General features: G+C 66.6%; 96 protein-coding genes and 1 tRNA gene (2 of these 97 cut by a window edge). 53 read left to right on the plus strand and 44 right to left on the minus strand.

Annotation, left to right across the window (positions count from 1 at the left end):
• The 10 genes from bioF to HSX14_RS03430 form a co-directional block, all read left to right on the plus strand.
• A protein-coding gene (gene bioF, locus HSX14_RS03385) for an 8-amino-7-oxononanoate synthase (protein WP_173177543.1) crosses the window boundary here: on the plus strand, positions 1-690 show its 3' portion. It extends 492 nt beyond the left edge of the window; the window shows 690 of its 1182 coding nt (coding positions 493-1182); its start codon lies beyond the left edge, outside the window; it ends in the stop codon at positions 688-690.
• A complete protein-coding gene (locus HSX14_RS03390) occupies positions 683-1408 on the plus strand; it encodes an alpha/beta fold hydrolase (RefSeq protein WP_173177545.1) in 726 nt (241 codons plus the stop codon). Before bioF ends, HSX14_RS03390 begins: the two co-directional genes overlap by 8 nt.
• The gene (gene bioC / locus HSX14_RS03395; RefSeq protein WP_173177547.1) at positions 1401-2231 is read left to right on the plus strand and encodes a malonyl-ACP O-methyltransferase BioC; all 831 of its coding nucleotides are present in this window, start codon (positions 1401-1403) and stop codon (positions 2229-2231) included. Before HSX14_RS03390 ends, bioC begins: the two co-directional genes overlap by 8 nt.
• Positions 2232-2915, plus strand: coding sequence for a dethiobiotin synthase (gene bioD, locus HSX14_RS03400; RefSeq protein ID WP_173177549.1), 684 nt, complete (start codon positions 2232-2234; stop codon positions 2913-2915). It abuts the gene before it with no gap.
• Between the two features lie 90 nt (positions 2916-3005).
• Positions 3006-3275: a pyrroloquinoline quinone biosynthesis protein PqqE gene (locus tag HSX14_RS03405; RefSeq protein WP_111259557.1), complete on the plus strand. Its 270-nt coding sequence runs from the start codon at positions 3006-3008 to the stop codon at positions 3273-3275.
• A gap of 57 nt (positions 3276-3332) precedes the next feature.
• The gene (locus tag HSX14_RS03410) at positions 3333-4034 is read left to right on the plus strand and encodes a putative metalloprotease CJM1_0395 family protein (RefSeq protein WP_173177551.1); all 702 of its coding nucleotides are present in this window, start codon (positions 3333-3335) and stop codon (positions 4032-4034) included.
• A 166-nt stretch (positions 4035-4200) separates the two neighbouring features.
• A complete protein-coding gene (locus HSX14_RS03415) occupies positions 4201-6006 on the plus strand; it encodes a phenylacyl-CoA dehydrogenase (RefSeq protein ID WP_173177553.1) in 1806 nt (601 codons plus the stop codon).
• Positions 6007-6198: 192 nt separating this feature from the next.
• Positions 6199-7491 carry a GGDEF domain-containing protein gene (locus HSX14_RS03420; protein WP_173177555.1) on the plus strand — a complete coding sequence of 431 codons (1293 nt, stop codon included), beginning with the start codon at positions 6199-6201 and terminating at the stop codon, positions 7489-7491.
• A 117-nt stretch (positions 7492-7608) separates the two neighbouring features.
• Positions 7609-9405 carry an acyl-CoA dehydrogenase C-terminal domain-containing protein gene (locus HSX14_RS03425; protein WP_173177557.1) on the plus strand — a complete coding sequence of 599 codons (1797 nt, stop codon included), beginning with the start codon at positions 7609-7611 and terminating at the stop codon, positions 9403-9405.
• Between the two features lie 194 nt (positions 9406-9599).
• Complete coding sequence (locus tag HSX14_RS03430) at positions 9600-11378, plus strand: acyl-CoA dehydrogenase C-terminal domain-containing protein (protein ID WP_173177559.1); 1779 nt, start codon at positions 9600-9602, stop codon at positions 11376-11378.
• A gap of 254 nt (positions 11379-11632) precedes the next feature.
• Here HSX14_RS03430 and HSX14_RS03435 read toward each other — a convergent pair whose 3' ends face one another.
• Entirely contained in the window at positions 11633-12286 is a 654-nt protein-coding gene (locus tag HSX14_RS03435; RefSeq protein WP_173177667.1) for an endonuclease I family protein, read from the minus strand.
• A gap of 406 nt (positions 12287-12692) precedes the next feature.
• Positions 12693-13583 carry a LysR family transcriptional regulator gene (locus HSX14_RS03440; RefSeq protein WP_173177561.1) on the minus strand — a complete coding sequence of 297 codons (891 nt, stop codon included), beginning with the start codon at positions 13581-13583 and terminating at the stop codon, positions 12693-12695.
• Positions 13584-13685: 102 nt separating this feature from the next.
• On the opposite strand from HSX14_RS03440, the gene HSX14_RS03445 reads away from it, so the two are divergent.
• Genes HSX14_RS03445 through HSX14_RS03460 form a run of 4 tightly spaced genes read left to right on the plus strand, consistent with a single transcriptional unit; the run spans position 13686 to position 16515 of the window.
• Positions 13686-14384, plus strand: coding sequence for an MOSC domain-containing protein (locus tag HSX14_RS03445; protein WP_173177563.1), 699 nt, complete (start codon positions 13686-13688; stop codon positions 14382-14384).
• Positions 14381-14620, plus strand: coding sequence for a hypothetical protein (locus HSX14_RS03450; protein WP_173177565.1), 240 nt, complete (start codon positions 14381-14383; stop codon positions 14618-14620). The genes HSX14_RS03445 and HSX14_RS03450 overlap by 4 nt, the downstream gene beginning before the upstream one ends.
• Positions 14613-15809 carry an acetylornithine transaminase gene (locus tag HSX14_RS03455; RefSeq protein WP_173177566.1) on the plus strand — a complete coding sequence of 399 codons (1197 nt, stop codon included), beginning with the start codon at positions 14613-14615 and terminating at the stop codon, positions 15807-15809. Before HSX14_RS03450 ends, HSX14_RS03455 begins: the two co-directional genes overlap by 8 nt.
• Position 15810: 1 nt before the next feature.
• Positions 15811-16515, plus strand: coding sequence for a type 1 glutamine amidotransferase (locus HSX14_RS03460; RefSeq protein WP_173177568.1), 705 nt, complete (start codon positions 15811-15813; stop codon positions 16513-16515).
• A gap of 341 nt (positions 16516-16856) precedes the next feature.
• Here the strand turns inward: HSX14_RS03460 and HSX14_RS03465 are convergent, their stop codons facing one another.
• Positions 16857-17645 (minus strand): carbon-nitrogen hydrolase family protein, encoded by a 789-nt coding sequence (locus tag HSX14_RS03465; RefSeq protein WP_173177570.1) that lies wholly within the window; start codon positions 17643-17645, stop codon positions 16857-16859.
• Between the two features lie 14 nt (positions 17646-17659).
• A complete protein-coding gene (locus HSX14_RS03470; RefSeq protein WP_173177572.1) occupies positions 17660-19342 on the minus strand; it encodes a flavin monoamine oxidase family protein in 1683 nt (560 codons plus the stop codon).
• A 303-nt stretch (positions 19343-19645) separates the two neighbouring features.
• On the opposite strand from HSX14_RS03470, the gene HSX14_RS03475 reads away from it, so the two are divergent.
• Positions 19646-20650, plus strand: a complete 1005-nt coding sequence (locus HSX14_RS03475; RefSeq protein ID WP_173177574.1) for a fimbrial protein — start codon at positions 19646-19648, stop codon at positions 20648-20650.
• A gap of 4 nt (positions 20651-20654) precedes the next feature.
• Here the strand turns inward: HSX14_RS03475 and HSX14_RS03480 are convergent, their stop codons facing one another.
• A complete protein-coding gene (locus HSX14_RS03480) occupies positions 20655-21125 on the minus strand; it encodes an Lrp/AsnC family transcriptional regulator (RefSeq protein ID WP_173177576.1) in 471 nt (156 codons plus the stop codon).
• Between the two features lie 211 nt (positions 21126-21336).
• Here HSX14_RS03480 and HSX14_RS03485 point away from each other — a divergent pair, with 211 nt between their 5' ends.
• Positions 21337-22305, plus strand: a complete 969-nt coding sequence (locus HSX14_RS03485) for a fimbrial protein (protein ID WP_173177578.1) — start codon at positions 21337-21339, stop codon at positions 22303-22305.
• A gap of 6 nt (positions 22306-22311) precedes the next feature.
• On the opposite strand, the gene HSX14_RS03490 is transcribed toward HSX14_RS03485, so the two are convergent.
• Positions 22312-23346 carry an AraC family transcriptional regulator gene (locus HSX14_RS03490; protein WP_173177580.1) on the minus strand — a complete coding sequence of 345 codons (1035 nt, stop codon included), beginning with the start codon at positions 23344-23346 and terminating at the stop codon, positions 22312-22314.
• 8 nt (positions 23347-23354) lie between these two features.
• Positions 23355-24272, minus strand: coding sequence for a GGDEF domain-containing protein (locus HSX14_RS03495; protein WP_107329735.1), 918 nt, complete (start codon positions 24270-24272; stop codon positions 23355-23357).
• Between the two features lie 413 nt (positions 24273-24685).
• Between HSX14_RS03495 and HSX14_RS03500 the strand changes: the two genes are divergently transcribed.
• From HSX14_RS03500 to HSX14_RS03535, 8 genes are all read left to right on the plus strand, one after another.
• Complete coding sequence (locus tag HSX14_RS03500; protein WP_173177582.1) at positions 24686-27214, plus strand: TonB-dependent receptor; 2529 nt, start codon at positions 24686-24688, stop codon at positions 27212-27214.
• A gap of 57 nt (positions 27215-27271) precedes the next feature.
• Entirely contained in the window at positions 27272-29197 is a 1926-nt protein-coding gene (locus tag HSX14_RS03505; RefSeq protein WP_173177584.1) for a phytase, read from the plus strand.
• 74 nt (positions 29198-29271) lie between these two features.
• On the plus strand, positions 29272-29976 hold the full coding sequence (gene tolQ, locus HSX14_RS03510) for a protein TolQ (protein WP_173177586.1): 705 nt from the start codon (positions 29272-29274) through the stop codon (positions 29974-29976).
• Positions 29977-29984: 8 nt separating this feature from the next.
• Entirely contained in the window at positions 29985-30431 is a 447-nt protein-coding gene (tolR, locus tag HSX14_RS03515) for a protein TolR (protein WP_044412031.1), read from the plus strand.
• Positions 30428-31252 (plus strand): energy transducer TonB, encoded by an 825-nt coding sequence (locus HSX14_RS03520; protein ID WP_173177588.1) that lies wholly within the window; start codon positions 30428-30430, stop codon positions 31250-31252. The genes tolR and HSX14_RS03520 overlap by 4 nt, the downstream gene beginning before the upstream one ends.
• 36 nt (positions 31253-31288) lie before the next feature.
• Positions 31289-33247, plus strand: coding sequence for a PhoX family protein (locus HSX14_RS03525; RefSeq protein WP_173177590.1), 1959 nt, complete (start codon positions 31289-31291; stop codon positions 33245-33247).
• 500 nt (positions 33248-33747) lie between these two features.
• Positions 33748-34938 carry a GGDEF domain-containing protein gene (locus tag HSX14_RS03530; protein WP_173177592.1) on the plus strand — a complete coding sequence of 397 codons (1191 nt, stop codon included), beginning with the start codon at positions 33748-33750 and terminating at the stop codon, positions 34936-34938.
• 177 nt (positions 34939-35115) lie between these two features.
• The gene (locus HSX14_RS03535; RefSeq protein WP_111259534.1) at positions 35116-35886 is read left to right on the plus strand and encodes a COG4705 family protein; all 771 of its coding nucleotides are present in this window, start codon (positions 35116-35118) and stop codon (positions 35884-35886) included.
• Here HSX14_RS03535 and HSX14_RS03540 read toward each other — a convergent pair.
• Complete coding sequence (locus tag HSX14_RS03540; protein ID WP_173177594.1) at positions 35877-36197, minus strand: DUF2388 domain-containing protein; 321 nt, start codon at positions 36195-36197, stop codon at positions 35877-35879. The two genes, HSX14_RS03535 and HSX14_RS03540, sit on opposite strands and share 10 nt — an antisense overlap.
• Positions 36198-36219: 22 nt before the next feature.
• Positions 36220-36741, minus strand: a complete 522-nt coding sequence (locus tag HSX14_RS03545) for a tetratricopeptide repeat protein (RefSeq protein ID WP_173177596.1) — start codon at positions 36739-36741, stop codon at positions 36220-36222.
• A 193-nt stretch (positions 36742-36934) separates the two neighbouring features.
• Between HSX14_RS03545 and HSX14_RS03550 the strand changes: the two genes are divergently transcribed.
• From HSX14_RS03550 to HSX14_RS03560, 3 genes are all read left to right on the plus strand, one after another.
• Positions 36935-38224, plus strand: a complete 1290-nt coding sequence (locus HSX14_RS03550; protein WP_173177598.1) for an NAD(P)/FAD-dependent oxidoreductase — start codon at positions 36935-36937, stop codon at positions 38222-38224.
• 24 nt (positions 38225-38248) lie between these two features.
• Positions 38249-38806 (plus strand): helix-turn-helix domain-containing protein, encoded by a 558-nt coding sequence (locus tag HSX14_RS03555; RefSeq protein ID WP_173177600.1) that lies wholly within the window; start codon positions 38249-38251, stop codon positions 38804-38806.
• A gap of 176 nt (positions 38807-38982) precedes the next feature.
• Entirely contained in the window at positions 38983-40329 is a 1347-nt protein-coding gene (locus HSX14_RS03560) for a glutamine synthetase family protein (protein WP_173177602.1), read from the plus strand.
• A 170-nt stretch (positions 40330-40499) separates the two neighbouring features.
• Here the strand turns inward: HSX14_RS03560 and HSX14_RS03565 are convergent, their stop codons facing one another.
• Positions 40500-41399: a LysR family transcriptional regulator gene (locus HSX14_RS03565; protein ID WP_173177604.1), complete on the minus strand. Its 900-nt coding sequence runs from the start codon at positions 41397-41399 to the stop codon at positions 40500-40502.
• A 110-nt stretch (positions 41400-41509) separates the two neighbouring features.
• Here HSX14_RS03565 and HSX14_RS03570 point away from each other — a divergent pair, with 110 nt between their 5' ends.
• Together HSX14_RS03570 and speB are read left to right on the plus strand one after the other, a co-directional pair.
• Entirely contained in the window at positions 41510-42592 is a 1083-nt protein-coding gene (locus tag HSX14_RS03570; protein ID WP_173177606.1) for a polyamine ABC transporter substrate-binding protein, read from the plus strand.
• Positions 42593-42635: 43 nt separating this feature from the next.
• The gene (gene speB, locus HSX14_RS03575) at positions 42636-43598 is read left to right on the plus strand and encodes an agmatinase (protein WP_142012586.1); all 963 of its coding nucleotides are present in this window, start codon (positions 42636-42638) and stop codon (positions 43596-43598) included.
• A 340-nt stretch (positions 43599-43938) separates the two neighbouring features.
• Here the strand turns inward: speB and HSX14_RS03580 are convergent, their stop codons facing one another.
• The 3 genes from HSX14_RS03580 to HSX14_RS03590 all read right to left on the minus strand — a co-directional run bounded on the left by HSX14_RS03580 (position 43939) and on the right by HSX14_RS03590 (position 48886).
• Complete coding sequence (locus HSX14_RS03580; protein ID WP_173177608.1) at positions 43939-45501, minus strand: acyl CoA:acetate/3-ketoacid CoA transferase; 1563 nt, start codon at positions 45499-45501, stop codon at positions 43939-43941.
• A 44-nt stretch (positions 45502-45545) separates the two neighbouring features.
• Positions 45546-46931 carry a GntP family permease gene (locus HSX14_RS03585; protein ID WP_173177610.1) on the minus strand — a complete coding sequence of 462 codons (1386 nt, stop codon included), beginning with the start codon at positions 46929-46931 and terminating at the stop codon, positions 45546-45548.
• Between the two features lie 494 nt (positions 46932-47425).
• A complete protein-coding gene (locus tag HSX14_RS03590) occupies positions 47426-48886 on the minus strand; it encodes a sigma-54 interaction domain-containing protein (RefSeq protein ID WP_173177612.1) in 1461 nt (486 codons plus the stop codon).
• A gap of 128 nt (positions 48887-49014) precedes the next feature.
• Between HSX14_RS03590 and HSX14_RS03595 the strand changes: the two genes are divergently transcribed.
• A complete protein-coding gene (locus tag HSX14_RS03595; RefSeq protein WP_009615518.1) occupies positions 49015-49173 on the plus strand; it encodes a YqaE/Pmp3 family membrane protein in 159 nt (52 codons plus the stop codon).
• Between the two features lie 92 nt (positions 49174-49265).
• Here the strand turns inward: HSX14_RS03595 and HSX14_RS03600 are convergent, their stop codons facing one another.
• The 7 genes from HSX14_RS03600 to HSX14_RS03630 all read right to left on the minus strand — a co-directional run bounded on the left by HSX14_RS03600 (position 49266) and on the right by HSX14_RS03630 (position 61610).
• Complete coding sequence (locus tag HSX14_RS03600) at positions 49266-49736, minus strand: BRO-N domain-containing protein (protein ID WP_173177614.1); 471 nt, start codon at positions 49734-49736, stop codon at positions 49266-49268.
• A gap of 518 nt (positions 49737-50254) precedes the next feature.
• Positions 50255-52207, minus strand: coding sequence for a DUF3732 domain-containing protein (locus HSX14_RS03605; protein ID WP_173177616.1), 1953 nt, complete (start codon positions 52205-52207; stop codon positions 50255-50257).
• Positions 52204-52701 carry a three component ABC system middle component gene (locus tag HSX14_RS03610; RefSeq protein WP_173177618.1) on the minus strand — a complete coding sequence of 166 codons (498 nt, stop codon included), beginning with the start codon at positions 52699-52701 and terminating at the stop codon, positions 52204-52206. Before HSX14_RS03610 ends, HSX14_RS03605 begins: the two co-directional genes overlap by 4 nt.
• Complete coding sequence (locus tag HSX14_RS03615; protein WP_173177620.1) at positions 52701-53903, minus strand: ABC-three component system protein; 1203 nt, start codon at positions 53901-53903, stop codon at positions 52701-52703. The genes HSX14_RS03610 and HSX14_RS03615 overlap by 1 nt, the downstream gene beginning before the upstream one ends.
• 93 nt (positions 53904-53996) lie before the next feature.
• Positions 53997-54770 (minus strand): nuclease-related domain-containing protein, encoded by a 774-nt coding sequence (locus HSX14_RS03620; RefSeq protein ID WP_173177622.1) that lies wholly within the window; start codon positions 54768-54770, stop codon positions 53997-53999.
• Between the two features lie 343 nt (positions 54771-55113).
• Positions 55114-59928 (minus strand): two-partner secretion domain-containing protein, encoded by a 4815-nt coding sequence (locus tag HSX14_RS03625; protein WP_173177624.1) that lies wholly within the window; start codon positions 59926-59928, stop codon positions 55114-55116.
• A 23-nt stretch (positions 59929-59951) separates the two neighbouring features.
• Positions 59952-61610, minus strand: a complete 1659-nt coding sequence (locus HSX14_RS03630) for a ShlB/FhaC/HecB family hemolysin secretion/activation protein (protein ID WP_173177626.1) — start codon at positions 61608-61610, stop codon at positions 59952-59954.
• A gap of 184 nt (positions 61611-61794) precedes the next feature.
• Here HSX14_RS03630 and HSX14_RS03635 point away from each other — a divergent pair, with 184 nt between their 5' ends.
• Positions 61795-62610 (plus strand): response regulator transcription factor, encoded by an 816-nt coding sequence (locus tag HSX14_RS03635; RefSeq protein WP_173177627.1) that lies wholly within the window; start codon positions 61795-61797, stop codon positions 62608-62610.
• Positions 62600-65170, plus strand: coding sequence for a hybrid sensor histidine kinase/response regulator (locus HSX14_RS03640; protein ID WP_173177628.1), 2571 nt, complete (start codon positions 62600-62602; stop codon positions 65168-65170). Before HSX14_RS03635 ends, HSX14_RS03640 begins: the two co-directional genes overlap by 11 nt.
• 108 nt (positions 65171-65278) lie before the next feature.
• On the opposite strand, the gene HSX14_RS03645 is transcribed toward HSX14_RS03640, so the two are convergent.
• From HSX14_RS03645 to rpsU, 5 genes are all read right to left on the minus strand, one after another.
• Positions 65279-65355 (minus strand) — tRNA-Ile (locus HSX14_RS03645).
• Between the two features lie 16 nt (positions 65356-65371).
• Positions 65372-69106, minus strand: a complete 3735-nt coding sequence (locus HSX14_RS03650) for an EAL domain-containing protein (RefSeq protein ID WP_173177630.1) — start codon at positions 69104-69106, stop codon at positions 65372-65374.
• Between the two features lie 102 nt (positions 69107-69208).
• The gene (rpoD, locus tag HSX14_RS03655) at positions 69209-71059 is read right to left on the minus strand and encodes an RNA polymerase sigma factor RpoD (RefSeq protein WP_173177632.1); all 1851 of its coding nucleotides are present in this window, start codon (positions 71057-71059) and stop codon (positions 69209-69211) included.
• Positions 71060-71126: 67 nt separating this feature from the next.
• Positions 71127-73103 (minus strand): DNA primase, encoded by a 1977-nt coding sequence (gene dnaG, locus HSX14_RS03660; RefSeq protein WP_173177634.1) that lies wholly within the window; start codon positions 73101-73103, stop codon positions 71127-71129.
• Positions 73104-73298: 195 nt separating this feature from the next.
• Positions 73299-73514, minus strand: coding sequence for a 30S ribosomal protein S21 (rpsU, locus tag HSX14_RS03665; RefSeq protein WP_003085057.1), 216 nt, complete (start codon positions 73512-73514; stop codon positions 73299-73301).
• Between the two features lie 204 nt (positions 73515-73718).
• Between rpsU and tsaD the strand changes: the two genes are divergently transcribed.
• A complete protein-coding gene (tsaD, locus tag HSX14_RS03670) occupies positions 73719-74744 on the plus strand; it encodes a tRNA (adenosine(37)-N6)-threonylcarbamoyltransferase complex transferase subunit TsaD (protein WP_173177636.1) in 1026 nt (341 codons plus the stop codon).
• Between the two features lie 54 nt (positions 74745-74798).
• Here tsaD and plsY read toward each other — a convergent pair whose 3' ends face one another.
• A complete protein-coding gene (gene plsY / locus HSX14_RS03675; protein WP_111262268.1) occupies positions 74799-75368 on the minus strand; it encodes a glycerol-3-phosphate 1-O-acyltransferase PlsY in 570 nt (189 codons plus the stop codon).
• A 52-nt stretch (positions 75369-75420) separates the two neighbouring features.
• On the opposite strand from plsY, the gene folB reads away from it, so the two are divergent.
• Together folB and folK are read left to right on the plus strand one after the other, a co-directional pair.
• Positions 75421-75774, plus strand: coding sequence for a dihydroneopterin aldolase (folB, locus tag HSX14_RS03680; RefSeq protein WP_173177638.1), 354 nt, complete (start codon positions 75421-75423; stop codon positions 75772-75774).
• Entirely contained in the window at positions 75765-76307 is a 543-nt protein-coding gene (gene folK, locus HSX14_RS03685) for a 2-amino-4-hydroxy-6-hydroxymethyldihydropteridine diphosphokinase (RefSeq protein WP_173177640.1), read from the plus strand. The genes folB and folK overlap by 10 nt, the downstream gene beginning before the upstream one ends.
• Here folK and HSX14_RS03690 read toward each other — a convergent pair.
• The 12 genes from HSX14_RS03690 to HSX14_RS03745 form a co-directional block, all read right to left on the minus strand.
• Positions 76280-77512 (minus strand): multifunctional CCA addition/repair protein, encoded by a 1233-nt coding sequence (locus HSX14_RS03690; protein ID WP_173177642.1) that lies wholly within the window; start codon positions 77510-77512, stop codon positions 76280-76282. The two genes, folK and HSX14_RS03690, sit on opposite strands and share 28 nt — an antisense overlap.
• Positions 77478-78059 carry a DUF4136 domain-containing protein gene (locus HSX14_RS03695; protein WP_228723538.1) on the minus strand — a complete coding sequence of 194 codons (582 nt, stop codon included), beginning with the start codon at positions 78057-78059 and terminating at the stop codon, positions 77478-77480. The genes HSX14_RS03690 and HSX14_RS03695 overlap by 35 nt, the downstream gene beginning before the upstream one ends.
• A gap of 59 nt (positions 78060-78118) precedes the next feature.
• Positions 78119-79684: a SpoVR family protein gene (locus tag HSX14_RS03700; protein WP_173177644.1), complete on the minus strand. Its 1566-nt coding sequence runs from the start codon at positions 79682-79684 to the stop codon at positions 78119-78121.
• A 10-nt stretch (positions 79685-79694) separates the two neighbouring features.
• Complete coding sequence (locus HSX14_RS03705) at positions 79695-80966, minus strand: YeaH/YhbH family protein (RefSeq protein ID WP_173177646.1); 1272 nt, start codon at positions 80964-80966, stop codon at positions 79695-79697.
• Between the two features lie 112 nt (positions 80967-81078).
• The gene (locus HSX14_RS03710) at positions 81079-83001 is read right to left on the minus strand and encodes a PrkA family serine protein kinase (protein ID WP_111262261.1); all 1923 of its coding nucleotides are present in this window, start codon (positions 82999-83001) and stop codon (positions 81079-81081) included.
• A 279-nt stretch (positions 83002-83280) separates the two neighbouring features.
• Entirely contained in the window at positions 83281-83610 is a 330-nt protein-coding gene (gene glpE / locus HSX14_RS03715) for a thiosulfate sulfurtransferase GlpE (RefSeq protein WP_173177655.1), read from the minus strand.
• A complete protein-coding gene (locus tag HSX14_RS03720) occupies positions 83607-84431 on the minus strand; it encodes a symmetrical bis(5'-nucleosyl)-tetraphosphatase (protein WP_173177657.1) in 825 nt (274 codons plus the stop codon). Before HSX14_RS03720 ends, glpE begins: the two co-directional genes overlap by 4 nt.
• A 12-nt stretch (positions 84432-84443) precedes the next feature.
• Positions 84444-84824, minus strand: a complete 381-nt coding sequence (gene apaG, locus HSX14_RS03725) for a Co2+/Mg2+ efflux protein ApaG (protein ID WP_111262258.1) — start codon at positions 84822-84824, stop codon at positions 84444-84446.
• 38 nt (positions 84825-84862) lie between these two features.
• Entirely contained in the window at positions 84863-85666 is an 804-nt protein-coding gene (rsmA, locus tag HSX14_RS03730; protein WP_173177659.1) for a 16S rRNA (adenine(1518)-N(6)/adenine(1519)-N(6))-dimethyltransferase RsmA, read from the minus strand.
• Positions 85667-85784: 118 nt separating this feature from the next.
• Positions 85785-86774 carry a 4-hydroxythreonine-4-phosphate dehydrogenase PdxA gene (gene pdxA, locus HSX14_RS03735; protein WP_175384237.1) on the minus strand — a complete coding sequence of 330 codons (990 nt, stop codon included), beginning with the start codon at positions 86772-86774 and terminating at the stop codon, positions 85785-85787.
• A 78-nt stretch (positions 86775-86852) separates the two neighbouring features.
• Positions 86853-88145, minus strand: coding sequence for a peptidylprolyl isomerase (locus HSX14_RS03740; protein WP_173179798.1), 1293 nt, complete (start codon positions 88143-88145; stop codon positions 86853-86855).
• The gene (locus HSX14_RS03745) at positions 88126-90903 is read right to left on the minus strand and encodes an LPS-assembly protein LptD (protein WP_173179800.1); all 2778 of its coding nucleotides are present in this window, start codon (positions 90901-90903) and stop codon (positions 88126-88128) included. Before HSX14_RS03745 ends, HSX14_RS03740 begins: the two co-directional genes overlap by 20 nt.
• Before the next feature lie 127 nt (positions 90904-91030).
• On the opposite strand from HSX14_RS03745, the gene HSX14_RS03750 reads away from it, so the two are divergent.
• Genes HSX14_RS03750 through HSX14_RS03760 form a run of 3 tightly spaced genes read left to right on the plus strand, consistent with a single transcriptional unit; the run spans position 91031 to position 93496 of the window.
• Entirely contained in the window at positions 91031-92056 is a 1026-nt protein-coding gene (locus HSX14_RS03750; RefSeq protein ID WP_173179802.1) for an aminoglycoside phosphotransferase family protein, read from the plus strand.
• The gene (gene murU, locus HSX14_RS03755; RefSeq protein WP_173179804.1) at positions 92053-92727 is read left to right on the plus strand and encodes an N-acetylmuramate alpha-1-phosphate uridylyltransferase MurU; all 675 of its coding nucleotides are present in this window, start codon (positions 92053-92055) and stop codon (positions 92725-92727) included. The genes HSX14_RS03750 and murU overlap by 4 nt, the downstream gene beginning before the upstream one ends.
• Position 92728: 1 nt before the next feature.
• On the plus strand, positions 92729-93496 hold the full coding sequence (locus HSX14_RS03760) for a TerB family tellurite resistance protein (protein WP_173179806.1): 768 nt from the start codon (positions 92729-92731) through the stop codon (positions 93494-93496).
• A 1-nt stretch (position 93497) separates the two neighbouring features.
• On the opposite strand, the gene HSX14_RS03765 is transcribed toward HSX14_RS03760, so the two are convergent.
• Positions 93498-94550 carry an alpha/beta hydrolase family protein gene (locus HSX14_RS03765; protein ID WP_173179808.1) on the minus strand — a complete coding sequence of 351 codons (1053 nt, stop codon included), beginning with the start codon at positions 94548-94550 and terminating at the stop codon, positions 93498-93500.
• 144 nt (positions 94551-94694) lie between these two features.
• On the opposite strand from HSX14_RS03765, the gene HSX14_RS03770 reads away from it, so the two are divergent.
• The 12 genes from HSX14_RS03770 to trpC all read left to right on the plus strand — a co-directional run bounded on the left by HSX14_RS03770 (position 94695) and on the right by trpC (position 107918).
• Entirely contained in the window at positions 94695-97094 is a 2400-nt protein-coding gene (locus HSX14_RS03770; protein WP_173179810.1) for a PAS domain-containing sensor histidine kinase, read from the plus strand.
• Positions 97091-97720 carry a response regulator gene (locus HSX14_RS03775; RefSeq protein ID WP_173179812.1) on the plus strand — a complete coding sequence of 210 codons (630 nt, stop codon included), beginning with the start codon at positions 97091-97093 and terminating at the stop codon, positions 97718-97720. Before HSX14_RS03770 ends, HSX14_RS03775 begins: the two co-directional genes overlap by 4 nt.
• A 153-nt stretch (positions 97721-97873) precedes the next feature.
• On the plus strand, positions 97874-98983 hold the full coding sequence (locus HSX14_RS03780; protein ID WP_173179814.1) for an ABC transporter ATP-binding protein: 1110 nt from the start codon (positions 97874-97876) through the stop codon (positions 98981-98983).
• A 52-nt stretch (positions 98984-99035) separates the two neighbouring features.
• Positions 99036-100067 (plus strand): ABC transporter substrate-binding protein, encoded by a 1032-nt coding sequence (locus HSX14_RS03785; protein ID WP_173179816.1) that lies wholly within the window; start codon positions 99036-99038, stop codon positions 100065-100067.
• 69 nt (positions 100068-100136) lie between these two features.
• Positions 100137-101369: an ABC transporter permease gene (locus tag HSX14_RS03790; RefSeq protein WP_111262245.1), complete on the plus strand. Its 1233-nt coding sequence runs from the start codon at positions 100137-100139 to the stop codon at positions 101367-101369.
• Positions 101370-101380: 11 nt separating this feature from the next.
• The gene (locus tag HSX14_RS03795) at positions 101381-102208 is read left to right on the plus strand and encodes an ABC transporter permease (protein ID WP_021221606.1); all 828 of its coding nucleotides are present in this window, start codon (positions 101381-101383) and stop codon (positions 102206-102208) included.
• Between the two features lie 136 nt (positions 102209-102344).
• Complete coding sequence (rpe, locus tag HSX14_RS03800) at positions 102345-103013, plus strand: ribulose-phosphate 3-epimerase (protein WP_173179818.1); 669 nt, start codon at positions 102345-102347, stop codon at positions 103011-103013.
• A complete protein-coding gene (locus HSX14_RS03805; RefSeq protein ID WP_173179820.1) occupies positions 103013-103852 on the plus strand; it encodes a phosphoglycolate phosphatase in 840 nt (279 codons plus the stop codon). Before rpe ends, HSX14_RS03805 begins: the two co-directional genes overlap by 1 nt.
• A gap of 90 nt (positions 103853-103942) precedes the next feature.
• A complete protein-coding gene (gene trpE / locus HSX14_RS03810) occupies positions 103943-105430 on the plus strand; it encodes an anthranilate synthase component I (protein WP_173179822.1) in 1488 nt (495 codons plus the stop codon).
• A gap of 10 nt (positions 105431-105440) precedes the next feature.
• Positions 105441-106034 carry an aminodeoxychorismate/anthranilate synthase component II gene (locus HSX14_RS03815; protein WP_173179824.1) on the plus strand — a complete coding sequence of 198 codons (594 nt, stop codon included), beginning with the start codon at positions 105441-105443 and terminating at the stop codon, positions 106032-106034.
• A 1-nt stretch (position 106035) separates the two neighbouring features.
• Positions 106036-107085: an anthranilate phosphoribosyltransferase gene (gene trpD / locus HSX14_RS03820; RefSeq protein WP_173179826.1), complete on the plus strand. Its 1050-nt coding sequence runs from the start codon at positions 106036-106038 to the stop codon at positions 107083-107085.
• Complete coding sequence (gene trpC / locus HSX14_RS03825; protein WP_173179828.1) at positions 107082-107918, plus strand: indole-3-glycerol phosphate synthase TrpC; 837 nt, start codon at positions 107082-107084, stop codon at positions 107916-107918. The genes trpD and trpC overlap by 4 nt, the downstream gene beginning before the upstream one ends.
• Before the next feature lie 53 nt (positions 107919-107971).
• On the opposite strand, the gene crp is transcribed toward trpC, so the two are convergent.
• Positions 107972-108616 (minus strand): cAMP-activated global transcriptional regulator CRP, encoded by a 645-nt coding sequence (gene crp, locus HSX14_RS03830; protein ID WP_021221613.1) that lies wholly within the window; start codon positions 108614-108616, stop codon positions 107972-107974.
• Positions 108617-108855: 239 nt separating this feature from the next.
• Between crp and HSX14_RS03835 the strand changes: the two genes are divergently transcribed.
• Both HSX14_RS03835 and speD read left to right on the plus strand, forming a co-directional pair.
• Positions 108856-109278: an OsmC family protein gene (locus HSX14_RS03835; RefSeq protein ID WP_111262236.1), complete on the plus strand. Its 423-nt coding sequence runs from the start codon at positions 108856-108858 to the stop codon at positions 109276-109278.
• A 226-nt stretch (positions 109279-109504) separates the two neighbouring features.
• On the plus strand, positions 109505-110299 hold the full coding sequence (speD, locus tag HSX14_RS03840; RefSeq protein WP_111262235.1) for an adenosylmethionine decarboxylase: 795 nt from the start codon (positions 109505-109507) through the stop codon (positions 110297-110299).
• A 127-nt stretch (positions 110300-110426) separates the two neighbouring features.
• On the opposite strand, the gene coq7 is transcribed toward speD, so the two are convergent.
• The 3 genes from coq7 to HSX14_RS03855 all read right to left on the minus strand — a co-directional run bounded on the left by coq7 (position 110427) and on the right by HSX14_RS03855 (position 112290).
• The gene (coq7, locus tag HSX14_RS03845) at positions 110427-111074 is read right to left on the minus strand and encodes a 2-polyprenyl-3-methyl-6-methoxy-1,4-benzoquinone monooxygenase (RefSeq protein WP_111262234.1); all 648 of its coding nucleotides are present in this window, start codon (positions 111072-111074) and stop codon (positions 110427-110429) included.
• 68 nt (positions 111075-111142) lie between these two features.
• Positions 111143-111952 (minus strand): formylglycine-generating enzyme family protein, encoded by an 810-nt coding sequence (locus HSX14_RS03850; RefSeq protein WP_173179830.1) that lies wholly within the window; start codon positions 111950-111952, stop codon positions 111143-111145.
• On the minus strand, positions 111952-112290 hold the full coding sequence (locus tag HSX14_RS03855; protein WP_173179832.1) for a histidine triad nucleotide-binding protein: 339 nt from the start codon (positions 112288-112290) through the stop codon (positions 111952-111954). The genes HSX14_RS03850 and HSX14_RS03855 overlap by 1 nt, the downstream gene beginning before the upstream one ends.
• Positions 112291-112379: 89 nt before the next feature.
• Here HSX14_RS03855 and HSX14_RS03860 point away from each other — a divergent pair, with 89 nt between their 5' ends.
• The gene (locus HSX14_RS03860) at positions 112380-113861 is read left to right on the plus strand and encodes an AAA family ATPase (protein ID WP_173179834.1); all 1482 of its coding nucleotides are present in this window, start codon (positions 112380-112382) and stop codon (positions 113859-113861) included.
• Positions 113862-113901: 40 nt separating this feature from the next.
• Here the strand turns inward: HSX14_RS03860 and HSX14_RS03865 are convergent, their stop codons facing one another.
• Positions 113902-113985 carry the end of an SDR family NAD(P)-dependent oxidoreductase gene (locus HSX14_RS03865; protein WP_173179835.1) on the minus strand. 705 nt of this gene lie beyond the right edge of the window, so only the last 84 of its 789 coding nucleotides appear in the window; its start codon lies beyond the right edge, outside the window; it ends in the stop codon at positions 113902-113904.

Here is a 113985-nt window from a genome sequence, read left to right on the forward strand (position 1 = left end):
GGCGACACGCTGGTCGTCACCGATGGCGTGTTCAGCATGGATGGCGATCTTGCCGACCTGCCCACGCTCTGCGCCAAGGCGCGGGAGCAGGGCGCCTGGGTGATGGTCGACGACGCCCATGGCTTCGGCCCTTTGGGGGCCACCGGTGGCGGCATCGTCGAGCACTTCGGCCTCGGCCTGGAGGATGTGCCCGTGCTGGTCGGCACCCTGGGCAAGGCCTTCGGCACCGCCGGTGCCTTCGTCGCGGGCAGTGAAGAACTGATCGAGACGCTGATCCAGTTCGCCCGCCCCTACATCTACACCACCAGCCAGCCGCCCGCCGTGGCCTGCGCCACCCTCAAGAGCCTGCAGCTCCTGCAGAAGGAGAGCTGGCGCCGAGAGCACCTGAACGGGCTGGTCCGGCGCTTCCGCGAGGGGGCCGCCGAGATCGGCCTGAGCCTGATGGACAGCCCCACGCCGATCCAGCCGATCCTGGTCGGCGACAGCGCCCGGGCCCTGCGCCTCGCCGCCCTGCTGCGCGAACGCGGCATCCTCGTCGGGGCCATCCGCCCGCCGACGGTGCCGGCCGGCAGCGCGCGCCTGCGGGTGACCTTCAGCGCCTCCCACAGCGAGGCCCAGCTGGAACTGTTGCTCCAGGCGTTGTCCGAAAGCTGGAACATTCTGGCTAAGGAAGGAAGAACCGATGCGTGACCGACTGATCCTGCTGCCCGGCTGGGCGCTCGGCCCGGGTGCCCTGGAGCCGCTGCGCGATGCGCTGTCCGAGCGTGCGCCGCACCTGAACATCGAGATCGAGCCGCTGCCCGACCTCGCGCAGCCGGAGGCCTGGCTCGACGAGCTCGATGCGCGCCTGCCGAGCGATTGCTGGCTGGCGGGCTGGTCCCTCGGCGGGATGCTGGCGGCGCAGCTGGCGGCACGGCGCGACGGGGCCTGCTTCGGGCTGATCGGGCTCGCCAGCAACCTGTGTTTCCGTGCCCGCGAGGATTGGCCGAGCGCGATGCCCGGCGATGTCTTCGCCGCATTCCACGAGGCCTTCGGTCTCGACCCCGAGCTGACCCTGAAGCGCTTCCGCCTGCTGGTGAGCCAGGGCGCCAAGGACCCGCGCACCCTGGTGCGGCAGCTGCAGGTCACCCAGCCGTCCACCCCGGTGGAGGTGCTCGAAGCCGGCCTGCAACTGCTGGCCGGGCTGGACACCCGTGGCGCCCTGCGCGCCTACAGCGGCCCGCAACTGCACCTGTTCGCCGGGCGTGATGCGCTGGTGCCGGCCGGCGCCTGCCAGGCGTTGCTGGACTGGCTGCCGGATGTCGAGGCGACGGTGATCCGCGAAGCCAGCCATGGGCTGCCGGTGGAGTGTCCGGACGCGGTCGCCGAGGCCATGCTGGCGTTCATGTTCGAAGGTGAAGATGTCTGAATCCGTCGTCGTCCCGTCGCCCAGCCTTTCGGTGGAGGCACCGCCCCTGCCGGACAAGCGCCAGGTCGCGGCCTCCTTTTCCCGAGCGGCGGCCAGCTACGACAGCGTCGCCGAGCTGCAGCGTGCCGTCGGCGGTGCCCTGCTCGACAGCCTGCCCGATGGCTTCGTCCCCGAGCGCTGGCTCGACCTGGGTTGCGGCACCGGGCATTTCTCGCGCGTGCTGGCGGAGCGCTTCCCCACGGCCGACGGCCTGGCGCTGGATATCGCCGAAGGCATGCTGCAACACGCCCGCCCACTGGGCGGGGCCAGCCACTTCGCCGCCGGCGACGCCGAGCGCCTGCCTCTTGTGGACGGTTGCCTGGACCTGGTGTTCAGCAGCCTGGCGGTGCAGTGGTGCGGTGATTTCGCGGCGGTGCTGAGCGAGGCGCGGCGAGTGTTGCGGCCGAACGGCCTGCTGGTCTTCAGCAGCCTGTGCGTCGGCACTCTGCAGGAGTTGCGCGACAGCTGGCAGGAGGTGGACGGCTTCGTTCACGTCAACCGCTTCCGTGAGTTCGGCCGCTATCAGGCGCTGTGTGCGGGCAGTGGCCTGCGCCCGTTGGTTCTGGAGCGCCGTCCTCGCGTGCTGCATTTCCCCGACCTGCGCAGCCTGACCCATGAGCTCAAGGCGCTGGGCGCGCACAACCTCAATCCCGGGCGCCCCGGTGGCCTGACCGGCAGGGCGCGCATGCTCGCCCTGATCGAAGCCTACGAACGTCGGCGCGATGCCGCCGGCCTGCCCGTCACCTACCAGGTCGTCCACGGCCTCTTGCGCAAGGAGCCCTGAATGAGCGCGGCCTTCTTCATCGCCGGCACCGACACCGAGATCGGCAAGACCACGGTGGCCGCGGGCTTGCTGCACGCCGCCCGCCTGGCCGGGCTGTCCACCGCGGCGAGCAAGCCGGTGGCGTCCGGCTGTGTTCCGACCCCCGCCGGCCTGCGCAACGAGGACGCCCTGGCACTGCTGGGCGAGTGCTCGCTGCCGCTGGCCTATGAGGAGGTCAACCCGCTGGCCTTCGCGCCCGCCATCGCACCGCACCTGGCCGCGCGCGAGGTCGGTGTCGAGCTGGACCTGTCCGCGCTGGAAGGCCCGGTGCGGCGGGTCATCGACAAGGGGGCGGACTTCACCCTGGTCGAGGGCGCCGGTGGCTGGAGGGTGCCGCTGGCCGGCGGCGCAAGTCTTTCTGACCTGCCGATCGCCCTGGGCCTGCCGGTGATCCTGGTGGTGGGCGTGCGCCTCGGCTGCATCAACCATGCGGTGCTCAGTGCCGAGGCGATCCTGCGTGATGACCTGCCGCTGGCCGGCTGGGTGGCGAACCTGGTGGACCCGGCGACCTCGCGCCTGGAAGAGAACCTCGCCACCCTGGCGGAGCGGCTTCCGGCTCCGTGCCTGGGGCGTATCCCCCGCCTGGCGGCCCCGACGCCCGCGGCCGTTGCGGCCTGCCTGGACCTGGCCCCTCTGGCGCTATAAGCAGAACGGCGTCCATAGCCTTTTGTTTGTACGTTTTTTAGACGTTTTCTGCTTCAATTACGGCGTTGATCTCTTGTTTCGAGGTTGGTGATGGAAATCTCCGGTAGTGCCTTCAGCGCAGGATTGAGTGCTCTGCAATCGGGCCAGCGTCGTATCGACCAGGCCGGTGCGGATATCGCGGGCTCGTCCGTGCAGCGCAACCAGCAGGCCCCCAGCGCCCGAGTCCAGGAATTCAACGATGTCGACCAGGCGAGCAACCTGGTGGACCTCAACGTCGGCAAGTTCCAGGCGGAAGCCGGAGCCCAGGTGATCAAGACCGCTGACGATGTACTCGGAACCCTGATCGACACCCGCGCCTGACTGACGGCTCCCCGACTGCGATAGCGGCGGTGGCCTGGCGCGGGCAGGGAGGGCCCCATGCGGATCGGCAGTGCTGCATATCTCCCTTCCTCGGCGATGGCGCCCCAGCCCCTGCGCGGCGCGGTGAACGGCGCTGCATCCGAATCCTCTTCCTCCCTCCGTGATCCCGCCTCTTCCGGCGAACTGGCTTCGTCGTCCGAAACGCGTGCTGCCGATGCGCGCGGCGCAGGGGCATCCACCACGCGCCAGACCCGTCAGCAGGAACAGCAGGACCTCCAGGAAATCGCTGAGCTGGCCGCGCGGGACCGTGAAGTCCGCGCCCATGAGCAGGCCCATGCCTCGGTAGGTGCCGCCTACGCGGGCTCACCCAGCTACAGCTTCAAGCGCGGGCCGGATGGCCAATCCTATGCCGTGGGCGGCGAGGTGGGGATCGACGTCAGCGCCGTGGCCGGCGACCCCGAGGCCACCTTGCGCAAGATGGAGGTGGTGCAGCGCGCGGCGCTGGCGCCGGCCGATCCCTCCGCACAGGACCGCCGCGTCGCCGCCGAGGCCGCCGCGCAGGCCGGCCAGGCGCTGGTCGAACTCGCCCAGATGCGCCGCGAGGAAGCCGCCGAGGAAGCCGCTCGCAAGGCCGAGGCGCGTGCCGAAGCGGACGACGCCTCCGAATCATCCCCACCAGGCGCCAGCCAGGACCTCGGGCTCTATCTCCAGGTCGCTCGCTCCGACGCGCCCGGGCCCCTGCTGGATATCCGCGCCTGAGCCGCGACAGGCGGATGCTTGACAAGGGAATGGCGTAAACGTATGTTTCAAACACCTGTTTGATTGTCGGGCGGCCAGCGTGCAACCGACAGCGACTACCGTGATGTTGTAAGCGACCGATGTGCCGGTCACCTTAACTAGGAACCCACCGTAGAGGTTTACTGCTATGCCTGATTACAAGGCCCCCTTGCGTGATATCCGCTTCGTTCGTGACGAACTGCTCGGCTACGAAGCGCACTATCAGAGCCTGCCTGGCTGCCAGGACGCCACCCCGGACATGGTCGACGCCATTCTCGAGGAAGGTGCAAAGTTCTGTGAGCAGGTGATCGCTCCGCTGAACCGCGTGGGTGACACCGAGGGCTGCACCTGGAGCGAGTCCGGCGTGAAGACCCCGACCGGCTTCAAGGAAGCCTACAAGCAGTTCGTGGAAGGCGGCTGGCCGAGCCTGGCCCATGACGTCGAACACGGCGGCCAGGGCCTGCCCGAGTCGCTCGGCCTGGCCATCAGCGAAATGGTCGGCGAAGCCAACTGGTCCTGGGGCATGTACCCCGGCCTGTCCCACGGCGCGATGAACACCCTGTCCGCCCACGGCACCGAAGACCAGAAGCACACCTACCTGACCAAGCTGGTATCCGGCGAGTGGACCGGCACCATGTGCCTGACCGAACCGCACTGCGGTACCGACCTGGGCATGCTGCGCACCAAGGCCGAGCCCCAGGCCGATGGTTCCTACAAGGTCACCGGCACCAAGATCTTCATCTCCGCCGGTGAGCACGACATGGCCGACAACATCGTCCATATCGTCCTGGCCCGCCTGCCCGATGCACCGGCCGGCACCAAAGGCATCTCCCTGTTCATCGTGCCGAAGTTCCTGCCGACCGCCGAAGGCGGCGTGGGCGAGCGCAACGCCGTGGCCTGTGGCTCCATCGAACACAAGATGGGCATCCACGGCAACGCCACCTGCGTGATGAACTTCGACGGTGCCACCGGCTTCCTGATCGGCCCGGCGAACAAAGGCCTGAACTGCATGTTCACCTTCATGAACACCGCTCGCCTGGGTACCGCGCTGCAAGGCCTGGCCCATGCCGAGATCGGCTTCCAGGGTGGCCTGAAATACGCTCGCGAGCGCCTGCAGATGCGTGCCCTGACCGGCCCGAAAGCGCCCGAGAAGCCCGCTGACCCGATCATCGTCCACCCGGACGTACGTCGCATGCTGCTGACCATGAAAGCCTTCGCCGAAGGCAACCGCGCGATGGTGTACTTCACCGCCAAGCAGGTCGACATCGTCAAGTACAGCCAGAACGAGGAAGAGAAGAAAGCCGCCGACGCGCTGCTGGCCTTCCTGACCCCGATCGCCAAGGCGTTCATGACCGAAGTCGGCTTCGAGTCGGCCAACCACGGCGTACAGATCTATGGCGGCCACGGCTTCATCGCCGAGTGGGGCATGGAGCAGAACGTCCGCGACAGCCGCATCTCCATGCTGTACGAAGGCACCACCGGCATCCAGGCGCTGGACCTGCTGGGTCGCAAGATCCTCATGACCCAGGGCGAAGCGCTGAAGGGCTTCACCAAGATCGTCCACAAGTTCTGCCAGGCCAACGAAGGCAACGAAGCCGTCAAGGAATTCGTCGAGCCCCTGGCCAAGCTGAACAAGGAGTGGGGCGACGTCACCATGAAGGTCGGCATGGCCGCGATGAAAGATCGCGAAGAAGTCGGTGCCGCCTCCGTGGACTACCTGATGTACTCCGGTTACGCCTGCCTGGCCTACTTCTGGGCCGACATGGCCCGCCTGGCTGCCGAGAAACTGGCCGCCGGCGAAGGCGATGCCGCCTTCTACAAGGCCAAGCTGCAGACCGCGCGCTTCTACTTCAAGCGCATCCTGCCGCGTACCCGTACCCACGTCGAAACCATGCTGTCCGGCGCCAACAACCTGATGGACCTGGCCGAAGAAGACTTCGCCCTCGGTTACTAAGGTTCAGCGCTGTACGAAGGAGCCCGCCGCAAGGCGGGCTTTTTCTTTGGCGCGCGAATAGACCGGGAGAGGCTCGCGAAAGCACGACGATCGCGGCGTTTCGTCGCCTGGACGGGTGCGTGGCCCTGGCAGAAATGCAATCATATGGCCAGCTCCCCATCCCCCTTTCGACACCTGTCTGGATCAGCATCAGTGCGGTCTCTCTCGTCATTTCGCGTCAGCCATTTCGTCCCGCCCCTGGCCCTGATCCTGGCCGGCGGCGTGATGGGCTCGCTGCCGGGCATGACCGAGTTCTTCGTCTCGCTGTTCAACGTGCTGCCCACGCTCCTGCTGCTGCTCGGTGGCTCCTTCTGCGCCGCCTATGGCCGCCTGCGCCAGCTGTTCCTGCTGCTGATCCTCTACCTCGCCTACTACCTGCTCGACACCCAGGTCGACTACTACCAGGCCGAACGCGTGGTGCGCGAGGATGCGGCGCTGGTGTTCCACCTCTGCAGCCTGCTGCTGCCGCTGCTGTTCGGCCTGTTCGGGTGCTGGCAGGAGCGCACCCACCTGCTTCAGGATTTCGTCGCCCGGGGGGCGGTGATCCTCGCCGTGGTGGGCGTTGCCGTCGCCCTCGGCCGCAGCTACCCCGAGTCCCTGCTGCCGGTGCTCACCGCCGTGCACTGGCCGCTGCTGCACGGCAGCTGGATGAGCCTGATCCAGCTGTCCTACTTCGCCTTCGTCGGCGCGCTGATCGCCCTCGCGGTCACCTATGCCCGCCAGCCCCGCCCGCAGCACGCCGCGCAGCTGCTGGCCCTGCTCGGCATCTGGTGGATGCTGCCCAAGGTCTTCGTCCTGCCCCACGCGCTGCACGCCATGAGCAGCCTGGCGATGCTCGCGCTGACCGCCTCGGTGGCCCACGAGGCCTACCAGATGGCCTTCCGCGACGAACTCACCGGGTTGCCCGGCCGCCGCGCCCTCAACGAACGCCTGCAGCGCCTCGGGCGCAACTACGTGCTGGCGATGACCGATGTCGACCACTTCAAGAAATTCAACGACACCTACGGCCACGATGTCGGCGACCAGGTGCTGCGCATGGTCGCCGCGCGCCTGAAGAAGGTCACCGGCGGTGGCAAGGCGTACCGCTATGGCGGCGAGGAATTCACCATCGTCTTCGCCGGCAAGACCATGGAGGAATGCCAGCCGCACCTGGAGGCGGTGCGCGAGGCGATCGAGAACTACGCCATGCAACTGCGCGACAAGGACAGCCGCCCCAAGAACGACGAGCAGGGCCGCAGCAAGCGCAGCGGCGCCGCCGGGCAGAGCGTCTCGGTCACCATCAGCATCGGCGTCGCCGAACGCGATGCCGAGCAGCGCACCCCCGAGGAAGTCATCAAGGTGGCCGACCAGGCGCTCTACAGCGCCAAGAGCGCCGGGCGCAACCGCGTGTTCCTCCATGGGCAGAACCGCCGTGGCGCGGTGCGGGTGCGCAAGGCCGACGCCTAGCGCAGCGGGTTATGGCGCTGCATTCAGCGCCGGCAGCTTCGTTGTCCGGGGCCCGGGCGCGCAGTAGGGTCGGATGATTGGCGCCGACCCTGGCGCTCGCCCAAGGAGAACCCTGCCATGCCCGAGTACAAGGCCCCCCTGCGCGACATGCGCTTTTTGATCGACGAAGTCTTCGATTTCCCGGCGACCTACGCCGCCATCGGTGCCAGCGACGCCACCCCGGACATGGTCTCGGCGATCCTCGAGGAGGGCGCCAAGTTCTGCGAGCAGGTGCTCTCGCCCATCAACCGCTCCGGCGACGAGGAAGAGTGCCAGTGGAAGGATGGCGTGGTGACCACGCCCAAGGGCTTCAAGGAAGCCTTCGCCCAGTACGTCGAGGGGGGCTGGAACGGCCTGGCCGCCGACCCGGCCTACGGCGGCCAGGGGCTGCCCCATTCCCTCGGCCTGATCATCAGCGAGATGGTCGCCTCCAGTAACCAGTCCTGGGCCATGTACCCCGGCCTCACCCACGGCGCCATGTCGGCCATCCACGCCCACGGCACCGAAGAGCAGAAGCAGACCTACCTGACCCGCATGACCGAAGGCCGCTGGACCGGCACCATGTGCCTCACCGAGCCCCACTGCGGCACCGACCTGGGCATCATCAAGACCCGCGCCGTGCCCCAGGCCGACGGCAGCTACGCGGTCAGCGGCACCAAGATCTTCATCTCTGCCGGCGAGCATGACATGAGCGAGAACATCGTCCACCTCGTCCTCGCCAAGCTGCCCGATGCGCCCGCCGGTACCAAGGGCATCTCCCTGTTCATCGTGCCCAAGTTCATGCCGGCCGCCGATGGCGCCGTCGGTGCGCGCAACGCCGTCTCCTGCGGGTCCATCGAACACAAGATGGGCATCAAGGCCTCCGCCACCTGCGTGATGAACTTCGACTCCGCCACCGGCTACCTGATCGGCGAGGCCAACAAGGGCCTCAATTGCATGTTCACCATGATGAACCACGCCCGCCTGGGCACCGGCATGCAGGGGCTCTGCCTCGGCGAAGCCAGCTACCAGGGCGCGGTGCGCTACGCCAACGACCGCTTGCAGATGCGCGCACTGACCGGGCCGAAAGCCCCGGAGAAGGCCGCCGACCCGATCATCGTGCACCCCGACGTACGCCGCATGCTGCTGACCATGAAGGCGTTCAACGAAGGCAACCGCGCGCTCTCCTACTTCACCGCCCAGCTGCTCGACATCGCCCACGGCAGCCCGGATGCGGAGCAGCGCCAGGAAGCCGACGACCTGCTGGCCTTCCTCACCCCCATCTGCAAGGCCTTCATGACCGAGACCGGGCTGGAAGCCACCAACCTCGGCATGCAGGTATTCGGCGGCCACGGCTACATCCGCGAGTGGGGCATGGAGCAACTGGTGCGCGACTGCCGCATCGCCCCCATCTACGAAGGCACCAACGGCATCCAGGCCCTCGACCTGCTCGGCCGCAAGGTGCTCGGCAGCCAGGGCAAGCTGCTGCGCGGCTTCACCAAGCGCGTGCACAAGTTCTGCCAGGCCCAGGCCGAGCACCCGCAGTTCAGGGGGCAGGTCGCCGAACTGGCGCGCCTCAACCAGCAGTGGGGCGAACTGACCCAGAAGGTCGGCATGGCCGCCATGAAGAACCCGGACGAAGTGGGTGCCGCCTCCGTCGACTACCTCATGTACTCCGGCTACATCGTGCTCGCCTGGTTCTGGCTGCAGATGGCCGTGGTCGCCCAGGCCAAGCTCGATGCCGGCACCAGCGAAGCCGCCTACTACCAGACCAAGCTGGCCACCTTCGACTTCTACTTCAAGCGCCTGCTGCCGCGCACCACCGCCCATCAGGCGGGGGTCGAGGCCGGCAGCGACTCCCTGATGGCCCTGCCGGCCGAACAGTTCGCGCTCTGAGCGTCTAATCTCGGTGTATCCAGGGGCCCGCCACGTGCGGGCCCTTTTCATCGGGGTTGCGATTTGTGACCATTCAATAACATATGGTCACGCAACGACCCTATGTGTCTCAAAAGTTGTTCGGGTACACTGCCGGCCTGTTCCGTGAAACCGGCCTTCCCGGCCACCTGTAGAGTTCCTGCGAGGTTTTGCACATGGCTGACTACAAAGCGCCCCTGCGCGATATGCGCTTCGTTCTCAATGAAGTTTTCGAGGTCGCCAAGCTCTGGGCTGAACTGCCCGCCCTGGCCGAGACCGTCGATGCGGAAACCGCCTCCGCGATCCTCGAAGAGGCTGGCAAGGTCACCGGCGGCGTCATCGCCCCGCTGAACCGTTCCGGCGACGAGGAAGGCTGCCAGTGGAACGACGGCGTGGTCAGCACCCCGGCCGGCTTCCCCGAGGCCTACAAGACCTACGCCGAAGGCGGCTGGGTCGGCGTCGGTGGCGATCCGGTCTTCGGCGGCATGGGCATGCCCAAGGCGATCTCCGCCCAGGTCGAGGAAATGGTCAACTCGGCCAACCTGTCCTTCGGCCTCTACCCCATGCTCACCGCCGGTGCCTGCCTGTCGATCAACGCGCACGCCAGCGAAGAGCTGAAGGAAAAGTACCTGCCGAACATGTACGCGGGCGTCTGGGCCGGCTCCATGTGCCTGACCGAACCCCACGCCGGCACCGACCTGGGCATCATCCGCACCAAGGCCGAACCCCAGGCCGACGGCAGCTACAAGCTCACCGGCACCAAGATCTTCATCACCGGTGGCGAGCACGACCTCACCGAGAACATCATCCACCTGGTCCTGGCCAAGCTGCCCGACGCGCCGGCCGGCCCGAAAGGCATCTCGCTGTTCCTGGTGCCCAAGTTCATGGTCAACGCCGACGGCTCCCTGGGTGAGAAGAACGCCCTGTCCTGCGGCTCCATCGAACACAAGATGGGCATCAAGGCCTCCGCCACCTGCGTCATGAACTTCGACGGCGCCACCGGCTGGATCGTCGATGCCCCGAACAAGGGCCTGGCCGCCATGTTCACCATGATGAACTACGAGCGCCTGGGCGTCGGCATCCAGGGCCTGGCCTCCGGCGAGCGTTCCTACCAGAGCGCCGTCGAATACGCCCGTGACCGCATCCAGAGCCGTGCGCCGACCGGCCCGGTCGCCAAGGACAAGGCCGCCGACCCGATCATCGTGCACCCCGACGTGCGTCGCATGCTGCTGACCATGAAGGCCGCCAACGAAGGTGGTCGTGCCTTCTCCACCTACGTCGCCATGCAGCTCGACACCGCCAAGTACAGCGAAGACCCCGTCGTGCGCAAGCGCGCCGAGGAAATGGTCGCCCTGCTGACCCCCGTGGCCAAGGCCTTCCTCACCGACCTCGGCCTGGAAACCACCGTCCACGGCCAGCAGATCTTCGGCGGCCACGGCTTCATCCGCGAGTGGGGCCAGGAGCAGCTGGTGCGTGACGTGCGCATCACCCAGATCTACGAAGGCACCAACGGCATCCAGGCCCTGGACCTCGTCGGCCGCAAGGTCGTCGGCAGCGGTGGCGCGTTCTACAAGCACTTCTCCGACGAGATCAAGGCCTTCACCGGCAGCGCCTCCGCCGACCTGGCCGAGTTCGTCCAGCCGCTGAACGCCGCCGTCGCCAACCTCGACGACCTGACCGCTTGGCTGCTGGAACGCGCCAAGTCCAACCCCAACGAGATCGGCGCCGCCTCGGTCGAGTACCTGCACGCCTTCGGCTACACCGCCTACGCCTACATGTGGGCGCTGATGGCCAAGGCTGCACTGGGCAAGGAAGGCCAGGACGAGTTCTACGCCAGCAAGCTCGGCACCGCGCGCTTCTACTTCGCCCGCCTGCTGCCGCGCATCCACTCCCTGACCGCCTCCGTGAAGGCCGGCAGCGAGTCGCTGTACCTGCTGGACGCCGCCCAGTTCTAAGCGGCCCCCGCAAACGAAGAAGCCCCGCCGATGCGGGGCTTTTTCATTTGAACGTGGGAAATCGCGTCTTCAGGGCGTGGTCATGAGTCATCGGCTCTGTGACAGTTCGAGCCGAGGACTGACAGGATGAGCTCGTGCCGTGGGGTGTGCCGTGCGCACCGCCGCTCGGTGCTTCCGGCGAGTCCCCGGTGCGCAGCACACCCTACGTCCGGAGCGCGCGGCGGTCGCGGGCTCCGAGGTCTGGTTGCGCCCCTTCAATCCGGGATCAGCCTGTCCACCAGGCCCGGGTCGTCGATGAAGCGGTTGCGGGTGCCCTGCAGCGCGGCGATCTGCTCGTTGCGGGCGCGTTCCTCGGCGTCCACCGGGTCCAGGCGGTGCCACTCCTTGAACATCTGCACCTGGCCGACGATGGGCAGGCCGTACTCGATGTGCATGTAGAAGATCGCCCGGGCCACGTTGCCCTTGGCGGCATCGCGAGGCTCCACCAGCTGGAAGCTGGTCCTGAGGTCGCACTCGGCGCCGAACTTGCTCGGCACATCGCCGACCATGCCGAACAGCGCATTGCGCCGCGCCAGCTCGACCCGCGCCAGCTCCGGGTAGAGGTTGTGCAGGTCGGCGAGCATGAAGGGATATTGCGCGTTGGCGCTCTTGCACTGGCTGTCGGTGACGCAGCGCAGCGCGCTCTTGATCTGCTTGATGGAATAGACCGGGCTGGCTGCCAGCAGGCCACTCTCGCCGGTGAAGGCCTTGCCGCAATACAGCGTGGTACCGGCGCCCGCATAGAGCTGAGGCCAGAAGACCTGGCTCACGGCCGCCTTGTGATCGGGGAGCCTGTCCTGGCCGCCGGCGAGGGCGGTGGTGGCGATGAAAGGGGTGAGGCAGCAAAGGGCAATCGCAACTACGCGCATGGTCATGACCCCAGTCGACCGCACGAAAAGGCCGGCCATATCGTTCTTGTAGGACAATGCGGAGTCTATCAAGCGACTATTCTGAAGACAAAGCCTACCGATCGCTTGCTTGGTTGCTGCATTGCCTCTGGGACGGGCCTTTCACTGACGTGATGGCCTTTTGTGATCAAATCGTCAAACCGCTATTTTGTAAGATATTGCTTACATTTTCTGAAGGCGTTCGCTGCTTCCGCCTACATGGCTGCAGGACTAATCTTCACTCCATAGGGACGTAGCGCAGGAAGCGCACTGAAAAACAGGGACTACGCCGGATTTCCGCCAGGATGGTGGGTAGATCAGGGATGTCAGGGATACAAGTCTGCAAAAACCTCGCTTCGGCGGGGTTTTTCTTTTTCCGGACCCGGCATCACGCGGCGGGGGGCACCAGGTTCTCCAGCAGAGCCCGCAGCAGCTCCAGCGTCGCCTGCTGGCGCTGGGCATCGCGGAATACCAACCCCACCTTCAACGGCACGCGGGGCTCGCTCAAGGGCTTCCACAGCAGCGCCTGGTTGGCATGCAACTGCCGCGCGCGGCCGGGCAGCACCGTGGCCAGGCGCGTATGCGGCAGGCTGTCGAGGATGCCGGCCATATGGTTCAGCTCCGCCTGCACCTGCGGGCGCCGGCCGATCAGCGCCAACTGCTCCTGCCAGATCTGCCGTACGCGGAACTCCTCGCCCAGCAGCAGCATCGGCAACTCCGCGGCCTGGGCCAGCGAGACCTTGCGGAACTCCTTCAGCGGGTGCTCCTCGGGAATCACCAGTTGCAACTCGTCCTCGTACAGCAACTGGCTGTGCAGCCCCGGTTGGCGCGGCGGCAGGAAGCCGATGCCGATATCCAGGTTGCCGGTCAGCAGGCGCCGCTCGATGTCCAGGCCCGACAGCTCGTAGATCTGCACCACCAGGTGCGGCTGGGCTTCGCGCAGGCGCTCCAGCAGCAGCGGCACCAGGCTCGCGTTGACCGTCTGCAGCACGCCGATGGCCAGGCTCCGGGGTGATTGCCCGCGGAAGTTGCGCAACGCCTCGCGCGCCCGCTCCATGCCGTCGAGCAGCGGCAGCGCATGGTTGTAGAGCGTGTGCGCGGCGAGGGTCGGCAGCAGGCGCTTGCCGGTGCGCTGGAACAGGCTCACGTCCAGCCCCTGTTCCAGCTGGCGGATCTGCTGGGAAAGCGCCGGCTGGGAAATGCTCAGGCGCTCGGCAGCGCGGCCGACATGGCCTTCCTCGTAGAGCGCGACGAAATAGCGAAGCTGGCGGAAATCCATAAGCCTTTCTTATCGAAGAACCTGAAAAATCGAAATGTCATGCGCAGCGGCAAGGCCCTAGTCTAGCGGCCATAGAACCTGGTTCAAGCGCTGGAGCACGACATGCAGGGCCTGGAAGTAAAAGGTGTATTCATAGGCAAAGCCGAAGATATCGGCGGGGGACTCAGCAGCGCGATCGACAAGCGCCCGGTGGAACACCGGCTCTGGCTCTGGCCCCAGGGCCTGGGCAGCGACGAGCAGGGTGACCCGCGATTCCACGGCGGCCCCGAGCGCGCCCTGCACCACTACCCGGCGGAGCACTACCGCTACTGGCGCAAGCACTACCGCCACCTCGCCTGGAAGGCCCCGTCCTTCGGCGAGAACCTCTCCACCTACGGCCTCACCGAAGAGCAGGTGTGCATCGGCGACAGCTTCCGCTGGGGCGAAGCCATCATCCAGGTCAGCCAGCCGCGCTCGCCCTGCTACCGCCTGAGCCGCCGCTGGGGCATCGAGGAATTGCCGCGCCTGGTGCAGGACACCGGCCGCTGCGGCTGGTTCTACCGCGTGCTGCGCCCCGGCTTCGTCAGCACCGGGGATCGCCTCGCGTTGCTGGAACGCCCATTCCCAGAACTCAGTGTCGCCCGTGCCGTGCGTGCCTACTTCCACGAACCCCTGGAGCGCGAGGGCCTGCAACTGCTGCAGGCCTGCGAAGCCCTGAGCGGCCGCTGGCGCGACGGTGCCGCGCGGCGCCTTTCCAGCGGCCAGGTCGAGGACTGGAATGCACGCCTGCACGGCCTGCCGCTGGAGGGCATGCGCGCATGAGCGACTACCAGATCAATCTGGAACGCCACGGCGTGCTGCTCGCCACCCTGGAGGTGAGCCAGGCGCGCTACGTGGAGATGACCACCCTGCTGCGCGAGCGTTTCCCCCTCGCCGAAGGCTTCGCCCTGCGCATCCGCCGGCGCCGCGAGCTGCGCCGCATCCTCGAGCAGGGGCCGGAAGGCCTGCGCCTGCTGGGCATCGAATACCGCCATGAAGAGGTCCCCGACCATGCGTGACCCCCTCGCCGGCCTGCGCCTGATGCGCACCGTCGAACGCCCGCCCCAGGTCTTCGTGCGTGGCCAGGGCTCCTGGCTCTGGGACGCCGACGGCCGCGCCTACCTGGACTTCACCCAGGGCTGGGCGGTCAACAGCCTCGGCCACAGCCCCGGCGTCGTGGTCGAGGCGCTCAAGCGCCAGGCGGAGGCCCTGATCAACCCGGGGCCGGCCTTCTACAACCGCGGCATGCTCAAGCTCGCCTCGCGCCTGTGCCAGGCCAGCGGCAGCGACCAGGTCTACTTCCTCAACAGTGGCGCCGAAGCCAACGAGGGCGCGATCAAGCTCGCGCGCAAATGGGGCCAGCTGCATCGTGGCGGCGCCTACGGCATCGTCACCGCCGGCAACAGCTTCCACGGCCGCACCCTCGCCACCATGTCCGCCTCCGGCAAGCCGGCCTTCCAGGCCCTGTTCGAGCCCAAGGTGCCCGGTTTCACCAAGGTGCCGTTCAACGACCTCGATGCCCTGCACGCCGCCGTCGACGACAGCGTCGTCGCGGTGATGCTGGAACCGGTGCAGGGCGAGGCCGGGGTCATCCCCGCCACCCTCGAATACCTGCAGGGCGCCGAGCGCCTGTGCCGCGAGCGCGGCGTGCTGCTGATCCTCGACGAGGTGCAGACCGGCATCGGCCGCTGCGGTGCCCTGCTGGCCGAGGACCTCTACGGCGTGCGCGCCGACATCATCACCCTCGGCAAGGGCCTGGGCGGCGGCGTACCCCTGGCTGCGCTGCTCGCCCGGGGCAACGCCTGCTGCTTCGAGCCGGGCGAGCAGGGCGGCACCTACCACGGCAACGCGCTGATGACCGCCGCCGGCCTCGCCGTGCTCAATACCGTGCTGGAGCCGGGCTTCCTCGAACAGGTGCGCGATGTCGCCCAGCACCTGCGCGAAGGCCTCGCCCGCGTGGCCCGCCGCCACGGCCACGGCCCCCTGCGCGGCCATGGCCTGCTGATCGGCATGCCGCTGATCGAACAGCGCGCCGACGCGGTGGTCCGCGCCGCACTCGACGAAGGCCTGCTGATCAACGGCCTGGCCAGCGACTGCCTGCGCTTTTCTCCCGCGCTCACGGTCAGCCACGCCAACGTCGACGAGATGCTCAAGCGCCTCAACCGCGCCTTCGCCCTGGCCAGGGGCAAACACAAGGAGCCCGCCTGATATGCGCGTCGCCATCCTCCAGCACGTCCCCTTCGAGGGCATCGGCCGCATCGCCCAATGGCTCGACCTGCGCTCGGCCCAGGTGCGCGTGCACTACCTGCATGCCGGCTGCCCATTGCCGGAGCTGGATGCCTTCGAGCTGCTGATCGTCATGGGCGGGCCGATGAGCGTCCACGACGAGGCCGTGGTGCCCTGGCTCGCCGGCGAGAAGGCGCTGATCCGCGCAGCCCTGGTCGCTGAAAAGCGCGTGCTGGGCATCTGCCTGGGCGCCCAGCTGCTGGCCGAAGCCCTCGGCGCGCAAGTCCGCACGGGGCAGGTCGAGATCGGCTGGTGGCCCATGGAGAAACACGCCCTCGCCGAGCACTCGCCGCTGGGCCGCATGCTGCCGCAGCGCCTCATGGCCATGCACTGGCACGGCGAGACCTTCGACCTGCCGGCCGGCTCCATCCCGCTCTACGGTTCGGCGGCCTGCGCCAACCAGGGCTTCGTCTGGAAGGAGCGCGCCATCGGCCTGCAATGCCACCTGGAAAGCACGCCCGAAAGCATCCACGAACTGCTCGAAGCCTGCCCCGACGACCTGGCCCTCAGCGGCTCGGTGGAAAGCGCCGCCGCCATCCGCGACGGCTTCCCCCACTGCAGCGCCCTGGCGCCGACGCTGTTCCGCCTGCTCGACTACCTCACCGGGCCGCACGCCGTGCTGACCTGACCCTGTCCCCTCGAGTCTCTTTCTCAACCGCCCGGCGGCCCTGCCCTTTGCCCCGGGCGGTCTTTCATTCCAGGCACCGGTCAACAAGGCGCGCTGTTTCAGTGGGCCCCCGCGTTCGCGAGGGTGACGAGGGGCGGGGAGCCGTCGGCGCGCCGTCAACTCCGAGCCGGCGTGGATCGCTGAAGGGCATCGTGAGCGGAGTGCGCTCCTGCGGGTGCAATCCGGCATCCCGAGCACCAGGCCGCGCGGATTCGACCGTGGCTTCCACGTCCCACCCATACCGTCATCCCCGCGAACGCGGGGAACCACTGAACCCGCTTCGCCAGCCAGATAAGGGGCGGTCAGGGCCGATAGAGCTCCGGCCTGCGGTCGTGCAGGTAGGCGATCGCGGCGCGCGAGGTCTGCAGGGCTTCGTGGGCGAGGTCGGCCAGCAAGAGGGTCTCGTCGCGACCGGCGCGGGCGGTCTGTTCGCCGTCCGGGCCGTTGAGGCTGGAGAGGCCGCAATAGCGGATGGCCCCCTCGGCGCCGCAGTAGTTGGCGTAGGCGAGGTAGCACTGGCTCTCGTAGGCGCGGGTGCGCACCAGCACGTCGCAGACGAAGTCGTACGGCACCATGTTGGCGGTGGGCACCAGCACCAGCTCGGCACCGGCCATGGCCAGGCGCCGCACGTTCTCGGGGAATTCCACGTCGTAGCAGATCAGCACGCCGAGCTTCCAGCCTTCCAGCTCGATGATCGGGCAGGGCGCCTCGCCAGGGCTGAACATGCCCCGGTCCAGCTCACCGAACAGGTGGGTCTTGCGGTAGTTGCCCAGGCGCTCGCCACGCGCGTCGATCAGTTGCGCCGAGTTGTACAGCACCCCGTCCTCACCGCGTTCCGGGTAGCCGTAGAGGATGGCGATGCCCTGTTCGCGGGCGATGGCCGCCACCCGCTGGGCCCAGGGGCCGTCGTCGGGCTGGGCCAGGGTCTGCGCCGCCTCGCGGCCGATGTTGTAGCCGCTCAGGTACATCTCCGGGCCCACCAGCAACCGTGCGCCGCGCCGTGCTGCCTCGGCCGCCTGGCGGTGCAGGCGCGCGAGGTTCGCCTCCGGGTCCAGCGGCAGGGGCGGGCACTGGTAGAGGGCGATGCGCATGGCGTCTCTCCTGGTCATTCCGGCAGGGCGATGGGGCCGAGCTCGGCGAACACATCGCCCGGTCCGGGGTTGTCGGCATGGGTGGCGCCGCCGTAGTGCTTCATGATCCCCCACACGGCGTTGAGCGAGGTCTGCACCGCGCCTTCCACCCAGGCCGGGGTCCAGGACACGTCGTCACCGGCGATGAACATACCCTTGTGCTCGGCGGGCATGTCGTCCTGCATGAAGTGCGCGTACATGCGCTGGTTGTAGCGGTAGTGGCCCGGCAGCGCGCCCTTGAAGGCGCCGAGGAAGTGCGGGTCCGCCTCCCAGGAGACGGTGATCGGGTCGCCGATGATGTGGCTGGCGATGTCCACGTCCGGGTAGATCTTCTTCAGCGCGTCCAGCGCCAGCTTCACGCGCTTCTCGATGGGCTGCGGGAGCATCTTCAGCGCGTCGCTCATCCAGGAGTAGGAGAGGCAGATCACCCCCGGCTTGTCGTCGCCGTTGTCGAACAGGTAGGTGCCGCGGGTGAGGCGGTCGGTGAGCGTCATGCTCATGGTGTCGCGGCCGGTGACCGGGTCCTTGTCCTTCCAGAAGGGCCGGTCGACCATCACGAAGGTCTTCGACGACTGCATGTAGCGGGTGCGGTCCAGGGCCATCCACATCTTCTGCGAGAACAGCGATTCCTCGCACTCGATCTGGGTGGTCAGCAGCCAGCTCTGGCAGGTGGTGAGCACCGCCGCGTAGTGGCGGGTGTCGCCCCAGGCATCGGTCACCGCCAGCTGGCCGTCGGCGGCGCGGGCGATGCGCTTCACCCCCGGGCGCGGCGCGCCGTTGTGCAGCGACGCCAGGCTGGTGCCGGCCGGCCAGTGGGCCATGCGCTCGGGCACGTGGCGCCAGATGCCCAGCGGCACCTGCTGCACGCCACCCACCACCAGGTGCTGGTGGTCGTCGCAGTTGGTCATCACCACGCGGAAGATCTCCAGCATGGAGTTGGGGAAGTCCGAGTCCCAGCCGCCGGTGCCGAAGCCCACCTGGCCGAACACCTCGCGGTGGTGGAACGACAGCTTGGCGAAGGCCTTGGAGGTGGCGACGAAGTCGTAGAAGGTGCGGTCGTCCCAGAGCGGCACCAGGCTGTTCCACAGCTCTTTCAGGCGCTTGGTGTCGCGGTCGCGGATGGCCTGCTGGATCTCGCTGAACTGCGCGCCGTCCTCCAGCGCGTCGGCCCAGGCATCGGCCACCTCGCGGAACAGCGCCGGCAGGTCGGCCATCTTCTCGGCGTAGTAGGTCTTGCCCTCAAGGTCGATCACCGTGCTGCCGGAGGCCGGCGTCAGCGGGTTGGGGAAGGGGCGGGTCTCGAGGCCCAGCTTGTCGACGTAGTGGTAGAAGGCCGTGGACGACACCGGGAAGCGCATGCCGCCCAGCTCCGCGATGATTCCCTCGGTGCCCTCGAACGCCTGCGAGCGCAGGCGCCCGCCCATCTTCGAGGCCTCGTACACCACCGGCTTGAGGCCCAGCTTCATCAGCTCGTAGGCCGCCACCAGCCCGGCGATGCCGGCGCCGACGATGGCCACTTCCTCGCCCTGGCGCTCGACGGGAATGCTGCCCAGGCCGGCGGGGTGCTCGATCCAGTCATCGAAGGCGAAGGGGAAGTCGGGGCCGAAGATGGTGATCGGCTTCTTGCCGTCGGCGGGGTGGCGGTTGTTGTTGTGCATGGCGACCTGCGAAGGATGTTGGAGGGGCTGTCTGTGCAGCGTTGGCGCCATTCTAGGGAGGCTGCTTTTCGTCCATAAGACGAATTTTGTCGTCGATAAGTACGCATAAAATTCATATCGACGACGCGATGATTCGATATGACGAATGTCTCGCTCGGCCGCACAGCCGCTCAGCCCCCTGGGTAGTCACCTTCTCGATGCAGGGATATTTCCTTCGCTAAGGAGGGAAAAGGCCTACTCGTATGCGATTTTCGATAGTTCATCATCCGAGGCCTTCGCATTCGGTGCACCGGGAGACGCCTCATGCACGCTTGGCTACTTCGTACGTTCATCCTGCTCTGTTTGCTGCCCGGGGTCGTTCAGGCGGAGCCGCGCGGCTTTGCCTCCTGCGTGATGGACTCTGGCGTCCAGGCGGCCGAGACCACGGCGCCCCTGCCAGCGCAACTGGTGGTGCCGCGCGACGCGCCGGTGGGAACAGTGCTGTTCGATACCCAGGGCTGGCTCCAGGGCGGCACGGCGAAAGTCACATGTGGCGCGCCTTTCCTGCCAGGCGACCTCTGGCTGCGCAAGGGCTTCTTGAGCGGGGCGGCCGTTCCGGGGCAGCCGAACGTCTACCCCAGCGGCGTGCCGGGTATCGGCATCCGCGTGGCCTGGTCGCGGGACTCGAAGTCGCTGCCGGCGCAGATGAGCGGCGGCGAGTTCATGAACTCTCCACGCACGGTAGAGCCGATGCCCCATGGCAGGTACGCCCCCGCGAACAACTGGTGGGTCCAGCTGGTCAAGACCGGGCCGATCTCCAGCGGCACCTACAACTACGACATCCCCAACGTTGAGGTGCACCACCACGACGTGCGCACCAACATCCTGACATTCCCCCCGCTCGCCATCACCTTCCAGGCGCGCAGTTGCCGGCTGGTCGATGGCCGGGACTACACCCACCACCTGCGCAGCAGTTCGCTCGGGAACTTCTCCGGCGTCGGCAGCACCGCCTTGCCGGAAGATTTCACCATCACGCTGAATTGCGATCGCGGCCTCAGCGTCAGCTACCGGATCGACGGTGATCCGGCCGACGACACCACTTTGAAAAACCAGACGGGCGATGGGATGGCTAAAGGCGTAGGCATCCAGTTGCTCAATCGGATCGGGTTTGGAGGTCCGATACGCCTGGGCCGGGAAGTCATCCTGCCAAGGGCCAATAACTCAGGCGACTTGTCGATCCTGCTGACGGCCCGCTACCGCCAAGTCGACCCTGTGATAACCGCAGGCAAGGTGTCGGCCTTGGCGACCATCACCCTGTTCTACCGGTGACCCTTCAGGCCGGCCCCGGCAGCGGCTGGCCGCGGTCGATCTTGCAACTGAGGATGATCGAGGTGGTGGTGCGCTCCACGCCCTCGACATTGCCGATCTCGTCCAGCAGCAGGTCGAGCCGCTCCGGCGATTCGGCGCGCAGCCAGGCCACGTAGTCGAACTCCCCGCTCACCGTGCACAGCAACTGCACCTCGGCCATGCCGGTCAGCCGGCGCAGCACGTCCTTGCCGCTGCGCGGCCTGACGGTGATGCCCACGTAGGCCTGCAGGCCTCCCTCCGCCACCCGCTGGCCCAGGCGCACCCCATAGCCGCTGATGACCCCGCTGCGCTCCAGGCGTGCCAGGCGCGAATTCACCGTGGTGCGCGCGATGCCCAGGCGGCGGGCGAGGGTGGCGACGCTTTCCCGGGCGTTGATCTGCAGGGCGGCGATCAACTGGCGGTCGGTTTCGTCGAGGAAGACGGGGGCATCTGGCATGGCGAGGCTTCGAGCGGGTCAGGGGAGTGACAAGGCTACCCGAATGCCCGTGGAAGTCACGGTGTGCCGGTGACGCCACAGGCGGAACCGTGCCATTCGGCGGTCAGGGGTAATGGCCTACAGGTAGAGGCGAATCCTCTATGCCTTTTCCTACATGCTACTGCTTTGTGGGCCGCTAGGATCTGTCGCCCGTACTTTCTTGGGCGTTCCCATGACCCCTCTCCTATGCAGCAGGTTGGCAGGTGCCCTGGCGCTCATGCTCTCCGGGCTCACCTGGGGAGCCAATTGCACCGGCTCCGGCCAGAAGACCCAGTTCCCGCTTCCGACCACCCTTTCCCAGCAGCGCGATGCCCCGGTCGGCACGGTGCTTTACGACACCAACGACTGGATCGGCACGGGTGAGGCCAGCGTGAGCTGCTTCGGTGCGGGCACCTTCAAGCACAGCCATGGCTACTACACAGCGGCCACCCCAACCGCACAGGCCAACGTCTATGAAACAGGTGTGCCCGGTGTCGGCATCAAGGTGGCCTGGAACAACAGCGCCAACCAACCGTCGCTCCCAATGAGCGGTGGCGTCTACATGGGCTACCCCCGGTATGAGGTGCAGGCGCCGGGGGGCAAGTACGTGCCCGCCCAGCGCTGGTGGATCCAGCTGATCAAGACCGGGCCCATCGCAACGGGCACCTTCAACATCCCACCGATCCGCGTGTACTACGACAACGTGCTGACCAACGAGCTGACCTTCCCGGCCTCGCAACTGGTGTTCACCAAGAAGGGCTGCCGCCTGCTCACCCCCAACACCACGGTGCAGTTGCCCATCGCCAACCTGCACCACTTCAGCGGGGTCGGCAGCGGTGCCAGGCCGAAGGCCTTCAACCTCGAGCTCGACTGCGACCCCGATGTCCGCATCTCCTATCGCGTGGACGGGTTGCAGGCCGCCGACTCGGTGCTCAAGAACAGCGAAGGCAGCGGCATGGCCAGGGGCGTGGGGGTGCAACTGCTCAAGGGCGCGGGCGGCGGGACGCCCCTGGTGCTGGGGGCCAAGGCCTACCACCTGAACATCGGCGCAGCCGGCGGCTCCAGCGTGATCCCCCTGATCGCGCGCTATTACCAGGTCGAGCCCACGGTCAGCCCCGGCGCGGTGATCACCACCGCCACCCTCACGCTGTTCTACGAATGACGCCCCTCAAGCCCCGAACAGCTGGCGCAGCGCGCTGGGGGAGAGCCCCGTCCAGCGCCTGAGCGAGCGGCGGAAGTTGGTGCTGTCGTGGAAGCGCAGGTACGCCGCCACCTCGTCGTTGCCGTAGCCCTTGATGCGGTAGAGGTAGAGCGCCACGTGCTTGCGCACCAGGTCGCGCTGCTCCTGGTAGTGCGTCCCGTGCTTGGCCAGCTTGCGCTTGAAGGTGGCCGGGCTCATGGCGAAGGCCTGGGCCGCATCCTCCAGCACCGGCGCCTCGCGCACCCGCTCCAGCAGCCAGCTGTAGAGCCGGTCCAGCAGGCTGGCGCGATGGCCCAGCGCCTCCAGCTGGCGCGCACATTCCTGGCGCGCCACGCGGCCGGCGGTCTGCGACGCCTCCGGCAGCGCCCGGGTCAGCCAGGCGCGCGGCACCTGCATGGCGTCCACGTGCTGGTCGAAGCGCACCTCCTCCCCCAGGTGCACCCAGTACTGCTCGATGCAGCGCGGCTGGCCATGGGCGAAGTGGTAGCGCCACGGCAGCCGCTCCCCGCCCAGGCGCCGGCACAGCGCCGCCACCGCCGTCATGCTCGCCTCCAGCAGGAAGCGCCGGTATTCCCCCGCCCCGCAGGCGTCCACCCAGTAGAGCCAGGCGTCCTGCTCGTCCAGCAACAGCCGGGGCGCCAGCAACGGCGTCAGCAGCGCCCGCTGGCGGATCAACTGGCCCAGCGCATCCTGCAGGTGCTCGGCGTGCAGCAGGGTGTGGCTGGCGGCGCCGTAGTGGCCGGGCAAAAGCCGCTGGCCGAAGAGAAAGGCCGTGTCGTCGGCGGCCAGCAGGCGCCGGGCATTGCCGACCAGCCCGAGGAACTGCTGCGGGCTGACGAGCTGCCCGCCGGCGAGGATGTCCTCGTAGAACAAACCCGTCCCCCGCAGCAGGCGGTGGCTGTCGATCCCCCGCGAGAGCGCCAGGTCGATCAGCACCGCCGGCTGGCCGTGGGCCGGGATGAAGCGGCTGTCGCACTCGTACCAGTCACCCCTGATGGTCATCGCGCACCTCAGGCACTGTGGGCCAGGCGCGGCGAGCGCGCCTTCGCCAGGGCCAGGTTGAGCCGTTGCAGCAGCGCCTCGGGGCTCTCGTCCAGGGCCATCGCCACCGCCGTGCTGGCGCGCAGTTGCAGGCGCTCGCCGTGCTGGCGGGTGCGGTGGGCGAAGTGCGCCACCGCCTCGCCCAGCTCCGTGGCCAGCTGGTGCGCCTGGCGCTCGCCGGTGTTCGGCAGCAGCACCACGAAGCGGTCGCCGGCCAGGCGGCAGAGCAGGTCCTGGCGGCGCAGGTTGAGCAGCAGCAACTGCGTCAGGGCCAGCAGCAGGTGGTCGCCCTCGGCGTGGCCGAAGCGGTCGTTGACCTGGCTGAAGTCATCGATGTCGAGGATCACCAGCGACAGCGGCTGGCCGTTCGCGGCGGCCTCGCCCAGGCCCAGCTCCAGCTGGCGGCGCAGGTAGTCGGCGTCGCCCAGCGGGGTGAGGGTGTCGAACTGGCGATGCTCGCGGAACAGCCGCTCGCGCTTCTCCATCTGCGCGCTGATGGCCAGCTGCTCGCGGTGCCAGTGGTAGATGCCCAGGGTCAGCAGCACCAGGCCGATGGGCATCGGCACCGACTCCAGCCAGTGGTCCCAGTGCACCGTGTCGGGCATGCGGATGAATTCGTCGAGGCTGTCGATCCACCAGGAGAAGAACACCCCCGCCAGCCCCAGCACCAGCAGGTTGGTCACCCGCCCGGCGGGCCGGCTTTTCAGCACCAGGCCGATCCACACCAGCGCCAGCAGCGCCGAGCCGCCTTCGCCGAGGATGTCCAGCCACACCCACTCCGAGGCCGCCTTCAGGTCGCCCACCGCCAAGTGCAGCAGCAACCCGGCATTGGCAGCCAGGAACAGCGCGGTGAGCTTGAGGCGGTGCAGCTTCAGCAGGGAGGTCATGGGCAGGTCCGCAGGGTTAGACCGGGCCAGCAGAGCAGATGATTGTGACGGCGAGGTTGCAGCGCCGGAGCGGGGTGGGAGGGTCGGATCGGCTCAGGGGACGTGGGGTGTTTTTCAGCATTTCGCGCTGCTTTTGGCAGGGGCGAATTCATTCGCCAGGCAGCCCGCAGGGCTGCTTCTGCGGGGCTGTAGGTAGCGGCGGACCTGCGCTCCGCTGGGCGAATGAATTCGCCCCTACCGCGGCGTGGGCGGGTCCTATCAGCTCAAAACCCCGGGGCTACCCCCGCAAAACCCCGCCATTCCCGCCCGGTGCCGTTGCCCTGTCACAGAAGCTTCATCCGCGCTGCCTAGCGTCCGCTCCCACATTGCCGGGCCATTTGCCTGGCCTGGAACCACTCCTGGGGAGAGCATTCATGTACAAGCGCAGCACCGCCGCCCGGCTCGCGGGCTTCACCTTCAGCGCACTGACCCTGGCCATGGCCGGCGTCGCGCTGGCCGCCGACGAGGGCGCCGCCGGCGCCACCGAGCACGTCGAGGTGGTCGGCCAGGCCGTGAGCATCGACAAGGCCCTGAAGGAGCAACGCGCCTCCGACAGCGTCGAGAGCGTGGTGCATGCCGATGGCGTCGCCCAGCTGCCGGACCAGAACGCCGCCGAAGCGGTGCAGCGCCTGCCCGGCGTCTCGGTGGAGCGCGACCAGGGCGAAGGCCGCTTCGTCAGCGTGCGCGGCCTGGGCCCGGACCTGAACAGCGTCACCATCAACGGCACCCTGGTGCCCGCCCCGGAAAGCGACCGTCGCGCCGTGGCCCTGGACGTGCTGCCCGCCGAGCTGGTGCAGTCGCTCACCGTGATCAAGACCCTCACCCCGGACATGGACGCCAACTCCCTCGGCGGCACCATCGACGTGGAGAGCCTCTCTGCCTTCGACCACGAGGGCCTGTTCTACACCGGCAGTACCGAAGCGAGTTACGACGAGAACACCGACAAGACCAGCCCCAAGTTCTCCGGCGCCATCAGCGACCGCTTCAGCCTGGGCGATGGTATCGACAACTTCGGCGTGGCCGCCGCCCTGAGCTGGCAGGAGCGCAAGTTCGGCTCCGACAACGTCGAGACCGGCGGCGCCTGGGACTTCGAGGACGGCGCCCGCCTGGAGGAGCTGGAACAGCGTGACTACGCCATCACCCGCGAGCGTGCCGGCGGCGGCCTCAACTTCGACTACAAGCCCGACGACAGCTCCAGCTACTACCTGCGCACCCTCTACAGCCGCTTCAAGGACACCGAGACGCGCAACGCTGCCGGCATCGAGTTCGACGACGCGCGCCTGCCGGGCGAGACCGGCGACGGCGAGGGCTACCGCGAGCTGAAGGACCGCGAGGAAACCCAGGAGATCCAGTCCTACGTGTTCGGCGGCGAACGCATGATGGGCCTGTGGACCCTGAGCGGGCAGGCCGGCTACAGCCGCTCCAGCGAAGACAGCCCCGGCCACATCGCCGGTGCCACCTTCGAAGGCATCCGCGACTTCACCGGCACCGGCTTCGACGACAGCAAGAAGCCCCGCCTCAACGTCGAGGACGCGTTCTATGACCCGGCCAACTTCGCCCTCGACAAGATCGACTGGGAAAAGCAGAACACCCGGGACACCGAGAAGAACATCCGCCTCGACCTCGCCCGTGACTACGACCTCTCCGGCTACGCCGCCCAGGCCAAGTTCGGCGGCAAGCTCAGCCGCCGCGACAAGACCAACGACCTGGAAGCCTGGACCTACGAGGACCTGGACACCTTCTTCAGCGACGAACAGCTCAACCTCGGCCAGTTCCAGAAGGGCACCGTGCACTACGCCCTCGACCGCTTCGGCCCCGGCATCAGCGCCAGCGCCATCAAGGGCCTGATCGGCCAGCTCGATGCCGCCGACTTCTACAACGAGGAAGAGTCGCGGGTGAACGACTTCGACATGAGCGAAGACATCAACGCCGCCTACCTCATGAACACCCTGGACGTGGACGACTGGCGCTTCATCGTCGGCATGCGCTACGAGGGCACCGAGTTCGAAGCCAAGGGCACCGGCATCCGCGATGGCGACTACGAGAGCATCGAGCGCAAGCGCGACTACCACCACTGGCTGCCCGGCCTGCACGCCCGCTACCAGCTGGACAAGGACACCCAACTGCGCGCCGCCTGGACCAAGAGCGTGGTGCGCCCCACCTTCGGCCAGCTGGCCCCGGGCTTCGTCATCGACGGCGACGAGGCCAGCTTCGGCAACCCCGACCTGTCGCCGCTGGAGTCGAGCAACCTCGACCTGGGCATCGAGCACTACCTGGGCCGCGCCGGCGTGGTCTCCGCCTTCCTCTTCTACAAGGACATCGACAACTTCATCTACAACACCGACCTCGCCGGCACCGGCGCCTGGGCGACCTTCGACGAGGCCAACACCTACGCCAACGGCGACAGCGCCAAGCTCTACGGCCTGGAACTGGCCTACTCGCAGAAGTTCGACTGGCTGCCCGCGCCCTGGAACGGCCTGCTGCTGGGCGCCAACGCCACCTTCAGCCGCTCCGACGCCAGCATCGAGGGCTTCGACGCCGCCAGTGGCCGCACCCTCGAGCGCGACATCGACCTGCCCAACCAGTCCGACACCGTCGGCAACCTGATGCTCGGCTGGGAGAACGACACGCTCAGCCTGCGCCTCTCGGCCAACTACAAGTCCGACTACCTGTTCGAAGTAGCCCCGGTGGGCGACCGCCAGCACGACCTGCACGTGGATGCGCAGACCTTCGTCGACTTCAGCGCCCGCTACTTCCTGACGAAGGAGCTGCAGCTGTCCTTCGAGGCGCAGAACCTCACCGACGAGCACTACTACGTCTACACCGGGCGCCGCAGCTACAACGCCCAGTACGAGGAATACGGCCCCACCTACACGATCGGCCTGACCTTCACCCACTTCTGATCGCCACGCCCTCCCCACCGGGGAGGGCGGCACCCCCGTATCGCCTGGAACCGCCCGATGACCGCTATCCGCCCCCGCACCGCCCTGCTGTTCGCCGCCCTGTTCGGCCTGGCCGCCTGCCAGCCGCGCCCGGCCGCCGAGTCCTCGTCCCCCCGGCTCGACCTCAGCCCATGGGGCGCCTCCGCCCTCAAGGCCGAAGACCTCCGCCCGCTGCCCGGCAGCGACGCCCGCCTGGCCGCCAGCGAGCGCGACGGCCTGCTCCTGCTCGACGGCGAAGGCCGCGAGCGGGCGCGCCTGCCGGGCTCCTTCTCCGGCCTCGACCTGCGCAGCGCCGGGCCCCGGGGCGTGATCGTCGCCAGCCTCGACAACGCCACCCAGCAGGCCACCCTGGTGAGCCTGGACACCGAAGCCCAGCGCTGGGGCGCCCCGCTGCAGCTGCCGGCCCGCGACTACGCCGTCGCCGGGCTCTGCCTGTACCGCGACGACGCGCGCAACCTCTACCTGTTCCTGGTGGGCGAGGACGGCCACGGCGAACAGTGGCTGGTGGGCGCCGGCCCGCGCCTGAATGCCGAGGCCCGGCGCGTGCGCGGCCTGGCCCTGCCACCGGCGGCCGAATACTGCCAGGTGGACGACGCTGCCAACCGCCTGTTCGTCAACGAAGAGAACGTCGGCCTCTGGGCCTACCCGGCCCACCCGGAAGCCGACAGCGCCCGCGTGCCGGTGGACCTGGTGGCCCCCTTCGGCGGCCTGGCGAAACGCGCCGGGGCCATGGCCGTGGTGCCCGGCGGCCTGCTGGCGCTGGACCCGTCCGCCGCCCGCCTGCACCTCTACCAGCAGCAGGGCGAGGCCTGGCAGGCCGTGGCCAGCCTGCCGCTGCCGGGCCTGGACGAGCCCGAGCGCATCGCCGTGGCCGCCAGCGCCAAGGGCACCGAGCTGCTGCTGCAGGACGACGCCAGCGGGCGCTTCCACCAGGGCCGGCTGGACTGGCAGGCGCAGCCTGTGGCCCTGCCGCCGGCGCTGCCCGGCGTCGCCGCCCTGCGCCAGAGCGAGCCGGTGGGCCGCCAGGGCGATGCGGCGGACGACCCGGCCATCTGGGTCAACCCCAACGATGCGGCCGCCAGCCGCGTGCTCGGCACCAACAAGAAGCAGGGCCTGCTGGTCTACGGCCTCGACGGCCAGCTGCTGCAGGAACTGCCGGTGGGCCGCCTGAACAACGTCGACGTGCGCCCCGGCTTCGCCCTCGGCGGCCAGCGGGTCGACCTCGCCGTGGCCAGCAACCGCGACCGCAACAGCCTCAGCCTGTTCGCCATCGACCGCGCCACGGGCGAGGTGAAGCCGGCCGGCGAGGTGCCCACCCCGCTGAAGGAGATCTACGGCATCTGCCTGTTCCAGCCGGCCTCCGGCGAGCTCTACGCCTTCGCCAACGGCAAGGACGGGCGCTTCCTGCAATACCGCCTGGACGGCGCCGGCGGCGCGGCGAGCGGGCAGCTGGTGCGCGAGTTCCGCGTCGACAGCCAGCCCGAGGGCTGTGTCGCCGACGACCAGCGCCAGCGCCTGTTCATCGGCGAGGAGGACGTCGGCGTCTGGGCCCTGGACGCGCGCGCCGACGCCCCCGCCGACCTCGCCTCGGTGATGAAGGTGGGCGACGCGCTGCACGCCGACGTCGAGGGCCTGGCCCTCTACCAGAGCGAGGCCCGCGACTACCTGGTGATCTCCAGCCAGGGCAACGACAGCTACGTGGTGCTCGACGCCGAGCCGCCCTTCGCCCTGCGCGGCGCCTTCCGCGTCGGCCTCAACGCCGCCGCCGGCATCGACGGCGCCTCGGAGACCGACGGCCTGGAAGTCACCTCCGCCAACCTCGGCGGCCCCTGGAGCCAGGGAATGCTGGTGGTGCAGGACGGCCGCAAGCGCATGCCCGAGCAGACCCAGAACTTCAAGTTCGTGCCCTGGGCCGAGGTGGCCCGGACCCTGGGCCTGCACTGAAGCGCTGTCATCAATCCGTCACCACCGCGTAATCGAATAGGGCCAGCGGGCCCGGCAACACGAGGAACCGAACCATGCACGCAACACTGGAACAGATGACCGTCTGGGGCCTGATCAGCGACGCCAGCCTGCTGGTGAAAGGGGTGATGGCGATCCTGCTGCTCGCCTCCCTGTTCAGCTGGTACCTGATCGTCCAGCGCGGTGCCCTGCTGGGGCGCGTCGAGCGGCAGGCCAAGGCCTTCCTGGCGCGCCTGCGCGGCACCGCCGAACTCGGCCAGCTGCAGCGCAAGGACGGCGAGCCGGACGAGGACGCCGCCCTGGAGCGCATCTTCCACGCCGGCTACCAGGCGTTCGCCCAGCTGCGCCGCGAGCCGGGCATCGCCCCGGACATTGTGGTGGACGGTGTCGAGCGCAGCCTCTACGTCGCCATCGCCGAGGAGGAGGAGCGCCTGGAGAAGGGCCTCACCTTCCTCGCCACCGTCGGCTCGGTCAGCCCCTACATCGGCCTGTTCGGCACCGTGTGGGGGATCATGAATTCCTTCATCGGCCTGTCCCAGGTGCAGCAGGCGACCCTCTCCACCGTGGCCCCGGGCATCGCCGAAGCGCTGATCGCCACCGCCATCGGCCTGTTCGCCGCCATCCCCGCGGTGATCGCCTACAACCGCTTCTCGGCCCGCGTCCAGGGGCTGGTGGCGCGCTACTACGCCTTCGGCAACGAGCTGCAGGGCCGCCTGCAACGCCGGCTGGTCGGCACCAACCCCGTCGCCGCCGCGGCCTGAGGTGCAGCATGCTCGTCCGCCCCCAGCGCAAGCACGGCCCCAAGGCCGAAATGAACGTGGTGCCCTACATCGACGTGATGCTGGTGCTGCTGGTGATCTTCATGGTCACCGCGCCGATGCTCACCCAGGGCGTGAAGATCGAACTGCCAAAGGTGGCCAGCGAGGCGCTGCCCCGTGACAGCCAGCAGCGCATCCTCACCCTCTCGGTGCAGGCCGACGGCGGCTACTACTGGAACCTCGGCACCGAGCTGGACACCGAAAACCGGACCGACAGCGCCGTGGCCCTGGAGGAGATGACCGCCAAGGTGGGCGCGCTGATCGCCGAGCGCGGCGACACCCAGGTGTACATCCGCGCCGACCAGGACGCCGGCTACGGCAAGGTGGTGGCCGCCATGGCCGCGCTGCAGCAGGGCGGGGTGGCCAACCTCGGGCTGATCACCGAGGCGCCGCAATGAGCGTGATGGTCATGGGCGACACCCCGCTTTCCCGCCTGCGCCTGCCCGCTGCCGGGTTCTGGCGCCACGCCTTCGCCGCCGGCTGCGCCCTGGCCCTGCACCTGGCTGCGCTGGTGCTGCTGATGGCCGGCTGGGCCCCCGAACGCCCGGCCGAACCCGTGCAGCGGGTGCTCACCACCCAGCTCATCAGCCTGCCCGCGCCGGTGCCCGAACCGGCCCCCGCGCCCCCGGCGCCGGTGCAGCCGGCCGTGGCCGAGCCCGCCCCGGTGGCGCCACCCCCGGTGCCGCTCGAACCGCCGAAGCCGCAGGTCGACCCGCGCATCGAGCAGCGCAAGCAGGAGCAGGCCGCCCTGGCGCGCAAGCGGGTGGAGGAGCAGAAGCGCCAGGAGCAGGTGCAGCGGGAAACCCAGCGCCGCGAGCAGCAGCGCCTGGAGGCCGAGCGCGTCGCCGCCGAACAGCAGCGCCAGCTCGACCTGGCCCGCCAGGCGGAACAGCAACGCCAGGCCGCCGAGCGCGCGCGCCAGGCCGCTGCCGAAGCCGCCGCCAACAGCCGCCAGTACCTGCCGATCGCCAAGGAAGCGCCGGACTACCCCCAGCGCGCCCTCGACAAGGGCATCCAGGGCGACTGCACGGTGGAGTACCGGGTCAACCCGCAAGGCCGCGTCGAGGACCCGCAGGTGGTGGGCGACTGTCACCCGCTGTTCATCCGCCCGTCACTGGCCGCGGCGCAGACTTTCCGCTACCAGCCGCGCCTGGAGAACGGCCAGCCCGTGGCCGTGCCCGGCGTGCGCAACACCTTCCACTACCGCATCGAACGCTGAGCGCGCAGCGCCGGCGCAGACCAGAAGAGAGACGTGATGAACCAGGACTTCGCAGCCTTCCATGCCGCACTCGCCGCCCACGACGACGAGGCCATCAACCCCAGCGGCAACCGCAGCCTGGACCGGATGGTCGATGCCGGCCGCCGCAACGTGCTCAAGGGTGGCCTGGCGATGGCGGCCCTGGGCTTCTTCGGCGGCGGCATCAGCGCCTGCCGCGCGGTGGCCGACGACGGGTTGCTGGGCTTCAAGGGCGTGCCCCAGCAGTTCGATGCCAAATTCGACCAGGTCATCGTCGCCGAGGGCTACAGCGCCCGGCCGTTCTTCTCCTGGGGCGACGCCGTGCTCGCCGATGCGCCGGCCTTCAAGGGCGATGCCAGCGAAACCTGGGAGGACCAGCTCAAGCAGGCCGGCGACAACCACGACGGCATGCACTTCTTCCCCTTCCCGGAGGCGCCCAACGACCACGGCCTGCTGGTGATCAACCACGAATACATCAACCCCACCCTGCACGCCGCCGGCATCGTCTACGTCGACGGCAAGCGCAAGGCGGAGGACGTGAAGAAGGAGCAGGCCGCCCACGGCGTCAGCGTCATCGAGGTGAAGAAGGACGGCAGCGGCCACTGGCAGCGGGTCGCCGGCTCGCGCTACAACCGCCGCATCTCCACCCTCACCCCCATGCAGCTCAGCGGCCCGCTGGCCGGCCACCCGCTGATGAAGACCGCCTCCGACCCCAGCGGGCGGGAGGTGATCGGCACCCTCAACAACTGCTCCATGGGCGTCACCCCCTGGGGCACCTACCTCGCCTGCGAGGAGAACTGGCACAACTACTTCATCAACCGCGACGCGGCCGACCATGCCCAGCGCGTGTCCCACAAGCGCTACGGCATCGCCAGGGAAGGGTTGAGCAAGAACTACGGCTGGGAGACCGCCGACCCCCGCTTCGACGCCACGCCCTACCGCGACCAGCCCCACGACGGCCACGTGCAGGAGCCGCACCGCTTCGGCTGGGTGGTGGAGATCGACCCCTTCGACCCCACTAGCACGCCGAAGAAGCGCACCGCCGTCGGCCGCTTCTGCCGCGAGTGCTCCACCCTGTCCCTCGGCAAGGACGGGCGCATGGCCTACTACTACGGCGACGACACCAAGGGCGAGTACATCTACAAGTTCGTGCCCAGCGGCCGCTTCGACGCCGCCAACCCCAGGGCCGCCCGCGACCTGCTGGACGAGGGCACCCTCTACGTCGCCCGCTTCGACGACGACGGCAAGGGCCAGTGGCTGGCCCTGGTGCACGGGCAGAACGGCCTCACCGCCGAGAACGGCTTCCCCAGCCAGGCCGAGGTGCTGCTCAACGCCCGCGCCGCCGGCGACCGGGTGGGCGCCACGCCCATGGACCGGCCCGAGTGGGTGGCCGCGCACCCGGAGACCCGCGAGGTCTACGTCACCCTCACCAACAACGACGAGCGCGGCGCCAAGAAGCCGCTCAACGCCGCCAACCCGCGCCCGCACAACCTGCACGGGCAGATCCTGCGCTGGAACGAGGCGGGCGGCGACCCCACCGCCACCACCTTCGAATGGGAGATCTTCCTGCTCGCCGGCGAACCCCAGGGAGCGAAGGACGACAAGGGCCAGCCGGTGCCGGCCAACCTCATCGGCACCATCAACGGCGACGCCTTCTCCTCGCCGGACGGCCTGGCCTTCGACCCCGCCGGCCGCCTGTGGATCGAGACCGACTTCGATGACATCGAACCGGCCATGGCGCGCATCGGCTGCAACCAGCTGCTCTGCGCCGACCCCAGGACCCGCGAGGTGCGCCGCTTCCTGGTCGGCCCGCGCGGCTGCGAACTGACCGGCATCACCTTCACCCCGGACGGCCGCAGCATGTGGGTCAACATCCAGCACCCCGGCATCAGCTACCCCGCCAGCGACGGCAAGAGCCGCCCGCGCTCCACCACCGTGCTCATCACCAGGAACGACGGCGGCGTGATCGGCAGCTGATTCCACGCCCGATGCCGGGTTCGACTCCGCGCGTTGGGCCTCGTACCTCGGCCCAACCTGCGGCTGTGCACGACGCCGGCTCCCGTAGGAGCGAGCTCTGCTCGCGAAGCTTGGCTACGCCGAGGGAGCGCTCTCCGTAGGTTGGCGCCGAGCGCAGCGAGGCCCAACGATGCCGGGTTCGACTTCGCGCGTTGGGCCTCGTACCTCGGCCCAACCTACGGCTGTGCACGACGCCGGCTCCCGTCGGAGCGAGCTCTGCTCGCGAAGCTCGGCTAGCCATCGGATGCGGCATTCCGTCGCCCCTTCAAGCGTTTCAACGGCATGTCGCCAGGGGTTGCGAGGCGGCGCCTGACGAGCAGCGGTATGGCCTGAAACCCGTACAAGGATTGATGCAGCGACGGTTCGCGCTGGTGGCGCCATGCCATACTTTTGGCATGTCGGCTTCCATGGGCGATCCCCTGAAAGCTGTTTACCTGAGGGTGCGGGAGGTGAGGTCAGGGATGGATAAGGTCCAGCTGTTGCTCAGCCACTACGCCGAGAGCCGCTACACGCGGCAGCTCAACAAAGGCTTCGGCTGGCTGCGTTTCGAGCCCGAACTGGAGGCGGAATACCGCCTCTCCAACTACCGGGCCTTCCGCACCACGCGTATCGGCGCCCTCTGCACGCTGCTGCTGGCGCTGCTGTTCTTCCTCGGCTTCGACATCTTCTACGCCCTGCGCCACTACGATGCGACGCTGACCCCGGCGATCTTCGGCATGCGCCTGATCGCCCTGGCCGGGATCATGCTCTCGGCGTCCATGGTGCTCTACGGCAACGATCGCTCGGCGGGTGCCTTCTGGGTGCCCTGCACCGTGTTCTTCATCGGCACCACGACGCTGGTCAGCAACATCCTCTACATGCAGGTGCTGGAGCAGGTCGGGATGCCGTTCAACCTCGACGGCATGATCCTGGTGCTGATCGCCATCTTCTTCCCGGTCGGCTACAGCTACTGGGGCTCGGTGGTCTGCGCGGTGGTCACCTTCATCGTCATGCTGGTGGCGATCCCGGTCTTTCTCCCGGAGGGCTATCTCGACGACTTCATCGCCCTGTCCATCTACCCCCTGGTCGCCATGGTCTTCGCCGGCATGTCGCGCTACTTCCAGGAATCCGCCACGCGCCGCCAGTTCCTCACCCGCGCGGCGCTCAAGGAACTGGCCGACAGCGACAGCCTCACCGGGCTGTTCAACCGGCGCATGTTCGAGATCCTCCTCGAGCGCGCCCTGCTCGAAAGCCAGCGGGAGCGCCATTGCCTGGGGCTGATGCTGGTGGATGTGGACTACTTCAAGGCCTACAACGACCGCTATGGCCACCCGATGGGCGACGCCGCCCTGCAGGCGGTGGCGGAGACCCTGGGCGCGCTGCCCCGGCGCTCCCTGGACATCGCCGCCCGCCTGGGGGGCGAGGAGTTCGCCCTGGTGTTCTGCGACCTGGTGCCGGACTTCGCCACCCGCACCGCCGAACGCGTGCGCCAGCGTGTCGAGGCCCTGGGCATCCCCCACGAGGGCTCGCAGGTTTCCGGCGTGCTGACGGTGAGCATCGGCGTGGCCCTGAGCGAGCCGGGCGACACCCGCGCCAGCCTCTACAAGCGCGCGGACGAGGCGCTCTACCGCTCCAAGGGCGAAGGCCGCAACCGCGTGACGGTGGCGGACTGAGGCTCGGGCTGCGGGCCCACTGAAAGGACACCCCCGACATTCCTTTCATGCTTCCTTCACCGCATTTTCACTCCCGGGCCCGCAACCTTGCATCGCGCTGGGGCAGACCGGGTCCGTGCCTCGCGTTGGCGGCCGCCTGCGGTGCGCCTTCTCTTCGGGCGGACCCCGGGAGTCGCGATGAACAAGTTGCCCCAGATCACCCTGGCCTTCTGGATCATGAAGATCTGCGCCACCACGCTCGGCGAGACGGCCGGGGACCTGCTGTCGATGACGCTGGACGTCGGCTATGCGATCAGCTCGCTGATCCTCATCAGCGCGTTCTTCGCCACCCTGCTGACGCAGCTGGCGAGCAAGCGCTACAACCCGCTGGTGTACTGGGCGGTGATCCTTTCCACCAGCACCGCCGGCACCACCATGTCCGACTTCATGGACCGCACCCTGGGCCTGGGCTACGCCACCGGCTCGGCGATCCTGATCGGCATCCTGCTGTGCATCTTCGCGCTGTGGCGGGTCACCGAGGGTTCGCTGTCGGTGGACCGCATCCGTTCGCGGCGCGGCGAGCTGTTCTACTGGGGCGCGATCCTCTTCTCCAACACCCTGGGTACGGCGCTGGGCGACTACCTCGCCGATGATTCCGGGCTCGGCTTCGCCGGTGGCGCGCTGCTGATCGGCGGTGCGCTGGCCATCGTGGTCGCCGCTCACTACCTGACGCGCCTTTCCACCGTGCTGCTGTTCTGGCTGGCCTTCGTGCTCACCCGGCCCTTCGGCGCGACCCTGGGCGACGTGCTGACCAAGAGCCACGAGAAGGGCGGGCTGGACTTCGGCACCGTCGGTTCGTCCCTGGTGCTGGGCGGCGTGCTGCTGATGCTGGTGGTGTACGCGACCTGGGTGCAGCGCCAGCGCGCCGCCTATGCGGAGCTGCCGCTGGCGCGTTCGCCTCAGCGATAGGCCGAGGCGGCGAGGGCGCGGGCGAGGCTCATGTCGTCGGTGCCCGCCGTCGCGGGTTGCTGGTGCAGGGCCTGCAGCGCCCGTTCCAGCTGCGCGCCACGGATGCGCCCGTCGCTGGCGACGAAGGCCGCCGCGTCGTCGCGGGCCAGCGCGTAGACGCCCGGCTCGCGCCGATCACGGCTGAGGTTGCTGGTGGTGGCAGGGGCGAAGGTGGTGGCCGCGCTGCTGCTGAGCAGCCAGGAGCCGGTGCCTTCGTCGGCCATGGCGGCTGCGGGCAGGGCCAGCAGCATCAGGCAGAACGGGATGCGCATGGTTCGTCCTTGATCGCTGGGCTCAGGGCAGGCTCTTGAGGGCCGCGCAGCTGGCCTCGTAGCGCTGGCCGCAGGCGGCCTGGTAGAGGCGCCGGGCCTGGTCCGGGTCGCGCGGCACACCCTGTTCGCCCTTGAGGTAGAGGCTGCCGAGCACGTGCTGGGCCATCGGGTTGCCGGCGGCGGCGGACTGGTTGAGGTACTTCAGCATCGCCTGCTGGTTGGCGTAGGCCGGGTCGTTGCGCCCGGTGTAGAGGTAGGCGAGGCTCACCGCCGCCATGGCGTGGCCCTGGTCGGCGGCGCGCTTCCACCAGAACTCGGCCTGCTTGAGGTCGGCCGGCTTGCTCACGAAGAAATGACTGCCGAGCTGGAACTGGGCTTCCAGGTCGCCGCGCTCGGCGTTGCTGCGCAGCAGCTCCAGAGGCGTGGGCTGGTCCTGCACCTGGTTGGGCAGGCGCTGCGGCGGTGCTTCGGGCTTGGGCTGGTCATGGCTGCAGCCGGCCAGCAGCGCCAGGGCGCAGAGCGCCGCCAGGTATCGTGCTTTCATCCTTTCACTCCTGCCGCCGCGAGGGCTCGCGGCTCGATGGTTCTTGGCGGCTTATCGGACAACAGCTTTCGCCTGGGGTGCAACGCCCTGCTGTGAGCCGGTCGAGGTCGTCGGCATCTCGCCGCTTGGCTTTGTGAAAATCAGATGCTAGATTTTCATGAAATTTATCAATTCAAATTTCATGAGGCCTCGCATGTTCAAGCAATCCGCCCAGCATGTCGGCACCTGGTACGCCGCCAGCTACCCCGGCTCCATCCCCCTGCGCCCGCGCCTGCAGGGCAGCCTGGACAGCGAGGTGCTGATCATCGGCGCCGGCTTCAGCGGCCTGCACACCGCGCTGCGCCTGGCCCTGGCCGGCAAGCGCGTGGTGCTGCTGGAGGCAAGCCGCGTGGCCTGGGCGGCGTCCGGGCGCAATGGGGGGCAGGCGCTGCTGGGCTGGTCGTGCGACATGCCGCCGCTGGAAAAGGCCCTGGGGCAGGAGCGCACCCGCCACCTGTGGGACAGCATGCGCTGGGCCGCCGGCGAGATGCGCGAGCTGCCGCAGCGCCACGGCTTCGATGTCGACTACCGCGTCGGCAGCCTGTGGACGGCGGTGCTGGAGCGTCGCGTCGAACTGCTGCGCGAGGCCCAGCGCGACGCCGAGCAGAAGTGGGGCTACGACGCCATGCGCCTGATCGAGCGCGACGAGCTGCCGGAGTGGATCGACAGCCCGCGCTACAAGGCCGCGCTCTATGACCCGGAGGCCGCCCACCTCAACCCGCTGAAGCTGGCCCAGGGCCTGGCCAGTGCCATCGAGGCGGCCGGCGGGCGCATCTTCGAGCAGAGCCAGGTGCTGGAATACCGCGAGACGCCGGCCGGCTACGTGGCGCGCACGCCCGAGGGCGAGGTGCGTGGCGACGTGCTGGTGCTGGCCTGCAACGCCTATGTCGACGGCCTCGACCGCCAGCTGTCCTCGCGCCTGCTGCCGGTGGGCTCCTACCAGGTGGCCACCGCGCCGCTGGACCCCGAGCTGGCGCGCTCGCTGCTGCCGAGAAACAGCTGCGTGATCGACAACCAGTTCGTGCCCGACTACTTCCGCCTCACCCCCGACCACCGCCTGCTGTTCGGCGGCGGCTGCACCTACCTGGGCGGCCTGCCCAAGGATGTGCCTGCCGCCACCCGGCCCTACCTGGAGCGCGTGTTCCCGCAGCTCAAGGGCGTGCAGATCGACTACGGCTGGGGCGGGCACATCGACGTCACCATGAAGCGCACCCCGGACATCGGCCGCCAGGGCCAGCGCTACTGGCTGCAGGGCTTCTCCGGCCACGGCATCCTGCCGACCCTCGCCGGCGCCCGCGCGGTGGCCGACGCCATCCTCGGCGACGAGCAACTGCTCGCGCTCTACCAGGGCCTGGACAACCCGCGCTTCCCCGGCGGCTCGCTGCTGGCCGCACCGCTGGAAGCCGCCGGCAAAGCCTGGTATCGCTTGCGTGACCTGGCCTGACGCCGGCACCGAAGGAGATCCGACATGGACATGCAAGACGAGATCGAAGGCCTCGCGATCCTCATCCGCGACCTGCGCAAGCACAAGAACCTGACCCTGGGCGAGCTGGCCGCGCGCATCGACCGCTCGGTGGGCTTCCTCTCCCAGGTGGAGCGCGGCCTGTCGCGCCCGACCGTGGCCGACCTCACCGCCATCAGCGAGGCGCTGGGCGTGCCCACGACCTATTTCTATAGCCTCAGCAAGCCCCGCGAGGTGCGCTGGGTGACCCGCCCCGGCGAGCGCCGCACGCTCTACTACGCCGGCGGCATCACCGACGTGCTCGCCTCGCCGAACATGTCGGCCGGCTTCTCCATGCTCGAAAGCCACCTGGAGCCCGGCGCCACCAGCGGCGAAGGCCACCTGGACGACAGCTCCGAGCAGGGCGGCTTCGTGCTCGAAGGCGAGCTCAGCATCTGGCTCGACGACGCGGAGGAGCCGGTGGTGCTGCACCCCAACGACAGCTTCCAGCTGCCGGCCCATGCGCAGTTCCGCTACGCCAACCTTTCCGATAAGCCCACTCGAGTCTTATGGGTATTCACCTGAAATCCGGCCAGAACCTGCTGCGCTTGGCCAGGCTGCGTTGAAACCAGGCTCGGACTGCTCATTTACGGCTCGTAAACTCCGCGTCCTCGCCTGTTTTCGCCTTGCCTGTCCTTCGCTCGCTACGGTTCTGATCCGAATTTCTCCTGCCAACGCCCTGTACGCGAAGGACAAAAACAATGAACGTGCAACATCCCGACCTGCTCGCCGAAGTGCGTGACTTCCGTGCCCGGTACCCGGAAATCCGCTACGTGGACCTGATCTGCCTGGACATCCCCGGGCACTTCTACGGCAAGCGCTACCCGGTGGAGATGCTGGAGAAGGTCGCCGCCGGCGGCCCGCTGAAGCTGCCGCAGAACTGCGTGCTGCTGGGCACCCAGGGCGGGCTGTACCCCATCGGTGACTACTGCTTCGCCGACGGCGACCCGGACGCGCCACGGCGCCTGGTGCCGGGCACCCTCAAGCCGGTGTGCTGGGAGCGCCAGCCGCTGGGGCAGATGCTGATCACCTCCGACGGCACCGAGGCGCCCATCGAGTTCGAACCGCGCGAGGTGCTGGCCCGCGTGCTGCAACGCCTGGCCCGTCGCGGCATCCGCCCGGTGGTGGCCTTCGAGCTGGAGTTCTACCTGTTCGACCGCACGCTCAAGAACGGCCTGCCGCAATACCCCCGCGACGCCCTGTGCGACGACGAGGACGACCAGCCGAACATGCACATCGAGCGCCTGTCGCGCTTCTCCACCGTGCTCCACGAGATGGTCGAGGCCGCCAACCAGCAGGGCGTGGCGGCCAACGTCATCACCGCCGAGCTGGGCCCGGGGCAGTTCGAGATCAACTTCGGCCACTGCGACGACGGCCTCAAGGCCGCCGACTGGGCCGCCCTGTTCTGCCGCAGCACCCGGGGCGTGGCGCTGAAGCACGGCCACCGCGCCAGCTTCATGAGCAAGCCCTACCTGGACGCGCCGGGCAGCGGCATGCACGTGCACGTCAGCCTCTACGACGACGCGGGCAACAACCTGCTCGACGCCGACGGCCAGCGCCCCCTGCGCCACGCCGTGGCCGGCTGCCTGGAGCTGCTGCCGCACTGCATGCCGATCTTCGCCGCCAACCACAACGCCTTCCGCCGCTACGGCGCCATGGTCAACGCCGCCAGCCGCGCCAGCTGGGGCTTCGAAGACCGCGATGCGTGCATCCGCATCCCCGAGTCCGACGGCCGCAACCTGCGCATCGAACACCGCCTGGCCGGCGCCGACGCCAACCCCTACCTGGTGCTGGCGGCCATCCTCACCGGCATGGAACACGGCCTCGACGCCGCGAAAGAGCCCATCCCCCCGCTCAACGAAGACCGCTCCAGCGGCATCGACTTCCCCACCGACATGCCCGCCGCCGTCGCCGCCATGCGCCAGAGCGCAGCCGTGAACGAGGGCCTGGGCAGCGAATTCGTGATGGTCTATTGCGAGAACAAGCGGCAGGAATACCTCGACTTCATCAACGAGGTCAGTGCGCGGGAATATCGGTGGTACATGTAGCGGCGGGGCCGCAGCGGCAAGCAGCAAGCTTCAAGCGGCAAGTCAGTGGCATCGAGGCCTGGGAGCTGACCGGGGCGTAGGGTGGATGGCGCTTTTTCCATCCACCAGCGGTGTTCCCGGGGGCACCGAGTCGGGCAGCGCTGCGCACTGCTTGGCGAATGAATTCGCCCCTACAAGGCGCCGAAGGCGGCCACCAGATCTTCGACGAACGCCTGCTGCGCTTCGCTGGGCTCCCGGCCGCGGTGGTGGGTGAGGCGGAATTCGACGTCGAAGCCCAGTCGTTCCGGCAGCAGGGCGCGGAGTTGCCCGCGTGCCTCCCAGGGCGCGGCGATGTGGCGGGGGAGGTAGCCGATGTGGGCGCCGGAGAGGATCAGCGCCAGGGTGCCTTCCACCTGCTCGGTCACCGCGCTGCTGGCGGCGGACTGGAAGGGCTCGGCCTCGCCGATGAAGCGGTAGGGGTGCAGCACCCGGTCGCATTGGCGCAGGTCGCTCTCGGTCACGCGCGTGCGGTCGAACAGCGGGTGCCCGGCGCCGCAGAACAGCAGCTGCTCCTCGACGAACAATGGCCGGTGCGCCAGCGCCTGCTGGTTGCCGGAGAAGTAACCGATGGCCAGGTGCAGCTGGTCCTGCAGCAGGCGCCGCTCCAGTTCGGCGGGCATGGCGCTGAGCAGTTCGATGCGCACCGCCTGGCGGCGCGAGCGGAAGCGCCGGATGGCATCGGCCAGGCGCTGCATCACGGCATCGTCGAGGGACTCGGAGAGGCCGATGCGCAGCTCGCCCAGGAGCATGTCGGCCATGCCCCGCGCCTCGCCCTTGAAGGTCTCGATGGCGCCGAACAGCCGCCGCGTGGCCGCCAGCACCTGCTCGCCCTTGGGGGTCAGGCGGAAGCCGGCCTTGCCGCGCTCGCACAGGCGGAAGCCCAGGCGCGTCTCCAGCTTGGCCATCTGCGTGCTGATGGTGGACTGGCCCACCCCCAGCGCGCCCTGGGCGGCGCTGAAGCCGCCGCTTTCGACCACGGTGACGAACAGCCTGAGCAGTTGCAGGTCCAGGTCCTGGAGTTGGGCGAGCATGGGAATCTCCAAACATCGATGGCGAGCGATGCCAAAGTAGAACACTTCATATTTATCCGAAGCAAAGCCCGGCGCAGGATCGCCCCATCACCGCTCCGGGAGCTTTCGCCATGCGCCTTTCCCTGTTGTTCGCCCTGCTCGCCGCCTGTGTCCTGCCCGCCCATGGGCAGGACCGGGAGTTGAACCTCTACAGCTGGTCCGCCTACATCCCGCCCCAGGCGCTGGAGCGCTTCAAGGCCGAGACCGGCATCCAGGTGAAGTACGACATCTTCGACAGCGCCGAGGCCCTCGACGCCAAGCTGATGACCGGCGGCAGCGGCTATGACGTGGTGTTCCCCGCCAGCAGCGGCCTGGCGCGGGCGATCAAGGCCAATGCGGTGCAGCCGGTGCAGCGCGAGCAACTGCACCACTACGCCAACCTCGACCCGCAGCTGCTGGCCAAGCTCGCTAGCGTCGACCCCGGCAACCGCTTCGGCGTGCCCTACACCTGGGGCACCATCGGCCTGGGGCTGAACCGCGACGCTGTGCAGAAACGCATCCCCGATGCACCGCTGAACAGCCTCGACCTGCTGTTCAAGCCCGAGTACGCCAGCCGCCTGAAGGACTGCGGCATCGCCGTGATCGACTCGCCCCAGGAGGTCATCAGCGTGGCCCTGCACTACCTCGGCAAGGACCCGTACAGCACCGCCAAGGCCGACCTCGCGGCGGTCCATGAATTGCTCACCGCGTTGCAGCCGAACCTGCGCTACGTCGGCGCCGGCAAGCACATCAACGACCTGGCCAAGGGCGAGATCTGCCTGGCGCTGACCTACAACGGCGACGCCGCCATCGCCGCCGAGCAGGCCCGCGAGGCGAAGATGCCCTTCGAGGTGGTCTACCGCATCCCCCGCGAGGGCACGCTGATCTGGTTCGACACCCTGGCCATCCCCGCCGACGCGCCGCACCCCCAGGCGGCCCACGCCTTCATCGACTGGATGCTGCGCCCCGAGGCCATCGCCGAGCTGACCAACAGCCAGTTCTTCGCCAACGCCAACCAGGCCGCCACGCCCTTGCTGGACCCGGCGGTGGCCAACGACCCGGACATCTACCCGGACCAGGCCGTGCGTGACCGCCTGTTCGGCGAGCAGGCGCTGACCCTCAAGGAGCAGCGCGAGCGCACCCGCATCTGGACGCGCTTCCGCACCCAGTACTGACCCCGCGCAGACGCACACCCCACCCCCGACGGAGCCCGATGACATGGAACACGCCTTCGACAACGACCAGGCCATCACCCGGCCGAGCCTGCTGGGCACGGCCGCCGAGGCCACCTACGCCGGCATCACCAGCTTCATGCGCCGGCGCTACAGCCGCGACCTCACCGGCGTCGACCTGGTGGTGAGCGGGGTGCCCTTCGACACCGCCACCACCAACCGCCCCGGCAGCCGCTTCGGGCCGCGCGCCATCCGCGCCGCCTCGGTGCAGATGGCCTGGGCGCGGCACTTCCCCTGGGAGTTCGACCCCTTCGACCACCTGGCGGTGATCGACTACGGCGACTGCGCCTTCGACCACGGCACGCCGCAGCACACGCCGGAGGCGATCCAGGCCCACGCCGCGCACATCCTCGAGGCCGGCGCGGCGATGCTCACCCTGGGCGGCGATCACTTCATCAGCTACCCGCTGCTCAAGGCCCATGCGGCCAAGCACGGGCCGCTGTCGCTGATCCACTTCGACGCCCACAGCGACACCTGGCCGGACGAAGAGGGCCAGCGCATCGACCACGGGACGATGTTCTTCCACGCCGCCCGCGAGGGCCTGGTGGACCCGGCGCGCTCGGTGCAGATCGGCCTGCGCACCACCAACGACGACGTGATGGGCTTCCAGGTGCTGGACGCCCGCGAGGTGCACCGCCATACGCCGGAGCAGATCGCCGAGCGCATCCGCGAGCGGGTGGGGGACAACCCGGTGTACCTGACCTTCGACATCGACTGCCTCGACCCGGCCTTCGCCCCCGGCACCGGCACCCCCGTTTGCGGCGGGCTCTCCAGCCACCAGGCGCTGGAAATCCTCCGCGGCCTGCGTGGCATCAACCTGGTGGGCATGGACGTGGTGGAAGTGGCGCCGCCCTACGACAACGCCGAGGTCACCGCCCTGGCCGGCGCGACCCTGGCGATGGAAATGATCTGCCTGTATGCCGCGCGGCATAAGTTGGGGGAGCGGTAGGCGCGGCTCTGTGGAAGCGAGTTCATTCCCGAACGAGGTGAAGCACGAGCATCGCGGCTGAAGCCGCTCCCACGGGGCAGGCCCATCTGTAGCCCGGACTTCAGGGTGTAGGGTGGACAACGCTTCATCGGTCCACCATATGGGCTCGCGGCGAACACCATTGGTGGATGGAAAAAGCGCCATCCACCCTACGCCCCGACTGGCGACACGCCGGTCCGTGGGAGCGAATTCATTCGCGAACGAGGTGAAGCACGAGCATCGCGGCTGAAGCCGCTCCCACAGGGTGGGCTACGGGATGCACCTGAAAAAAAAACACGGGCCCAAGGGTGGGCCCGTGGTTTCACGCATAACCGTCGATCATGGCGCGCAGGCCCAGGCGGGGCTCCTGGAACAGCCGCGCGTCCATCAGCCGGGGTTGGTCGACGATGGGGCGGAAGTCCATGCGGGCAAGAATGTCCCGCTCGATATCCACCCCCGGCGCGACCTCGATCAGCTCCAGGCCCTCGGTGGTGAGGCGGAACACGCAGCGCTCGGTCACGTAGAGCACCGGCTTGCCGGCTTCGGCGGCGAGGCGGCCGGCGAAGGTGCGGTGCTCCACCTCGCGGACGAACTTGCGCAGTTCGCCGTCCTGCACGATGCGCAGGGCGCCGTTTTCGATGCGGATGTCCTGCGGGCCGGCGCTGAAGGTGCCGACGAAGACCACCGCCTTGGCGTTCTGGCTGATGTTGATGAAGCCCCCGGCGCCGGCCAGGCGCGTGCCGAACTTCGACACGTTGAGGTTGCCCGCCGCATCCGCCTGGGCCAGGCCGAGGAAGGCGAGGTCCAGGCCGCCGCCGTCGTAGAAGTCGAACTGGTAGGGCTGGTCGATCAGCGCGCTGTGGTTGCAGGCCGCGCCGAAGTCCAGGCCCGAGGCCGGCACGCCGCCGATCACGCCGGGTTCGGCGGTGAGGGTGAGCAGGTCGATCACCCCTTCTTCCGCCGCCACCGCCGCCACGCCTTCGGGCATGCCGATGCCCAGGTTCACCACCGCGCCGGGCTTGAGTTCCAGCGCCGCGCGGCGGGCGATGAGCTTGCGCAGGTCCAGCGGCATCGGCGGCAGGCTGCCTTCGGGCACCCGCACCTCGGCGGCGAAGGCCGGGTTGTAGGCGGTGGCGAAGGTCTGCTGGTGGTGCTCCGGCGAGGCGACCACCACGCAGTCGACGAGGATGCCGGGGATCTTCACCTGGCGCGGGTTGAGCGAGCCTCGGGCGACCACCCGTTCCACCTGGGCGATCACCAGCCCGCCGGAATTGCGCGCGGCCATGGCGATGGCCAGGCTCTCGATGGTCAGCGCCTCGCGCTCCATGGTCAGGTTGCCGTCCTCGTCGGCGCTGGTGGCGCGCACCACCCCGACGTGGATGGGGAAGGTCTTGTAGAAGAGGTAGTCCTCGCCGTCGAGGGGCATGCGCCGCACCAGCTCCTCGGTGGTGCGGGCATTGAGCTTGCCGCCGCCGTGCTCGGGGTCGACGAAGGTGCCGAGACCCACCCGCGACAGCTGCCCCGGCTTGCCGGCGGCGATGTCGCGGAACAGCTGGGAGATCACCCCCTGGGGCAGGTTGTAGGCCTCGATGCGGTTCTCCACCGCCAGCTTCTGCAGCCCCGGCACCAGGCCCCAGTGGCCGCCGATCACGCGGCGCACCAGCCCTTCGTGGGCCAGGTGGTTGAGGCCCCGGCCCTTGCCGTCGCCCTGGCCGGCGGCGTAGACCAGCGTCAGGTCGCGCGGCGCCTGCTCGGCCTGGAAGCGTTGCTCCAGGGCGATGGCGATGGCCTCGGCGAAACCGATGCCGACGAAGCCGCCGGTGGCCAGGTGGGCGTTGTCGGGGATACGCGCCACCGCCTCGGCGGCGCTCATCACTTTGCTCATGTCGTACCTCGAGCGTGGAATTGGGGGCTGCCTGCTTCTACTCATCAGAAGCTGCCGAACAGGCTGCCGAGGGTGATCACCACCACCAGGGCAGCGAGGGGGAAGATCACCGTGTTCATGAAGATGAATCGGTAGGAATCGCGGTGGGTCAGCTTGCAGATGGCCAGCAGCGAGATCACCGCGCCGTTGTGGGGCAGGGTGTCCATGCAGCCGGAGGCCATGGCGGCGACCCGGTGCAGCAGCTCGGGGCTGATGCCGGCGGCGTTGGCCATCTCCAGGTACTGCGCGCCGAGGGTCTTGAGGGCGATGGACATGCCGCCGGAGGCGGAGCCGGTGATGCCGGCGAGGATGTTCACCGCCACCGCCTCGGACACCAGCGGGTTGCCCGGCACGCTCAGCACCAGGTCGCGGATCACCACGAAGCCGGCGAGGGAGGCGATCACCGTGCCGTAGCCCACCTCGGAGGCGGTGTTGAGGATCGGCAGCATGGAGCCGAAGGTGCCGTCGTTGAGGCTCTGCTTCAGGTCCGCCCAGCGCCGCCAGTGCAGGCCGATGAGCAGCAGCACCGCCGCGCCGAGGGCGACGATGATCGACCAGATGCCGATCACCGACTTGGCGTCCTGCAGGCCGCCGAATTCGGGCTTGGCCAGGTAGCTGGTGTCGAGGTTGGGCAGCACCTGCTTGGCCATCAGGAAGTTCAGCGCGATCACCAGCAGGATTGGCAGCAGCGCCAGCCAGAAGCCGGTCACCGGCAGGCCGCTCTGCTCGGCGGGGTCGTCCTTGTGGCTGCCGTAGCCTTCGCCGGCGGCCATCAGCTTGCGGGCCTGGGCGGCGAGCCACCAGCTGCCGAGGCCGAGCATGATCAGCCCGCCGATCAGCCCGAGGATGGGCGCGGCGAAGGCGTCGGTGCCGAAGAAGGGGCTGGGGATGGCGTTCTGGATCGCCGGGGTGCCGGGCAGGGCGGTCATGGTGAAGGTGAAGGCGCCCAGGGCGATGGCGCCGGGCAGCAACCGCTTGGGAATGCCCGCCTCGCGGAACAGCGCGGTGCCGATGGGGTACACGGCGAAGGCCACCACGAACAGCGACACGCCGCCGTAGGTCAGCAACCCACAGGCCAGCACGATGGCGAGGATGGCCCGCTCGCGCCCCAGCCGCGTGACGATGCCCTGGGCGATGGCGCGGGCCGAGCCGGAGTCGTCCATCAACTTGCCGAAGATGGCGCCGAGCAAAAACAGCGGGAAGAACTGGATCAGGTAGCCGCCCAGGGACTTCATGAACACCTGGGTGTAGGTGGGCAGCATCAACGCCGCATCACCGGCGAACAGCACCGCCAGCAGCGCCATCAGCGGCGCCAGGATCAACACGTTGTAGCCGCGGTAGGCCAGGAACATCAGCAGTGCGAGGGACAGCAGGATTCCGAGGGTACCCATGGGATTTCCTTCTTGTTGTTGTTTTGAACCGCCGCAGCGGCCGGGCCTGGGTCGGCCCTTTGCCGGTATAGAGCGAAAGCTGTGCCAGGTGGGCTGAAAAGCCCTGGGGAAGGCGCTGGTACTGGGTTTGAGCCATTGGCGGGAAGGAGAACGCAGCGGTTCAGGCGTCCAAATAATTGGACTGTGTCCTGATTGTTGGACGTTCATTTCGAGCGATGTCCAAAAATATGGACATTCCACAACCCGAGCGCGAGGCCTCCGGGCTGTAGGGTGGATGGCGCTTTTCCCATCCACCAACGCACCCACTCCCAAACGCCATGGCCGCAGGGAAAATGCACGCCCTGCCCAGCGACCAACCCCGCCCGCGTGGATCGATGAAGCGCGATCCACCCTACGCCGCCTGTGCGTTCCGTGGGGTGGATGCCACTTCCATCCACCGACGTGCCGGCCCGTAGCCCGGGCTTCAGCCCGGGGAAACGCGCCCGCAGGCCCGGCTACAACCTGTGGGCCTGGAGCTTGTTGTAGAGGCTGGCGCGGGCGATGCCGAGGCGTTCGGCGGCGCGGGTGCGGTTGCCGTCGCAGGCGGCGAGGGCGGTGAGGATGGCGGCGCGCTCCGCCTCGGCCAGGCTGTCCGCCAGGGGGCGGACATCGCGCGGTGCGGACGGCTCGGGCGCTGGGGCGGGCTCGGCGCTGGGCGGCAGCGGGTCCACCAGCAGCTCGGCCAGCTCCGCCCCATGCAGGGGCTGGGTGCCATCGCCCAGCAGCTGCGCCCGTTCCAGCAGGTTGCGCAGCTCGCGCACGTTGCCCGGCCAGGGCTGGGCGCAGAGCAGGTCGAGGGCGCCCTGCTGCAGTTCCAGCGGCGGCTGGCCGGAGCGGGTGGCGATGTCGTCGAGTAGGTAGTCCACCAGCGCCGGCAGGTCTTCCCGGCGCTCGCGCAGGGGCGGCACGCGCAGGGCGAGGACGTTGAGGCGGTAGTAGAGGTCTTCGCGGAATTCGCCGGCGGCCACCTTGGCCTCCAGGTCCACATGAGTGGCGGCGATCACCCGCACGTTCAGGGTCTTCACCTGGTTGGAGCCCAGCGGCTCCACCTCCTGCTCCTGCAGCACCCGCAGCAGCTTGGCCTGCAGCGGCAGGGGCAGATCGCCGATCTCGTCGAGGAACAGCGTGCCGCCGTCGGCCAGCTCGAACTTGCCGGCCCGCGCGCGGCGGTCGGCCCCGGTGAAGGCGCCCGGCGCGGTGCCGAACAGCTCCGCCTCCACGAGCGATTCCGGGATGGCCGCCACGTTCACCGCCACGAAGGGCCCGCTGGAGCGCAGCGACAGGTTGTGGATGCCCTGGGCGAGCAGCTCCTTGCCGGTGCCGGTCTCGCCGCGCAGCAGCACGGTGGCGTCCAGCTGGGCGGCGCGGCGGGCCTGGCGCTTCACCTCGCTGGCGGCGGCGCTGGTGCCGATGAAGCCGGCGATGGTGTAGCGCGCACGGCGGGCGCGGGCCAGCTCGTGCTGGGCGGCGGCCAGCTGGGTCTGCAACTGGTTGTACTTGGCCATGACCGGCTGCAGGTGGCGGGCGCGGTCGAACAGCACGAAGCCGAGGGCGCCGACCAGGGTGCCGTCGGCGTCGCGCAGGGGGATGCGGGTGACCACGAAGTGCTCGTCGCCGAAGGCCATCAGGTCGAGCATGCTCGGCGCGCCGCTCTGCACCACCTCGCGCAGGCGGCTGGCGGGCAGCACGTCTTCCACCTCGCGGCCGAGCACCGAGCGCGGGTCGGCGATGCCGATCTTCTGCGCGTACTTGTCGTTGATCCAGACGATCCGCGCCTGGCGGTTCACCGCGATGGTGCCCTCGCACTGGGCGTTGAGGTGGTCGAACAGCAGGGGCATCGCCACGGCGCGGAAACGCTCGGGCGAGACGCCGATGATCAGGCCGTGTTCGTCGAGGTCGTCGCGGGAGATGGCCATGGGCGGTCGGGTCCGGAGGGGCGGGAGCGACGGATTATGGGCGGGGCGCCGAAACATCGGCAAGGAACCCTTTGCGCTCGCCGGCAGTCGATCAGGAGTAGACGAATTTCCCTACAAGGAGCTTTTGCATGGACCTGATCCGCATCCTCATCGCCATCATCCTGCCGCCGCTGGGCGTGTTCCTGCAGGTGGGTTTCGGCGGCGCCTTCTGGCTGAACATCCTCCTCACCCTGCTGGGCTACATCCCCGGCATCGTGCATGCGGTGTACATCATCGCCAAGCGCTAGCCGACTGGTGAAAAACTGACTGCGTTGCCGCTGCTGCGCTTCTAGACACGCTGCTCAAGGGAACGGGGACGCCATGCGTCCCCGAATCCGTTCTATTGCAGCGTGGCCCGTTCGCCGCCTTCGAACAGCTCCGCCACATCCTTCACCCGCACCCATTGGCGGCCCTGCCACTCCATGACGCTGAACTCCCTGCCCTGCCAGGTCACCCGGCGCTGGCGGGGCAGGTGCGGCGTGGCCTGGGAGCGCAAGGCGGGGATCACCTCGCCGGTGATCCACTGGCGCAGGCCACGGTGCTCGGGGTGATAGAAGTTGACCTTGAGCAGCTCGCAGACGGCGCTCTCGCTGATCAGCAACAGGGTTTCCACCGCGCCCTGGTGGTTCTCCACGCGCTCGTTGCGCCACTGGTCCGGGTCCAGCTTGCGGGTCAGCTTGTCGTCGATATGGCGGTTGGTGAGCGGGCCGAGGTCGCCGGCGACGACCCAGGCCTGGTCGTCGATGAGCAGCGCGCGTAATGCGCGGTGGTGGCGGTGGAAGACGCTGGGAACGAAATAGTCGTGGGACATGATGAGACTCCTTCCTTGCAGGGGAGCCGCCACCTGATCCTGGTTGCGTGAGGGTGGCGGACCGTACGAGGTGTGGAATACCGGCTCACGGAAAGCCCGGTGGGCATGTGCCCCCCTCGCACGGTCCGCCATAGACAGCCAAGGCAGTCGGACGCTATTGCTGTCCGCATACCTTGCTATGGCGTGGGTGCTGCTTCCGTCAGTTCGGGATTCCACTCCCGGTCGCAGCCAGTGCTGCGACGGGGGGAGACGCTACGAGCCGACCCTGTAGGACGGCAATGCCTGTAATGGGTAGGAATTGTCGGAGGAAGAGTTGCATCAAAGAAGTTGCCTTACAGAAATGGAGGTCGGGCAGAAACAAAAGTTCCAGATTCACGACGCGAACCCAATTAAGGCATATAAGTTAGAATTATTTACTAATTAACTGAAGAACTGCCAAATGCCCCAGGAAGCAAAGCCGCGATTGCGAGTGCTAGTATCGCAATGCGGCTAATGGGGCAACGATAAATTGATTTCGATCACTCCTCTCCGTACCAATGCTTGGGAATAAGTGCAGCATCCCCGCGCCATTTTTCATCCGCAATAGCTGACTGGTACCAGTCTTCCTCAATATCGGCATGGTCGGTAACAATCACCTGAAGATCTGGCCCTAGCTCTTCTTCGACAACCTTGAAAAGCCATTCAAACATCTTCTTAACTGCTTTGCGATCTTCGTCTTTCTCAATCTCATTAATATTCCCAGTTACAGCCTTGTCAGACGGGAAATACACCTGCGTAGGCTGGTCAAAGAAGATGAATCTGCCGACAGGGCGTTTCTCTTTTATGAACCATTTGGCCAGTGCAAGATATGCCACCAAGTGATAACCCACCCAGTTTTCACCGCTACCCATACGATGAAGCGGTGTTCTGCCGTGAGGGGTTTCGGCCACGACAGTGAGCTTGGATATATCAAGACGAATAGGGTGTTCTGAGTGTTCGAGCCCCAGCTCTCTTGCCCACCGCGTCATATCCTCGCTAATGATGCTGATTTGAGCGTCCAGTCTCTCTTTGAGAGCGTCAGGGTTAAGTTTTTCTTCAAGATCATCAATCTGCGGATCAATCGAAGCGATTTGCTTCTTGATCGGTCCAGTATCATCTGACCAATTGATGCCATCTAAATAAAGCGATACGCGTCCGGCGATTCTGGATTTCAAAAGATTTCTATCTTGCAAGCCCTCTGAGGATGCATCTTTCAACCTGATCTGGTCGATACTGTCGCGCGTCTTTTTGATCTTATCAGCCAGATCAGTCTGCTCTTCGATCAAGCTATGAATATAACTCGTGATCCGTGGTCGGTTTCGCTCGACGCCGTCGAGCTTATGCGCCAGATCGGCAATAGCTTGTTGAATAATGCCCTCGGCACCATCACGAGCTTCATGCTGTGACTCGCAAATCGGACAGAGATGCTCGGCGGCGAGTGCCTTCTTGAATAGGCCAATAGACTGCAGTCTTAAACTCTGTTCACCAGCTTCGTTTTCGAAACCGGTTTCGGAGCTCGCGAATTCATTTGCGGCATTCAGTTTGAACCGTACCTCGCGCTTTTGCTGCTGGAAGCGCTGATACTCGCGCTCCAATGCAGGCAGGGGGTCGTCTGTGTTGTCTTCAGTTGGAACCTGCGGCGGCACCCAATTGCTGATGCGCGATAGGCTGGCAAGAAGGTCCCTCTCATTGGGTATGAGATTTTCATCTATATAAAGGCCTGCGTTAGCAGCTTCTGCGAGCAGGGCATAGCCTTTATGAAGTCCATCCCCTTTTAGGGATTCAAGTTCATACAGTCTCTTGGTGAGACGTGTTTTTTCTTGCTTCAAGCTCCGCAAGGCGGCGAGATCCTTCAAACGGTCATCTTCAGCAGCACCCAAGAAATATGGGATAGTGTCTTTAATTGCTTGGGGAATATGTGGCTCTGATTGCCTATGGAACAGTATTTTCTTGGCGGCAATTTCATCCTGGCTCTGAAAAAGATAGTACCTCGAGTGCTTAAAATTAATGGAGATTGAGTGGCGCGTCTGGCCTTCGGGTATTTCTGTTTCCTGCTCCGGAACGCCAAGTTTATCTGTTAGGAAGTTAACGATACTGTCAATGTTTGTAGATGCTCTGAGTTCCGATTTGTTAGGGGTTCTAATTTCTTTTTCAATAATCATGTGTGACGTGCTGTTAGAGTTAAAGCCGGGCAATGGAGCTGCGCGGGCAATAAAAACTTGTGTGTCCTGAAATTGAAGAAGAATGGCGTACCAATCGACTGTTTTTCTAATTAAGCCCTCTGCCACGCTGCACTCATTGGAACCGAGGCAATACTCCACAATCTCCAGTAGGGATGATTTCCCTTTCTTGGAAGCTCCCGTGATGATATTGACGCGCGATGGATTGAATTTTACATCCCGGCGCTCTCCATTTTTGCCATAGACGGATATTTGTAGAATTTGCATAGTCATGGTCTGATTCCTAATTGCGCATAAATTGTTTCAACGGTCGAGGAATGGGCAAACCATTTTCCTACAAAGCTTGCAGCATGAAGAGCTTGCTTCATACTCTTGCTTTTGTTGAACAGGCTGGGCGCTTTAGATAGCTCATCGTTAATGATGAGATAGTGTGCATGTTCCGATAGCTGAATAATTTTTCGATCCAGCAAAAACAATAAGGCGGCGCTGGCAATAGGAATACAGGCTGAGGCCATTTTTGAAAAGTCAGATAACTCGCCCCCCTGTTCAGAAACCCATGAAGCTATGGGTGTTCTATAGGTTGCTGGCAAACTGTCCGCAATATGTGGAGATAAAGCCATTGGGAGTATGACGTAGGGTAGTGCGCAGTGCATTCCTTGAGTATTAATTTCACTGCAGGCACGCAATGATGCGAGGAGGAGAAAGCCGGCATAGGCTGGATTGTAAAGATTAATTTCTTCTTGAGTCAGGATATCTCTCAAAGGCATTAGGCTACTCCCTTATTATCCTTCTTCTGAAGGATGGCTCGATAATTAGGGTGCCAGCCAATTTTGAAATCATCGGCCAAAGTGTGGTAACTCCCTCTGGCGACAAAGGGGTGGCTAAAGTCTCTTCGTATCGCTAGTGCGCCTTCATTTTGGCATTTTCCGTATACATCTCGACCGGATTTTTTGCATTGCTCTGAATTGCTAGTGTCGGTGTCTGGAAGGATGAGTGATGAATGGTTTATCCACTCTTCTTCTAATCTTTTAAGATATGATTTGAGTTCGCCAGGTTTAACCAGTCCATCTCTTGACCAGCGTGAACGCTGTTCACAGGCACGATAGTAATTGATTATTGCGAAGCGGATGGCCGGGTTCGGTACTCCTATTAAGCGTAATTGCTCTACAAAATTTCTATCGTCACTGTCGACGTCTATATCCTCTGGTTCGGCATCGGCATAATCTGCAGTGAGATTAGTCAGGGAGAATTGAGAACGAAGGTCGTCAATAATGGCAACTACCTCGCCAAGACAAATCTCTTTTTCATCTGACGACATAGCGCTGATAAAACGATTAAACCATTCTCCTTCGAGACGTGTGCAAAAAGCATCTATATGCTTTTTTTCTGCTGTGGTTCTCAGCTCTTTTTTTATCAGTTCTTCTACTCCCAGAATACTTGCGGAGCGGCACAAGATATTGATGGAGCCGATTAGTTGGTCCTTCTGCCAGTCCAGTAAAGCGCTATATGCTGTATAGGCCGAAAGATTTGTAGCGTTGGACGTCTCACCAGCAATCTCATCCAGGGCTCTCCTCACCTCGCTGATGTTGCGAGAGGACGCAGGCAATAGTGCTACAACGAGTCCAGTGCTAGGCGCGCTTTGCGTAGTGATGAGTGTAAAGTTCGTCGTTGCTGGATTGAGGTCGCCCTTCTTTATACCTTCCGCCCAAACCCTGATTGTTTTCCACAAGTCGGTACTTCTGTCTGTTAGGTTGCCTTCGATACCGTGGAATTTAGTCTGAAGAATATCGACAGGATTTCCCCCAATTTCGAAAGCGATATCGTCGAGCTTTTCAATGGAAACGAAGCATTCGTCTGGGTCCTGAACCTCCCTGATTTTCTGAAGGCTAAGGAACAAGGCGTATCGTGCCTGGTATAGATAACCAAGCATTGATGCCGTTGCATCGAATTCATTTGCTTTATTGGCCATACATGTTCCCATTTCGTAGAGGAACAGCGTAGCGGCTGGCGCTAGCGCTAATTCTTAAAAATCATTCGGGTTCGTATTTTGTTAATACTGGTTCTATTTAAGGCTCTTCAGAGTTCGACACTTGGGAAAGGTCGAACAACCCCAGAACTGCTTTCCTGCATTTACCCCCGACTTCACCGTTCGAATCACCAGCGCATTCCCGCACTTGGGGCATTGCCGCTCGGCGCTGGGGTCATTGCGGCGCTGCAGGTTCTGCACATGCTCGCGGTGGGTGGCGAGAGTCGGCGCGCGGCGGCCGGTTTGCAGGGCGCGGACCAGGGTGGCGACCTGGGCGTCGCTGAAAACCGGCTGCTGGAATGACTTGATGTAGCGGATGAAGCCGATGCCCTCGGTGACGTTCGCGGGCATGGCGGTCTTGAAGGTGCTGCCGCCGACGAAGGTGATGACCGAATGCAGGTGCTCGGGGGCGATGCCGAGGGTGGCTTCGAGGGCCTTGAGGTGTTTGTAGTTCTGCCGCAGCGGGTTCTGGAACTTGTAGCTGTGCTTGTAGAGCTTCTGCGTCCACTGGGCCTGCTGTTCGCTGCCGAATATCCAGCCGCTCATGTTCTTGGTTTCCAGCACGAAGATGCCGTAGCGGGAGAGGAAGACGTGGTCGATCTGGGTGGTGCCGTCGAGGGTGGCGAGGGTGACGTTGTGCAGGCGCTGGTAGGTCTGCCTGTCCAGTTGCCAGTGGGCGAAGAGCCGGACGAGGCATTCGCCGATATAGCCCTTGCCCAGGGGGGACTTGAGCAGGCCGATGAGGATCATCAGCGGGATGAACCAGGCGAAGGTAAACCAGGCTTGTGCAATGAGCGGTGTGAAATCCATTTCCGACACTCATGTTCCTTGAGTTACTGGAGAGTAGCGAAAAAGCCGTACTGGCACTATGGAATTGCGTTGATATCAGTCAAAGGTCTTATGCGAGCCCGTGGCGCTTGGCGCGGGTTCGATTACGGGCGGGCGTGATGAGCCGAATAGAGAGGGCTATTCGGCTCACGGCCTCGCGGGGGGTGTGATCGAGGCCAGCCAGCAGAAACGAAAAAGCCGCACGATGCGCGGCTCTTTCGTGGTTCTTGGCGGGCCCACGGGTGCGAGCCTTGGGCAGCTGGGCCGGCCCGCGCCTGCCTTGAGCTGGCTGCACCGGCGTTGCGCCTGGGCAGCGCCGTTCCGCCTAGTAGGTGCTGTCCAGGCCTGCGGGAAGCCGGATGCCGCCGGCATCGACCTGCAGCAGGTCAGCGGCCGGTTCCTCGGCGACCACCCTGTGTTTTTCGGCGGGGACCATCAGCGACCAGGCCACGTCGTAGCGGGGGCCCGGGTCACCCGAGGTGTTGGTGGCAGGTGGCGGGGTCACCGGGTCGATGGTGCCGACAGCGCCGCTCGCCTGGGCGATCTGGTAGCCGTAGACCGGTTTGCCGCCGTTCTCGGCGCTGATGATGCTCAGCGCGCTGGAGGTCACCGTCTTGCCGGTGCCGACTCCGGGGGTGTCGTAGTGGCCGGTGGTCGGTGTGTCGAACAGCACCGTGTCGCCATCGATGGCGCCGCTCACCGAGTAGTTGGCGGCGGCCAGGGCGGCGGCGGTGGTGCCGTCGTAGGGCTTGGTGACGTTGCCGACGAGTTGGGCGGTGAGGGCGGGCGCCAGGCTGTAGAGGAAGCCGTTGCCGCTGCCTGCCACGGCGGTGCTGCCGTAGCTGGCGTTGTACTGCTTGAAGTCGTAGGCCAGGCCGCCACGGGTGTCGCCGGTGGGGTTCGCCGACCAGACCAGCCAGCGCCCGTTGGGCGTTGACAGGGCGTTGGCGCCCAGGTTGTTGGTGAAGGCCTGGCCGGCCAGTTCGATGGCGGTGCCGGTGGCCTGGGAGGTGATGCCGGCGTTCAGGGTCAGGCGGTTGCTGGCCAGCAGCTTCAGGGCGCCGTCCACGGAGATGGTGCTGTTGACGGTGATGTCGTTGCTGGCCTGCAGGGTCAGGGTGCTGCCGGCGACGGCGGCCTTGGCGATGGCGCCGGGGCTCACGGCCTGGTTGCCGGCGCTGTTGTTCAGCGTGCTGGCGAGGTCGGCGCCGCGCTGCACCAGCCACAGGCTGCCGGCACCGCCCAGGCCGTCGACGGTGGCATTGGGCGAGCGCACCAGGAAGTCGTTGCCGGCCAGCAGCTGGATGCCGCCGGAGCCCAGTTGGTCGCCGGACTGCAGGCCCACCAGGGCGTTGCTGGCGGAGGCGTAGCCGGTCAGGCCGCCGCTGCCGCTGCCGATGACCACGGCGCCGATGCCGGGCGTGGAGCCGTCGCCGCTCCATCTGGAATAGGGCACCAGGTAGTCGTGGTTGGGTAGCACCTGGATGCCCCCTCGGGTCAGCTGGTCGCGGGCGGAGCCGTAGAAGGTGTTGTTGGCGCTGGTCAGGCCGACGATGGGCGCATTGCTGTCGATGAAGGTGATGGAGCCGGCGCTGGCCACGCCACTTGGGTTGGTGGCAAAAAAGCCATAGACCACGAAGCTGCCATTGCCCAGGTCGCGGACGCCGCCCTCGGCGCCCAGCCTTGCCCGCCGGTAGCCGCCGATCAGGGCGGTCGTGGTGTCGATGCCGCCGACGAAGCTGCCGTCGTTACTGCCGACCGCGACATAGCCCTGGGTATCACCCCAGTAACCGAAGTGGACGACGAACTTGCCGTTGCTCAGTAGCGTGATGTTCGGGCTCCAGGTGCCGACCATGGCGTTGCTGCGGTCGAAGGTGCCGGTGCTGGCGGCGCTGCCGTTGCGCCAGGCCACGTTCCCGGTGAAGTCATGCCACTGCCCGCTCCTGATCAGGTAGTTGCCGCCTGGCAGGGCGAACACGCCGCCATCGCCGACCTGGTCGTTGTTCATGTCGCCCAGCATGGAGTTGGCTGCCGATACGGCGCCGACGGTGCTGCCGTCGCCGTTGGCCCAGGTGACCGCGCCGACCTGGGTGAGGCCGTTGAGCACGTCGTTCCATTGCGGGCTGGTGACCACGTAGTGGCCGTTGGTGAGGGCGGTGGAGGCGATGCCCACATGGTCATAGGCGGTACTGCCCACCAGGGAGTTGCCGGCGTTGATCAGGCCGACCGTGCCGCCGTTGCCATTCCCCCAGGTGGAGGCGCCCACCTGCGGGTTGATGCCGTCGCTCCAGTCGGGGCTATTGACCACGTAGTGACCGTTGCTGAGAGCGGTGGAAGACAAGCCCACATGGTCGTAGGCCCTGCTGCCCACCAGGGAGTTGGCGGCGCTGATGGCGCCCGCCGTGCCGCCGTTGCCGTCGCCCCAGGTGGCGGCGCCCACTTCCGGGTTGAGGCCATCGCTCCAGTAGGGGCTGTTGACCACGTAGTGGCCGTTGTTGAGCACGGTGATGCCGTAACTGCCGACCCGGTCGTTGGCGGTGCTGCCCACCAGGGAGTTGCCGGCACCGATGACGCCGGCCGTGGGGCCTGTGCCGCTCATCCAGGTGGCGGCGCCGGCGCTGCCGTTCCAGTACCCGCTGGTCACCACCACGTTGCCGTTGGCCAGCTCGACATAGCTGGGCTTGTCGCCGTAGGGGTGGTTGGAGATGTAGCCCACCCGGTCCGCCGCGTAGCTGCCGATCAGGGAGTTGCTGGCATCCACCACGCCGGTGGTGGCGGTGGAACCGCTCATCCAGGTCACGGCGCCGGTATCGATCAGCGGGGTGAGGTGCCAGTGCTTGCTGAAGACCAGGACGTTGCCGTTGCCGAGGCTGACGATGCCGCTGTTGAGGTTGCTGTCGGTGCCGAGGAAGTCGTTGTCCTGGGTGCCGACCATGGAGTTGGCAGCGCCGATCACGCCCACCGTGGGGCCGGTGCCGCTCATCCAGGTGACGGCCCCGGCATCGACTGCGGTGCCGTTGTCCCAGAGGCTGCTCCAGGTGATCGCATTGCCCTGCTTCAGTGCCAGCACGTTGGCGCCCACGCGGTCGCCGGTGCTGCTGCCGACCAGGGAGTTGGCGGCGCTCACCACGCCCGTGAGGGCCTGGTTGGCATAGCCGTAAGTGACGGCGCCGGCGCTGGCTGCACTGCCGTTGTGCCAGTCGGGGGTGCCGACGATGTAGTTGCCATTGGTGAGGGTGGTGATGTTCAGACCCACCCGGTCGCCGGCGGTGCTGCCGGTTAAGGAGTTGGCGGCGGAGACGAATCCCGACAGCCCCGTGGTGCCGTTGAACCAGGTCACCGCGCCGACATCGGTCAGCGCGCCGTTGTCCCAGTCGGGGCTGGCCACCGCCACGTTGCTGCCGGCCAGCGCCGCGACGCCGCCGGAGCCGATGCTGTCGCCGGCGGTGCTGCCGTAGAGGGCGGAGATCAGCCCCCCGGTCCTGCCGTTGTAGAGGAAGGCTGCACCGGTACTGATGTTGCCGAAGTAGGCGGTGGGGCTGCCGACGACGATGTTGCCGTTGGCCAGCTGCACGATGTTGCCGCTGCCATGCTGCGCCCCGGCCTGGGGGTTGGGGTCGGCCAGGTCGAGGTAGACCTGGTCGCTGATCGTGTCGGTGATGACCAGGTTGGTGGGGTCGAACAGCACCTCGCCGCCCTGCCCGGCGTTGACCTGCCCGCCGTAGTTGAGGGTGCCCTTGCTCGACACCTCGATGAAGCCGCGCTCGCCCGTGGCGGCCTGGCCGCGGAAATCGGTGCGCGTGTCGGACCAGACCACGATGTCGCCGTCCGCACCCTTGGCGCTCAGATTGCTGTAGGCGTTGACGCGGGTGGTGCGGGCGTTGGCCACCTCCGGGTTCGCTCCGTGGGCGTCGCCGCCGATGCGGATGGCGCCGCCCTTGGCCGTGCCGTCGGCCTTCAGGGTGGCGGCTGCCAGGTTCACGGTCTGCCCGGTGACGGTGATGTCGCCGCCGCGCTGGCCGTTGGCGCTCAAGCTGCCGGAGATGAACGACGAGTCGCCGCCGTTCACGCGGATGGAGCCGCCCTGGGTCGAGCCGTTGGCGGTGATCTGGCCCTGGGTGGTCTGCAGGGCGCCTTGGGCGGCGTTTACCGTCACCACGCCGCCTTCGCCGTCGGCATGGATGGTGCCGGCCTGGATGATGCCCTGGCCGGCCAGGCTGATGCGGCCACCGGTTGCGCCGCTGGCGTCCAGGGTGCCGGTATTGGCCAGCCTGTCGCCTTCCAGGCGGATGACGCCATCGTGCTGGCTCACCGAGCCGGCCTCGACGATCCCTTCGTTGTTCACGACGGCGTTCAGCAGGCCCTCGGCTGCCTTGGCGGTGAGGATCACCTGGCCGCCGTCGGCCTGGATCAGCTGCTTGTTCTGGGCCAGGGCCTGGAGGGTGCCCTTGTCCACTTCCAGGCTGACCAGCTGGTCGCCGGCGAAGTCCAGGGTGACCTTGTCCCCTGCCGCCAGGGCGGCGCTGCCGAGCCTGGCCGTGAGCGTGCCCTCGTTGCTGACCTGGGCGCCGAGGAGGGCCACGTAGCCGCCGTTGGCGGTGATGCTGCCATGGTTGGTGACGCGGCCGCCCTTGCCCGCGAAGGCGAAGTTGCCGGCGGCGAGGTCCTGGTCCGACAGGTCCAGGGTCGAGGCCACCAGGCCGCCGACGTTCACCTGTGCGCCGGGGGCGAAAAGGATGCCGTTGGGGTTGATCAGGAACACCTGGCCGTTGGCCTGCAGGGTGCCGTAGATGCTGGAGGGGTCGCTGCCCACCACGCGGTTGAGGGCGATGGCGCTGCTGTTGGGCTGGACGAAGCTGACCTTCTCACCCTGGGCGATGTTGAAGCTGTTCCAGTTGATCGCGAGGTTCTGCGACGACTGGGTGACGGTCATGCTGCCCTCGGCGCTGGCGATGCTGCCTTGCCCCAGGCTGACCTGGCCGTCCGTGGGCAAGGCGAGGGCGTGGCCGCTGGCGCCGGCGAGGAGCACGGCGAGCAGGGTCCGGGCGCGGGCGCGCTTGCCCTGGCCGGTGGCGTTCTCGGGGGCAGGCACGTAGGTGCCGTGGGCGGCGTTCCAGAGCAGTCGGTAGACGTGGTTCATGGGGTCGGCCTTGCGTGTCGTATTCAGAAGTACTTGACGGTCTGCAGCCAGAGACGCGGGCTGCGGTCGTCATCGGAGGTCGGTTCGCTGCCCGTGCGCCAGGCGGCGAAGGCCTGCAGGCTGATGGACGCGGGCAGGGCCAGGTTCACCCCCAGCCCGGCGCCGGAGAGCGTGCGGCGGTTGTCGGCGGTGCCGGCCACGGGGCGATGGCTGATCCGTCCGCCGCCTGCGTCGTAGAAGCCGAAGAGCTGCCAGGCGGGGGCGGGGGCGTAGCGCAGTTCCAGGTTCGCCAGCCAGGCATCGTCGGCGGAGGCCTCGCCCTGGGGGCAGGCCCTTACGGCGTAGGCACCGCCCAGGCTGAGCTTTTCCGAGGAGTCGAGGTTCTTGGCGGCGCGTTGGCCGGAGGCGCGGACCTGGAGGCTGAGCCTGTCGGTGAGCCGTTGCAGGCGGGTGAACTGGAAGGCGAGCTTGGCGTAGTGGCCTCGGGTGTCCAGCCCGCTGTCGTCGAGGGCGGCGCTGGCGGCGTCCAGTTCGAGGTTGCCGGCCACGAGGCTTGCGCCGTACTGCATGGCGCCGCCGCCGAGCAGGCCGTCCTGGTGGCTGCCGCTCAGGCCCAGGCTCCAGACGTCCAGGGTCTTGTCGAGGGTGGTGTCGGTGGCGTCGACCTGATCCTCGAGCCGTTTGTGTTCGTAGCTCAGTTGGCCGTCGAGCCGGGCCTGGCGGCTGCGCAGCAGGGGCTGCAGGGCGTAGACCGAGCCGATGCTGGCCTTGCCGTGGGCGTCCAGCGATTCGAAGTCTTCGCCCAGTTCGTAGCGCATCTCCGACCACGCCACGCCGACCTGGGTGGCCTGGGGGCCTACCGGCAACTGGTAGGCCAGGCGGCCGTAGTTCATCCCCGAGCCGGAGCTCAGGCCGCGCAGGCTGAGGGTGTCGCCGAGGCCGGCGGGGCTGTTGATGGCGAGGTTGCCGCCGAGCCGCTCGCTGCCGGTGTAGCGGTTGTCGAAGTTGTCGGCTTCCAGGCTCCCGGCCAGGCGGGGGCCGGCCCCGAGCGAGACGTCCAGGTCGGTGAGGCCGACGGAGGCGCCGGGCTTGAGGGTGGAGTGCACCTCGGCACCGGGCAGTTCATTGAGCAGCAGCAGGGATCGCTCCAGGGAGGCGGCCTGCACCGCGTCCCCCGGGTGCAGGTCGTCGAGCTGGCGCTGCGCGGTGGCGTCGCTGAGGAGGGAGCGGTTGTCCACATCGATCTTGCCGAGGCGGCCTTCGAGAACGGCGATGGTCAGCAGCCCGTCCTGGATGTCCTGGGCGGGCAGGTACGCCCGGGCCAGCAGATAGCCGTGGTCACGGAAATGGCGGGTGATGCGGTCGGCCAGGGCGTGCAGGTCGGCCAGGCTCAGTTCGCGGTCGGTGCTGTCGGCGAGCAGTTCGAGCAGTTGCGCCTCGCTGAATTCGCGGGCTCCGGTGATCCGGAACGCCCTGACGTAGACCCTGGCGTCGCTGGGCAGCGACATGGCCGGGCGGGCCGGTGCCGGCTCGGGCAGGACGCCGTCGGTGGCCGGCGGCAGGCTGAGCGGGGGCTTGATGTTTTCCAGGATCTGCCCGGCATCGGGGGCCTGGGCGGCCAGGGCCGTCTGTGCGAGAAACAGGGCGAATGCGACTGCTCTGCTGCATCCCTTGGGGTTCATGAATCTTCTGCCTCGCCTATGGCTTCGCTTGACCGGGAGGCATGATCCCATGGCCGCTGAGGGGGCATTTTGCCGGCAGCGGGGGAGACTTTGCCGGCAGACAATTTTTCCGTTAACGGCGTGGGAAGACGGGCCCGTTCTGGGCTCTAATACCCGCTCCAGCAGCCCCACAGACCCCACCGGCATGCGCATTTCCAGCAACCCGAAGATCCTGCTCATCGACGACTCGGTGGCCGACCTGCGCGTGCTGACGGAGTTTCTGTCGGCCCGGGGCCTGGACATCGTGGTGGCGTTCGACGGCAAGGACGGCTATCGCAAGGCCCAGTTGCTGCGCCCCGACCTGATCCTGCTGGATGTGCACATGCCCGGCAGCGACGGCTTCGCGACCTGCCGGTTGCTCAAGGCCAACCCTGAGACCTGCGCCATCCCGGTGATTTTCCTGACGGCGGCCAACCAGCCGCAGGAGCGCCTGACGGGCCTGACGCTGGGGGCTGTGGACTATATCGCCAAGCCGCTGATCGACGAGGCGGAGGTGGTGGCGCGGGTGCAGATTCACCTGGAGCTCGCGCGCCGCTTGCGCGCCGCCGCCCCTCCCGCCCCGGCCCCGGCAGCCGATACGCGCCCGGAAGCGGTGCTGGTGAAGGTGGCCACCGACCATCTGCGCCGGGACCTGCGCCAGCCGCCCTCGCCGGAAATGCTGGCGCGCCTGTGCGGCACCAATGAAACCCGCCTCAACGAGGCCTTCCACAGGATCGTCGGCATGCCCATCTACGGCTGGTTGCGCGAGGAGCGGCTCAGCCAGGCCCAGGGGCTGCTGGCCCGCACCGAGACGCCCATCGGCGACATCGGTGATCACCTGGGCTACACCAATGCCGCCAGTTTCTCCAAGGCCGTGCGGGAGCGCTTCGGTTGCTCGCCGCGCGAGTTGCGCAGCCGCCTGCGGGATGAGGCCGGCCTTCGCGCACCGCTGCAGCAAGGCGCCGCGGACGATGCCTGCTGACCGCCGCCTGATGCGACTCTGGCAGGTGCTGTGCCTGTGCGGCCTTTGGGCGATGGCCGGCGGGGCCTGGGCCGAGGTGCTGGAGCTGCGTGACGATGGTGCCTTCCAGGTGGTGGACCGCTTCGACCTGCGCGTCGATCAGGACGGCGGCCTGGATATCACCGCCGTCGCCGCTGCGCCTGAGCGCTTCGCCCAGGTCGCCGCGCGGACGCTGTCCCAGGGTTTCGATCCGCGGCCACGCTGGTTGCGCTTCAGCATCCGCAACCCGGGTACCACCGCCCTCACTCGCTGGCTGGAGATCGGCCATGCCCGGCTGGAGTCGGCACGGCTCTATACCTTGGAGGGCGACGGCCGCTGGCAGGTCCAGGCCAGCGGCCTGGTGGTGCCCATGGCGTTGCGTCCGCTGCCTGGCCCGACGGCGCTGTTCCCGCTCACCCTCGAGCCTGGCGAGACACGCACGCTCTATGTGCGCGTGCAGTCGCGCTCGGCGCAGTACATGGGCATTCGCCTGTGGGAGCCCCAGGCCTATCGCGACAAGCAGCTGCGGTTCGAGAACCTGCGTTCGATGGCCCAGGGCGGCATCGTCCTGGCGGGCCTGCTGTCCCTGCTGATCTTCATCCAGCTGCGCGACATGCCCTATCTCTATTTCGGCCTGGAGATGCTGCTGATCAGTGGGTTCGAAGCGATCATCGGCGGGCTGGCCCAGCAGTACCTGTGGCCGGGCACCTGGCCGTTCCCGATCGTGCTGGTGCCTCTGCTGGGCGCCGCGGTCATGATCATGCACTGCCAGTTCGTGCGCACGTTCCTCGACCTCAGGCGGCGAGGGCGGGGGTGGGACCGTACGCTGCTCGGCGTGATCGGGGTGGTGATCGTGGCGGCGCTGGGGGCCAGCCTGCACGACTACATCGTCTGGCTACAGGTGCTGACCCTCGCTTCGCTGGTGGCGCTGGCCGCCGGGATCATCACCTCCTACCAGGCCTGGCGGGGTGGCAACGCCTCTGCGGGGCTGACGCTCATTTCCTTCGGGGCGTTCGGTGTCTCGGTGGTGATCCGCGAGGCGGGCCTGTACCTGGGGCTGGACCCTACCGGCCCGCTGTTGGCGAGCGCCTGGCCACTGGCGGTGCTGGTGATGGCGCCGTTTATCCTCATCGCCATCACCAATCGCACCCAGCAGTTGTCCGCCGCGCTGGCGGTGGAGCGCGAAGCCAATCGCGCCAAGACCACCTTCCTGGCGCACATGAGCCATGAGCTGCGTACGCCGCTCAATACCATCATCGGCTTCGCCCAGTTGCTGCAGCGGGGCTCGCGGCGCCTCGGCCCGGAGGAGGGCGCGCGGGCCATCGAAGGCAGCGGGCGCCATCTGCTGCACCTGATCGACGAGCTGCTGGATGCGGCTCGGGCGGAGATCGGCCAGTTGGAGGTGACGGCGGCGCCGCTGGCGTTCCGCCCCTGGCTGGCGGACATGGTGGAGGTCGCGCGGCTGCAGGCCGAGGCGGCTGGCAACGGCTTCTCCCTGGAGGAGCACGGCGTGGTGCCCGAGTACCTGTCCATCGACAGCCGCCGCTTGCGCCAGGTGCTCGACAACCTGTTCAGCAACGCCAACCGGCATACCCGCGATGGCCGCATCGCCCTGCGTTACCGAGGGGAGAAGCAGGGCAGCCAGGTTCGGCTGTGCTTCGAGGTGGAGGACAGCGGCGGCGGTATCGACGGCGACGACCTGGCGAGGATCTTCGAGCCCTTCGTCCGGGGGCGGAACCAGCATGCGGAGGGTTCCCGCGCCGGGGTTGGCCTGGGGCTGGCCATCGCCCGGCAACTGGTGCGCTGCATGGGCGGCGAGCTGAGCGTGGCCAGCACGCCGGGCCAGGGCAGTGCGTTTCGCTTCCATGTGGTGGGCGAGCTGCTGGCGGAGTTGCCGGCGGAGCCGGCTGCCGGTGACGTCGCGGTGCCCCGGCCCCTGGGCGATCAGGTGGTGTTGCTGGTGGAGGATGATCCGGACCTGCGTCTGCTATTGGCCGAGCAGTTGAGCCGGCATCAGCTGCGGGTGGTGACTGCCGTCGATGGCCGGGATGCCGCCCTCAAGTGGCGCGAGGATGTCGCCCTGGTGATCACCGACCAGTTCATGGACGGCGGTGATGGCTGGTCGGTCCTGCAGTGGGTGGCCGAGCGTTCCCCGGCCACGCCGGTGGTCCTGCTTTCCGCCACGGCGCCGTTGCCGCCGGAGGGCTTTGCGCCGCACCTGGGCTTTGCCGACTGCCTGCGAAAGCCGATCAGCGAGGCCGAGCTGGCGGACCTGCTGGCCAGGTTCCTGGGGTTGCAGGACCTGGCCCCGAGCGGTAGCGAATCGCCGGCCTCGGACACCGCCGCCCGGCCGGACGCGGCACGCCTGGCGATTCTGGCGAGCCTGGTGGAAACCGGCCAAGTGACCTTGATCGAGGAATGGGCCCACGACCTGGCGGCCGAGCAGCCGGAATGCATCGGCTTTGCCGATGCCGTGCTGCAGGCGGCGTTGACGCTGGATTTCCCTCAGCTCGCCGAGCTGGTCGGGCCGGCCGAGGGCTGAGCGAGCGGGTGCCTGTGCAGGCTGCTGGACCCGGGGACCCGTCCCGGATCAAGCTCCGGTGAAATGCAAAAAAGCCGCGCAATGCGCGGCTTTTTCATGGGGTTTTGGTGGTGGGCCCACACGGACTCGAACCGTGGACCAAAGGATTATGAGTCCTCTGCTCTAACCGACTGAGCTATAGGCCCCCAGAAGGCCGGCGGATTATACCGGCGCCTTTTCCTGAGCGCCAACGGGTTGACACGGATCGAGGAATTGCCGGGCGAAAACGTCGGCGGGCAGGGGGCGGCTGACGACGTAGCCCTGGATCTGTTCGCAGCCTTCGGCGGTGAGGAAGGCTTCCTGGGCGTGGGTTTCGACGCCTTCGGCGATGACGGTGAGTTGCATGCTGCGGCCCAGGGCGATGATGGCGCGGGCGATGGCGGCGTCTTCGAGGTCGTCGGGCAGGCCGCGGACGAAGGATTTGTCGATCTTGATGATGTCCAGCGGCAGGCGCTTGAGGTAGCTGAGGGAGGAGTAGCCGGTGCCGAAGTCGTCGATGGCCAGTTGCACGCCGAGCGCCTTGAGGGCGTGGAGCACGGCGAGGGCTTCTTCGGCCTGGCTCATGATGAAGCCTTCGGTGATTTCCAGTTGCAGGTGGCAGGGGACGACGCCTGTGTCCTGCAGCAGGCGGTCGATGCGCTCGACCAGTTGCGGCTGGCGCAGCTGGGCGCCGGCGAGGTTGACGGAGAGCGGGCCGAAGGGGGCGTGGCGGTCCTGCCATTCGCGCATCTGCCGGCAGGCTTCGGCGAGGACCCAGTCGCCCAGGGGGAGGATGAGGCCGTTCTCTTCGGCGAGGGGGATGAAGCGCTCGGGGGAGATTTCGCCGAACAGGGGGTGGTGCCAGCGGATCAGGGCTTCGGCGCCGATCAGGCGGCGGTTCTGCAGGCACAGCTTGGGTTGGTAGTAGAGGCTGAGTTCGCCGCGTTCGAGGGCGCGACGCAGTTCGTTCTCCAGGGCCATGCGTTCGTTGGCCTGGAAGGTGAGGTCGCGGGTGTAGAACTCGATGCGGTTGCGGCCCTTGGATTTGGCGCGGTACATGGCGGCGTCGGCGTTCTTGACGACGGTGGCGACGTCGTTGCCGTGTTCGGGGTAGAGGCTGATGCCGATGCTGGCGCTGGTGAAGAATTCGTGGTCGTCGGCCTCGAAGGGGGCGCTGAAGCAGGCGAGCAGTTTGTTGGCGACGTGTTCGGCGTCGACGGCGTTGTGCAGGCCGGGCAGGAGGATGATGAATTCGTCACCGCCGAGGCGGGCGACGGTGTCGATGTCGCGCAGCTGGTCCTTGAGGCGGGCGGCGATGCTTTTGAGCAGGAGGTCGCCGACCGGGTGGCCGAGGCTGTCGTTGATGTGTTTGAAGCGGTCGAGGTCGATGAACAGTACGGCGCCCTGCTGGGCGTCGGTGGTGGCGTCGAGCAGGGCGGCCTGCAGGCGGCTTTCGAAGAGGATGCGGTTGGGCAGCCCGGTGAGGGGGTCGTGGTGGGCCTGGTAGTCGAGGCGGTCCTGGGCGTGCTTGAGGGTGGAGATGTCGGCGAAGACGCCTACGAAGTGGGTGATCTGGTCGTCGCGGTTGCGTACGGCACTGATGGTCAGCCACTCGGGATAGGGTTCGCCGTTCTTGCGGCGGTTCCAGATTTCGCCCTGCCAGTGGCCGTCGGCGGCGAGCTGGTGCCACATGGCGGCGTAGAAGGCGCTGTCGTGCTGGCCGGAGGCGAGCAGGCGCGGTGATTGGCCGAGGGCTTCGGCTTCGCTGTAGCCGGTGATTTCGGTGAAGGCGCGGTTGACGGCGGTGATGCGTTGTTCGGTGTCGGTGATCATCACGCCTTCGGCGGTGCTTTCGAAGACGGTGGCGGCCTGCAGGAGCTTTTCCTGCATGTGCTGGCGCTCGGTGATGTCGCGGGCGATGGTGAGGACGCAGGCTTCGCCGTTGATGGGGAGGGGCTGGGCGGTGAGTTCGCAGAGGCGGATGCTGCCACCCTTGGTGCGTACCGGGGCGGTGAAGTTGCGCAGGCTGCCCTGGTCGCTGATGACGCGGACCATTTGCTGGCGGTCTTCGGGGTTGGCCCAGATGCCGAGTTCGAGGGTGGAGCGGTCGGCGGCTTCGCGGGCGGTGTAGCCGGTGATGCGGGTGAAGCCTTCGTTGGCTTCGATGAGCCTGCCGTCGGCCAGGCGGGTGATGAGCAGGCCGTCGGGGGAGGCGTGGAAGGCGCGGGCGAATTTCTCTTCGGAGATCTTCAGTTGCTGCTGGGTTTCCTTGACGAGGGTGATGTCGCGCACGACGACGATGAGGGCGGGGATGCCGTCGAGGTCGGTGGGTTGCGCGGAGATGAGGCCGGTGAAGTTTTCGCCGTTCTGCCGGCGGAAGGTCATTTCCAGGTTGTGCAGGCTTTCGCTCTGCAGGCGCTGGAGGAGGCCGGGACCCATGTCGGGGGTGCCCCAGATGCCCAGTTCGGTGGCGGTGCGGCCGATGGCCTGGGCGGCGCTGACGCCGGTCTGTTGCTCGAAGGTGCGGTTGACGTCGAGCAGGCGGCCGTCCTGGCGGCGGGCGAGGGCGATGACGTCGGGGCAGTTGTGGAACACGGAGGCGAATTTCTGCTGGGAGAGGCGCAGGGCGTGTTCGGTGTCCTTGGCTTCGGTGATGTCGATCATCAGGCCGCGGATGATCTGGCTGTCGCCCTGGGGGTCGAGGGTGACGATGTCGCGGATCCACAGGACGCGGCCGTCGGCGGCGAGCATGCGGTAGTCGAAGCTGTGGTCGCGCCCGGCGGCGACTTCCTCGTTGCAGAAGTATTCGGCGCGCTGGGCGTCTTCGGGGTGGAGGGTGCGCTGCCAGAAGCCGGGCTCGAGCCAGTCCGCCAGGGGGTAGCCGAGCAGGCGTTCGGCGTGGGGCGAGACGTAGGTGAAGCGGTGTTCGTCGAGGCGCATTTCCCAGGCGATGGCGTTGAGGCTTTCGACCAGGCCGCGGTAGTGCTGCTCGCTGGTGCGCAGTTCGTCTTCGAGCAGGGCGCGGCGTGACATTTCGCCGCTGAGGCGGCGGTTGATGCGCAGGACGAAGACCAGGGCGAGGCCGATCAGCAGCAGGGCGGGGAGGCCGTAGGCGATGAGGGTGGTCCAGACCGGGCGACGGTCGATGACGCCACCGACCCAGCGGTCCTGGATGGCTTCGACCTGGGCGGTGCTGATGTCGGCGAAGACCTTGTCGAGGATGCCGATCAGTGGGGTGTCGCCACGCGGCGTGGCCATGGCGAGCTGGTAGCGGTAGGGCGTCTCGCCGCTGATGTAGAGGCCTTCAAGCCTGAGCTGGCGCAGGCTCCAGACGCTGGAGGCGAGGTCGCCGACGAAGGCGTCGGCCTGGCCGGTGGCCAGCGCCTGGAGGCTGGCGGCGACGCTGGGCAGGGGCAGGAGGTTGAGGTCGGGATTGCCGCTGCGCAGCAGCTCGTGGGGGGCGTAGTCCTCGACCACGGCGATCTTGAGGCCGTAGAGCTCGCCGAGTGACTTGGGCTGCGGGCCGCCGTCGCGGGCGAGGATGACGATGGGGAAGTCGAGGTAGGGGCGGGTGAAGCTGAGGTACTGCTGGCGTTCGGGGGTGGACATGACGCCGGGCAGCAGGTCGAGCTGGCCATTGCGGGCCTGCTCCAGCACTTCACCCCAGTTGCGGGGCTCCACCGGTTCTAGGCGCACGCCCAGGCGGTCCTGGATCAGCTTGACGTAGTCGGCGGCGAGGCCCTGGTGGCGGCCCTGGCTGTCGCGGAATTCGAAGGGGGGCCAGGAGGCGTCGATGCCCATGCGCAGGACGGGGTGGTCCTGCAGCCATGCCTGTTCTTCCTGCGTGAGGGTGAACGCTCCGGACGGGGCCGCCCAGAACGCCAGACACAGCAGGAGAATGGCAGGCAGACGCGCCATGACGGTCTCGTTCCACGAAGTGATAGGCGGAAGTGTAGACGTGGCAGCTGGCGCTTTGGTAGCAGAAAGAAAAACCCCCGGACTGGCCGGGGGTTTGTTCGATCACTCGTCGAGGAAGGAGCGCAGATGCTCGCTTCGCGACGGGTGGCGCAGCTTGCGCAGCGCCTTGGCTTCGATCTGGCGGATCCGCTCGCGGGTCACATCGAACTGCTTGCCGACTTCCTCGAGGGTGTGGTCGGTATTCATGTCGATGCCGAAGCGCATGCGCAGGACCTTGGCTTCACGGGCGGTGAGGCCGGCCAGTACTTCGCGGGTCGCTTCCTTGAGGCTTTCTACCGTGGCCACGTCGATCGGGGACTGCATGGTGCTGTCCTCGATGAAGTCGCCCAGGTGGGAGTCCTCGTCGTCGCCGATCGGGGTTTCCATGGAGATCGGCTCTTTGGCGATCTTCAATACCTTGCGGATCTTGTCCTCGGGCATTTCCATGCGCTCGCCAAGCTCTTCCGGGGTGGGCTCGCGGCCCATTTCCTGGAGCATCTGACGGGAGATGCGGTTGAGCTTGTTGATGGTCTCGATCATGTGCACCGGGATACGGATGGTGCGGGCCTGGTCGGCGATCGAGCGGGTGATCGCCTGGCGGATCCACCAGGTGGCGTAGGTCGAGAACTTGTAGCCGCGGCGGTATTCGAACTTGTCCACCGCCTTCATCAGGCCGATGTTGCCTTCCTGGATCAGGTCGAGGAACTGCAGGCCGCGGTTGGTGTACTTCTTGGCGATGGAGATCACGAGACGCAGGTTGGCCTCGACCATCTCTTTCTTCGCCCGGCGGGCTTTCGCTTCGCCGATGGACATGCGGCGGTTGACGTCCTTGATCTCGGCGACCTTGAGGTCGACTTCCTTCTCGAGGTCGATCAGCTTCTGCTGGTTGCGCTTGACGTCTTCCACCAGCTTGCCGAGGGCTTCGGCGTACTTGGCCTTGCCCTTGGCGAGGCCTTCGACCCAGGTCAGGTCGACTTCGTTGCCCGGGAACAGGCGCAGGAAGTCGGCACGCGGCATGCGGGCATCACGCACGCAGAGCTGCATGATGGCGCGTTCTTGGGCGCGGACGCGGTCGAGGGCGTCACGGACGCGGTCGACCAGGGCGTCGAACTGCTTCGGCACCAGCTTGATGGGCATGAAGAGTTCGGCCAGGCCTTGCAGCTCGTCGATCGCCTGCTTGCTGCTGCGGCCGTGCTTCTTCAGGGCCTTGCGGGCTTTCTCGAGCTGGTCGGATACGGCGGTGAAGCGACGCAGCGCTTCTTCCGGGTCCGGGCCGCCGTCACCTTCTTCCTCGGTGTCGTCGCCGTCGCCTTCCTCTTCTTCGTCCTCGTCCTTTTCCTTCGCGGCGCTGTCGTCCTTCAGGTCGACAGGCTCGACTTCTTCGGCCGGCAGGCTGCCGTCGTCAGGGTCGATGTAACCGGCGAGGACGTCGGAGAGACGACCGCCTTCGGTGGTGACACGGTGGTATTCGGCAAGGATGCTGTCGACGGTACCGGGGAAGTGGGCGATCGCGCTCATCACTTCGCGGATGCCTTCCTCGATGCGCTTGGCGATTTCGATCTCGCCTTCGCGGGTCAGCAGCTCCACGGTCCCCATTTCGCGCATGTACATGCGCACCGGGTCGGTGGTCCGGCCGATGTCGGTCTCGACCGCGGCGAGAGCGGCAGCGGCTTCTTCCGCGGCAGCTTCGTCGGTGTCGGCTTCGGCCAACAACAGGGCATCCGCATCCGGGGCACTCTCGAATACGTTGATCCCCATGTCGTTGATCATGCGGATGATGTCTTCCACCTGTTCCGGATCGGAAATATCCTCCGGCAGGTGGTCATTGACCTCCGCGTAAGTCAGGTAACCCTGCTCACGACCACGGGCGATCAACTCTTTGAGGCGAGACTGCTGTTGCGCTTTTCCGGACATAACACCCTATCCACTTAAGGTCTTGGCGGGCTAAAAACAAGCCGAGGATTATACCTGACCAGGTGCCTCACGCGCCAGTTGGGCTGGTGGAGGCTGGAGATGGACTGCGGCTGAGGAGGTCGCGCAGTTGGTCTTTTTCCTCTGCGCTGAGTTCGCTCTGCCTTGCTTTGCGTAGCAGTTGTTCGAGGCTGCGCTCACGTTGGCGGGCCGACAACCTAGTTATAGTGTCGAAAAACTGTTGTTCAAGGTTGTCGCTCGAAATCAACCATTCCTTTTCCGCCAGGGCCTGCAGCAGGCGGCCCTGTTCGGTGCCGTGCCAGCGGGCGATGAGCTGCAGCGAGCGCAGCTTGGGGTTCTTCTGCAGGGCTTCGAGCAGGGACACCATCAGGCGGGCGTACGTGTCGTCTTCTGCCGCGAAATGGCTGGCATTTTCAACCTTCTGGGCAAGGTTCGGGTGATGCAGAAGGGTGCGCAGCGCGGTCAGCGTCGGTGACTCGACCTTGATCTCGGTACGCGGCGGGCGCTTGAAATCGTCGCGCCCACCCTTCTTGTCCCAGGGCTTGCCGCCTTTCTTCCAGTCGCCTTTCTTGCGCTCACCCTTCTGCCAGTCACCCTGTTGCCGGGCGGGCGGTTCGAAGTAGTGCTCCTGGCTCGGCTCGCCGTAGCTTTCGTAGCCGGCGGGGGCGCCGTAGTGGTAGTCGTCGGGGTAGTGCGACGGCTCGCTGCTGGGGGGCGGTGCGTCGTGACTCAGTTGGCCGATCGCCTCACCATTCAATCCGGTGATTTCCGACAGGCGCTGGCGCATGAGTGTACGCAGGTTGGCGCCGGGAACCTTGTCGATCAGCGGTGCCGCCAGGGTCACCAGGTGTGCCTTGCCTTCCAGGGAGCTGGGGTCGGCTTCTTCCTTCAGTTGCTGGAAGAAATAGTCGGCAAGGGGCTGTGCGTGCTGGGTTATGCGGGCGCGGAAGGCGTCGGTGCCTTCGGCGCGCACCAGGCTGTCCGGGTCCTCGCCTTCGGGAAGGAACAGGAAGCGCGCGCGGCGCCCGTCTTCCAGGCTCGGCAAGGTGGCTTCGAGTGCTCGCCAGGCAGCCTTGCGGCCGGCCTGGTCGCCGTCGAAGCAGAACAGGATGCTGGGCACGAGGCGGAACAGGCGCCTGACATGTTCCTCGCTGGTGGCGGTGCCCAGGGTGGCGACGGCATTGCGCAGGCCTTGCTGGGCGAGGGCGATGACGTCCATGTAGCCCTCGACGACCATGATTTCGTCGAGGTTGCGGTTGTTCTTGCGGGCCTCGTACAGGCCGTAGAGTTCCTGGCCCTTGTGGAAGACCGGTGTCTCGGGGGAGTTCAGGTACTTGGGCTTGTCGTCACCGAGTACCCGGCCGCCGAAGGCGATGATGCGGCCACGGTTGTCGCGGATGGGGAACATGACCCGGTCGCGGAAGCGGTCGTAGCGCTTGCCGCTCTCGGCGTTCTCGATCAGCAGGCCGGCGTCGATCATGGTCTTCTGCTGCAGGGCGTCGCTGGCCAGGTGCTTGAGCAGGTTGTCCCAGCCCGGCGGTGCGAAGCCCAGGCCGAAGTCGCGGGCGATCTCGCCGGACAGGCCGCGGCCCTTCAGGTAGTCCACTGCCGCCTTGCGCGTCGGGTGGCTTTTCAGGGCCTGGCGGTAGTAGTCCGAGGCGGCGCTGAGCAGGGCGTAGAGGGGGGAGTCCGTGGGTTGGCGCGGGCGGTTGCCGCGACCACTTTCTTCACGTGGGACGTCCATCCCGGCGCGCTTGGCGAGTTCCTCGACGGCCTGGGGGAAGTCCAGGTTGTCGTGGTCCATGACGAAGCCGAGGGCGTTGCCGCCGGCGCCGCAGCCGAAGCAGTAGTAGAACTGCTTGTCTGGGCTGACGCTGAAGGAGGGCGTCTTCTCGTTATGGAAGGGGCAGCGGGCGCTGTAGTTCTTGCCGGTCTTCTTCAGCTGGATGCGCGAACTCACCACTTCGACTATGTCGGTGCGGTTCAGCAGATCGTCGATGAAGCCTTGGGGGATCAGGCCGGCCATAGGGTGCTCAGGACTCGGGAAGGGTCAAAGCATAGGCCTCCATCACCCTTGGGTGATAGCGGCATTACCAGGGGCTGCAAATGCAAAAAACTCCGGCGTTCGCCAGGGCGAAGCGGAGTGTCGCGTGCGGTGCCTGAATGCACTCGCCCGGCCGGAGCCGGGCGATGCTGAAAGCGTGCGGCGAAGCCTGTTAACTCAGTACAGGCGCTCGCGGCGGCGCTGTTCGCGCTGCACTTTCTTGGCGTGACGCTTAACTGCAGCAGCAGCTTTGCGCTTGCGCTCGGCAGTGGGCTTCTCGTAGAACTCGCGGCTACGTACTTCAGCCAGTACACCGGCTTTTTCGCAGGAGCGCTTGAAGCGACGCAGGGCTACGTCGAAGGGTTCGTTCTCTTTAACTTTGACGGCTGGCATCCAGGTCGTACCTTCACTAATTACCGTGGGTGAACGTGCTCCTGGCTAGGGTTGCGGGAGAACGTCGGTTTTCAAGGGTTGCGGATGTTAACGCCTCGCGCCCCGGAATGCAAAGCCTTCAGTCGAAAACCGCTGGCCGGGGCGGAGGGCGGCGATTATGATGCGCGCCTTCTTTATTGGCTAGGCCTCGAAGGCTCGATCCCAATGCTAGTGCTGGGTCTGGAAACCTCTTGCGACGAGACCGGCGTCGCCCTCTACGACAGCGAACGCGGCCTGCTGGCCGATGCGCTGTTCAGTCAGATCGACCTGCACCGCGTCTATGGCGGTGTGGTGCCTGAGCTGGCATCCCGCGATCACGTCAAACGCATGCTGCCGCTGCTGCGGGAAGTGCTGGACGGCGCAGGCTGCAAGCCGACGGATATCGATGGCATCGCCTACACCTCGGGCCCCGGCCTGGTCGGCGCTCTGCTGGTCGGCGCCTCCTGTGCGCAAGCCCTGGCGTTCGCCTGGGGCGTGCCCGCATTGGGCGTGCACCATATGGAGGGCCATCTGCTGGCGCCCATGCTGGAAGAGCAGCCGCCGGAATTCCCGTTCGTCGCCTTGCTGGTTTCCGGCGGCCATACGCAGCTGGTGCGCGTCGATGGCATCGGCCGCTATGCGCTGCTCGGCGAGTCGGTGGATGACGCCGCCGGCGAGGCCTTCGACAAGACCGCCAAGCTGATCGGCCTGGGCTATCCGGGTGGCCCCGAGATCGCACGCCTGGCGGAGTCCGGCGTGGCGGGGCGCTTCACCTTCCCGCGCCCGATGACCGATCGCCCAGGCCTGGATTTCAGTTTCAGCGGCCTGAAGACTTTCGCCCTCAATACCTGGCAGCAGTGCCGCGATGCTGGGGACGACGGTGAGCAAACCCGTTGCGACATCGCTCTGGCGTTCCAGCAGGCGGTGGTCGAGACTCTCGTCATCAAGTGCCGCAGGGCCCTGAAGCAGACCGGCCTGAAGCGCCTGGTGATCGCCGGCGGTGTCAGCGCCAACCAGGCCCTGCGCCAGGCTTTGGAGGCGATGCTGGCCGAGCTCCAGGGCAACGTCTTCTATGCGCGTCCGCGCTTCTGCACCGACAACGGCGCGATGATCGCCTACGCCGGTTGCCAGCGCCTGAAGGCCGGGCAGCAGGAAGGCCCTGCGATCGCCGTGCAGGCTCGTTGGCCGATGGAAAACCTGCCGGCCATCTGAACCCTGTGCGGTTTCCTGAAGCCTCAGGCGTGTAGCTTGAGGCTGTCTTCAGTTTCAGAAATGTCGTTCGCGTCCGGCGAAAAGGTCGCGTAGATTGCCGCGGTGTCGCCAGACGATCAGGCAGCAGAGCACGGCCATCGGCAGCAATGCGCCTGGCTTCTGCCAGGCCAGCAGCGGCAGGGTCAGCGGTGTCGCGATCAAGGCCGCGAGCGAACTGGTACGGGTGAGGGCGAACGTCAGCGCCCAGGCCGCAACCGCCAGCAGGGCGGCCGGGGGATAGAGCCCGAGCAGCATGCCGGCGGCAGTGGCGACGCCCTTGCCGCCACGGAAGCGGAAGTACAGCGGGTAGAGATGCCCGAGCACGGCGGCGAGGCCGATCCAGGCCTGTTTCTGGATGCCGAGCCCGATCAGGTAGGCGACCAGCACGGGCACGAGGCCTTTGAGCAGGTCGCCGAGCAGGGTGAGGATCGCGAGCTTCTTGCCCGCCACGCGCAGCATGTTGGTGGCGCCCGGGTTGCCTGAACCCAGTTCGCGCGGGTCGGCGGTGCCGAACACCCGGCTGAGCAGGATGGCGAAGGACAGCGAGCCGAGCAGGTAGGCGAGGATCGCCAGCAGCCAGAACATTGGTATCCATTCCAGGGCGAGGGAGCCCTGATTCTAACGGGGCAGAACTTACGTGGACACGGTTTTCATCGAGGGTCTTGAAGTCGATACCGTCATCGGTGCGTACGACTGGGAGCGGAGCATTCGCCAGTGCCTGCGCCTGGACCTGCAGATGGGCTGGGACAACCGCCTGGCCGCCGCAGGCGATGAACTGGCCCATGCGCTGGACTACGCCTCGGTGTCCCAGCGCATCCAGGCGTTCGCTGCCGACTCCCAGTTCCAGTTGGTGGAAACCTTCGCCGAGCGGCTGGTGGCCCTGCTGATGGCTGAATTCCAGATTCCCTGGGTGCGCCTGAAGCTGCACAAGCCCGGCGCGGTTCCCGCTGCCAGCAGCGTTGGCGTGGAGATCGAACGCGGATGCCGCTGACTCCGGTTCTGCTGGGCCTGGGCAGCAACATCGGGCGTGAGGAACACCTGGAAGCCGGCCTCGACGCGCTGGCCGGTTTCCTCCATAACATCCGGTGCTCGCCGGTATTCGAAAGCCAGCCGGTGGGCATCAAGAGCGGCCCCTTCTACAACCTGGTGGTGGCCGCCGACACCGACCTGCCGCTGATGGAGCTGGACCGCCGTCTCAAGTTCATCGAGGCCGACAACGGTCGCTACGCGCCAGACCGCAAGGGCCTGCCGCTGGACATCGATGTGCTGCTCTATGGCGATCTGGTCGGCAGCTTCGATGGCTTGGTGCTGCCCCGTGCCGAGGTGCTGAAGAACGCATTCGTGCTCTGGCCCTTGGCACTGGTGGTGCCCGACCGCCTGCACCCGGGTGAAGGACGAAGCTTCGCGGAGTTGTGGGCGACGGCGCAGATCCAGCAACAGCTGTGGCCGGTGCCCTTCGCGTGGCGGGGGCGCCCGTTGACCCCCGACGACCTGCTTCAGGCCTTCCCCGCGCCTTCCTTGTAGGCCTTCAGCGCTTTCAGGCGCTCGAGCTTGAGCGCCTCGCCCAGTTCGGCACCCTTGTAGCCCTTCTCCAGCAGGGGCTGGACCGCGACTGCGCGTGCGGCCGAGGCGGCGCCCCGCAGGTAGTTGGCTTGAGGGTATTCGCGCTGCTCGAGGCCGTGACGGCCACGGGCGTCCATCTCGCAGGCCGCGATGAATTCCTCGAAGCGCTGGGGACGGCGGTAGACGTCGAAGCGCGCCAGTAGCTCGGACAGTGTCGATGCGCGGAGTTCCTGCGCGCGATGGGCGTGGGTATGGAACTCGCCCACCAGCATCGCCAGCTCCTGGCAGTCACGAGGTGCCTTGCAGCGTTCGTTTACCTGCTGGATCAGCTTCAGGCCGCGCTGTTCATGGGCGATGTGCCGGGGCCATTCCTCCTCCGGCGTCTCGCCCTTGCCCAGGTCATGCAGCAGGCAGGCCCAGCGCACGGCGAGGGGTTGCTCATGCTCGGCGCACTGCTGCAGAACGGCGAGCACGTGCAGGCCGGAATCCACTTCCGGGTGGTGCTGCTCGGGCTGGGGGACGCCGAACAGGGCGTCGAGCTCCGGCATCCAGGCCTTGAGCGCGCCACAGTCGCGCAGCACCTGGATGAATACGTCCGGGCGGGGCTCCATCAGGGCGCGGGAGATTTCCTTCCAGCTGCGTTCGGGTGTCAGGGCGTCCAGCTCGCCGGACTCGGCGATCTCACGCATCAGCGCCAGGGTTTCTTCGGCCACCGTGAAGCCCAGTGGCGCATAGCGTGCGGCGAAGCGGGCGACGCGCAGTACGCGCAACGGGTCCTCGGCGAAGGCGGGGGAAACGTGGCGGAGGATGCGCCGCTCCAGGTCGCGCTGGCCGCCATAGGGGTCGACCAGCACGCCGTGCTCGTCTTCGGCGATGGCGTTGACGGTGAGGTCGCGGCGGATCAGGTCCTCTTCGAGGCTGACGTCCGGGCTGGCGAAGAAGGTGAAACCGCCATAGCCACGCCCGCTCTTGCGCTCGGTGCGCGCCAGTGCGTACTCCTCGCCACTGTGCGGATGAAGGAACACCGGGAAATCCGCGCCCACGGGCTTGAAGCCCTGCTCGAGCATTTCTTCAGCGGTTGCGCCAACGACGACCCAGTCCACTTCCGTGACCGGGCGCTGCAACAGCCGGTCACGAACCGCGCCGCCCACCTTGTATATCTGCATGCTCACCTCCGAGGGTGCGGAGGATAGCAGCCCGCTCGTTGGCTGCGATGGGGATTTGCCGGGTCAGTGCCTCCACGGCGCTTTCGAGCAACTCGGCGCTGTCCCAGGAGGGGCTCAGGCCCGTACTGGCGATGCCTTCCCAGAGCACCAGGCCGTCGAGGTCGGTGATGCGCAGGCGCAGGGTGCCGGTTTCGTCACGCAAGCGGTGGATGGCCTGGTAGGGGCCGAGCGGGTTGGGCGGTGCCTGGTCGACCTTGAACTCCAGAGGCGCGTCCTGCAGGGCCAGCCAGTAGTAGACGCGCAGCTCGGGGCTCTGGCTTTCGTGGTAGCCGCGCGCGGCAAGGCCCTGGCGAAGCAACGGATCGAGGCGGATGTAGTGCTCGCGGTAGGGCGCCGGGCTTTGCAAGGCCTGCTCCGGGGGAACCAGCTGGAAGCTGTGGCGGATGGCCAGGCCGCTGTCGGCCGGTCTAAGCACCTGGATGCTGGGGATGTGGGTGGAGCAGGTGGCCAGGACCAGGCACAGCAGCAGGACGAGGAACAGGCGCATCGACGCTCTCCATGGACGATGACCGCATGCTCGGGGGCGCCCGGCATGCGGTCAACCGATCAAATGGGCGGGATGACCAGGTCCAGTCGCGGGTATTCGCCGTCTTCGCTGCGCTCGCCCTTGGGCGGTACGTGGTGGGTGCCGGTGATCTGCTCGCCGTTCATGGTCTCCAGGTGGATGTCGAAGCCCCATAGGCGGTGCAGGTGGCGCAGCACCTCTTCGGTGGATTCGCCGAGCGGCTTGCGATCGTGCTGTTGGTGGCGAAGGGTCAGGGAGCGGTCGCCGCGGCGGTCGACGTTCCAGATCTGCACGTTCGGCTCGCGGTTGCCGAGGTTGTACTGGGCGGCGAGCGTCTCGCGGATCTGCCGGTAGCCGGGTTCGTCATGGATGGCGGGTACCAGCAACTCGTCCTTCTGATCGTCGTCGAGGATGCTGAACAGCTTGAAGTCGCGGATCACCTTGGGTGAGAGGTACTGGAGGATGAAGCTCTCGTCCTTGAAGCTCTTCATGGCGAACTTGATGGTGGAGAGCCAGTCGCCACCGGCGATATCGGGGAACCAGCGCTTGTCCTCCTCGGTGGGCTCTTCGCATATGCGGCGGATGTCGCGGTACATGGCGAAGCCCAGCGCGTAAGGGTTGATGCCGCTGTAGTAGGGGCTGTCGAAGCCGGGCTGGAACACGACGCTGGTGTGGGACTGGAGGAACTCGAGCATGAAGCCCTCGGTAACCAGGCCTTCGTCGTAGAGGTCGTTCATCAGGGTGTAGTGCCAGAAGGTGGCCCAGCCTTCGTTCATGACCTGGGTCTGGCGTTGCGGGTAGAAGTACTGGGCGATCTTGCGCACGATGCGCACGATCTCGCGTTGCCAGGGTTCGAGCAGTGGCGCGTGCTTCTCGATGAAGTAGAGGATGTTCTCCTGGGGCTCCGACGGGAAGCGCCGGTTGTCCTTGTCGCCGCCCTTGCCCGCGCCCTTGGGAATGGTGCGCCAGAGGTCGTTGATCTGTTTCTGCAGATGCTCTTCGCGCTCCTTCTGCCGGCGCCGCTCTTCTTCGGCGGAGATCGGGTAGGGGCGCTTGTAGCGGTCGACGCCGTAGTTCATCAGGGCGTGGCAGGAGTCCAGCAGGTCTTCCACCGCGTCGATGCCGTGGCGTTCCTCGCACTGCATGATGTACTGCTTGGCGAACACCAGGTAGTCGATGATCGAGCTGGCATCGGTCCAGGTGCGGAACAGGTAGTTGCCCTTGAAGAAGCTGTTGTGGCCGTAGCAGGCGTGGGCGATCACCAGCGCCTGCATGGTGATGGTGTTCTCTTCCATCAGGTAGGCGATGCAGGGGTCGGAGTTGATCACGATCTCGTAGGCCAGGCCCATCTGCCCGCGGGAATAGCCCTTCTCCGTGGCCAGGAAGTGCTTGCCGTAGGACCAGTGGTGGTAGCCCAGCGGCATGCCCACGGAGGCGTAGGCATCCATCATCTGCTCGGCGGTGATGACTTCGATCTGGTTGGGGTAGGTGTCAAGCGCATAGCGCTCGGCCAGCCGGCCGATCTCGCGGTCGTAGGTGCGGATCAGGTCGAAAGTCCACTCGGAACCCGTGGAGATGGGCTGCCTCTTCTTTTCTGTGGCGGTCATGTCGCGGCCCTCAGTTAACCAGTCGGCGCTGGAACAGTTCGCGGAACACCGGGTAGATGTCGCCAGCGGTGACGATCTGCTGCTGGGCGAAGGTGTCGGCGAAGGCGTCGCAGACCTGCTCGTACTCGAACCAGAGCGCCTGGTGCTCGCGTGGGGTGATCTCTACGTAGGTGTAGTACTGCACGAAGGGCATGATCTGCTTGATCAGGATGTCCCGGCAGATGGGCGAGTCGTCGTTCCAGTTGTCGCCGTCCGAAGCCTGGGCTGCGTAGATGTTCCATTCGTTGACGGGGTAGCGCTCGGCCATGATCTCCTGCATCAGCTTGAGGGCGCTGGAGACGATGGTGCCGCCGGTCTCGCGGGAGTAGAAGAATTCCTCCTCATCGACCTCGCGGGCGCTGGTGTGGTGGCGGATGAACACGACTTCGATCTTGTCGTAGTTCCGCTTGAGGAACAGGTACAGCAGGATGAAGAAGCGCTTGGCGATGTCCTTGGTCGCCTGGGTCATGGAGCCCGAGACGTCCATCAGGCAGAACATCACGGCCTTGGAGCTGGGGTTGGGCTGCTTGACCAGCAGGTTGTACTTGAGGTCGAAGGTGTCGAGGAACGGCACCCGCTCGATGCGTGCACGCAGCTTGAGGATCTCGGCTTCCAGTTCCTGTATGTCGCCGAAGTTGTCCGGTTCCTCCCGCTTGAGGCGGGCGAGCTCTTCGCGGGCGATGCGCAGCTTGGCGCGGCTGGAGCCGGAAAGCGCGATACGCCTGGCGTGGGCCGAGCGCAGGGTACGGATGATGTTGATGCGCGAGGGGTTGCCCTCGTTGCTGATGCCGGCGCGTACGGTCTTGAAGGTGTCACTGCCGGTGAGGTGGCGTTTCACCAGGTTGGGCAGTTCGAGGTCCTCGAACATGAAGTCGAGGAACTCCTCCTGGGTGATCTGGAAGACGAACTCGTCCATGCCTTCGCCGGAGTTGCTCGCCTTGCCGCTGCCACGGCCCGCTCCGCCGCCCTGGGGACGTGGAATGCGTTCGCCGGTGGTGAATTCCTTGTTGCCGGGATGGACAATGGTCTGGCGCCCGCCACGGCCATGGTGCAGCACCGGCTCGTCGATATCCCGGCCGGGGATGCTGATCTGCTCGCCATGCTCCATGTCGGTGATGGAACGGCGGCTGACCGCTTCCTCCACCGCTTTCTTGATGTGGTCGCGGTACCGCCTGAGAAAGCGCTGGCGGTTAACCGTGCTCTTGTTCTTGCCATTCAGGCGTCGGTCGATCACGTAGCTCATGGATGCCCCTCCGGGGCAGCTTCAAGCCGCAAGCTGCAAGCTGCAAGTAGACGCGCAGAGCACCGGCCCCCGCCCCTACCTGCCGCTTGGAGCTCGTAGCTTGTGGCTGCTGTTACTGCGACTTGCGTACCCGCAGGTACCACTCGGACAGCAGGCGAACCTGTTTCTCGGTGTAGCCGCGCTCGACCATGCGTTTGACGAAATCGTTGTGCTTCTGCTGTTCGTCCTTGCTGCCCTTGGCGTTGAAGCTGATGACCGGCAGCAGGTCCTCGGTGTTGGAGAACATTTTCTTCTCGATCACCACCCGCAGCTTCTCGTAGCTGAGCCAGGTGGGGTTCTTGCCGTTGTTGTTGGCCCGGGCGCGCAGCACGAAGTTGACGATCTCGTTGCGGAAGTCCTTCGGGTTGCTGATTCCGGCCGGTTTCTCGATCTTCTCCAGCTCCTCGTTGAGGGCGACGCGGTTGAGGATTTCACCGGTCTCCGGATCGCGGTATTCCTGGTCCTGGATCCAGAAGTCGGCGTAGAGCACATAGCGGTCGAAGATGTTCTGGCCGTACTCGCTGTACGACTCGAGGTAGGCGGTCTGGATTTCCTTGCCAATGAACTCGATATAGCGCGGGGCGAGGTATTCCTTGATGTAGCGCAGGTAGCGCTCGCGCACTTCGGCGGGGAACTGTTCCTGCTCGATCTGCTGTTCGAGCACGTAGAGCAGGTGCACCGGGTTGGCGGCGACCTCATGCGGGTCGAAGTTGAACACCTTGGACAGGATCTTGAAGGCGAAGCGGGTCGACAGGCCGTTCATGCCTTCGTCGACGCCAGCGGCGTCGCGGTATTCCTGGATCGACTTGGCCTTGGGGTCGGTGTCCTTGAGGTTCTCGCCGTCATAGACGCGCATCTTCGAGTAGATGTTGGAGTTCTCGGGTTCCTTCAGGCGTGACAGGGCGGAGAACTGGGCGAGCATCTTCAGGGTGTCGGGCGCGCAGTGGGCGTGGGCCAGCGAGCTGTTGGCCAGCAGCTTGTCGTAGATCTTGATCTCGTCGGTGACGCGCAGGCAGTAGGGCACCTTGACGATGTAGATGCGGTCGATGAACGCCTCGTTGTTCTTGTTGTTGCGGAAGCTGTGCCATTCCGACTCGTTGGAGTGGGCCAGCAGGATGCCCTGGAAGGGGATGGCCCCTAGCCCCTCGGTGCTGTTGTAGTTGCCTTCCTGGGTGGCGGTCAGCAACGGGTGCAGCACCTTGATCGGTGCCTTGAACATCTCGACGAATTCCATCAGGCCCTGGTTGGCCCGGCACAGTGCGCCCGAGTAGCTGTAGGCGTCGGCGTCGTTCTGCGGGAATTCCTCCAGCTTGCGGATATCCACCTTGCCCACCAGGGCGGAGATGTCCTGGTTGTTCTCGTCGCCGGGCTCGGTCTTGGCCACGGCGATCTGGTTGAGGATCGAGGGATAGAGCTTGACCACGCGAAACTGGCTGATGTCGCCGCCGAACTCGGCGAGGCGTTTGGTGGCCCAGGGCGACATGATGGTGGAGAGGTAGCGGCGGGGGATCCCGTAGTCCTCTTCGAGAATGGCGCCGTCCTCGGTGGCGTTGAACAGCCCCAGGGGCGATTCGAACACCGGCGAGCCCTTGATGGCGTAGAAGGGCACTTTCTCGATCAGTTGTTTGAGCTTCTCGGCCAGGGACGACTTGCCGCCGCCGACCGGGCCCAGGAGGTAGAGGATCTGTTTCTTCTCTTCCAGGCCCTGCGCCGCATGGCGGAAGAAGGCGACGATCTGGTCGATGCAGTCTTCCATGCCGTGGAAGTCGGCGAAAGCCGGGTAACGGCGTATCACCTTGTTGGAGAAGATCCGCGAAAGCCGCGAGTCGGCGGAGGTATCCAGCAGCTCCGGTTCACCGATGGCCATGAGCATGCGCTCGGCTGCGGTGGCATAGGCGCTGCGGTCCTGCTTGCACAGGTCGAGATATTCCTGAAGGGAATATTCCTCCTGGCGGGTCGCCTCGAAGCGTTGTTGGAAGTGGCTGAAAATGCTCATTACGTCACCTCGCTGGATACTGGGAGCCGGCGGGGTCGGTCACGCGGGTGTGGGCAGTCAGCCGACGAGTCGGCCGATGAGAATCCCCCAGAACACCAAAATGGTCGCCGCCGATGGCCCGGAACCGGTGTGCCGGCTCTCCCCTGTTGGATGGCCTGACCTAAGAGTAGTTCGGAATCCGGCAGGTCAAGGATGACGGAAGGATAACAAGAGATTGCCGTTCGTCAGGTCGCGGCGCGAGACCAGTGATGGCGCGGGGTTGCGCCATCGAGAATTTTTTTACTCGGCGCTGCCTTGGGCGACTTCATCGGGGTAGGTGGCGCGCCAGAGCTCGAAGCCGCCGTCCAGGCTGTAGACATCGGAGAAGCCCTGGCCCACGAGGTAGGCCGCGGCTCCCTGGCTGGAATTGCCGTGGTAGCAGGTGACGATCAATGGCTTGTCGAGGTCGGCCTTGGCGATGAAGTCGGCCAGGGAGTAGTTGTCCAGGTGCTGCGACCCGGCGATGTGGCCGTTGGCGTAGCTCTGCGGGTCACGGATGTCGACCACCTGGGCGCCCTGCTCGCGCAGCGCCTGGGCGCGCTCCGGGGGGATACGCTGGAATTCGCTCATGCTTTGTTCTCCTCGCAACTGCAGCTGATGCGTTCGCCGCTGTCGACGTTCAGCAGGGTCATGGCCCCGCCCCAGACACAACCGGTGTCGAGGGCGTAGAGGCCGGGTTCGTCGCACTTGCCTTCCAGTGCCGCCCAGTGGCCGAAGATGATCTTCTGGCCGCGGGTCTTTCGTCCCGGGTGGCTGAACCAGGGGGCGTAGCCGGGTGGTGCGGTGTCGACGCCTTCCTTGCTCTTGAGGTCCAGGGTGCCATCGGCCGTGCAGAAGCGCATGCGGGTGAAATAGTTGGTGATGACCCGCAGGCGGGCAATGCCTTGCAGGTCACTCTCCCATTTCGACGGCTCGTTGCCGTACATCCCGTCAAGGAAGAGCGGCAGGCGCGCATCGTCCAGCAGGACTTCCTCCACCTCGGCGGCGCGTTTCAGTGCCTTGGCCAGGGTCCAGTTGGGCGGAATCCCGGCGTGCACCATGGCGATGTCGCGCTGCTCGTCGTAGTGCACCAGCTTCTGTCGGCGCAGCCAGTCGAGCAGGTCCGCGGCATCGGGGGCCTCGATGATCTCGCGCAGGGTGTCGGACTTCTTCAGGCGTTCGGTGTTGTGTGCCACTGCCAGCAGGTGGAGGTCGTGGTTGCCGAGCACGCAGGTCAGGCTGTCGCGCATGGCGTACAGGAAACGCAAGGTCTCCAGGGACTGCGGGCCGCGATTGACCAGGTCGCCGACCAGCCACAGGCGGTCGCGGGCGGGGTCGAAGGCGACGCGTTCGAGCAGGCACTCGAGCGGGGTGAGGCAGCCCTGGAGGTCGCCGACTGCGTAAACCGTCATCGAGCTCTCCTGTCAGTGCAGCGCGCCGGGTACGGCCAGGCGGAAGGGGGCGATCTCGGCGTCGAAGCGCTTGCCGTCCTCGGCGACCATCTGGTAGCTGCCCTGCATGGTGCCGACGCGGGTCGCCATCACGGTGCCGCTGCTGTAGACGTGGCTCGCGCCCGGTTCGATCAGCGGCTGCTGGCCGACCACGCCGGCACCGCGCACTTCCTGCACATGGCCGTCGCCATCGGTGATCACCCAGTGGCGCGATACCAGCTTGGCCGGTAACTCGCCTTCATTGCGAATGGTCACGGTGTAGGAGAAGGCGAAGCGGCTCTGTTCGGGCTGCGACTGCTCCGGGAGGAAGCGGGTGGTGACGCTGACGGCGACCAGGTAGCGGGAATCGGGCACGGGTCTGTTCTCTGGAACCGGAATGGAAGTCTAGGGCGTCATGCGCCCGATGTCTGTTCGGCCAGCTTGTCGGCCAGGCGCACGAAGGCCGCCAGGTCCAGCTGTTCGGGACGCAGGCCGCCATCCACGCCGGCCGCCTCGATGGCGTTGCTGTCGAGCAGGCCCTTGAGGGTGTTGCGCAGGGTCTTGCGGCGCTGGTTGAAGGCTTCGCGCACCACGCGCTCCAGCAGGCGGTGGTCCTTGGCCGGATGCGGCAGCACTTCATGGGGTACCAGGCGGACGATGGCCGAGTCCACCTTGGGCGGCGGATTGAAGGCGCCGGGGCCGACGTTGAACAGGTGCTCCACGCGGCAGTGGTACTGGACCATGATCGACAGGCGACCCCAGTCGCCACCGCCGGGCTCTGCGGCCAGGCGCTCGACCACCTCCTTCTGCAACATGAAATGCATGTCGCGTATCAGGTGGGCGTTACCCAGCAAGTGGAAGATCAGCGGGGTGGAGATGTTGTAGGGCAGGTTGCCCACCACGCGCAGGTTGTTGGGCGTGGTGTCGAGCTGGGCGAAGTCGAACTTGAGGGCGTCGCCCTGGTTCAGGCGGAAGCGCGGCTCGGTACCGAACTTGCCCTGCAGGATGGGAATCAGGTCGAGATCCAGCTCGATGACGTCGAGCTGTGCACCGCTGCCGAGCAGGCCCTCGGTCAGTGCGCCCTGGCCCGGGCCGATCTCCACCAGGTGTTCGCCTTCCTTCGCGTGGATGGCGCGCAGGATGCGGTGGATGACGCCGGCGTCATGCAGGAAGTTCTGGCCGAAGCGCTTGCGTGCGCGGTGTTGGTATTCGGACATTGCGGGCTCCAGGTGGAGCAGCTTGAAGCCGGTAGCTTGAAGCTGGAAGCGGGGAAAGGCGCGCAGTCTACAGCATTGCGCCGACCAGGCCGAAATGTGCTGATCGGCGCTTGCGGGCTCAGCTACGGCTGGCTGCCATCTCGTAGGCCGTCTCCAGCGCCACCTGCAGGCTGCCGCCGTCGATGCGCCCCGTTCCGGCCAGGTCGAGGGCGGTGCCGTGGTCGACCGAGGTGCGGATGATCGGCAGGCCGAGGGTGACGTTCACCGCCGCGCCGAAGCCCTTGTATTTCAGCACCGGCAGGCCCTGGTCGTGGTACATGGCCAGCACCGCATCGCAGTGCTCCAGGTGCTTGGGTGTGAACAGGGTGTCGGCCGGGAGCGGGCCGACCAGGTTCAGGCCCTCGTGGCGAAGGCGTTGCAGGCAGGGCTCGATGACTTCGATCTCCTCGCGTCCCAGGTGGCCGCCTTCCCCCGCATGGGGATTGAGGCCGCAGACCAGGATACGGGGTGTGGGCAGGCCGAACTTCTCCACCAGGTCAGCGTGCAGGATGCGGGTGACCCGCTCCAGGCGCTCGGTCGTGATCGCGGCGGCAACGTCCTTGAGCGGCAGGTGGGTGGTCACCAGGGCGACGCGCAGGCCACGGGTGGCGAGCATCATCACCACCTGCTGGGTTTGGGTCAGTTCGGCGAGGAACTCCGTGTGGCCGGAGAAGGCGATTCCGGCCTCGTTGATCACACCCTTGTGCACGGGCGCCGTGATCATTCCGGCGAAGTGGCCATCCAGGCAGCCCTTGCCTGCACGGGTCAGGGTGTCGAGCACGTAGCCGGCATTGGCGCGATCGAGCACGCCGGGCTGGACGGGGGCTTGCAGCGGGGTGTCCCAGACATAGAGCGATCCCGCTTCTGCGGGGCGGTCGGGCCAGGCGTCGTGTGATACGGGGATGACGCCGATATCGAGGCCGAGCTGGCTGGCGCGCTCTTGCAGCAGTGCCTGGCTGGCGATGGCGATCAGCGGGTAGGGCTGGCGTTCGCGGGACAGGAGCAGGCAGAGGTCCGGGCCGATGCCGGCGGGTTCACCAGGGGTGAGGGCGAAGCGGGGAAGGGGCATTGCGGGGCTCTCCGGCTGTGGCGCGTGGCGGCGATTGTACCGCCAGCGCGCCACCCTGCGTGGCAGGGTGCCGAAGAATCAGAGCTTGGTTTCGACGTACGCCTCGTCGCGGATCTGGCGCAGCCAGGCCTGCAGCTCTTCGTCGTACTTGCGGTTGCGCAGGACGTTGATCGCCTGCTGCTCGCGCATCTGGTCGGCGCTGTCGGTGGCGCGGCGACCGAGCACTTCCAGAACGTGCCAGCCGTAGGGGCTCTTGAACGGGCGGGACAGCTGGCCTGCCGGCGTCTTGGCCATGACTTCGCGGAACTCGGGCACCAGGGCGTTGGGGTCGATCCAGTTCAGGTCGCCACCGTTGAGCGCCGAACCCGGGTCCTCGGAGAAGTTCTTCGCCAGCTCGGCGAAGTCCTCGCCGGACTGGATGCGCTGATAGAGGCGCTCGGCCAGGCGTTCGGTGTCGGCTTCGCTGCGGATCTCGCTGGGCTTGAGCAGGATGTGGCGCACATGCACCTCGTCACGCACCTGGGTGCTGCCGCCGCGCTTTTCCAGGAGCTTGAGGATGATGAAGCCACCCGGCGTGCGCACCGGTTCGGTCACTTCACCCGGAGAGAGGGCGCTGACCATGCCATCGAAGGGGGGCGGCAGCTGGGCGGCCTTGCGCCAGCCGATCTCGCCGCCTTCCAGGGCGGTTTCGCCGGCGGAGCGGGAGATCGCCAGCTGGGCGAAGTCGGCGCCCTGTTGCAGTTGCTGGTAAAGATCCTTCGCCTGGCGGTCGGCGGCCTGGATGGTCTCGGGCGAGGAGCCGTCCGCGACCGGGATCAGGATATTGGCCAGGTGGAATTCCTCGGAGAGCTGCATCTTGCCCAGGTCGGAGGCGAGGAAGTTCTGCACTTCCTGGTCGGTGACCTGGATGCGCTCGGCGACGCGGCGCTGGCGCACGCGGCTGATGACCATCTCGCGGCGGACCTGGTCGCGGGCGTCCTCATAGGAGAGGCCGTCTTGAGCCAGGGCACCACGGAACTGATCGACGCTCATGCCGTTGCGCTGGGCGATGGCCTCGATGGCCTGGTTCAGCTCCTCATCGGTGATGCGGATGCCGGAACGGTCGCCGATCTGCAGCTGGATGTTCTCGATGATCAGGCGTTCCAGCACCTGCTGGCCCAGCACGTGCTCGGGGGGCAGGGCAGACCCGCGCTTGGCGATGGTCTGCTGCACCTCGTGGATGCGCTGGTCGAGCTGGCTCTGCATGATCACGTCGTTGTCGACGATGGCCACGACGCGGTCGATCGACTGGACCTCGGCATGCACGGCACTACCCAGGAACAGGGCGCCCAACAGCAGCGGGCGGAGACAATCAGAAAGCTTGGTCTTCACGTTCACGGTAACCTTGGATGCCATTGTCGAGGAAACTTTCAACCTTGTTGCCGATCACGCCGCCAAGGCCCTTGAACACGATCTGCAGGAAGACGCCGCGGTCGGCCTTCTCGTTGAGTTCGGGCGAAAGGGTGGTCTCGTCGTAGTCGACCCAGTAGCGGTTGATCAGACGCAGTTTCCAGCAGCAGCTGTCGTACTCGAAGCCACCGAAGGCTTCCAGGGTGCGGCTGCGGTTGTAGTCGTACTGCCAGCGAGCGATGGCGTTCCACTGCGGGACGATCGGCCAGATGACGGACGCGTCATGCTGCTCGATCTTGTAGTAGTCCTTGATCACGCGGCCGGTCACGTTGTCGACGTAGTCACCGCCTTCCTGCCACCGGCCGGTGGTCTGGTTGTAGACCACGGCGTCGTTGCGGTAGCGGTAGCCGAAGTTGACCACCTTGTTGACGTCGTCTTCCGGCTGGTAGTGGAACATCATGCTGCCGGAGCGGGTGCGGCCGGCATCCGGGTCCCAGTTGAAGTCGGAGGACAGGCGCCAGTCGCGGTTGAAGCGATACAGGTACTCAAGCGCATAAGGCGAGACGCTGGCCTGGGCCGACTTGCGGTCGCGGTAGTCGATGCCGGGCAGCTGCACCTTGCGGTCTTCGAAGTAGAAGGCCTGGCCGATGCTGAAGCGCTGACGCTCGAAGCCGTTGGGCTGGATCCAGCGGTTGGTCAGGCCCAGGGACACCTGGTTGGCATCGCCCACGCGGTCACGACCGGAGAAGCGGTTCTCGCGGAACAGCGAGGAATAGCTGAAGGCGCTTTCGCTGCTGTCGAAGACCGGGATGTTGTCCTGCTTCTCTTCGGGGACGTAGAGATAGAACAGGCGCGGTTCCAGGGTCTGCTTGTACTGGCTGCCGAACAGCTCGGTGTTGCGGTCGAAGTACAGGCCGCTGTCGAGGCTGAAGATCGGTACGCTGCGGTCTTCGCTGCTGTTGAACTCCTGGCCGGCCAGCAGGCTGTTCTTGCCCTGCTGGTCCAGGTCCAGGTCGTACTGGGTATAGAGGTACTTCACCGACGGCTTGATGAAGCCGTAGCTCCAGTCCAGGGGCAGGCTGACGCCCGGCTCCACATGGATGCGGTTGCCGTTGGCGCGGGCCAGGCCCGGGATGCGGGTGTCGTACCAGGGGCTGGTCGCACCATCCTCGTCGCTGAACAGGCCCTTGCGCAGGTCACGCTCGAAGCGCACGAACTCGGTGGAGTAGGAGAACTTCAGGCCGCCGGCGTCGACAGGCAGCACGCCGTCCAGGGTGATCTGGGGCAGGCGGTCGTACGGGGTGATCTCGGTGACCGTGGCCATTTCATAGGCATGGGCGTTGAGACGTGCGGTGTAGCTGTCGCCGCGCCAGGTGACGGCGCCCTGCTGGTTGACGTAGGTCGATTGCTCGATGCCCAGTTCGGTCTGCAGGTCCTGGAAGTAGTAGGGGTCGCTGATGTCGGTGTAGTCCACCTCGGTCATCAGGCGTTCGTCCAGGCCGCCCTTGTGTTGCCAGTTGTAGAGCCAGCGCTTGTCCTTGTACTCGGACTGCAGCTTGCGCTCGTCTTCCTCGTCGTTCAGGTAGGCGCCGCCGAACTGGCCTTCGCTGCCCTTGGTCAGGTAGCGGAACTCGCCTTCCATCAGCAGGCCGCGCTTGGCCATGTAGCGCGGATAGAGGGTGGCGTCGTAGTTCGGCGCGAGGTTGAAGTAGTAGGGCGTCAGCAGGGAGAAACCGGTGTCGCTGCTGGTGCCGATGCTCGGCGGCAGGAAGCCGGACTGGCGACGGTCATCGATGGGGAAATAGATGTACGGGGTATAGAACACCGGAATGTCCTTGACCCGCAGCGTCACGTTGGTCGCGGTGCCGAAGCCGGTGGCCGGGTTCAGCTTGATGTTGTTGCCCTTCAGGTGCCAGGCGTTGTCGCCCGGCTCGCATCGGGTGTATGTGCCGTCCTTCAGGCGGATGATCGCGTCTTCCTGGCGCTTGGCGTACAGGGCGCTACCGCGCGTGTGGGACTTGTGCAGCACGTACTCGGCGTTGTCGATCTTCGCTTCGCCGTTGTCCAGTTGCAGTTCGGCCTTGTCGCCGACCACCAGGGCACCGTTGTCGCGCAGCTTGACGTTGCCGACCAGCTCGCCACGGTTCTCGGCCTGCAGCAGGTTCGCCTCGTCGGCTTCAACCTGCATGCTGCCCTGGCGCAGGACCACGTCGCCGGCCAGGGTCGCGACCTGCTTTTCCTGCTCATAGCGCGAGGCCTTGGCGGAAACGTAGGTGGGTGAATCTTCGGGCGGGGTCTTGTCGTTCATGCCCGGGCGGCGCGGCTCGACATAGGCGCCAGCGCAGTACGGACCGGTCTCGGCCAGTTGTGCGGCGGTCAGCTTGTCGCGCGGAACCCAGTCCAGATGGCTGAAGTCTGCACTACGGGAAGCGAGTGCCTTGCCGCCTGCCTCGGTGACCAGCGTGGTCTTGGATTCGGCCGACTCGCCCTGGCCGGAAGCGGCGGTGGTGCCCGCTACGCCGACCCTGGAACTCACCGCGCTATCGCTGTGGACCGGGCGTGGAGGCAGGCTTTCCGCCGTTGCCTTGGGTGCGCAGGCCCAGCCGCCGGAGGCGGACGCCTGGCAGTCGAACTGCTCGGCGGCGACTACGAACTGGGTGGCTACAGGCTGCATTGCCAGCAGGCTGCCGGTCACCAGCAGAGGGAATTTTTTACGAAACGCGGGAGATTTTACTGCCATCTTGTTAGTCCGGGCTTCCTGCGCGCCATCGGCCCGCTGGGGCCGCACGCCTCTCGATGGGCTGAAAAAGATGCTGGATAATAAAGCATGACCCGCGCAACGGCTAGCGCCGTCGGAGACCCTTGTAATGCCCCATGAAGATGTACGCCTTCAACAACTTAGCGCCTGGCTGGACCAGCAACTGCCCCTTCTATTCCACGCGGAAGGCTGGGGTGACGTGCCGCCGGCGGAGCTGCTGCCGGCCAGCAGCGACGCGAGTTTCCGCCGTTATTTCCGCTGGCAGGCGCAGGGCCGCAGCCTGATCCTGATGGATGCCCCGCCGCCCCAGGAAGATTGCCGCCCCTTCGTCAAGGTCGCGGGCATGCTCGCCGAGGCCGGCGTCCATGTGCCGCGGATCCTCGCGGCGGACCTGGAGCAGGGTTTCCTGTTGCTCGATGACCTCGGGCGCCAGACCTACCTGGAAGTGATCGACACCGACAATGCCGATGCGCTGTTCGAGGATGCCTTCCAGGCACTGCTGGCCCTGCAGCAGCGCAGTCTCGACGCGCCGATGCCCGCCTATGACGACGCACTGCTACGCCGCGAGCTGCAGCTCTTCCCCGACTGGTATCTCAAGCGTCACCTGGGTATCGAGCTGGCCGGCGAGCCGTTGGCGGCCTGGGAGCGGACCTGCGATCTGCTGGTCGCCAGTGCGCTCGCCCAGCCCCGCGTGCTGGTGCACCGCGACTACATGCCGCGCAACCTGATGCTCAGCACGCCCAATCCCGGCGTGCTGGATTTCCAGGATGCGGTCTACGGCCCGGTCACCTACGACGTCACCAGCCTGTTCAAGGACGCCTTCCTCAGCTGGCCCGAGGCGCGCGTGCGCAATTGGCTGGAGCGCTACTGGAGCCTGGCCCGCGAAGCGGGCGTCCCGGTGCAGCCGCAGTTCGACGACTTCCTCCGTGCCAGCGACCTGATGGGCGTGCAGCGCCACCTCAAGGTCATCGGCATCTTCGCGCGCATCTGCCACCGCGACGGCAAGCCCAAGTACCTCGGCGATGTGCCGCGCTTCTTCTCCTATATAGAGGCGGTGATCGCGCGTCGCCCCGAACTGGCCGACCTCAAGGCGCTGCTCGCCTCTCTGCCACAAGCCGAAACGGTGCACGCATGAGGGCGATGATCCTCGCGGCGGGCAAGGGCGAGCGCATGCGCCCGCTGACGCTGCACACCCCCAAGCCGCTGGTTCGCGCCGGCGGCACCCCGCTGATCGAGTTCCATATCCGCGCCCTTGCCGCTGCGGGGCTCAGTGAATTGGTGATCAACCATGCCTGGCTCGGCCAGCAGATCGAGGATCACCTGGGCAGCGGCGAGCGCTTCGGCGTCAGCATCCGTTATTCCCCCGAGGGCGAGCCGCTGGAAACCGGCGGGGGCATCCACCGCGCATTGCCGCTGCTGGGCGACGAGCCCTTCCTGGTGGTCAACGGCGACATCTGGACCGACTACGATTTCGACGCCCTGCGCGATCACCCGTTGCAGGGCCTCGCCCACCTGGTGCTGGTGGATAACCCCAGCCATCATCCGGGCGGTGATTTCCGGCTGGCCGGTGGCATGGTCAGCGATGGCGTGCCTGGCGAGCCCGGGCTCACCTACAGCGGCATCGCCGTGCTCCATCCCGCGCTTTTCGACGGTTGCAGCGCCGGCGCCTTCAAGCTGGCGCCGTTGCTGCGCCGTGCAATGGGGGATGGGCGTGTCAGCGGCGAGCATTTCGCCGGACGCTGGGTGGATGTCGGCACCCACGAGCGCCTGGCGGAAGTCGAGCGCCTGATCGAGGCGGGGCGCTGAGATGTTCTGGCCCGTCACGCTGCTCGGCGTCATCGCCGGCCTGTTCATCGCCAGCATTCCCGGCGCGCTGCTCGGCGGCCTGCTCGGCCAGGTGGTGGATCGGCGGCTGAAGCTGGATTCCTGGGCCAGCCTGCGCGATCGGCTACGGCGCAGTGCTGCCGTCGCACAGGAGGACCTGCTGTTCCTCATGCTGGGCCGCCTGGCCAAGAGCGAGGGCCGGGTGCTGGAGCTGCATATCCAGCAGGCGCGTGCCGAGATGCGTCGCCTGGGGCTGGACGACGCCGGGCAGCGTCGTGCCATCGCCGCGTTCACCCGCGGCAAGGCCGAGCAGGTGGAACTGCGTGGGCCCCTGCGAGGCTTGCGCTACCAGCGTGCGCAAGGCGAGGCGCTGTTGCGCAGTTGCTGGCAGATGGCGGCGGCGGATGGCCGGGTGGGGCAGCGCGAGCGCGAACTGATCCTGCTCTGGGGCAAGTGGCTGGATTGGCCGGCGGACCAGGTGGAAGCGCTGTGCGCCGGCTTCGATGTGCCCAGCGGCGCGCCGGTGCGGCGTGGCAGTGCCTACCAGGATGCGTTGTCGCTTCTGGGCGTGAACGCCAACAGCGAGCCGGCGGCGATCAAGCGCGCCTACCGCCGCCTCATCAGCCAGAACCATCCGGACAAGCTGGCCGGTGCGGGGGCCAGCCCGCAGCGGGTGCGCGAGGCCACCGAGAAGACCCGCGAGCTGCACCACGCCTACAGCCTGATCCGCGAGCGTCACGGTTTCCGCTGAGTCAGATACCGGGCGACTGCGGGATGATGGGCGCCGGTGCGGCCGCCGGCGCCCGCTTGCCCGGAGCCTGCAGATGGGCGTCCAGCCAGCCGCGCACCCGCCGGAACAACTGCTCCTGGTCCGCGTCGCGATTGGGCAGGGACTTCAGGCCCACCTGCACATAGGCCGGGTGCTTGTCGCGCTTGCTCGCCTGCAGGCGCTTGAGGGCGGCGGCGCTGTCCAGCGGCTTGTCCTGGTAGAAGAAATCGCCGATCGCCTGCTTGAGCTTGGGCGCCGACTCTTCCAGTGGCGGGCCGTAGCCGGGGGGGACTTCGGCCTCCACCAGCACCAGATTGTCGATGCCGCTGGAAGACGAATCGCTCAGCGCCTGCACCGCCCAGTAAGCGCCACTGCCGTGGCCCAGCAGGACGATGGTCTTCGGGCTCTGCTGGTTGACGAACACGATGGCCGCCTGGATGCGTGCCGCGATCCGCGTGGCCTGTGCCTTGCGTTCCTCCTCGGCGCTGAGAACGGGTCGACCCGGGTCGGTGGAGGGCTCGGCGCTGCCGGCCTGCTCGGGCGTGGGGGGTGGCGTGGCCGGGTCGGCCTTCTCGGTTTTCGCGTCGCCGGCGGCGGGCGGTTCGGCCTGCTCGACCGGACGGGGCGGCGGCTCATTGCCCCTGGGGTCGGGCAGGGTCAGGCTGAGGCTGTGCCAGCCGATGTCCGGCAGTTTGCTGCGCAACGGGGCGATCGCCCGCGGCCAGTCGGCGCTCTCGCCATCGCCGGGCAGCAGGATCACCACGCCGCTGGGCTCGGCCACGTTGGCCGGTTTCCACAGGGCCAGGAAACTGTCCTCGCCGGCCTTCAATTGCTGCTGTTCCTTCTGCGGCAGCTGGCGTTCGAGGGCGGTGGCGTCCTCCTGGCTGCGCTCCTCCAGGGGCGCGCGCTCCACCGGGGTTTGCGCAGGGGCGGCCCCGTCCTCGCCCGCGGCCGGCGGTTCTTCACCCCAGGCGGCGGCCGGCAGCAACAGGGCGAGGCAAAGGGCGGCGAGTGTCGGGCGGGGGACTCGGAGCATCTGAGGATTCCACGGGGTGGCCATAGGCAGGCAGCCTAATGGCTGGGCCGGTATTTGTCAGGCGCACCTTCGCCTCGGCGGGGCTGCTGGAGTAAGGTACGTCGGCTTCGTTCTCGGCAGCCTGGGCTGTGCGGTGTCTCCTGCATGATTCGTTCGTTGTGTCTCCTCCTTCTCGCCTGCTGCCTCGCCGCCTCCCTGGCCGCAGCCCCCGCGCCCGCGCCCGTCGCGCTGGACCCGGCCCTGCGCCAGTGGCTGGACCAGCACCCCCAGCTGCGCGCCGGTGTCGTCCTGCAGGCGCCCTACGCTCAACTGGACCGGCGCCTGCAGCAGCTGTCCGGGGTCAACGTCGAGCTGCTCGACTGGGTCGCCACGGCGCTCGGCGTGCCCCTGGTCTGGCGCACCTTCGCCGACAACGCCGAGCTGGAGAACGCCCTGCGTACCGGCCAGATCGACCTCGCTCCCGGCCTCAGCCAGACCCCCGCAGGCCTGCGCCTGTGGCTGTTCTCCGATCCCTACATGCGCGTGCCGCAACTGGTGGTGGGCGAGCGGGGCAACGGCGGCGCCGTGGATATCGAGAAGCTCGGCAGCGACGAGCCGGTCGCGGTGCGCTCGCCCAGCGCGGTGGCGGACTACCTGCGCGCCACCTATTCCGGCGTCCTGGTACAGCCGGTCGGCAGTGAGCGCCAGGCCTTGCGCGCGGTGCTGGAACAGCAGGTGAAGTACGCGGTGATCGACGAGGCGCAGCTCAGCCGGCTGTCGCGCGAACAGGAGTTCTCCGGCCTTGCGGTGGTCGGCGACATCGGCTTCCCCCAACTGCTGCGGGTCGCCACGCGGCGCGACTGGCCGCAGCTCTCCACGGCGGTGGACGCCGCCCTGCGCACCATCCCGCCGAAGGACCTGGACCAGCTCCACGAGCGCTGGCTGCAGCCTAAATACCCGCGCATCGGCGAGTCGCCCGGCTTCTGGCAGAACCTCGCCCTGCTCTTCGGCGTGCTGCTGCTCAGCGCGGCGGCGATCATCTACTGGCTGCGTCGCCAGCAGCGTGCGCTGGAGAAGCGCCTGCTCGAGGCGCGCCATGCCATCCAGCTGCGCGAGGCGGCGGAAGAGGCGCTGCGCCTGACCCAGTTCTCCATCGACCACAGCACCGTGGGCATCCTCTGGGTCAACTGGGACAGCCACGTGCGCTATGCCAACCGCGCGGTGGAACAGATGCTGGGCTACGCGGCCGGCGGTCTCACCGATCGCCCCCTGGCGCACATCCAGCCGCAGCTGGACATGGATCGCTGGCTCAGCCTCTGGCGCCGTGCGCGCAACCACGACGAGAGCGCCCAGGCGTTCGAGACCGCCTGCCGTCGCGCCGACGGCAGCGAGATGCCCGCCGACGTGTCGCTCAGCTTCCTGCGCTTCGGCACCTCGGAATACCTGGTGGTGTTCCTCACCGATGTCACCGAGCGGCGCCGTGCCCACGCCGCGCTGGAGGAGAGCGAGGCACGCCTCAAGGGCATCGCCTCCAACGTGCCGGGGCTGGTCTTCCGCCTCGAACGCCCGCGTGCCGGCGAAGATGCTGACTTCGCCTTCATCGGCGCCGGCAGCGAGGCCCTGGTGGGCTATGGCGCCCGTGAGCTGCTGGAGACCGGTCGCGGCATTCGCGGCCTGGTGCACCCGGACGATGGCGACGGCTACTGGGCCAGCCAGATGGCCGCCCTCGATGCCGACCGCGACTGGCACTGGCAGGGCCGCATCCTCACCCGCGACGGCCAGTTGCGCTGGGCCGACATCAAGGCCAGCGCGCGGCTCTTCGAGGACGGTCGGGCCACCTGGGATGGCGTGGTCTGGGACATCACCGACAACAAGCAGACCGAGCTCGAACTGGCCGCCTCCCGCGCCCAGTTGCGTGATCTCTCCGCGCACCTGGAAAGCGTGCGGGAAGAGGAGAAGGCACGTATCGCCCGCGAGGTGCACGACGAACTGGGCCAGGTGCTCACCGTGCTCAAGCTGGAGACCTCCATGTGCGAGCTGGCCTACGGCGAGCTGGACCCCGGCCTCGGCGAGCGGCTGAACAGCATGAAGCGCCTGATCGCCCAGCTGTTCCAGCTGGTGCGCGACGTGGCCACGGCGCTGCGCCCACCGATCCTCGACGCCGGCATCGCCTCGGCCATCGAATGGCAGGCGCGGCGCTTCGAAGCGCGCAGCGGCATTCCCTGCCTGGTGCGGGTGCCGGATTCGCTGCCGCAACTGTCGGATGCCAAGGCCATCGGCCTGTTCCGCATCCTCCAGGAGGCGCTGACCAATGTGCTGCGCCACGCCCGGGCCCACAGCGTCGAGGTGGCGCTGGAGCGCGACGGCGACGACCTGCAATTGATCATCAGCGACGATGGCGCGGGCTTCGACCCGCAGGCCTGCCGCCCCGGCGCCTCGTTCGGCCTGGTGGGCATGCGCGAACGGGTGCTGATGCTGGGCGGCGCGCTGTCGATCGACAGCGCGCCGGGAGAGGGCACCACGCTGGTGGTGCGCATCGCTTTGGACAAGGAGAAGAACGCGTGATCCGAGTACTGGTGGCCGAAGACCACACCATCGTCCGCGAGGGCATCAAGCAGTTGATCGGCCTGGCCAAGGACCTCTGCGTGGTGGGCGAGGCGAGCAACGGCGAGCAGTTGCTCGAAACCCTGCGCCAGACGCCCTGCGAGGTGGTGCTGCTGGATATCTCCATGCCCGGCGTCAACGGCCTTGAGGCCATTCCGCGCATCCGCGCGCTGACCAGCCCGCCGGCGGTGCTGGTGCTCTCGATGCACGACGAGGTGCAGATGGCGGCGCGTGCACTGAAGATCGGCGCCGCCGGCTACGCGACCAAGGACAGCGACCCGGCCCTGTTGCTGACGGCGATCCGCAAGGTCGCCTCCGGCGGGCGCTACATCGACCCGGAGCTGGCCGATCGCATGGTCTTCGAGGTCGGCCTGACCGATTCGCGCCCGCCCCACGCGTTGCTTTCCGAACGTGAATTCTCGGTGTTCGAGCGCCTGGTGAAGGGCGAGGGTGTCAACGAGATCGCCCAGCACCTGGCCGTCAGCGGCAAGACGGTGAGCACCCACAAGGCGCGGCTGATGCAGAAGCTCGGCGCCCATTCGGTGGCCGACCTGGTCAAGTACGCGGTGGAGCACAAGCTGGTCTGAATACCTGATCGGGTCGCTGGGAATTGTAGGGCTCGCCCTACACGCGATCCTCCGACGGCCTTATAGCAATCTCTCATAGCGCCCGATTTGCGTGGCTTGCCGGCTTCTCTAGTCTCTGGGAACGGCATAAACAAAAATCAAAAAGGTGCGGTGATGGCCTCCATTCCGGCGAACGATGTACTGGTCAGCTTCCGTGGCGTGCAGAAGAGCTACGACGGCGAGTCGCTCATCGTCAAAGACCTCAACCTGGACATTCGCAAAGGCGAGTTCCTGACCCTGCTGGGCCCCTCCGGCTCCGGCAAGACCACCAGCCTGATGATGCTCGCCGGGTTCGAGACCCCGACCAATGGCGAGATCCTCCTGGCCGGCCGCTCGATCAACAACGTGCCGCCGCACAAGCGCGACATCGGCATGGTGTTCCAGAACTACGCGCTGTTCCCGCACATGACGGTGGCCGAGAACCTGGCCTTCCCGCTCACCGTGCGCGGCATGAACAAGACCGATATCAGCGAGCGCGTGAAGCGTGCACTGTCCATGGTCCAGCTCGACAGCTTCCGCAACCGCTACCCGGCGCAGCTCTCCGGCGGGCAGCAGCAGCGCGTGGCCCTGGCCCGTGCCCTTGTGTTCGAACCGCAGCTGGTGCTGATGGACGAGCCGCTGGGCGCGCTCGACAAGCAGCTGCGCGAGCACATGCAGATGGAGATCAAGCACATCCACCAGCGCCTGGGCGTGACGGTGGTGTACGTGACCCACGACCAGGGCGAAGCGCTGACCATGTCCGACCGCGTGGCCGTGTTCCACCAGGGCGAGATCCAGCAGATCGCCCCGCCGCGCGAGCTCTACGAGTCCCCCAGCAACACCTTCGTGGCCAACTTCATCGGTGAGAACAACCGGCTCAACGGCCAGTTGGTCAGCCGTGACGGCGAGCGCTGCGTGGTCAGCCTGGCCCGTGGCGAGAAGGTCGAGGCGCTGGCGGTCAACGTCGGCCAGCCGGGCGAGCCGGTGACCCTGTCGATCCGCCCCGAGCGGATACGCCTGAACGGCGGCAGCGAGAGCTGCGCGAACCGTTTCTCCGGCCGCGTCGAGGAGTTCGTCTACCTGGGCGACCACGTGCGCATCCGCATGGAGGTCTGTGGCAAGCCCGACTTCTTCGTCAAGCAACCCATTGCCGAGCTCGACCCCGCATTGGCGGTAGGCGACGTGGTGTCCCTCGGTTGGCAAGTGGAGCACGTGCGCGCACTGGACCCGCTGATAGCGGACTGACGACGCGGCGGCACCCCGGCATTACCCACCCAGCACTATGGAGAAAACAACAATGTCCAAATCCTTGAAGCTCACTGCCCTTGCGTTGGGGCTGGCATGCGCCGCACAGGCCATGGCAGCCGACCTGACCGTCGTTTCATTCGGCGGCGCGAACAAGAACGCCCAGGTGAAGGCGTTCTACGAACCCTTCCAGGCGTCCACCAGCAACAAGATCATCGCCGGCGAGTACAACGGCGAGATGGCCAAGGTGAAAGCCATGGTCGATACCGGCAGCGTTTCCTGGAACCTGGTGGAGGTCGAATCCCCCGAGCTGTCCCGCGGCTGCGACGAGGGCCTGTTCGAGGAGCTGGACCCGGCCCAGTTCGGCAAGGCCGAGGACTTCGTTCCTGGGGCCATCCAGCCCTGCGGCGTCGGCTTCTTCGTCTGGTCCACCGTGCTGGCCTACAACGCCGACAAGCTTAAGACCGCGCCCGCCAGCTGGGCCGATTTCTGGGACACCACCAAGTTCCCGGGCAAGCGCGGCCTGCGCAAGGGCGCCAAGTACACCCTGGAATTCGCCCTGATGGCCGACGGCGTCGCGCCCAAGGACGTCTACACCGTGCTCGCCACCAAGGAAGGCCAGGACCGCGCGTTCAAGAAGCTCGACCAGATCAAGCCGAGCATCCAGTGGTGGGAAGCCGGCGCCCAGCCGCCGCAGTTCCTCGCCTCGGGCGACGTGGTCATGAGCTCCGCCTACAACGGCCGCATCGCCGCCGTGCAGAAGGAGAGCAACCTGAAGGTGGTGTGGACCGGCGGCATCTATGACTTCGACGCCTGGGCCATCCCGAAAGGCGCCAAGGATCAGGAAGCCGCACTGAAGTTCATCGCCTTCTCGGTCAAGCCCGAGCAGCAGAAGATCTACTCCGAGAACATCGCCTACGGTCCGGCCAACAAGCAGGCGGTGCCGCTGCTGGACAAGGGCCTGCTCAAGGACATGCCGACCACGCCTGAGAACATCAAGGACCAGGTCGCCATGAACGTGACCTTCTGGGCCGACTACGGCGAGCAGCTGGAGCAGCGCTTCAACTCCTGGGCCGCCAAGTAACCGGCCACCCAGCACATCCCCTCCTCCTCGCGGGGGAGGGGAGTACCCAGAGATCCACCGGAGTTCGCCATGGCCACCCTCGTCGCCGGCCCGACCCTCAAGCAACGCCTCGCGCGTGCCGAGCGGGTCAACCGCCTGAAGTCCCAGGCCCTGATCCTGCCGCTGCTGCTGTTCCTCCTGCTGACCTTCCTGGTCCCCATCGGCACCCTGCTCTACAAGAGCGTGAGCAACCCCGAGGTGGTCGGCTCGCTGCCGCGTACCGTCGAGGCGATCACCGCCTGGGACGGCAAGGCGCTGCCCGATGAGCCGGCCTACAAGGCCCTGGCCGAGGACCTCGCCGCCGCGCGCAAGAACCAGACCATCGGCGATCTTTCCAAGCGCCTGAACATGGAGCTGGCCGGCTATCGCAGCCTGATGGCCAAGACCGCCCGCGCCTTGCCGTTCAAGGAGACCCCCGCTTCCTACAAGGACGCGATGGAAGGCCTCGACGAGCGCTGGGGCGACCCGGCCTACTGGCAGGCGATCCGCCGCAATGCATCGAGCCTGACCCCCTATTACCTGCTGGCGGCCGTCGACCATCGCATCGACGACCTCGGCGAAGTCGCCCCGGCGACGCCGGACCAGGCCATCTACCTGGACATCTTCACCCGCACCTTCTGGATGGGCGCGGTGATCACCCTGATCTGCCTGGTGCTGGCCTACCCGCTGGCCTACCTGCTGGCCAACCTGCCGACGCGCAAGAGCAACCTGCTGATGATCCTGGTGCTGCTGCCGTTCTGGACCTCGATCCTGGTGCGCGTGGCGGCCTGGATCGTGCTGTTGCAATCCGGTGGCCTGATCAACGGCGCGCTGCTCAAGCTGGGCCTGATCGACCAGCCGCTGCAGCTGGTGTTCAACCGCACCGGCGTGTACGTGGCGATGGTGCACATCATGCTGCCGTTCATGATCCTGCCGATCTACAGCGTGATGAAGGGCATCTCGCCCACCTACATGCGTGCGGCGATCTCCCTCGGCTGCCACCCCTTCGCCAGCTTCTGGCGGGTGTACTTCCCGCAGACCGTGGCCGGTGTCGGCGCGGGCTGCCTGCTGGTGTTCATCCTGTCCATCGGCTACTACATCACCCCGGCGCTGCTGGGCAGCCCGAACGACCAGATGGTCAGCTACTTCGTCGCCTTCTTCACCAACACCACCATCAACTGGGGCATGGCCACGGCCCTGGGCGGCATGCTGCTGCTCGCCACCATGGTGCTCTACGTCGTCTACAGCTGGCTGGTGGGCGCCGGCCGCCTGCGCCTGGGTTGAGGAGATAAGAAATGCTGAGTCCCTACATGTCCCCGGTCGAGCGCCTGTGGTTCTACACCCTGCGCATCCTCTGCGGCCTGGTGCTGCTGTTCCTGATCCTGCCGGTGCTGGTGATCATCCCGCTGTCGTTCAACTCGGGCACCTTCCTGGTCTACCCGCTGCAGGGGTTCTCGCTGCGCTGGTACGCCGACTTCTTCGGTTCCGCCGAGTGGATGCGCGCGCTGACCAACAGCATCATCGTGGCGCCGGCCGCGACCTTGCTGGCGATGGTCTTCGGCACCCTGGCCTCCATCGGCCTGACCCGTGGCGAGTTCCGCGGCAAGGCGCTGGTGATGAGCCTGCTGATCTCGCCGATGGTTGTGCCGGTGGTGATCATCGGCGTCGCCAGCTACCTGTTCTTCGCCCCGCTGGGCCTCGGCAACAGCTACCTGTCGCTGATCCTGGTGCATGCGGTGCTCGGCGTGCCCTTCGTCATCATCACCGTGTCGGCCACCCTGCAGGGCTTCAACCACAACCTGGTGCGCGCCGCCGCCAGCCTGGGCGCGCCGCCGCTGACCGCGTTCTTCCGCGTGACCCTGCCGCTGATCGCGCCGGGGGTGATCTCGGGGGCGCTGTTCGCCTTCGCCACCTCCTTCGACGAAGTGGTGGTGACGCTGTTCCTCGCCGGCCCCGAGCAGGCCACCCTGCCGAGGCAGATGTTCAGCGGCATCCGCGAGAACCTCAGCCCCACCATCGCGGCGGCGGCGACCCTGCTGATCGGTTTCTCCGTGGTGCTGTTGCTGGTGCTGGAATGGCTGCGCGGGCGCAGCGAGAAGCTGCGCACCTCGATGCCGGAATGACCGCCTGATGCGGTGCGAACGGGGAGCTCAGGCTCCCCGTTTGCGTGGTGGCTGATCATCGCTGACGTATGACAAAGCCTTGGAAGCGGACTCAGGCTACAATCCGCGCCACCGTGATTCTGCTCCGAGGTCTGTCATGCAACCCTTCGCCATCGCACCGTCGATCCTTTCCGCCGATTTCGCCCGCCTGGGCGAGGAAGTCGACAACGTGCTCGCCGCTGGCGCCGATATCGTCCACTTCGACGTGATGGACAACCACTACGTGCCCAACCTGACCATCGGCCCGATGGTCTGCTCGGCACTGCGCAAGTACGGCGTCACCGCGCCCATCGACGTGCACCTGATGGTCTCCCCGGTGGATCGCATCATCGGCGACTTCATCGAGGCCGGCGCCACCTACATCACCTTCCACCCGGACGCCTCCCTGCACGTCGACCGCTCGCTGCAGCTGATCCGCGATGGCGGCTGCAAGGCCGGCCTGGTGTTCAACCCGGCAGCGGGCCTGGATGCGCTGAAGTACGTGATGGACAAGGTCGACATGATCCTGCTGATGAGCGTGAACCCCGGCTTCGGCGGGCAGAAGTTCATCCCCGGCACCCTCGACAAGCTGCGTGAGGCGCGTGCGCTGATCGACGCTTCCGGCCGCGACATCCGCCTGGAGATCGACGGCGGCGTCAACGTGAAGAACATCCGCGAGATCGCTGCCGCGGGCGCCGACACCTTCGTCGCCGGCTCGGCCATCTTCAACACGCCGGACTACGCCGAAGTCATCGCCGCCATGCGCGCCGAGCTGGCCCAGGCCTGATGAGCGCCCTGCAGCGGCTGTTCGACGGGCGCCTGCCGCGCCTGGTGATGTTCGACCTGGACGGCACCCTGGTGGACTCGGTCCCCGACCTTGCCGCCGCCATCGACCACATGCTCGTGACCCTCGGCCGACCGGCCGCGGGCATCGAGCGGGTGCGCGAATGGGTCGGCAACGGTGCCCGGGTGCTGGTGCGTCGCGCGCTGGCCGGCGGCCTCGATCATGCTGCCGTGCATGACGAGGATGCCGAGAAGGCGCTGGCGATCTTCATGGAGGCCTATGCCGACAGCCATTCGCTGACGGTGGTCTACCCGGGCGTCGCCGAGACCCTCAAGTGGCTGAAGAAGAAGGGCGTCGAGCTGGCGCTGATCACCAACAAGCCGGAGCGCTTCGTCGCCCCCTTGCTGGACGAGATGAAGCTCGGGCGCTACTTCCCGCTGATCATCGCCGGCGACACCCTGCCCCAGCAGAAGCCGGACCCGGCGGCGCTCCTGCACGTGATGCACATGACCGGCACCAGCCGCAGCGAGTCGTTGTTCATCGGCGACTCGCGCAACGACGTGCTGGCGGCCAAGGCGGCCGGCGTGCAATGCGTGGCGCTGAGCTACGGCTACAACCACGGCCGGCCCATCAGCGAAGAGGAGCCGGCACTGGTGGTGGACGACCTGCGCGAGCTGCTGCCTGGCGGTTGCGCGGCACACGGCGCTGCGCTAATGTCGCCCGACTCCCCAGATCATCTGCCTCACAGAGATAGAAACGTGCTGGTTCCCTGCAAGCGTTGGCTCGAACGAGCCGGAATGAAGATCATCAAGGCCGCGGCCCGTTGGCGCTGGCGCGCCTGATTCGATTCTGGCCGGATACCTGCTCCGGCGCGCTCGCACACCGACGTTTTTCTCCAGGAGCCTCCGGGCTCCTCGCCCACGAGGCTGATCATGACCCGCGATGAATTCCTGCGTTTGGCCGCCCAAGGCTACAACCGCATCCCGCTCGCCTTCGAAACGCTGGCGGATTTCGACACCCCCCTTTCCCTCTACCTGAAGCTGGCCGACACGCCCTTCTCCTACCTGCTCGAATCGGTGCAGGGCGGTGAGAAGTGGGGCCGCTATTCGATCATCGGCCTGCAAAGCCGCACCGTGCTGCGCGCCCACGGCCACCAGGTCAGCGTCAGCGTCGATGGCGAGGTGGTGGAGCGTGAGGAGAGCGAGGACCCGCTGGGCTTCGTCGAGGCCTTCAAGGACCGCTACCAGGTGGCGCCCATCCCCGGGCTGCCGCGCTTCAACGGTGGGCTGGTGGGCTACTTCGGCTATGACTGCGTGCGTTATGTCGAGAAGCGCCTGGCCAACTGCCCGAACCCCGATCCGCTGGGCACCCCGGACATCCTGCTGATGGTTTCCGACGCGGTGGTGGTGTTCGACAACCTGGCGGGCAAGCTGCACGCCATCGTGCTGGTCGACCCGGCCGCGCCCGACGCCTACGAACGTGGGCAGGCCGCGCTGGCCGAGCTGCGCGAGAAGCTGCGCCTGCCGATCACCCCGCGCCTGGGCGTGGACCCGGCGCTGCAGTTGACCGAGGACCTGCCCTACCGCTCCAGCTCGACCCGCGAGGACTACGAGCAGGCGGTGCGCGAGATCAAGGAATACATCCTCGCCGGCGACTGCATGCAGGTGGTGATCTCCCAGCGCATGACCATCGACTTCAAGGCTGCGCCCATCGACCTGTACCGGGCGCTGCGCTGCTTCAACCCGACGCCCTACATGTACTTCTTCAACTTCGGCGACTTCCACGTGGTGGGCAGCTCGCCGGAGGTGCTGGTGCGCGTCGAGGACGGCCTGGTCACCGTGCGCCCGATCGCCGGCACCCGGCCGCGTGGCGCCACCGAGGAGGCCGACCTGGCGCTGGAGGAGGACCTGCTCTCCGACGCCAAGGAGATCGCCGAGCACCTGATGCTCATCGATCTGGGACGCAACGACGTCGGTCGCGTATCCGCAACCGGCTCGGTGAAGGTCACCGAGAAGATGGTGATCGAGCGCTATTCCAACGTGATGCACATCGTCTCCAACGTCACCGGGCAGCTGAAGGAAGGCGTCTCGGCCATGGACGCGCTGCGTGCCATCCTGCCGGCCGGCACCCTCTCCGGGGCGCCGAAGATCCGCGCGATGGAGATCATCGACCAGCTCGAGCCGGTCAAGCGTGGCGTCTACGGCGGTGCCGTGGGCTACCTGGCCTGGAACGGCAACATGGACACCGCCATCGCGATCCGCACGGCGGTCATCAAGGACGGCCAACTGCACGTGCAGGCGGGCGCGGGAATCGTCGCCGACTCGGTCCCGGCACTGGAATGGGAGGAGACGCTGAACAAGCGCCGCGCCATGTTCCGTGCCGTGGCTCTCGCCGAACAGACCGCCAAGACCGACGCCTGAGGATCGCCCCATGTTGCTGATGATCGACAACTACGACTCTTTTACCTACAACGTGGTGCAATACCTCGGTGAGCTGGGCGCGGACGTGCACGTGATCCGTAACGACGAGCTTTCCGTCGCCGAGATCGAGGCACTGAACCCCGAGCGCATCGTGGTCTCCCCCGGCCCCTGCACCCCCACCGAAGCGGGGGTCTCCCTCGAGGTGATCAAGCACTTCGCCGGCAAGCTGCCGATTCTGGGCGTATGCCTGGGCCACCAGAGCATCGGCCAGGCCTTCGGCGGTGATGTGGTGCGCGCGCGCCAGGCCATGCACGGCAAGACCAGCCCCGTGTTCCATGAGGACCAGGGCGTGTTCGAAGGGCTGAACAACCCGCTGACCGTGACCCGCTACCACTCGCTGATCGTGAAGCGCGAGACGCTGCCGGAGTGCCTGGAAATCACCGCCTGGACCCAGCACGCCGACGGCGCGGTGGACGAGATCATGGGCCTGCGCCACAAGACGCTGAACATCGAGGGTGTGCAATTCCATCCGGAATCCATACTCACCGAGCAAGGCCACGAGCTGTTGGCCAATTTCCTCAAGCAACAAGGCGGGGTGCGCTGAGATGGATATCAAGGAAGCCCTCAACCGCGTGGTCAACCAGCTGGACCTGACCACCGAGGAAATGCAGGACGTGATGCGCCTGATCATGACCGGGCAGTGCACCGACGCGCAGATCGGTGCCTTCCTCATGGGCATGCGCATGAAGAGCGAGACCATCGACGAGATCGTCGGGGCGGTCTCGGTGATGCGCGAGCTGGCCAGCCGCGTGGAGCTGGAATCGATGGCGCGGGTGGTCGACGTGGTCGGCACCGGTGGCGATGGCGCCAACATCTTCAACGTCTCCTCGGCCGCCAGCTTCGTGGTCGCCGCGGCAGGCGGCAAGGTCGCCAAGCACGGCAACCGCGCGGTGTCCGGCAAGACCGGCAGCGCCGACGTGCTGGAAGCGGCCGGCATCTACCTGGACCTGAAGCCCGAGCAGGTGGCGCGGTGCATCGAGCACGTCGGCGTCGGCTTCATGTTTGCCCAGGTCCATCACAAGGCGATGAAATACGCCGCCGGCCCGCGCCGCGAGCTGGGCCTGCGCACCCTGTTCAACATGCTCGGCCCGCTTACGAATCCGGCCGGTGTGAAGCACCAAGTGGTCGGGGTGTTCAGCCAGGCGCTGTGCCGCCCGCTGGCCGAGGTGCTCAAGCGCCTGGGCAGCGAGCACATCCTGGTGGTGCATTCGAAGGACGGCCTGGACGAGATCAGCCTCGCCGCGCCGACCCATGTCGCCGAGCTGAAGGACGGCGTGGTCACCGAGTACCAGGTGCAGCCCGAAGACTTCGGCATCAAGAGCCAGAGCCTGATCGGCCTCGCCGTGGACAGCCCGCAGCAGTCGCTGGAGCTGATCCGTGACGCGCTGGGGCGGCGCAAGACCGAGAATGGCCAGAAGGCCGCCGAGATGATCGTGCTCAACGCCGGTGCCGCGCTCTATGCGGCGGACCATGCGAGCACCTTCAAGGAAGGCGTGCAGCTCGCCCATGACGCCCTGCACACCGGCCTCGCCCGCGAGAAGCTGGACGAGCTGGCCTCCTTTACCGCGGTGTTCCGAGTGGAGAATGAAGCGTGAGCATCCCAACCGTTCTTGAAAAGATCCTGGCCCGCAAGGCCGAGGAAGTCGCCGAGCGCCGCCTGCGCGTGCCCTTCTCCGAGCTCGAGGCCCTGGCCCGCGCCGCCGATGCGCCCCGTGGCTTTGCCCGCGCCATGCTGGAGCAGGTCGCGCGCAAGCAGCCGGCGGTGATCGCCGAGATCAAGAAGGCGTCGCCGAGCAAGGGTGTGATACGCGAGGACTTCGTGCCGGCGCAGATCGCCCGCAGCTACCAGGACGGCGGTGCGACCTGCCTCTCGGTGCTGACCGACATCGATTTCTTCCAGGGCGGCGATGCCTACCTGCAGGAAGCCCGCGCTGCCTGTTCGCTGCCGGTGATCCGCAAGGATTTCCTCATCGACCCCTACCAAGTGGTCGAGGCAAGGGCGCTGGGCGCCGACTGCGTGCTGCTGATCGTCTCGGCGCTGTCCGATGCGCAGATGGGCGAACTGGCGAAGACCGCCAAGGACGTGGGGCTGGATGTACTGGTGGAGGTGCACGATGGCGATGAGCTGGAGCGTGCGCTGAACACGCTGGACACCCCGCTGGTGGGGATCAACAACCGTAACCTGCACACCTTCGAGGTCAGCCTGGAGGCCACCCTGGACCTGCTGCCGCGGATTCCGCGCGATCGTCTGGTGATCACCGAAAGCGGCATCCTCAATCGCGCCGACGTCGAGCTGATGGAGGTGAGCGAGGTGTTCGGCTTCCTCGTGGGCGAGGCGTTCATGCGGGCCGAGGAACCTGGCACCGAGTTGCGCCGGCTGTTCTTCCCCGAGCGTGGCGGGGTGAGCCGGGCGGTCGATCCTGACTGACGGAAGTGCACATGGAAAAGCCGGCGTCCTGCCGGCTTTTTCATGTGCGCGTCTCAGCGGGTACCGAATACCACCATGGTCTTGCCCTTGACGTGTACCAGGCCCTGTTCCTCCAGGCTCTTGAGTACGCGTCCGACCATCTCCCGCGAGCAGCCGACGATGCGACCGATTTCCTGGCGGGTGATCTTGATCTGCATGCCGTCCGGGTGAGTCATGGCGTCGGGCTGCTTGCAGAGGTCCAGCAGGGTACGAGCGACACGGCCGGTGACGTCGAGGAATGCCAGGTCGCCGACCTTGCGCGTGGTGTTGCGCAGGCGATCCGCCATCTGGCTGCCCAGGGCGTAGAGGATCTCCGGGTCCTGCTGGGTCAGTTCACGGAACTTGGCGTAGCTGAGTTCAGCGACTTCGCATTCCGTCTTGGCCCGTACCCAGGCGCTGCGTTCCTTCTCGGTTCCTTCCTTTTCGAACAACCCCATCTCGCCGAAGAAGTCCCCGGAGTTGAGATAGGCGATGATCATTTCCCGGCCGTCGTCATCCTCGATGAGGATGGTGACCGAGCCCTTGATGATGAAGAAGAGCGTCTCGCAGCGGTCACCCGCGTAGATGATGGTGCTCTTTGCCGTGTAACGACGGCGGTGACAGTGCGCTAGCAGCTTGTCGAGGTTCTTGATTTTAGGTGTGAGGGTAATAGCTACCATGCCCGAGTCCCGAAATTTTGAAGGTAAGCCTTTGTCCAACAGGCACTTTCTTATTAGTTATCTGGCTAAGTGTGCCAGTTATCCGGCGTCAGCTTAACAGACGGACCGTGACCGGTGATCCGAAATTGAGACGCAGGTAACAACTGCCGGGGAACTAAACGACCAACGTATGTGACACGCGGCGCCTCCCAGGCGCTGTGATAAGCTGGCGACCCTTTTTTTCAGCCTGGAGTCTGGCGATGAAAGCGCGTATCCAGTGGGCGGGCGAAGCCCTCTTCCTCGGCGAGTCCGGCAGCGGCCATGCCGTGGTGATGGACGGTCCGCCGGAAAGCGGCGGTCGCAACCTCGGCGTGCGTCCGATGGAAATGCTGCTGATCGGCCTGGGCGGCTGCACCAACTTCGACGTGGTGAGCATCCTCAAGAAATCCCGCCAGCCGGTGGAGAGCTGCGAAGCCTTCCTCGAGGCCGAGCGCGCCGACGAGGACCCCAAGGTGTTCACCAGGATCCACGTGCACTTCGTGGTCAAGGGCCGCGGCCTGAAGGAGGCGCAGGTCAAGCGCGCCGTCGAGCTTTCCGCCGAGAAATACTGCTCCGCCTCCATCATGCTCGGGCGCGCCGGCGTCGAGATCACTCACGATTACGAGATCGTCGAGCTCGGCTGATCGGCATACACCCGATCATCATATTCGGGGCGCAGACTCTGGCAGGTGACGCCCGTCGACTGCATAATGCGCCCCCTCGTTTTTCCGGGGCACTCCGCCCCAGAACCGATAACCACAATCGCCATCGCGAAGAGGTGTAAACCGTCCTACGCAGAAGTCACTGTGCGCTTCTGACGGGCATGCTCAACAACGCGGCAGGGCCGCAATGAACAGAGAGTTCCCAACGGTGAAAAGCAAACTCAAGCTCCACGGGTTCAACAACCTGACGAAGACCTTGAGCTTCAACATCTATGACATCTGCTATGCAGAGACCCCCGAGGACCAGCAGGCCTACGTCCAGTACATCGACGAAGAGTACGACGCCGAGCGCCTGACCCAGATCCTCACCGACGTGGTCGACATCATAGGTGCGAACATCCTCAACATCGCCCGCCAGGATTACGATCCCCAGGGCGCCAGCGTGACCATCCTCATTTCCGAGCAGCCGGTGACGCCCACCGACAGCCAGATCGAGGAGTCCCCCGGCCCGCTGCCCGAGACCATCCTGGCCCATCTGGACAAGAGCCACATCACCGTTCACACCTACCCGGAAATCCATCCGGTGTCGGGGATCGCGACCTTCCGCGTGGACATCGACGTTTCCACCTGCGGCGTGATTTCACCCCTGAAGGCGCTCAACTACCTGATCCACCAGTTCGACTCGGACATCGTCACCGTCGACTATCGCGTGCGTGGCTTCACCCGCGATGTGGAAGGTCGGAAGCACTTCATCGACCACGAGATCAACTCGATCCAGAACTACCTCTCCGACGATACCCAGGACGCGTACCAGATGACGGACGTGAACGTGTACCAGGAGAACCTGTTCCACACCAAGATGCTGTTGAAGAACTTCGACCTGGACAACTACCTGTTCGGCGACGCGACCTCCAACCTGACCGCTGAGCAGCGCAAGCAGGTCGAAGAGCGCGTCCGGCATGAGATGCTGGAAATCTTCTACGCGCGCAACATGCCGCGCTGACGCGCGGGGGCTGCAAGCTCGAAGCCGCAAGCTACAAGTGGAAAGCACAAAGGGCGCCTAGGCGCCCTTTGTCGTTTTTGCAGTCTGTCGTTTTCTTGCAGCTTGAGGCTTGCAGCTTGCCGCTGCGTCAGACCCTATAGGTGCTCTTGGTCATCACCTTGGAAAGCAGCGTCATGCCGAACTTCACCGGAGCGGGGAAGCGCAGGCCGCCGGCCTCCAGCGCGGTGGTGGCGTGGTGCTCTTCGTCCGTGCGCATCTGCTCGAGGATGGCGCGGGACTTGGCGTCCTCGGCGGGGATCTGCTGCAGGTGGTCGTCCAGGTGCTTGCAGACCTGGTCCTCGGTGGCGGCGACGAAGCCGAGGCTGACCTTGTCGCTGATCAGGCCGGCGACGGCGCCGACACCGAAGGACAGGCCGTAGAACAGCGGGTTGAGCACGCTGGGGCGGCCCCCCAGCTCGCGGATGCGTTGCTCGCACCAGGCCAGGTGGTCGATCTCTTCCTCGGCGGCGTGCTCCATGGCCTTGCGCACTTCCGGCAGCTTCGCGGTCAGTGACTGACCCTGGTACAGGGCCTGGGCGCAGACTTCACCGGTGTGGTTGATACGCATCAGGCCGGTGACATGGCGGCTGTCCGCCTCGCTCATGGGCGCTTCGTCCTGCAGGTTCGCCGGGTTGGGGCGATAGGGCTGGCCCTTGAAGGGCAGCAGGGTCTTGAGGGCCGCATCGGCCTGGAGCAGGAAGCGGTCAACGGGGGAGTACTGGCGTTCGGTGGCCATGGGGCACCTCCGGTAGGCAAGAATGCCCGGCAGTTTACCCCATCGGACCTGCCCGGGTTTGATCGGGATCACTGCAGCTCGCGCAGCACCCGGAAGCCCAGTGCGTAGTCGTCGTGCCCCGGCTGCTTGAGATCACGCAGGCTGGTTCGCAGGTAGGAAGGTCCGCTGTTCCAGGCGCCACCCCGCACTACGCGCGGGCTGCGGTCGAGCAGCGCCGCAGTCTGCGTCTCGCTGCCGTCGAAGGGGGCGACGAAGCGCGAGGCGGTCCATTCCCAGACGTTGCCGGCGGTGTCGTGCAGCCCGAAGGCGTTGGCCGGGTACTGGCCCACCTGCGCGGTCTTGCCGCGGATCGCATTGGGCGTGCCGCAGCCCCGGCAATGGGCGCGTGGTGCGCTCTCGCTGCTGTCCAGCTCGTCGCCCCACGCGTAATAGCCACGGCTACCGGCCCGCGCGGCGTATTCCCATTCCGCCTCGGTGGGCAGCCGGTAGCGCTGGCCCGTGGCCTTGCTCAGCCAGTCGCAGTAGGCGCGGGCGTCGAACCAGCTCACGTGGATCACCGGGCGCTGCCCGGAAAGGCCCCAGCCTTCGTTGTCGGGCATCGGCTTGCCGGTGGCGCTCGCGTAGCGCTGCCAGTCGTCGAAGGTCAGCTCGACGCGACCGATGGCGAAGGGTTTATCGATGACCACGCGATGGGGCGGGCGCTCGTTGTCGTTGCCGCGCCCGGTTGCATCGCCCATGAGGAATTCGCCCGCAGGGACCACCACCAGCTCGGGGCCCTGGGCGCCGTCCGGCAGTGCATCACGCAGGCGCTCGCCGGCCTGCTGGGCCAGGGCGGCGAGCGGTAGCAGCGAGAGGGCGAGGAGTAGCGTGCGGCGCATCAGCCCGGTGGCCAGTGCAGCTGGCGCTGACCGAGCACGTGCATGTGGATGTGGTAGACGGTCTGGCCGCCCAGCTCGTTGCAGTTCATCACCACGCGGAAGCCTTCTTCGCAGCCCTGTTCCTTCGCCAGGCGCTGGGCGGTGTGGACGATATGCCCGGTCAGCGCCTTGTCGTCCTCGGTGAGGTCGTTGAGGGTGGCGATGTGTTTTTTCGGGATCACCAGGAAGTGCACCGGGGCCTGGGGGGCGATGTCGTGGAAGGCGATCACGTGATCGTCTTCATAGAGCTTGCGCGCGGGGATGTCCCCAGCGACGATTTTGCAGAACAGACAGTCCACGGACATTCTCCGGCCTGTTATAAGAAGCCCCCGAGTTTAGCGGCGCGTGTTTATCCCGGCCAGCCTGCCTGGCCGCACAAGGAGCCTGTGTGAAGAACGACATCCACGATCTGGGGCTGGTGCTGGACTCCAAGGTCAAGCTCATCGTCATCGAGTCCTGGGACGAGCAGCGCGTGCTGGAGACCCTGACCACCCTGGCGGTCAAGCGCGGGCTCGGCCTGTTCACCTGGGCGGTGACGGAGGGCCTGCAGCGCCTCGGTTTCGGTGGCGACCCGGTGGGCGATGGCGCGAGCACCGATGCGGAAGCCGCGTTGCGCCTGATCAAGGCCGACCCGCAACCCAATCTCTACGTGATGTGCGACCTGCACCCCTTCTTCGACGACAACCCCAAGCTGGTGCGCCTGCTCAAGGAAGTCGCCATGGCCGAGGCCATTCACAAGCCGACCCTGGTGCTGGTCTCCCACGCGATGAAGCTGCCCGCCGAAGTGCAGCGCTACAGCGCGCGCTTCAGCCTGGCGTTGCCGAGCGAAGACGAGTTGCTGGCCATCGTCCGCGAAGAAGCCGCGCGCTGGAGCGAGCGCAACCGTGGCGCTCGCGTGCGCACCGACAACCGCACCCTGCAGCAGGTGGTGAAGAACCTGCGCGGCCTCAGCCATGGCGAGGCGCGCTCGCTGGCGCGCAACGTGATCTGCGATGACGGCGCCATCACCCAGGAAGACCTGCCGGAGCTGAACAAGACCAAGTTCCAGCTGCTCGATCTGGAAGGCGTGCTCAGCTTCGAATACGACACCGCGCGCTTCGCCGACGTCGGCGGGCTGGGCAACCTCAAGCGCTGGCTGGGCGAGCGACAGAGTGCCTTCATGGAAGCCAAGCCGGCCAACATGCCCAAGGGCGTGTTGCTGGTGGGAGTGCAGGGCGGCGGCAAGAGCCTGGCAGCCAAGGCGGTGGCCGGTCTCTGGGGGCTGCCGTTGCTGCGCCTGGACTTCGCCTGCCTGTACAACAAGTTCTTCGGCGAGACCGAGCGCAACCTGCGCGATGCCCTCAAGCTGGCCGAGCAGATGGCGCCCTGCGTGCTGTGGATGGACGAGCTGGAGAAGGGCCTGGCCAGCGGCGACCAGGACGGCGGCGTGAGCCAGCGCGTGCTGGGCACCCTGCTGACCTGGATGTCGGAGCGCAAGGCGCCGGTGTTCATGGTGGCCACCGCCAACGCCATACACCGCCTGCCGCCGGAGCTGGTGCGCAAGGGGCGCTTCGACGAGCTGTTCTTCGTCGACCTGCCTGGCGCCGAGGTGCGGGCCGAGATCTTCCGCATCCACCTGTCCCGCCGCGATATCGACCCCGCTCAGTTCGATCTGCCGGTCCTTGCGGCATCCAGCGACGGTTTTTCCGGCGCCGAGATCGAGCAGGCGGTGGTGGGGATGCTCTATGCCGCGCAGGCCGCCCAGGTCGGCGTGAGCCAGGCGCTGCTGCTGCAGCAGTTGCTGGGTACGGCGCCGCTGTCGGTGGTGATGGCCGAGGAGCAGGCCAAGTTGCGGGCTTGGGCGGACGGGCGTTGCGTGAAGGCCGATTGAAGCGGCCGGATATGAAGAAAGGCGCCTCGCGGCGCCTTTTCTATTTGGGGAGGTAGGCCTTGTTGATGCGCCCGGCCAGGCGCCGGACCAGCCAGCGCGGCGACAGGCGCGGGCTCATCGCCAG

Source organism: Pseudomonas tohonis (assembly GCF_012767755.2).
Lineage (GTDB): Bacteria > Pseudomonadota > Gammaproteobacteria > Pseudomonadales > Pseudomonadaceae > Metapseudomonas > Metapseudomonas tohonis.

Bases quoted from the DNA above. Each gene is read 5' to 3' on its own strand.
- HSX14_RS03605 (WP_173177616.1), bottom strand. From the start codon at position 52,207: ATGACTATGCAAATTCTACAAATATCCGTCTATGGCAAAAATGGAGAG.
- coq7 (WP_111262234.1), bottom strand. From the start codon at position 111,074: ATGGCCACCGAACGCCAGTACTCCCCCGTTGACCGCTTCCTGCTCCAG.
- HSX14_RS03405 (WP_111259557.1), top strand. From the start codon at position 3,006: ATGGAAATCTCCGGTAGTGCCTTCAGCGCAGGATTGAGTGCTCTGCAA.
- HSX14_RS03445 (WP_173177563.1), top strand. From the start codon at position 13,686: ATGCAGGGCCTGGAAGTAAAAGGTGTATTCATAGGCAAAGCCGAAGAT.
- HSX14_RS03580 (WP_173177608.1), bottom strand. From the start codon at position 45,501: ATGAGCAAAGTGATGAGCGCCGCCGAGGCGGTGGCGCGTATCCCCGAC.
- HSX14_RS03785 (WP_173179816.1), top strand. From the start codon at position 99,036: ATGTCCAAATCCTTGAAGCTCACTGCCCTTGCGTTGGGGCTGGCATGC.
- HSX14_RS03465 (WP_173177570.1), bottom strand. From the start codon at position 17,645: ATGCGCATCGCCCTCTACCAGTGCCCGCCCCTGCCGCTGGACCCGGAG.
- HSX14_RS03815 (WP_173179824.1), top strand. From the start codon at position 105,441: ATGTTGCTGATGATCGACAACTACGACTCTTTTACCTACAACGTGGTG.
- HSX14_RS03550 (WP_173177598.1), top strand. From the start codon at position 36,935: ATGTTCAAGCAATCCGCCCAGCATGTCGGCACCTGGTACGCCGCCAGC.
- rpoD (WP_173177632.1), bottom strand. From the start codon at position 71,059: ATGTCCGGAAAAGCGCAACAGCAGTCTCGCCTCAAAGAGTTGATCGCC.
- HSX14_RS03720 (WP_173177657.1), bottom strand. From the start codon at position 84,431: ATGACGGTTTACGCAGTCGGCGACCTCCAGGGCTGCCTCACCCCGCTC.
- HSX14_RS03850 (WP_173179830.1), bottom strand. From the start codon at position 111,952: ATGCGCCGCACGCTACTCCTCGCCCTCTCGCTGCTACCGCTCGCCGCC.
- folK (WP_173177640.1), top strand. From the start codon at position 75,765: ATGCCGCTGACTCCGGTTCTGCTGGGCCTGGGCAGCAACATCGGGCGT.
- HSX14_RS03450 (WP_173177565.1), top strand. From the start codon at position 14,381: ATGAGCGACTACCAGATCAATCTGGAACGCCACGGCGTGCTGCTCGCC.
- HSX14_RS03795 (WP_021221606.1), top strand. From the start codon at position 101,381: ATGCTGAGTCCCTACATGTCCCCGGTCGAGCGCCTGTGGTTCTACACC.
- HSX14_RS03540 (WP_173177594.1), bottom strand. From the start codon at position 36,197: ATGCGCATCCCGTTCTGCCTGATGCTGCTGGCCCTGCCCGCAGCCGCC.
- HSX14_RS03480 (WP_173177576.1), bottom strand. From the start codon at position 21,125: ATGCCAGATGCCCCCGTCTTCCTCGACGAAACCGACCGCCAGTTGATC.
- tsaD (WP_173177636.1), top strand. From the start codon at position 73,719: ATGCTAGTGCTGGGTCTGGAAACCTCTTGCGACGAGACCGGCGTCGCC.
- HSX14_RS03525 (WP_173177590.1), top strand. From the start codon at position 31,289: ATGAACCAGGACTTCGCAGCCTTCCATGCCGCACTCGCCGCCCACGAC.
- HSX14_RS03595 (WP_009615518.1), top strand. From the start codon at position 49,015: ATGGACCTGATCCGCATCCTCATCGCCATCATCCTGCCGCCGCTGGGC.
- dnaG (WP_173177634.1), bottom strand. From the start codon at position 73,103: ATGGCCGGCCTGATCCCCCAAGGCTTCATCGACGATCTGCTGAACCGC.
- HSX14_RS03410 (WP_173177551.1), top strand. From the start codon at position 3,333: ATGCGGATCGGCAGTGCTGCATATCTCCCTTCCTCGGCGATGGCGCCC.
- HSX14_RS03440 (WP_173177561.1), bottom strand. From the start codon at position 13,583: ATGGATTTCCGCCAGCTTCGCTATTTCGTCGCGCTCTACGAGGAAGGC.
- HSX14_RS03640 (WP_173177628.1), top strand. From the start codon at position 62,600: ATGCCTGCTGACCGCCGCCTGATGCGACTCTGGCAGGTGCTGTGCCTG.
- HSX14_RS03705 (WP_173177646.1), bottom strand. From the start codon at position 80,966: ATGAGCTACGTGATCGACCGACGCCTGAATGGCAAGAACAAGAGCACG.
- speB (WP_142012586.1), top strand. From the start codon at position 42,636: ATGGAACACGCCTTCGACAACGACCAGGCCATCACCCGGCCGAGCCTG.
- HSX14_RS03490 (WP_173177580.1), bottom strand. From the start codon at position 23,346: ATGACCATCAGGGGTGACTGGTACGAGTGCGACAGCCGCTTCATCCCG.
- HSX14_RS03625 (WP_173177624.1), bottom strand. From the start codon at position 59,928: ATGAACCACGTCTACCGACTGCTCTGGAACGCCGCCCACGGCACCTAC.
- bioC (WP_173177547.1), top strand. From the start codon at position 1,401: ATGTCTGAATCCGTCGTCGTCCCGTCGCCCAGCCTTTCGGTGGAGGCA.
- HSX14_RS03500 (WP_173177582.1), top strand. From the start codon at position 24,686: ATGTACAAGCGCAGCACCGCCGCCCGGCTCGCGGGCTTCACCTTCAGC.
- tolQ (WP_173177586.1), top strand. From the start codon at position 29,272: ATGCACGCAACACTGGAACAGATGACCGTCTGGGGCCTGATCAGCGAC.
- HSX14_RS03530 (WP_173177592.1), top strand. From the start codon at position 33,748: ATGGATAAGGTCCAGCTGTTGCTCAGCCACTACGCCGAGAGCCGCTAC.
- HSX14_RS03425 (WP_173177557.1), top strand. From the start codon at position 7,609: ATGCCCGAGTACAAGGCCCCCCTGCGCGACATGCGCTTTTTGATCGAC.
- pdxA (WP_175384237.1), bottom strand. From the start codon at position 86,774: ATGCCCCTTCCCCGCTTCGCCCTCACCCCTGGTGAACCCGCCGGCATC.
- HSX14_RS03495 (WP_107329735.1), bottom strand. From the start codon at position 24,272: ATGACCTCCCTGCTGAAGCTGCACCGCCTCAAGCTCACCGCGCTGTTC.
- HSX14_RS03415 (WP_173177553.1), top strand. From the start codon at position 4,201: ATGCCTGATTACAAGGCCCCCTTGCGTGATATCCGCTTCGTTCGTGAC.
- HSX14_RS03390 (WP_173177545.1), top strand. From the start codon at position 683: ATGCGTGACCGACTGATCCTGCTGCCCGGCTGGGCGCTCGGCCCGGGT.
- HSX14_RS03835 (WP_111262236.1), top strand. From the start codon at position 108,856: ATGAAAGCGCGTATCCAGTGGGCGGGCGAAGCCCTCTTCCTCGGCGAG.
- HSX14_RS03485 (WP_173177578.1), top strand. From the start codon at position 21,337: ATGACCCCTCTCCTATGCAGCAGGTTGGCAGGTGCCCTGGCGCTCATG.
- HSX14_RS03435 (WP_173177667.1), bottom strand. From the start codon at position 12,286: ATGCGCGTAGTTGCGATTGCCCTTTGCTGCCTCACCCCTTTCATCGCC.
- HSX14_RS03750 (WP_173179802.1), top strand. From the start codon at position 91,031: ATGCCCCATGAAGATGTACGCCTTCAACAACTTAGCGCCTGGCTGGAC.
- HSX14_RS03470 (WP_173177572.1), bottom strand. From the start codon at position 19,342: ATGCACAACAACAACCGCCACCCCGCCGACGGCAAGAAGCCGATCACC.
- HSX14_RS03600 (WP_173177614.1), bottom strand. From the start codon at position 49,736: ATGTCCCACGACTATTTCGTTCCCAGCGTCTTCCACCGCCACCACCGC.
- HSX14_RS03615 (WP_173177620.1), bottom strand. From the start codon at position 53,903: ATGGCCAATAAAGCAAATGAATTCGATGCAACGGCATCAATGCTTGGT.
- HSX14_RS03695 (WP_228723538.1), bottom strand. From the start codon at position 78,059: ATGCGCCTGTTCCTCGTCCTGCTGCTGTGCCTGGTCCTGGCCACCTGC.
- HSX14_RS03610 (WP_173177618.1), bottom strand. From the start codon at position 52,701: ATGCCTTTGAGAGATATCCTGACTCAAGAAGAAATTAATCTTTACAAT.
- HSX14_RS03760 (WP_173179806.1), top strand. From the start codon at position 92,729: ATGTTCTGGCCCGTCACGCTGCTCGGCGTCATCGCCGGCCTGTTCATC.
- glpE (WP_173177655.1), bottom strand. From the start codon at position 83,610: ATGAGCGAATTCCAGCGTATCCCCCCGGAGCGCGCCCAGGCGCTGCGC.
- HSX14_RS03770 (WP_173179810.1), top strand. From the start codon at position 94,695: ATGATTCGTTCGTTGTGTCTCCTCCTTCTCGCCTGCTGCCTCGCCGCC.
- HSX14_RS03805 (WP_173179820.1), top strand. From the start codon at position 103,013: ATGAGCGCCCTGCAGCGGCTGTTCGACGGGCGCCTGCCGCGCCTGGTG.
- bioD (WP_173177549.1), top strand. From the start codon at position 2,232: ATGAGCGCGGCCTTCTTCATCGCCGGCACCGACACCGAGATCGGCAAG.
- HSX14_RS03690 (WP_173177642.1), bottom strand. From the start codon at position 77,512: ATGCAGATATACAAGGTGGGCGGCGCGGTTCGTGACCGGCTGTTGCAG.
- HSX14_RS03505 (WP_173177584.1), top strand. From the start codon at position 27,272: ATGACCGCTATCCGCCCCCGCACCGCCCTGCTGTTCGCCGCCCTGTTC.
- HSX14_RS03565 (WP_173177604.1), bottom strand. From the start codon at position 41,399: ATGCTCGCCCAACTCCAGGACCTGGACCTGCAACTGCTCAGGCTGTTC.
- HSX14_RS03780 (WP_173179814.1), top strand. From the start codon at position 97,874: ATGGCCTCCATTCCGGCGAACGATGTACTGGTCAGCTTCCGTGGCGTG.
- trpE (WP_173179822.1), top strand. From the start codon at position 103,943: ATGACCCGCGATGAATTCCTGCGTTTGGCCGCCCAAGGCTACAACCGC.
- HSX14_RS03650 (WP_173177630.1), bottom strand. From the start codon at position 69,106: ATGGCGCGTCTGCCTGCCATTCTCCTGCTGTGTCTGGCGTTCTGGGCG.
- HSX14_RS03765 (WP_173179808.1), bottom strand. From the start codon at position 94,550: ATGCTCCGAGTCCCCCGCCCGACACTCGCCGCCCTTTGCCTCGCCCTG.
- crp (WP_021221613.1), bottom strand. From the start codon at position 108,616: ATGGTAGCTATTACCCTCACACCTAAAATCAAGAACCTCGACAAGCTG.
- HSX14_RS03620 (WP_173177622.1), bottom strand. From the start codon at position 54,770: ATGGATTTCACACCGCTCATTGCACAAGCCTGGTTTACCTTCGCCTGG.
- rsmA (WP_173177659.1), bottom strand. From the start codon at position 85,666: ATGTCCGAATACCAACACCGCGCACGCAAGCGCTTCGGCCAGAACTTC.
- trpD (WP_173179826.1), top strand. From the start codon at position 106,036: ATGGATATCAAGGAAGCCCTCAACCGCGTGGTCAACCAGCTGGACCTG.
- HSX14_RS03555 (WP_173177600.1), top strand. From the start codon at position 38,249: ATGGACATGCAAGACGAGATCGAAGGCCTCGCGATCCTCATCCGCGAC.
- HSX14_RS03535 (WP_111259534.1), top strand. From the start codon at position 35,116: ATGAACAAGTTGCCCCAGATCACCCTGGCCTTCTGGATCATGAAGATC.
- HSX14_RS03700 (WP_173177644.1), bottom strand. From the start codon at position 79,684: ATGACCGCCACAGAAAAGAAGAGGCAGCCCATCTCCACGGGTTCCGAG.
- rpe (WP_173179818.1), top strand. From the start codon at position 102,345: ATGCAACCCTTCGCCATCGCACCGTCGATCCTTTCCGCCGATTTCGCC.
- HSX14_RS03430 (WP_173177559.1), top strand. From the start codon at position 9,600: ATGGCTGACTACAAAGCGCCCCTGCGCGATATGCGCTTCGTTCTCAAT.
- HSX14_RS03745 (WP_173179800.1), bottom strand. From the start codon at position 90,903: ATGGCAGTAAAATCTCCCGCGTTTCGTAAAAAATTCCCTCTGCTGGTG.
- HSX14_RS03455 (WP_173177566.1), top strand. From the start codon at position 14,613: ATGCGTGACCCCCTCGCCGGCCTGCGCCTGATGCGCACCGTCGAACGC.
- HSX14_RS03475 (WP_173177574.1), top strand. From the start codon at position 19,646: ATGCACGCTTGGCTACTTCGTACGTTCATCCTGCTCTGTTTGCTGCCC.
- HSX14_RS03590 (WP_173177612.1), bottom strand. From the start codon at position 48,886: ATGGCCATCTCCCGCGACGACCTCGACGAACACGGCCTGATCATCGGC.
- tolR (WP_044412031.1), top strand. From the start codon at position 29,985: ATGCTCGTCCGCCCCCAGCGCAAGCACGGCCCCAAGGCCGAAATGAAC.
- rpsU (WP_003085057.1), bottom strand. From the start codon at position 73,514: ATGCCAGCCGTCAAAGTTAAAGAGAACGAACCCTTCGACGTAGCCCTG.
- HSX14_RS03545 (WP_173177596.1), bottom strand. From the start codon at position 36,741: ATGAAAGCACGATACCTGGCGGCGCTCTGCGCCCTGGCGCTGCTGGCC.
- HSX14_RS03520 (WP_173177588.1), top strand. From the start codon at position 30,428: ATGAGCGTGATGGTCATGGGCGACACCCCGCTTTCCCGCCTGCGCCTG.
- plsY (WP_111262268.1), bottom strand. From the start codon at position 75,368: ATGTTCTGGCTGCTGGCGATCCTCGCCTACCTGCTCGGCTCGCTGTCC.
- HSX14_RS03585 (WP_173177610.1), bottom strand. From the start codon at position 46,931: ATGGGTACCCTCGGAATCCTGCTGTCCCTCGCACTGCTGATGTTCCTG.
- HSX14_RS03460 (WP_173177568.1), top strand. From the start codon at position 15,811: ATGCGCGTCGCCATCCTCCAGCACGTCCCCTTCGAGGGCATCGGCCGC.
- HSX14_RS03710 (WP_111262261.1), bottom strand. From the start codon at position 83,001: ATGAGCATTTTCAGCCACTTCCAACAACGCTTCGAGGCGACCCGCCAG.
- murU (WP_173179804.1), top strand. From the start codon at position 92,053: ATGAGGGCGATGATCCTCGCGGCGGGCAAGGGCGAGCGCATGCGCCCG.
- HSX14_RS03560 (WP_173177602.1), top strand. From the start codon at position 38,983: ATGAACGTGCAACATCCCGACCTGCTCGCCGAAGTGCGTGACTTCCGT.
- HSX14_RS03790 (WP_111262245.1), top strand. From the start codon at position 100,137: ATGGCCACCCTCGTCGCCGGCCCGACCCTCAAGCAACGCCTCGCGCGT.
- HSX14_RS03630 (WP_173177626.1), bottom strand. From the start codon at position 61,610: ATGAACCCCAAGGGATGCAGCAGAGCAGTCGCATTCGCCCTGTTTCTC.
- HSX14_RS03635 (WP_173177627.1), top strand. From the start codon at position 61,795: ATGCGCATTTCCAGCAACCCGAAGATCCTGCTCATCGACGACTCGGTG.
- HSX14_RS03570 (WP_173177606.1), top strand. From the start codon at position 41,510: ATGCGCCTTTCCCTGTTGTTCGCCCTGCTCGCCGCCTGTGTCCTGCCC.